Annotated in this window: 128 protein-coding genes and 1 riboswitch (1 of these 129 only partly in view); of the genes, 106 read left to right on the top strand and 22 right to left on the bottom strand. The window is 41.1% G+C overall.

Annotation, left to right across the window (positions count from 1 at the left end; translation table 11 throughout):
* The 4 genes from NML69_RS03555 to NML69_RS03570 all read left to right on the top strand — a co-directional run.
* Nucleotides 1–582: CPBP family intramembrane glutamic endopeptidase (locus NML69_RS03555; protein WP_254725326.1), on the top strand; the 582-nt coding region annotated here is incomplete at its 5' end.
* Between the two features lie 68 nt (nt 583–650).
* Nucleotides 651–947 (top strand): bacteriocin immunity protein, encoded by a 297-nt coding sequence (locus NML69_RS03560; protein WP_254725327.1) that lies wholly within the window; start codon nt 651–653, stop codon nt 945–947.
* Nucleotides 948–1078: 131 nt separating this feature from the next.
* The gene (locus NML69_RS03565; protein WP_254725328.1) at nt 1079–2065 is read left to right on the top strand and encodes a rhodanese-related sulfurtransferase; all 987 of its coding nucleotides are present in this window, start codon (nt 1079–1081) and stop codon (nt 2063–2065) included.
* 122 nt (nt 2066–2187) lie between these two features.
* The gene (locus NML69_RS03570) at nt 2188–3048 is read left to right on the top strand and encodes a DUF4299 family protein (protein ID WP_254725329.1); all 861 of its coding nucleotides are present in this window, start codon (nt 2188–2190) and stop codon (nt 3046–3048) included.
* 62 nt (nt 3049–3110) lie between these two features.
* Here the strand turns inward: NML69_RS03570 and NML69_RS03575 are convergent, their stop codons facing one another.
* The 5 genes from NML69_RS03575 to NML69_RS03595 form a co-directional block, all read right to left on the bottom strand.
* On the bottom strand, nt 3111–4073 hold the full coding sequence (locus tag NML69_RS03575) for a DUF6574 domain-containing protein (protein WP_254725330.1): 963 nt from the start codon (nt 4071–4073) through the stop codon (nt 3111–3113).
* Nucleotides 4074–4135: 62 nt separating this feature from the next.
* Nucleotides 4136–5065 (bottom strand): DUF4097 family beta strand repeat-containing protein, encoded by a 930-nt coding sequence (locus NML69_RS03580; protein ID WP_254725331.1) that lies wholly within the window; start codon nt 5063–5065, stop codon nt 4136–4138.
* Nucleotides 5058–5651, bottom strand: coding sequence for a DUF1700 domain-containing protein (locus NML69_RS03585; RefSeq protein ID WP_254725332.1), 594 nt, complete (start codon nt 5649–5651; stop codon nt 5058–5060). Before NML69_RS03585 ends, NML69_RS03580 begins: the two co-directional genes overlap by 8 nt.
* Nucleotides 5638–5964 (bottom strand): PadR family transcriptional regulator, encoded by a 327-nt coding sequence (locus NML69_RS03590; RefSeq protein ID WP_000273860.1) that lies wholly within the window; start codon nt 5962–5964, stop codon nt 5638–5640. The genes NML69_RS03585 and NML69_RS03590 overlap by 14 nt, the downstream gene beginning before the upstream one ends.
* A gap of 135 nt (nt 5965–6099) precedes the next feature.
* Complete coding sequence (locus NML69_RS03595) at nt 6100–7266, bottom strand: MFS transporter (protein ID WP_254725333.1); 1167 nt, start codon at nt 7264–7266, stop codon at nt 6100–6102.
* Nucleotides 7267–7487: 221 nt separating this feature from the next.
* Between NML69_RS03595 and NML69_RS03600 the strand changes: the two genes are divergently transcribed.
* The 4 genes from NML69_RS03600 to NML69_RS03615 all read left to right on the top strand — a co-directional run bounded on the left by NML69_RS03600 (nt 7488) and on the right by NML69_RS03615 (nt 11111).
* Entirely contained in the window at nt 7488–8318 is an 831-nt protein-coding gene (locus tag NML69_RS03600; protein ID WP_254725334.1) for a glycosyltransferase, read from the top strand.
* Between the two features lie 75 nt (nt 8319–8393).
* Nucleotides 8394–10244 (top strand): nucleoside-diphosphate sugar epimerase/dehydratase, encoded by a 1851-nt coding sequence (locus NML69_RS03605; RefSeq protein ID WP_254725335.1) that lies wholly within the window; start codon nt 8394–8396, stop codon nt 10242–10244.
* A 248-nt stretch (nt 10245–10492) separates the two neighbouring features.
* Nucleotides 10493–10921 (top strand): DUF805 domain-containing protein, encoded by a 429-nt coding sequence (locus NML69_RS03610; protein ID WP_254725336.1) that lies wholly within the window; start codon nt 10493–10495, stop codon nt 10919–10921.
* Nucleotides 10896–11111: a DUF805 domain-containing protein gene (locus NML69_RS03615; RefSeq protein ID WP_215804251.1), complete on the top strand. Its 216-nt coding sequence runs from the start codon at nt 10896–10898 to the stop codon at nt 11109–11111. Before NML69_RS03610 ends, NML69_RS03615 begins: the two co-directional genes overlap by 26 nt.
* A gap of 87 nt (nt 11112–11198) precedes the next feature.
* On the opposite strand, the gene NML69_RS03620 is transcribed toward NML69_RS03615, so the two are convergent.
* From NML69_RS03620 to sdaAB, 3 genes are read right to left on the bottom strand one after another with little or no spacing between them, the layout of a single operon-like run.
* Nucleotides 11199–11828, bottom strand: a complete 630-nt coding sequence (locus NML69_RS03620) for an HAD hydrolase-like protein (protein ID WP_254725337.1) — start codon at nt 11826–11828, stop codon at nt 11199–11201.
* A gap of 21 nt (nt 11829–11849) precedes the next feature.
* Nucleotides 11850–12722, bottom strand: a complete 873-nt coding sequence (gene sdaAA / locus NML69_RS03625; RefSeq protein ID WP_000500031.1) for an L-serine ammonia-lyase, iron-sulfur-dependent, subunit alpha — start codon at nt 12720–12722, stop codon at nt 11850–11852.
* A gap of 8 nt (nt 12723–12730) precedes the next feature.
* Nucleotides 12731–13402: an L-serine ammonia-lyase, iron-sulfur-dependent subunit beta gene (sdaAB, locus tag NML69_RS03630; protein WP_000555868.1), complete on the bottom strand. Its 672-nt coding sequence runs from the start codon at nt 13400–13402 to the stop codon at nt 12731–12733.
* Between the two features lie 241 nt (nt 13403–13643).
* Between sdaAB and NML69_RS03635 the strand changes: the two genes are divergently transcribed.
* The 8 genes from NML69_RS03635 to mnmG all read left to right on the top strand — a co-directional run bounded on the left by NML69_RS03635 (nt 13644) and on the right by mnmG (nt 22204).
* Nucleotides 13644–14267: a LysM domain-containing protein gene (locus tag NML69_RS03635; RefSeq protein ID WP_254725338.1), complete on the top strand. Its 624-nt coding sequence runs from the start codon at nt 13644–13646 to the stop codon at nt 14265–14267.
* A 278-nt stretch (nt 14268–14545) separates the two neighbouring features.
* Nucleotides 14546–15352: an ABC transporter substrate-binding protein gene (locus NML69_RS03640; RefSeq protein WP_061588571.1), complete on the top strand. Its 807-nt coding sequence runs from the start codon at nt 14546–14548 to the stop codon at nt 15350–15352.
* Between the two features lie 15 nt (nt 15353–15367).
* Entirely contained in the window at nt 15368–16564 is a 1197-nt protein-coding gene (locus NML69_RS03645; RefSeq protein WP_045592735.1) for an argininosuccinate synthase, read from the top strand.
* A gap of 27 nt (nt 16565–16591) precedes the next feature.
* On the top strand, nt 16592–17983 hold the full coding sequence (gene argH / locus NML69_RS03650) for an argininosuccinate lyase (protein WP_254725339.1): 1392 nt from the start codon (nt 16592–16594) through the stop codon (nt 17981–17983).
* Nucleotides 17984–18143: 160 nt separating this feature from the next.
* Nucleotides 18144–19265, top strand: coding sequence for a tRNA 2-thiouridine(34) synthase MnmA (mnmA, locus tag NML69_RS03655; RefSeq protein ID WP_254725340.1), 1122 nt, complete (start codon nt 18144–18146; stop codon nt 19263–19265).
* A 140-nt stretch (nt 19266–19405) separates the two neighbouring features.
* Complete coding sequence (locus NML69_RS03660; protein WP_254725341.1) at nt 19406–19861, top strand: NUDIX hydrolase; 456 nt, start codon at nt 19406–19408, stop codon at nt 19859–19861.
* 8 nt (nt 19862–19869) lie between these two features.
* Nucleotides 19870–20301, top strand: a complete 432-nt coding sequence (locus tag NML69_RS03665) for an NUDIX hydrolase (RefSeq protein ID WP_254725342.1) — start codon at nt 19870–19872, stop codon at nt 20299–20301.
* The gene (mnmG, locus tag NML69_RS03670) at nt 20291–22204 is read left to right on the top strand and encodes a tRNA uridine-5-carboxymethylaminomethyl(34) synthesis enzyme MnmG (protein WP_254725343.1); all 1914 of its coding nucleotides are present in this window, start codon (nt 20291–20293) and stop codon (nt 22202–22204) included. Before NML69_RS03665 ends, mnmG begins: the two co-directional genes overlap by 11 nt.
* Before the next feature lie 40 nt (nt 22205–22244).
* On the opposite strand, the gene NML69_RS03675 is transcribed toward mnmG, so the two are convergent.
* The gene (locus NML69_RS03675; protein ID WP_000331970.1) at nt 22245–23924 is read right to left on the bottom strand and encodes a ribonuclease J; all 1680 of its coding nucleotides are present in this window, start codon (nt 23922–23924) and stop codon (nt 22245–22247) included.
* Between the two features lies 1 nt (nt 23925).
* On the bottom strand, nt 23926–24159 hold the full coding sequence (locus NML69_RS03680; RefSeq protein WP_000639581.1) for a DNA-dependent RNA polymerase subunit epsilon: 234 nt from the start codon (nt 24157–24159) through the stop codon (nt 23926–23928).
* Nucleotides 24160–24563: 404 nt separating this feature from the next.
* Here NML69_RS03680 and NML69_RS03685 point away from each other — a divergent pair, with 404 nt between their 5' ends.
* From NML69_RS03685 to NML69_RS03825, 29 genes are all read left to right on the top strand, one after another.
* Nucleotides 24564–24734: a hypothetical protein gene (locus NML69_RS03685; RefSeq protein WP_000729971.1), complete on the top strand. Its 171-nt coding sequence runs from the start codon at nt 24564–24566 to the stop codon at nt 24732–24734.
* A gap of 230 nt (nt 24735–24964) precedes the next feature.
* Nucleotides 24965–25162 carry a hypothetical protein gene (locus NML69_RS03690; protein WP_232619928.1) on the top strand — a complete coding sequence of 66 codons (198 nt, stop codon included), beginning with the start codon at nt 24965–24967 and terminating at the stop codon, nt 25160–25162.
* 23 nt (nt 25163–25185) lie between these two features.
* Nucleotides 25186–25596 carry a hypothetical protein gene (locus tag NML69_RS03695; protein ID WP_198459098.1) on the top strand — a complete coding sequence of 137 codons (411 nt, stop codon included), beginning with the start codon at nt 25186–25188 and terminating at the stop codon, nt 25594–25596.
* A gap of 70 nt (nt 25597–25666) precedes the next feature.
* A complete protein-coding gene (locus NML69_RS03700; protein WP_254725344.1) occupies nt 25667–26023 on the top strand; it encodes a PrgI family protein in 357 nt (118 codons plus the stop codon).
* Complete coding sequence (locus NML69_RS03705) at nt 25977–28343, top strand: VirB4-like conjugal transfer ATPase, CD1110 family (RefSeq protein WP_254725345.1); 2367 nt, start codon at nt 25977–25979, stop codon at nt 28341–28343. Before NML69_RS03700 ends, NML69_RS03705 begins: the two co-directional genes overlap by 47 nt.
* An 11-nt stretch (nt 28344–28354) precedes the next feature.
* A complete protein-coding gene (locus tag NML69_RS03710; RefSeq protein WP_254725346.1) occupies nt 28355–30766 on the top strand; it encodes a phage tail tip lysozyme in 2412 nt (803 codons plus the stop codon).
* A 16-nt stretch (nt 30767–30782) separates the two neighbouring features.
* Nucleotides 30783–31409: a hypothetical protein gene (locus NML69_RS03715; RefSeq protein ID WP_254725347.1), complete on the top strand. Its 627-nt coding sequence runs from the start codon at nt 30783–30785 to the stop codon at nt 31407–31409.
* Between the two features lie 22 nt (nt 31410–31431).
* Complete coding sequence (locus NML69_RS03720) at nt 31432–31695, top strand: hypothetical protein (RefSeq protein ID WP_254725348.1); 264 nt, start codon at nt 31432–31434, stop codon at nt 31693–31695.
* Nucleotides 31679–32635, top strand: coding sequence for a hypothetical protein (locus tag NML69_RS03725; protein ID WP_254725349.1), 957 nt, complete (start codon nt 31679–31681; stop codon nt 32633–32635). The genes NML69_RS03720 and NML69_RS03725 overlap by 17 nt, the downstream gene beginning before the upstream one ends.
* Before the next feature lie 63 nt (nt 32636–32698).
* Nucleotides 32699–33484, top strand: a complete 786-nt coding sequence (locus tag NML69_RS03730; RefSeq protein ID WP_254725350.1) for an LPXTG cell wall anchor domain-containing protein — start codon at nt 32699–32701, stop codon at nt 33482–33484.
* A 62-nt stretch (nt 33485–33546) separates the two neighbouring features.
* Complete coding sequence (locus NML69_RS03735) at nt 33547–34080, top strand: hypothetical protein (protein ID WP_254725351.1); 534 nt, start codon at nt 33547–33549, stop codon at nt 34078–34080.
* Nucleotides 34081–35916 carry a VirD4-like conjugal transfer protein, CD1115 family gene (locus NML69_RS03740; RefSeq protein WP_254725352.1) on the top strand — a complete coding sequence of 612 codons (1836 nt, stop codon included), beginning with the start codon at nt 34081–34083 and terminating at the stop codon, nt 35914–35916.
* A 14-nt stretch (nt 35917–35930) separates the two neighbouring features.
* Entirely contained in the window at nt 35931–40472 is a 4542-nt protein-coding gene (locus tag NML69_RS03745) for a PBECR4 domain-containing protein (protein ID WP_254725353.1), read from the top strand.
* A gap of 66 nt (nt 40473–40538) precedes the next feature.
* On the top strand, nt 40539–40805 hold the full coding sequence (locus tag NML69_RS03750; protein WP_198459100.1) for a transcriptional regulator: 267 nt from the start codon (nt 40539–40541) through the stop codon (nt 40803–40805).
* Between the two features lie 1070 nt (nt 40806–41875).
* Nucleotides 41876–42091, top strand: coding sequence for a hypothetical protein (locus NML69_RS03755; RefSeq protein ID WP_254725354.1), 216 nt, complete (start codon nt 41876–41878; stop codon nt 42089–42091).
* A 254-nt stretch (nt 42092–42345) separates the two neighbouring features.
* Nucleotides 42346–43029 carry a tRNA (adenosine(37)-N6)-threonylcarbamoyltransferase complex dimerization subunit type 1 TsaB gene (tsaB, locus tag NML69_RS03760; RefSeq protein ID WP_254725355.1) on the top strand — a complete coding sequence of 228 codons (684 nt, stop codon included), beginning with the start codon at nt 42346–42348 and terminating at the stop codon, nt 43027–43029.
* Complete coding sequence (gene rimI, locus NML69_RS03765; protein WP_254725356.1) at nt 43026–43463, top strand: ribosomal protein S18-alanine N-acetyltransferase; 438 nt, start codon at nt 43026–43028, stop codon at nt 43461–43463. The genes tsaB and rimI overlap by 4 nt, the downstream gene beginning before the upstream one ends.
* Nucleotides 43453–44463 (top strand): tRNA (adenosine(37)-N6)-threonylcarbamoyltransferase complex transferase subunit TsaD, encoded by a 1011-nt coding sequence (gene tsaD / locus NML69_RS03770; RefSeq protein WP_254725357.1) that lies wholly within the window; start codon nt 43453–43455, stop codon nt 44461–44463. The genes rimI and tsaD overlap by 11 nt, the downstream gene beginning before the upstream one ends.
* Before the next feature lie 114 nt (nt 44464–44577).
* On the top strand, nt 44578–45441 hold the full coding sequence (locus NML69_RS03775; protein WP_198459104.1) for an XRE/MutR family transcriptional regulator: 864 nt from the start codon (nt 44578–44580) through the stop codon (nt 45439–45441).
* A 283-nt stretch (nt 45442–45724) separates the two neighbouring features.
* Nucleotides 45725–45937: a peptide pheromone VP1 gene (locus NML69_RS03780; protein ID WP_198460232.1), complete on the top strand. Its 213-nt coding sequence runs from the start codon at nt 45725–45727 to the stop codon at nt 45935–45937.
* 66 nt (nt 45938–46003) lie between these two features.
* Nucleotides 46004–46672 carry a CPBP family intramembrane glutamic endopeptidase gene (locus tag NML69_RS03785; RefSeq protein WP_198459105.1) on the top strand — a complete coding sequence of 223 codons (669 nt, stop codon included), beginning with the start codon at nt 46004–46006 and terminating at the stop codon, nt 46670–46672.
* A gap of 202 nt (nt 46673–46874) precedes the next feature.
* Nucleotides 46875–47483 (top strand): hypothetical protein, encoded by a 609-nt coding sequence (locus tag NML69_RS03790; protein WP_198459106.1) that lies wholly within the window; start codon nt 46875–46877, stop codon nt 47481–47483.
* A gap of 137 nt (nt 47484–47620) precedes the next feature.
* The gene (locus tag NML69_RS03795) at nt 47621–48316 is read left to right on the top strand and encodes an AzlC family ABC transporter permease (protein WP_198459107.1); all 696 of its coding nucleotides are present in this window, start codon (nt 47621–47623) and stop codon (nt 48314–48316) included.
* Nucleotides 48306–48629 (top strand): AzlD domain-containing protein, encoded by a 324-nt coding sequence (locus tag NML69_RS03800; protein ID WP_198459108.1) that lies wholly within the window; start codon nt 48306–48308, stop codon nt 48627–48629. The genes NML69_RS03795 and NML69_RS03800 overlap by 11 nt, the downstream gene beginning before the upstream one ends.
* A 102-nt stretch (nt 48630–48731) precedes the next feature.
* Nucleotides 48732–49574, top strand: coding sequence for an amino acid ABC transporter substrate-binding protein (locus tag NML69_RS03805; RefSeq protein WP_254725358.1), 843 nt, complete (start codon nt 48732–48734; stop codon nt 49572–49574).
* Between the two features lie 154 nt (nt 49575–49728).
* The gene (locus NML69_RS03810; protein WP_254725359.1) at nt 49729–50583 is read left to right on the top strand and encodes a MetQ/NlpA family ABC transporter substrate-binding protein; all 855 of its coding nucleotides are present in this window, start codon (nt 49729–49731) and stop codon (nt 50581–50583) included.
* 118 nt (nt 50584–50701) lie between these two features.
* Entirely contained in the window at nt 50702–52075 is a 1374-nt protein-coding gene (locus tag NML69_RS03815) for a M20/M25/M40 family metallo-hydrolase (protein ID WP_254725360.1), read from the top strand.
* On the top strand, nt 52068–53129 hold the full coding sequence (locus NML69_RS03820; RefSeq protein ID WP_254725361.1) for a methionine ABC transporter ATP-binding protein: 1062 nt from the start codon (nt 52068–52070) through the stop codon (nt 53127–53129). The genes NML69_RS03815 and NML69_RS03820 overlap by 8 nt, the downstream gene beginning before the upstream one ends.
* A 1-nt stretch (nt 53130) precedes the next feature.
* Complete coding sequence (locus NML69_RS03825) at nt 53131–53823, top strand: methionine ABC transporter permease (protein WP_000137507.1); 693 nt, start codon at nt 53131–53133, stop codon at nt 53821–53823.
* Between the two features lie 28 nt (nt 53824–53851).
* Here the strand turns inward: NML69_RS03825 and NML69_RS03830 are convergent, their stop codons facing one another.
* Complete coding sequence (locus tag NML69_RS03830; RefSeq protein ID WP_254725362.1) at nt 53852–54421, bottom strand: MptD family putative ECF transporter S component; 570 nt, start codon at nt 54419–54421, stop codon at nt 53852–53854.
* A 133-nt stretch (nt 54422–54554) separates the two neighbouring features.
* Here NML69_RS03830 and NML69_RS03835 point away from each other — a divergent pair, with 133 nt between their 5' ends.
* From NML69_RS03835 to nrdI, 5 genes are all read left to right on the top strand, one after another.
* Complete coding sequence (locus tag NML69_RS03835) at nt 54555–55169, top strand: YesL family protein (protein ID WP_254725363.1); 615 nt, start codon at nt 54555–54557, stop codon at nt 55167–55169.
* Nucleotides 55147–56817 (top strand): sensor histidine kinase, encoded by a 1671-nt coding sequence (locus NML69_RS03840; RefSeq protein ID WP_254725521.1) that lies wholly within the window; start codon nt 55147–55149, stop codon nt 56815–56817. Before NML69_RS03835 ends, NML69_RS03840 begins: the two co-directional genes overlap by 23 nt.
* Before the next feature lie 11 nt (nt 56818–56828).
* Complete coding sequence (locus tag NML69_RS03845; protein WP_254725364.1) at nt 56829–58115, top strand: response regulator transcription factor; 1287 nt, start codon at nt 56829–56831, stop codon at nt 58113–58115.
* A gap of 58 nt (nt 58116–58173) precedes the next feature.
* The gene (locus NML69_RS03850; RefSeq protein WP_254725365.1) at nt 58174–58707 is read left to right on the top strand and encodes an ABC transporter permease; all 534 of its coding nucleotides are present in this window, start codon (nt 58174–58176) and stop codon (nt 58705–58707) included.
* 76 nt (nt 58708–58783) lie between these two features.
* Nucleotides 58784–59254: a class Ib ribonucleoside-diphosphate reductase assembly flavoprotein NrdI gene (nrdI, locus tag NML69_RS03855; protein ID WP_042903018.1), complete on the top strand. Its 471-nt coding sequence runs from the start codon at nt 58784–58786 to the stop codon at nt 59252–59254.
* 81 nt (nt 59255–59335) lie between these two features.
* Here nrdI and NML69_RS03860 read toward each other — a convergent pair whose 3' ends face one another.
* The 3 genes from NML69_RS03860 to argS all read right to left on the bottom strand — a co-directional run bounded on the left by NML69_RS03860 (nt 59336) and on the right by argS (nt 63112).
* Nucleotides 59336–60598 carry an NRAMP family divalent metal transporter gene (locus NML69_RS03860; RefSeq protein WP_042903017.1) on the bottom strand — a complete coding sequence of 421 codons (1263 nt, stop codon included), beginning with the start codon at nt 60596–60598 and terminating at the stop codon, nt 59336–59338.
* A 197-nt stretch (nt 60599–60795) separates the two neighbouring features.
* Entirely contained in the window at nt 60796–61041 is a 246-nt protein-coding gene (locus tag NML69_RS03865; protein ID WP_000084865.1) for a hypothetical protein, read from the bottom strand.
* A 379-nt stretch (nt 61042–61420) separates the two neighbouring features.
* Complete coding sequence (gene argS / locus NML69_RS03870) at nt 61421–63112, bottom strand: arginine--tRNA ligase (protein ID WP_254725366.1); 1692 nt, start codon at nt 63110–63112, stop codon at nt 61421–61423.
* A 154-nt stretch (nt 63113–63266) separates the two neighbouring features.
* Here argS and argR point away from each other — a divergent pair, with 154 nt between their 5' ends.
* Nucleotides 63267–63713 carry an arginine repressor gene (gene argR / locus NML69_RS03875; RefSeq protein WP_001231483.1) on the top strand — a complete coding sequence of 149 codons (447 nt, stop codon included), beginning with the start codon at nt 63267–63269 and terminating at the stop codon, nt 63711–63713.
* Nucleotides 63714–63763: 50 nt separating this feature from the next.
* Nucleotides 63764–66298, top strand: a complete 2535-nt coding sequence (gene mutS / locus NML69_RS03880) for a DNA mismatch repair protein MutS (RefSeq protein WP_254725367.1) — start codon at nt 63764–63766, stop codon at nt 66296–66298.
* A 40-nt stretch (nt 66299–66338) separates the two neighbouring features.
* Here the strand turns inward: mutS and NML69_RS03885 are convergent, their stop codons facing one another.
* Nucleotides 66339–66797 (bottom strand): DUF3021 domain-containing protein, encoded by a 459-nt coding sequence (locus NML69_RS03885; protein ID WP_254725368.1) that lies wholly within the window; start codon nt 66795–66797, stop codon nt 66339–66341.
* On the bottom strand, nt 66794–67234 hold the full coding sequence (locus NML69_RS03890; protein ID WP_254725369.1) for a LytTR family DNA-binding domain-containing protein: 441 nt from the start codon (nt 67232–67234) through the stop codon (nt 66794–66796). Before NML69_RS03890 ends, NML69_RS03885 begins: the two co-directional genes overlap by 4 nt.
* Before the next feature lie 313 nt (nt 67235–67547).
* On the opposite strand from NML69_RS03890, the gene mutL reads away from it, so the two are divergent.
* Nucleotides 67548–69497: a DNA mismatch repair endonuclease MutL gene (mutL, locus tag NML69_RS03895; RefSeq protein WP_254725370.1), complete on the top strand. Its 1950-nt coding sequence runs from the start codon at nt 67548–67550 to the stop codon at nt 69495–69497.
* Nucleotides 69498–69649: 152 nt separating this feature from the next.
* Here the strand turns inward: mutL and NML69_RS03900 are convergent, their stop codons facing one another.
* Nucleotides 69650–70147 (bottom strand): helix-turn-helix domain-containing protein, encoded by a 498-nt coding sequence (locus NML69_RS03900; RefSeq protein WP_254725371.1) that lies wholly within the window; start codon nt 70145–70147, stop codon nt 69650–69652.
* A 158-nt stretch (nt 70148–70305) separates the two neighbouring features.
* Here NML69_RS03900 and ruvA point away from each other — a divergent pair, with 158 nt between their 5' ends.
* Together ruvA and NML69_RS03910 are read left to right on the top strand one after the other, a co-directional pair.
* The gene (ruvA, locus tag NML69_RS03905; protein ID WP_000273410.1) at nt 70306–70899 is read left to right on the top strand and encodes a Holliday junction branch migration protein RuvA; all 594 of its coding nucleotides are present in this window, start codon (nt 70306–70308) and stop codon (nt 70897–70899) included.
* A gap of 9 nt (nt 70900–70908) precedes the next feature.
* Nucleotides 70909–71475, top strand: coding sequence for a DNA-3-methyladenine glycosylase I (locus NML69_RS03910; RefSeq protein WP_254725372.1), 567 nt, complete (start codon nt 70909–70911; stop codon nt 71473–71475).
* Between the two features lie 79 nt (nt 71476–71554).
* Here NML69_RS03910 and NML69_RS03915 read toward each other — a convergent pair whose 3' ends face one another.
* The 5 genes from NML69_RS03915 to NML69_RS03935 all read right to left on the bottom strand — a co-directional run bounded on the left by NML69_RS03915 (nt 71555) and on the right by NML69_RS03935 (nt 75229).
* Entirely contained in the window at nt 71555–71818 is a 264-nt protein-coding gene (locus NML69_RS03915; RefSeq protein WP_000166112.1) for a SemiSWEET family transporter, read from the bottom strand.
* A gap of 105 nt (nt 71819–71923) precedes the next feature.
* Nucleotides 71924–72958 carry a S66 peptidase family protein gene (locus NML69_RS03920; protein WP_254725522.1) on the bottom strand — a complete coding sequence of 345 codons (1035 nt, stop codon included), beginning with the start codon at nt 72956–72958 and terminating at the stop codon, nt 71924–71926.
* 274 nt (nt 72959–73232) lie between these two features.
* On the bottom strand, nt 73233–73580 hold the full coding sequence (locus NML69_RS03925) for a TfoX/Sxy family protein (RefSeq protein WP_254725373.1): 348 nt from the start codon (nt 73578–73580) through the stop codon (nt 73233–73235).
* Nucleotides 73581–73595: 15 nt separating this feature from the next.
* Nucleotides 73596–74273: a DUF1129 domain-containing protein gene (locus NML69_RS03930; protein ID WP_185755856.1), complete on the bottom strand. Its 678-nt coding sequence runs from the start codon at nt 74271–74273 to the stop codon at nt 73596–73598.
* 11 nt (nt 74274–74284) lie between these two features.
* The gene (locus NML69_RS03935; RefSeq protein ID WP_000815620.1) at nt 74285–75229 is read right to left on the bottom strand and encodes a magnesium transporter CorA family protein; all 945 of its coding nucleotides are present in this window, start codon (nt 75227–75229) and stop codon (nt 74285–74287) included.
* A 144-nt stretch (nt 75230–75373) separates the two neighbouring features.
* Here NML69_RS03935 and uvrA point away from each other — a divergent pair, with 144 nt between their 5' ends.
* From uvrA to NML69_RS04190, 51 genes are all read left to right on the top strand, one after another.
* Nucleotides 75374–78205: an excinuclease ABC subunit UvrA gene (gene uvrA, locus NML69_RS03940; protein WP_254725374.1), complete on the top strand. Its 2832-nt coding sequence runs from the start codon at nt 75374–75376 to the stop codon at nt 78203–78205.
* Entirely contained in the window at nt 78198–79259 is a 1062-nt protein-coding gene (locus tag NML69_RS03945; protein WP_254725375.1) for a Xaa-Pro peptidase family protein, read from the top strand. The genes uvrA and NML69_RS03945 overlap by 8 nt, the downstream gene beginning before the upstream one ends.
* A gap of 55 nt (nt 79260–79314) precedes the next feature.
* Nucleotides 79315–79466, top strand: a riboswitch (M-box (ykoK) riboswitch).
* Between the two features lie 195 nt (nt 79467–79661).
* Complete coding sequence (gene mgtA, locus NML69_RS03950; protein WP_254725376.1) at nt 79662–82322, top strand: magnesium-translocating P-type ATPase; 2661 nt, start codon at nt 79662–79664, stop codon at nt 82320–82322.
* 134 nt (nt 82323–82456) lie between these two features.
* The gene (spx, locus tag NML69_RS03955; RefSeq protein ID WP_000591165.1) at nt 82457–82855 is read left to right on the top strand and encodes a transcriptional regulator Spx; all 399 of its coding nucleotides are present in this window, start codon (nt 82457–82459) and stop codon (nt 82853–82855) included.
* Nucleotides 82856–82921: 66 nt separating this feature from the next.
* Nucleotides 82922–83491 (top strand): SP0191 family lipoprotein, encoded by a 570-nt coding sequence (locus tag NML69_RS03960; protein WP_254725377.1) that lies wholly within the window; start codon nt 82922–82924, stop codon nt 83489–83491.
* Nucleotides 83492–83578: 87 nt separating this feature from the next.
* Nucleotides 83579–83845: an IreB family regulatory phosphoprotein gene (locus NML69_RS03965; protein WP_000507059.1), complete on the top strand. Its 267-nt coding sequence runs from the start codon at nt 83579–83581 to the stop codon at nt 83843–83845.
* Nucleotides 83846–83848: 3 nt separating this feature from the next.
* Complete coding sequence (gene ruvX / locus NML69_RS03970) at nt 83849–84268, top strand: Holliday junction resolvase RuvX (RefSeq protein ID WP_002876031.1); 420 nt, start codon at nt 83849–83851, stop codon at nt 84266–84268.
* Nucleotides 84269–84283: 15 nt separating this feature from the next.
* Nucleotides 84284–84589, top strand: a complete 306-nt coding sequence (locus tag NML69_RS03975; RefSeq protein ID WP_007520816.1) for a DUF1292 domain-containing protein — start codon at nt 84284–84286, stop codon at nt 84587–84589.
* A gap of 206 nt (nt 84590–84795) precedes the next feature.
* Nucleotides 84796–86046 (top strand): folylpolyglutamate synthase/dihydrofolate synthase family protein, encoded by a 1251-nt coding sequence (locus tag NML69_RS03980; protein WP_254725378.1) that lies wholly within the window; start codon nt 84796–84798, stop codon nt 86044–86046.
* A 90-nt stretch (nt 86047–86136) separates the two neighbouring features.
* On the top strand, nt 86137–86580 hold the full coding sequence (locus NML69_RS03985; protein ID WP_254725379.1) for an SP_0198 family lipoprotein: 444 nt from the start codon (nt 86137–86139) through the stop codon (nt 86578–86580).
* Nucleotides 86581–86764: 184 nt separating this feature from the next.
* Nucleotides 86765–87916 (top strand): iron-containing alcohol dehydrogenase, encoded by a 1152-nt coding sequence (locus NML69_RS03990; protein ID WP_254725380.1) that lies wholly within the window; start codon nt 86765–86767, stop codon nt 87914–87916.
* Between the two features lie 281 nt (nt 87917–88197).
* Nucleotides 88198–89730 (top strand): cardiolipin synthase, encoded by a 1533-nt coding sequence (cls, locus tag NML69_RS03995; RefSeq protein WP_254725381.1) that lies wholly within the window; start codon nt 88198–88200, stop codon nt 89728–89730.
* A gap of 73 nt (nt 89731–89803) precedes the next feature.
* The gene (locus tag NML69_RS04000; protein ID WP_000933182.1) at nt 89804–89947 is read left to right on the top strand and encodes a hypothetical protein; all 144 of its coding nucleotides are present in this window, start codon (nt 89804–89806) and stop codon (nt 89945–89947) included.
* Nucleotides 89948–89982: 35 nt separating this feature from the next.
* Nucleotides 89983–91500: a damage-inducible protein CinA gene (locus NML69_RS04005; protein ID WP_254725382.1), complete on the top strand. Its 1518-nt coding sequence runs from the start codon at nt 89983–89985 to the stop codon at nt 91498–91500.
* A gap of 120 nt (nt 91501–91620) precedes the next feature.
* Nucleotides 91621–93828 (top strand): anaerobic ribonucleoside-triphosphate reductase, encoded by a 2208-nt coding sequence (gene nrdD / locus NML69_RS04010; RefSeq protein WP_254725383.1) that lies wholly within the window; start codon nt 91621–91623, stop codon nt 93826–93828.
* Between the two features lie 11 nt (nt 93829–93839).
* Entirely contained in the window at nt 93840–93980 is a 141-nt protein-coding gene (locus NML69_RS04015) for a hypothetical protein (RefSeq protein ID WP_000521618.1), read from the top strand.
* 43 nt (nt 93981–94023) lie between these two features.
* Complete coding sequence (locus tag NML69_RS04020; protein ID WP_254725384.1) at nt 94024–94524, top strand: GNAT family N-acetyltransferase; 501 nt, start codon at nt 94024–94026, stop codon at nt 94522–94524.
* 4 nt (nt 94525–94528) lie between these two features.
* On the top strand, nt 94529–95125 hold the full coding sequence (gene nrdG, locus NML69_RS04025; RefSeq protein WP_254725385.1) for an anaerobic ribonucleoside-triphosphate reductase activating protein: 597 nt from the start codon (nt 94529–94531) through the stop codon (nt 95123–95125).
* Nucleotides 95122–95748 (top strand): uridine kinase, encoded by a 627-nt coding sequence (locus tag NML69_RS04030; RefSeq protein WP_254725386.1) that lies wholly within the window; start codon nt 95122–95124, stop codon nt 95746–95748. The genes nrdG and NML69_RS04030 overlap by 4 nt, the downstream gene beginning before the upstream one ends.
* A gap of 566 nt (nt 95749–96314) precedes the next feature.
* Nucleotides 96315–96728 carry an effector binding domain-containing protein gene (locus NML69_RS04035; RefSeq protein WP_000478847.1) on the top strand — a complete coding sequence of 138 codons (414 nt, stop codon included), beginning with the start codon at nt 96315–96317 and terminating at the stop codon, nt 96726–96728.
* 255 nt (nt 96729–96983) lie between these two features.
* Nucleotides 96984–97292: a 30S ribosomal protein S10 gene (rpsJ, locus tag NML69_RS04040; RefSeq protein WP_001284513.1), complete on the top strand. Its 309-nt coding sequence runs from the start codon at nt 96984–96986 to the stop codon at nt 97290–97292.
* Between the two features lie 82 nt (nt 97293–97374).
* Nucleotides 97375–98001: a 50S ribosomal protein L3 gene (rplC, locus tag NML69_RS04045; RefSeq protein WP_254725387.1), complete on the top strand. Its 627-nt coding sequence runs from the start codon at nt 97375–97377 to the stop codon at nt 97999–98001.
* 24 nt (nt 98002–98025) lie between these two features.
* The gene (rplD, locus tag NML69_RS04050; RefSeq protein ID WP_000024539.1) at nt 98026–98649 is read left to right on the top strand and encodes a 50S ribosomal protein L4; all 624 of its coding nucleotides are present in this window, start codon (nt 98026–98028) and stop codon (nt 98647–98649) included.
* Nucleotides 98649–98945, top strand: a complete 297-nt coding sequence (locus NML69_RS04055) for a 50S ribosomal protein L23 (protein ID WP_254725388.1) — start codon at nt 98649–98651, stop codon at nt 98943–98945. The genes rplD and NML69_RS04055 overlap by 1 nt, the downstream gene beginning before the upstream one ends.
* 17 nt (nt 98946–98962) lie before the next feature.
* Nucleotides 98963–99796: a 50S ribosomal protein L2 gene (gene rplB, locus NML69_RS04060; RefSeq protein WP_000512910.1), complete on the top strand. Its 834-nt coding sequence runs from the start codon at nt 98963–98965 to the stop codon at nt 99794–99796.
* 103 nt (nt 99797–99899) lie between these two features.
* Nucleotides 99900–100181, top strand: coding sequence for a 30S ribosomal protein S19 (gene rpsS / locus NML69_RS04065; RefSeq protein WP_000533766.1), 282 nt, complete (start codon nt 99900–99902; stop codon nt 100179–100181).
* Nucleotides 100182–100192: 11 nt separating this feature from the next.
* The gene (gene rplV, locus NML69_RS04070) at nt 100193–100537 is read left to right on the top strand and encodes a 50S ribosomal protein L22 (protein ID WP_000818137.1); all 345 of its coding nucleotides are present in this window, start codon (nt 100193–100195) and stop codon (nt 100535–100537) included.
* Between the two features lie 12 nt (nt 100538–100549).
* On the top strand, nt 100550–101203 hold the full coding sequence (gene rpsC / locus NML69_RS04075) for a 30S ribosomal protein S3 (RefSeq protein WP_000529936.1): 654 nt from the start codon (nt 100550–100552) through the stop codon (nt 101201–101203).
* Nucleotides 101204–101206: 3 nt separating this feature from the next.
* Nucleotides 101207–101620, top strand: coding sequence for a 50S ribosomal protein L16 (rplP, locus tag NML69_RS04080; RefSeq protein WP_000960946.1), 414 nt, complete (start codon nt 101207–101209; stop codon nt 101618–101620).
* A gap of 9 nt (nt 101621–101629) precedes the next feature.
* Nucleotides 101630–101836: a 50S ribosomal protein L29 gene (gene rpmC / locus NML69_RS04085; protein ID WP_000772918.1), complete on the top strand. Its 207-nt coding sequence runs from the start codon at nt 101630–101632 to the stop codon at nt 101834–101836.
* A 24-nt stretch (nt 101837–101860) separates the two neighbouring features.
* A complete protein-coding gene (gene rpsQ / locus NML69_RS04090; protein WP_000440801.1) occupies nt 101861–102121 on the top strand; it encodes a 30S ribosomal protein S17 in 261 nt (86 codons plus the stop codon).
* Between the two features lie 25 nt (nt 102122–102146).
* Nucleotides 102147–102515: a 50S ribosomal protein L14 gene (gene rplN, locus NML69_RS04095; RefSeq protein WP_000616545.1), complete on the top strand. Its 369-nt coding sequence runs from the start codon at nt 102147–102149 to the stop codon at nt 102513–102515.
* A gap of 183 nt (nt 102516–102698) precedes the next feature.
* A complete protein-coding gene (gene rplX, locus NML69_RS04100; protein ID WP_000497691.1) occupies nt 102699–103004 on the top strand; it encodes a 50S ribosomal protein L24 in 306 nt (101 codons plus the stop codon).
* 23 nt (nt 103005–103027) lie between these two features.
* Nucleotides 103028–103570 (top strand): 50S ribosomal protein L5, encoded by a 543-nt coding sequence (gene rplE / locus NML69_RS04105; protein ID WP_000013542.1) that lies wholly within the window; start codon nt 103028–103030, stop codon nt 103568–103570.
* Between the two features lie 17 nt (nt 103571–103587).
* Entirely contained in the window at nt 103588–103773 is a 186-nt protein-coding gene (locus NML69_RS04110; RefSeq protein WP_001085697.1) for a type Z 30S ribosomal protein S14, read from the top strand.
* Between the two features lie 213 nt (nt 103774–103986).
* Nucleotides 103987–104385 (top strand): 30S ribosomal protein S8, encoded by a 399-nt coding sequence (gene rpsH / locus NML69_RS04115; protein ID WP_000245504.1) that lies wholly within the window; start codon nt 103987–103989, stop codon nt 104383–104385.
* A gap of 193 nt (nt 104386–104578) precedes the next feature.
* Nucleotides 104579–105115 (top strand): 50S ribosomal protein L6, encoded by a 537-nt coding sequence (rplF, locus tag NML69_RS04120; RefSeq protein WP_000086624.1) that lies wholly within the window; start codon nt 104579–104581, stop codon nt 105113–105115.
* Between the two features lie 83 nt (nt 105116–105198).
* Nucleotides 105199–105555: a 50S ribosomal protein L18 gene (rplR, locus tag NML69_RS04125; RefSeq protein WP_004244055.1), complete on the top strand. Its 357-nt coding sequence runs from the start codon at nt 105199–105201 to the stop codon at nt 105553–105555.
* A gap of 17 nt (nt 105556–105572) precedes the next feature.
* A complete protein-coding gene (gene rpsE / locus NML69_RS04130) occupies nt 105573–106067 on the top strand; it encodes a 30S ribosomal protein S5 (protein ID WP_000874204.1) in 495 nt (164 codons plus the stop codon).
* Nucleotides 106068–106080: 13 nt separating this feature from the next.
* Nucleotides 106081–106263 (top strand): 50S ribosomal protein L30, encoded by a 183-nt coding sequence (gene rpmD, locus NML69_RS04135; RefSeq protein WP_219337995.1) that lies wholly within the window; start codon nt 106081–106083, stop codon nt 106261–106263.
* Nucleotides 106264–106407: 144 nt separating this feature from the next.
* The gene (gene rplO, locus NML69_RS04140) at nt 106408–106848 is read left to right on the top strand and encodes a 50S ribosomal protein L15 (RefSeq protein ID WP_000766089.1); all 441 of its coding nucleotides are present in this window, start codon (nt 106408–106410) and stop codon (nt 106846–106848) included.
* Between the two features lie 12 nt (nt 106849–106860).
* Nucleotides 106861–108171: a preprotein translocase subunit SecY gene (gene secY, locus NML69_RS04145; protein WP_254725389.1), complete on the top strand. Its 1311-nt coding sequence runs from the start codon at nt 106861–106863 to the stop codon at nt 108169–108171.
* 145 nt (nt 108172–108316) lie between these two features.
* Nucleotides 108317–108955 carry an adenylate kinase gene (locus NML69_RS04150; RefSeq protein ID WP_001050433.1) on the top strand — a complete coding sequence of 213 codons (639 nt, stop codon included), beginning with the start codon at nt 108317–108319 and terminating at the stop codon, nt 108953–108955.
* A 116-nt stretch (nt 108956–109071) separates the two neighbouring features.
* On the top strand, nt 109072–109290 hold the full coding sequence (infA, locus tag NML69_RS04155) for a translation initiation factor IF-1 (protein ID WP_001029883.1): 219 nt from the start codon (nt 109072–109074) through the stop codon (nt 109288–109290).
* 24 nt (nt 109291–109314) lie between these two features.
* Nucleotides 109315–109431, top strand: a complete 117-nt coding sequence (rpmJ, locus tag NML69_RS04160) for a 50S ribosomal protein L36 (RefSeq protein WP_001808836.1) — start codon at nt 109315–109317, stop codon at nt 109429–109431.
* Between the two features lie 17 nt (nt 109432–109448).
* Nucleotides 109449–109814: a 30S ribosomal protein S13 gene (gene rpsM / locus NML69_RS04165; RefSeq protein ID WP_000090781.1), complete on the top strand. Its 366-nt coding sequence runs from the start codon at nt 109449–109451 to the stop codon at nt 109812–109814.
* 17 nt (nt 109815–109831) lie between these two features.
* Nucleotides 109832–110215, top strand: a complete 384-nt coding sequence (rpsK, locus tag NML69_RS04170) for a 30S ribosomal protein S11 (RefSeq protein WP_001118385.1) — start codon at nt 109832–109834, stop codon at nt 110213–110215.
* A 42-nt stretch (nt 110216–110257) separates the two neighbouring features.
* Nucleotides 110258–111193: a DNA-directed RNA polymerase subunit alpha gene (locus NML69_RS04175; RefSeq protein WP_000568993.1), complete on the top strand. Its 936-nt coding sequence runs from the start codon at nt 110258–110260 to the stop codon at nt 111191–111193.
* 11 nt (nt 111194–111204) lie between these two features.
* Complete coding sequence (rplQ, locus tag NML69_RS04180) at nt 111205–111591, top strand: 50S ribosomal protein L17 (RefSeq protein ID WP_000331493.1); 387 nt, start codon at nt 111205–111207, stop codon at nt 111589–111591.
* Nucleotides 111592–111855: 264 nt separating this feature from the next.
* On the top strand, nt 111856–112122 hold the full coding sequence (locus NML69_RS04185; protein ID WP_000644111.1) for an ACT domain-containing protein: 267 nt from the start codon (nt 111856–111858) through the stop codon (nt 112120–112122).
* Between the two features lie 9 nt (nt 112123–112131).
* Nucleotides 112132–113070, top strand: partial view of a PFL family protein gene (locus NML69_RS04190; protein ID WP_254725390.1) — the 5' portion only. Its footprint extends 399 nt past the window's final position; only the first 939 of its 1338 coding nucleotides appear in the window; it begins with the start codon at nt 112132–112134; its stop codon lies off the right edge, out of view.

Raw genomic sequence — 113070 nt, forward strand, 5'->3', positions numbered from 1 at the left:
TCTTCCCAGATTGGCAATTTCTTCTGGATTCAAAATATCCTGAGTTTGCTATTTATCGGAGTCATGATTGTGATTCTTGTTAAGACAGGCCATGGTTATCTCTTTCGCATTCCAAGAGAAAAATGGCTTTGGTATTCGATTTTGACAGTATTAGTGGTAGTGCTCCAGATCTCTTTTAACGTTCAGACAGCTAAACATGTTCAGTCAACTGCTGAAGGTTGGGCTGTATTGATTGGTTATAGTGGGACTAACTTTGCAGAGCTAGGTATCTATATAGCCCTGTTCTTTCTGATTCCACTGATGGAAGAGTTAATCTATAGAGGATTACTGCAACATGCTTTCTTTAAAGATTCGCGATTTGGCCTTGATTTGCTTCTTCCTTCCATTTTGTTTGCTCTTCCTCATTTTTCAAGTCTGCCTAGTCTGTTAGATATTTTCGTTTTTACAACATCTGGAATCATCTTTGCTGGTTTGACCCGCTATACCAAGAGCATTTATCCATCCTATGCGGTGCATGTGATCAATAATATTGTAGCGACCTTGCCATTTCTGCTGACTTTTTTACATAGGGTGTTTGGGTAAAATACTGGCTGGAGAGTTAGGAATTATAGTTTTTCAATTTATAAGCGAATTTCAGGAGAAAAATGAGAATGACACCATTAAAATGGTTTGCTGGAGGAAGTGAAAGACGTTGTGAAGCGATGACCATCATTGATCATCTATTGGAAGATATAAAGGCTGCGCCTCAACTTACTCCCTTGAAAAATCAGTTAGTGATTTATAAAAAACGATTAAAGGACGATGGGACTTCTACTCCGTTTATATTGAATCAAATGAACGTTGACATCTCACGTGTGTTGATTGATAACAAGCTAAGTTTGTCAGAAAGTCAAGCGAAGCAAATAAAAAAATTGAGAGAATTATCTGCGATTCGCTATGGTTACTGATGAAGTGCAGGGGTAGGACTCTTTCTACAATTTCCGGTCAAATAAATTGCATTCGTTTTCCCAAGTGGGTATACTAGTATAGTTGAATGAAAAATTCTGAAAATTTAAGAATAGAAAAGAGAACAAATCTTATGGCAAAAGATATTCGTGTCTTACTTTACTACCTTTATATTCCAATTGAAAACGCAGAGCAATTTGCTGCAGACCACTTGGCTTTCTGTAAATCAATCGGTCTCAAAGGCCGTATCCTAGTCGCTGACGAGGGAATTAACGGGACTGTTTCAGGTGACTACGAAACAACTCAAAAATACATGGACTACGTTCACAGCCTCCCAGGCATGGAAGACCTCTGGTTCAAGATTGACGAAGAAAGTGAACAAGCCTTCAAGAAGATGTTTGTTCGCTACAAGAAAGAAATTGTTCACCTTGGTTTGGAAGATAACGATTTTGACAACGACATCAACCCACTTGAAACGACGGGTGCTTACTTGTCTCCAAAAGAGTTCAAAGAAGCCCTTCTTGACGAAGATACCGTTGTCCTTGACACACGTAACGATTATGAGTACGACCTAGGACACTTCCGTGGGGCTATCCGCCCAGACATCCGCAACTTCCGTGAGTTGCCACAATGGGTCCGTGACAACAAGGAAAAATTCATGGACAAACGTGTCGTGGTTTACTGTACAGGTGGCGTTCGCTGTGAGAAATTCTCAGGCTGGATGGTGCGTGAAGGCTACAAAGATGTCGGCCAATTGCACGGAGGAATCGCAACTTACGGTAAAGATCCAGAAGTTCAAGGTGAGCTTTGGGATGGGAAAATGTACGTCTTTGACGAGCGTATCGCCGTCGATGTCAACCATGTCAACCCAACCATCGTAGGGAAAGACTGGTTTGATGGAACACCATGTGAACGCTATGTCAACTGTGGAAATCCCTTCTGTAACCGCCGTATTCTAACATCAGAAGAAAATGAAGACAAGTACCTCCGTGGATGCTCACACGAGTGTCGTGTTCACCCTCGCAACCGCTATGTTTCAGAAAATGAATTGACACAAGCAGAAGTGATCGAGCGTCTAGCAGCTATCGGTGAAAGCTTGGATCAAGTCGCTACTGTATAACATCAAACAGCTCCTCAGGGGCTGTTTTTCTATGCTTTTTATCTAAAAATCTAAAATTTGTTTCTGTATCTTTCAGGAAAATAGGTTATACTATATGTAAACGATTTCAAAGGAGACCAGTTATGGCGAAAACATTTTTTATCCCAAATAAAGAAAGCATTCTAGGACAACAGGAGGTCTTGACTGCCAAGTCCATCTTGGCTTTGGTGGAGGGCTTGGAGTCACACAGTTATGATGCGGTCTATCTCCGTCAGCCCCTCAATCGTCTCGAGTACGTGGAGTGTGGGATTGTAGGTCAGTCGCAATTTCTCTTCAAGGTGAACTATGCGGATAGTCGAAAAGGCTATCAAGTGGTGATTCCAGACTTCCTTACTAGAGCGGACTGGGAGATTGTAGAAGCTCTCCTCCAAGCCCTATCGAGCAAGTTGGGGCAAGTGGTAGAAGGGCTAGAAGGGTTTGAATTTGAAGCTTATTTCCGACAAATAGTTCAGAATTATCTAGCTGACAAAGCGGCTCGTCTAGTATACTGCCAAGGGCTCTTGTCCTCTATCTATCTCAACAAGGAATACCTCGAGAGCTTTTTGGCTGAGGATGGATTGGCACGTTTTGAAGAGCTAGTCAAGAAGGTTCAAGGCTCTGATGCCTACCTTGCCAGTGTGAAATTTTACCCAGACGCCCAAGGCAAGGTACACGGTATCTACCACCTAGCCCAAGGAGTCAAGACGATTTTACCTAAGGAACCCTTTGTACCAGCATCCTATACTGAGCAGCTGGCAGGAAAGGAACTTGTTTGGGAGATTGACCTAGTGACGATTTCTGGTGATGGCTCAAAAGCAGAAGACTATGAAGCCATCGCCCGCTTGGACTATGCAAGATTCCTAGAGTCACTACCAGAAGCATTTTACCACCAACTAGATGCCAATCAATTAGAAGTACAAGCCATCCTAGGACAAGATTTTGAAGAATTGGCAAGCATCGAGTAGGCCTTGTTTAAAAAAGAGTAGGCATAAAAATCCCTGTCATTAATAAATGGCAGGGATTTTGGTTAAAAGAAAGTCAGGATGCGAAGGTAGTCTACTGTCAGCGAGAGCTCTGCAATGAAGAAGGGTAAGAGAATAGCACCATCAAGTAAGACAGCTAGCAAGAAACGATAAAATGGGTCAAGGCTACTGGTCTTACTTGGCTTGCTAATCATAAAGAGATTTCCAAGGGCAAAGATGGCCATGCTTAGAAGAGTGAGGATACCAGCAAATCGTAAGCCACCAAAGAGTGCAAAGAAACTCGCTAGAGCCGTTAAGACAAGCGGAATAGCAAAGAGTCGGCTGTAACGATCGCAAGCTTCTTGGAATGTGAAGTCGCTCTCCTGATCCAGCACACGTCGGACAGTAAAGCCTCCCAAAATGATAGAAAAGTAAAATAGAGCGCTAGCGACTAAGATAGAAAGTCCAGCAAAGAGATTTAAAGGAGGGAGCTGGTTAGGTAAACTATTGGCAATAGATGCCATATAGCCATAGTAGAGGTGCTTGATATGATAGATACTAAAGAAAAGATTAATAGAAGACAGCAAAGTGAGCAGGCCAAAGACACTGTAACGATGCTTTTGGTCCGTAGTCTTGCTGGCAGTTGGTTCTTGGATAGCATCCAGCAGCCAAGTCCAAAATAGTGCGATTTCTTCTTTGAACCGGGCTGTTTTACGAGGGTCAATATCTGGGATATAGGGGCTTTCTAAAGCCTTGCTGAGGATGCTTTTCTCTTTTGCAGGGTTTTCTTGCTTGTGCTCCTCTTCAGCTTTCCCTTGTCCCTCTTCCTTGGTTTGGGCTTCTTCAATCATTTCGGGAGCTTCCTCCTCATGGGTTTCCAACTCTTTAGGTGAGACAGAAGTTTCTTCGCTTACTTGTGGTTCAGTTTCCACAGTTTCTGAAGTCTCAGGCTCGCTGGGCTGGTTTTCCGATTTCGTCTGAGGTGATTTCTTCTCAAGATCGGCACTTTCAAACCATTCTTGTGTCATGGTGGAACCTCCTTTTTTTATGGTCGTTTCTATCTTTAGCCTAGCAGATGAAAGCGTTTTTGTCAATGGTTTCTAGACGGAGCAGAGTGCTCTTCTTTAGGTAGGTAGATATCTTGGTTGGCTTTTGCAATGAGTAGATCTTTGATATCTGCTTTGTCTGTCTTGTATGGGTTGGCAAGTTCATTCTCTTTTTGTCCACGATGTTCTTCTTTGGGTTTATGATAGATACCACCATGTTGAGAAGAAAGATCTAGATTGATACGGTCAGTCTCTTTCTGGGAGAGAATGAGGTTTAGAGTGGAATGGGCCTCTAGCTCAACCTTGCCGTGGACCTTGATATTCTCAGCATAGATGTGTTCCCTTTCCGTCTTGACCTGGCTATCTGTAAATTCGGTATCAAAGATATTGATGATATGAGGTGTCGTTAGTGTACTATTCTTGATAGAGCTTTCTGTTATTCTTAAGAGATAGCCTTTTGTTTTGATTGTCGCATTTTCAAGATTGGCTTGACGAATATTGGTTTGTCCACGATTGGCTGAGACGGTGATAGCTTGCAATCTTCTTCCTTTAGGGAGGGAGAGAATGACTTCGTCAAAACGGTGAGAATAATTGCTGGCAATACGAAGTAGGCCTTCGATTCCTGAACCGAGAAAGCGATGTTGGGAGGCTTGTTTGTCAGTGACGCTTAGTGTTTTGTCACTCATGCCAGTAGTCAGATCGTGACGACCAGACACGGACGGATGATAGGTGATGTGGATCTTGTCATCTACAGACTCGGTGATGGTTAGGCTATGTTCCTCAAGGGTCAAATCAATTTTTTCCACCTCACTTCCGAAGGTCACTTCTTCGATACGATTGTCATAGACGGGGTCTTTTGACATGGCAAGCAAACTTTGAATACCATTGGACTGGGCGCCTACAATAATCATGATAAAACCAAGGATTGTAGAAACCACACCAAAAATGAGAAATCCTTTTGTCAATTTACGCATGTCTGTCACCTCTCTTTCCTTTTTTAAGAATCCATTGCACCAAGCGGACGATCAGGAGCCCAAAGAAACGAGCTACATAGGAGATGCCTAATAGAACAAGAGAAGAAGCACCGATAGCAAGCAAACCAGCCCCGAAAATCAAGATAAAGGCAGATTTGGCTTCGACTAGGACACTAAAGCTCTCTACGATAAAGACTCCGCCCAGCAGGATACCCGTCACAGAGACGGTAAAGAAGGCTAGAATGACGGAGGCGGCTGCGATAAAAAGCCCGATAATGGTTAATATAATTGCAATTCCAACAGGAATTCCGATAGGGGCTGCTAGTAAGGCAAGTAGGGCAATGTGTAGCAGTTGGCGGTCATTCTTTTGAGCAGGGGCTTCATTGACTTTTTTATCGAGAAGATCAGATAGGATATCATGGGCAGCTTCTTTTGGAGTTCCCAGACTGGCAATGAGTTCCTCTTCGCCCTCTGAACCCGCATCGTCAAATAGTTCCTTAAAGTAGTCCATAGCTTCGATGCGGTCAGCTTCAGGCAGTTTATTGAGATAAGTTTCTAACTGAGTCAGATAGTCAGTTCTTGTCATGGCGGATACTCCCTTCTATGATGCCGTTGACGGTGTCGGTATAGAGCGTCCACTCTTCCTTTAGAGTAACGAGCTGCTCTACGCCCCGATTGGTCAAGGAGTAGTATTTGCGCATACGCCCCTGAAACTCTCTAGAGTAGGTGGTCAGAAAGCCACTGGCTTCCAATTTTTTGAGAATGGGATAGAGCGTAGATTCTTTTATATTGGCGATGAGCTTAATGGTTTGACTAATCTCATAACCATAAGAATCCCCCTGCTCCAGTACAGCCAAGATGAGAAATTCGATCAAGGCAGAGGATGTTGGGAAGTACATGGGAAACCTCCTTTATATTATATAAAAATTTTATATATACTCTTTTCAAATATATTGTATCTCAAGTTGAAAGCCCTGTCAAGAAATATGTATAAAAATTTTACATATAAAAAACTCCTAGTATAAACTAGAAGTTTAGAGGATTTTTTCAGCCCGATCCACCATAAAGAGTGAGATAGTCATGATGATATCGATGACTAGAAGGGCAAGGACAGCTGGGATCCAAGATTGGAAAAGTTCAAAACTATAACCAAACAAGGCAGGTCCAAAAGCAGCTAAGATGTAGCCCCCTGTTTGCGCTAGTCCTGATAGCTGAGCTGTCTTTTCAGGAGAACTGGTTTTAAGAGAAAAGCAAACCATGAGGTAGGGGAAGAGGGCACTGCAGGCCGTTCCAATCAAGAGATGGACGACTAACCAGTAGAGGAAATTATTGGCTGGATACAAGAGCATGGCAATTCCCATCATACCAGCGATAGAGATAGTTGCCAGCATGATTCGACGATGACCATCTGACAGACGAGTGGTCAGACTTGGAACAGTCATTGAAAAAGGAATACTGATCAGTGAGAAGATAGAAGCCAGAAGAGCCGCATCACTATTAGAAAGACCAGCACTAACAGCCATAGTTGGCAACCAGGTCATACTTGTATAAAAGAGCAAGGACTGAAGCCCGCCAAAGATAATGATAGCCCAGACATCTTTACTTTTTAGAATATTCTCTTTGACTTGCTTTTCTTTTTGGCTTTCTAGGTGGTGGTTGTGGCGATGATTTGGCAACCAGACTAGCAGAGTGACCAGACAGAGAAAGCTGAGAACGAGGATGAGTCCCTTCCAAGAACTAGCTTGGGTGATAGGGACCGAAAGATAAGAAGCGATGGCTGTCGAAATTCCCATGGCAGTGACATAGAGAGTTGTTAGGAAACTAATCTTTTGAGGCTGATTTGCTTGGATCATACTTGGGAGGAGTACATTGAAGATCGCAATGCTTGCTCCCACAATTAAGGTCCCTAGATAGAGAAGGGGAAGATTGAAAATCCGAATGACAGAGCCAACAGTTAAGAGGAGGAGACAGTAAGTAAAGAGGTGTTCCAACCCGATTTTTTGTGCCAAGCGGCTTGCAAAAGCAGAGAAAAGAGCAAACATCAAGAGAGGGAGACTGGTTAAAATCCCAAGAGTGCTAACCTCCACTCCTAGTCCCTGAGCGATATCTCCTAAAATAGTTGGAAGAGCAGTAAAGGGAGATCGTAAAACGGTCCCGATTAAGACGATTCCTAGAACAAAAAAGAGTGATTGTTTTTTCATAAAAACCTCGATAGGATGATTTTAATAACAGCTTATTTTAAGGTTTTTTCCTTATAATGTCAAGTAATGACAGCCAAGACAGTTCAATCAATGGAAGTGAAAATAAAGTGAAAAGAGACAGATTTCTTTACTAGAATTTTCCTTGATTTGATATAAAAATAGGAAACTAGGAAATTTTGTGATAAAATAGTGGAAGGAAATCTATACATTGGAGAAAAACTGTGCCTGAAAAGCAAAAAATCAGCGTCTTGATGTCGGTCTATGTAAAGGAAAATCCGACGTTTTTAAGAGATGCTATCAAAAGTGTTCAAAACCAGACCTTGAAACCGAGCGAACTTGTTCTTGTTGAGGACGGCCCGCTCACACCCGAACTCTATCAGGTGCTAGATGAAGTGGAAGCTCAGTCAGACATTCCAGTTAAACGGTGCCCCTTAGAAGAAAATCAAGGTTTAGGCTTGGCTCTTCGATACGGCGTTTTACAGTGCCAGTATGATATTATTGCTCGCATGGATACGGATGATTTAGCCGTTCCGGATCGTTTTGAGAAACAGCTTCAGCTAATGGAGAAAGAAGATCTCGATCTCTTAGGTGGGCATATCGCAGAGTTCATTGACAATCCAGATGAGATTGTGTCTTATCGTCGTGTTCCAACTCAGCACGCAGACATTGTGGCTTATCAGAGAATGAGAAGCGCCTTTAACCATATGACAGTCATGTTCAAAAAGGACAGGGTCCTCAAGGCGGGCAACTATGAAGATGGCCTTTACATGGAGGATGACCTCCTTTGGCTCAATATGATTGCTGCAGGTGCCAAGACTGGGAACCTAGATCAAATCTTGTGTAAGGTTCGTGTCGGTGCAGGGATGTTTGAGCGTCGAGGTGGCTTGCGTTACCTTAGACTCTATCGTCAAGCTCGCCAGCGCATGCTTGAGCGAGGGCAAATTTCTTACATGGAATATGCTAAAAGTGTAGCCATTCAGGCAATTGTTGCACTTTGTCCAGGCTTTGTACGTCAGTTTATCTTCGTCAAACTTTTAAGAAAGAGAAAGTAAGCCCCGATAGACTGAATGATTTAGGCTATCATAACAACAGTATCATCTGACTCTTTTAAGGGGGAGTAAATTCCTATGAATAAAAAACTAACAGATTATGTGATTGATCTGGTTGAAATTTTAAATAAACAGCAAAAACAAGTGTTTTGGGGGATATTCGATATTTTGAGTATGGTGGTTTCCATCATCGTATCTTATATCTTGTTTTATGGCCTTATAAATCCTGCGCCTGTGGATTACGTGATCTACACTCTTTTAGCCTTCCTCCTCTATCAAATCATGATTGCGTTTTGGGGGCTAAATGCTAGTATCAGTCGTTATAGCAAGATTACGGATTTCATGAAAATCTTTTTCGGAGTGATGCTCAGCAGTGTTCTTTCTTATGGAATCTGCTATGCCTTTCTTCCATTGTTTTCTATCCGTTTCATCGTACTCTTCATTTTGTTGAGTACCTTCCTCATCTTGCTTCCTCGTATCACTTGGCAGCTGATTTATTCTAAGCGCAAGCAAGGTAGTGGAGATGGAGAGCATCGCCGTACCTTCTTGATCGGTGCTGGTGATGGTGGCGCCCTCTTTATGAACAGCTACCAACATCCAACTAGCGACCTTGAGCTAGTGGGGATTTTGGATAACGATGAAAAGAAAAAGGGACAAAAACTAGGTGGGATCCCAGTTCTGGGCTCTTATGATAATCTACCTGAATTAGCTAAACGTCACCAAATCGAGCGTGTCATCGTAGCGATCCCTTCGCTTGACCCATCAGAGTACGAACGCATCTTGCAGATGTGTAATAAGCTAGGCGTCAAATGTTACAAGATGCCTAAGGTTGAGACAGTCGTTCAAGGACTCCATCAACCAGGTAGTGGTTTCCAAAAAATTGATATCACAGACCTTTTGGGCCGTCAGGAAATTCGTCTCGACGAATCGCGTCTGGGTACTGAGATTACAGGCAAGACCATCCTGGTGACAGGGGCAGGTGGTTCGATTGGTTCAGAGATTTGTCGTCAGGTTAGTCGCTTTAATCCCGAGCGTATTGTCTTGCTTGGACATGGTGAAAACTCAATCTATCTCGTTTATCATGAATTGATCCGTACATTCCAAGGGATTGATTATGTTCCTGTTATTGCAGATATTCAAGACTATGATCGCCTCTTGCAGGTGTTTGAACAGTATAAACCAGCCATTGTCTACCATGCCGCTGCTCACAAGCACGTTCCGATGATGGAGCGCAATCCAAAAGAAGCCTTCAAAAACAATATCCTCGGAACCTACAATGTTGCCAAGGCTGTGGATGAGGCCAAAGTGCCTAAGATGGTCATGATTTCGACTGACAAAGCGGTCAATCCACCCAATGTTATGGGGGCAACCAAGCGCGTGGCAGAGTTGATTGTCACTGGCTTTAACCAACGCAGCAAATCAACCTACTGTGCAGTTCGTTTTGGGAATGTTCTGGGTAGCCGTGGTAGCGTGATTCCTGTCTTTGAACGCCAGATTGCTGAAGGTGGTCCTGTAACGGTGACAGACTTCCGTATGACGCGTTACTTCATGACCATTCCAGAGGCCAGTCGTCTGGTAATCCATGCTGGCGCTTATGCCAAGGACGGAGAAGTCTTTATCCTTGACATGGGCAAACCAGTCAAGATCTATGACTTGGCTAAGAAAATGGTCCTTCTAAGTGGGCACACGGAAAGTGAAATTCCAATCGTTGAGGTCGGTATCCGCCCAGGTGAAAAACTCTATGAAGAACTCTTGGTTTCGACCGAATTGGTTGATAACCAAGTCATGGACAAGATTTTCGTTGGTAAGGTAAATGTCATGCCTCTAGAAGCCATCAATCAAAAAATAGAGGAGTTCCGTTCACTCAGTGGAGATGAGCTCAAAGAAGCGATCATTTCTTTTGCAAATGAAACAACTCATGCTGAGTAAGAGTGTCCATCTACCTTCATAATGAAACAACTATCGCCAGTTTTCTGAGAGAATCAGAAAGCTGGTTTTTATAAATAGAGAGTAGAGAACATCGGATCTTTCAAAGGTTTAATAAGCGCAACTATTCAAGGGACGATGTTATGTGATCTATTAGGAGAGTGATTTCAGACAATCTAAAAACTACCTCTTTTTTAAGCTGGTAACATAACTTTGCGAAATAAGTATTAAAATCAAAAGGAGATTTTTGTATGCTGAGTGCTATTAGGAGTTTTTTCAAAGGCTATGCAAATTTTTCTGGTCGTTCCACACGTCCAGAATTTTGGTGGGTTTGGCTGCTAAATATGATAATTTTCTTGCCCGCCTACTACTCACTTTTTACTGGAGTAGAATCTGATAAAGCCATCAGGAATATTGCGGTCTTCAGTATGTGTATTATTTTGTTTATAGTAGAGTTTGTTCCTCTACTAGCACTGATAGTACGTCGCTTACGAGATGTGGGTATCCATTGGGCCTATATTTTTATTGTATTTGTTCCTTTGGGTGCAATAACACTGCTCGTTATGCTCGCTATGCCAAGTCAACGATTTGGAGAAAAAGTGATAGAGAATAGTGAAAAAGATAAAGATAAAGAGAATACGGAAGACTCTCGGTTTGAAGAAATGGTACGAAAATATTAAGATATTTCTACTTCATTTAAAAACGGCTGAGTCGCTTCGCCGCTTACGAGACGCTGGTTTCCACTGGGCCTTTATTTTCATAGCTTTGGTTCCTATCGTTGGACCGATTGCTCTTATTGTGATGCTTGCTTGGCCAAGTAAGAAGGATGAAGATGCAGATACTGAAGAACAGGATCAAATTACTGCTTAAGCATGGAGTTGATTCCTTCTGATAGTAACAACATATAAAAAATACTCCTCAACCTAGTTCACTAGTGTTAGGAGTATTTTTGTATGGTTAGAGCTGGCTAATGATATCGTCAATGGTACGGGCAATCCAGTCAGGCTGATAGCTGAGTAAATCAGCCTCTTCTCCAAATCCCCAAGTAACAGCAAACTTTTTAATGCCAGTTTCTTGAGCTCCGATCATATCAAACTTGGTGTCCCCAATGATGAGGACTTGGTCTGCAAGGAGTTGATGCGTTTGCAAAGCATGACGGATAACATCCGCCTTATGAGGTGTTTCAGGACTGGAACCGTAAATGCTGTCAAAGAAATGATGGATTCCCAGATTTTTAGTCATATCATGAGCAGTAGGAGTATTCTTTGTTGTAGTGATGTAGAGAGGGTAGTTTTGTGAAAGTTCTTGGAGTAATTCCGTTATTCGGGGGAAGAGTTGGGCTTCGTGAATGCCTTTTCTCTTGTAGTAAGAGCGGTATATCTGCACAGCTTCTGAGATTTGTTCCTTGGGAAGACATGTTGCAAAACTACTTTCAAGTGGTGGTCCCATAAAACCACGAATGGTTTTGGCATCAGGGCTTGGAACTCCTAGCTCTTTAAAGGTATGGGTAAAGGCATTATGGATCCCGATGGAACTGTCAACCAGGGTTCCGTCCAGATCAAAAAAGATAGCTGAGATAGAGGGCATGATTTCTCCTAACAGATAAACTTATTCTCCGAAGATTTCTTTTTGTAGGCGACGACCAGTAGGTGTGGCGGCGAGTCCACCCTCGGCCGTTTCACGAAAGGCAGTTGGAAGACTAGATCCGACTTGGTACATGGCATCGATGACTTCGTCAACAGGGATCTTAGACTCGATACCTGCCAAGGCCATGTCTGCTGCGATAAAGGCAAAGCTGGCTCCCATGGCATTGCGTTTGACACAGGGAACTTCGACCAAACCAGCGACGGGATCACAGATGAGGCCCAGCATATTTTTAATGACAAAGGCGATGGCTTGGCTAGCCTGATAGGGGGTCCCACCTGCAGCCAAGGTCAAGGCTGCGGCACTCATGGCAGAGGCAGAGCCAACTTCGGCCTGACAGCCACCTTCAGCACCTGAGATAGAGGCATTGTTTGCGATAACCAATCCAAAGGCACCAGCAGCAAAGAGGAAATCCAGCTGTTCTTCGTGGCTAAGGTCTAATTTTTGGATAGCAGCGGTGAGAACGGCTGGCAGACAGCCAGCACTTCCTGCGGTTGGAGTGGCACAGACCAAGCCCATCTTCGCATTGTGTTCATTGACCGCGATGGCATTACGGGCTGCTGATAGGATGGTAAAGTCCGACAAGGCCTTGCCACTTTTGAGATGGCGGTCTAGTTTGGCCGCGTCTCCACCCGTTAGGCCACTACGGGATTTGTTTTCACTGAGACCGAGCTCGACAGAGGCTTTCATGACTTCTAGATTGCGTTCCATGAGGAGGAGAACTTCTGGGCGTTCCCGACCTGTTAATTGATATTCTGTCGCAATCATGAGCTCTGCGACATTTCCTTGGAAGTCTAGATCCGCCTGCTCGACCAATTCTTTGATAGAATAAAACATGTTTCCTCCTACTTAAAGAAATTGACATTATGGAGATGAGGGATTTTTCGGATTTCTTCAATCGCCTCTTCGCAACTTCGGCTATCGACTTCGATAATCATAATGGCTTTTTCTCCAGCTTTTTCTCGAGTTACATTCATCTGCGCGATGTTGATATCGAAACGAGAGAGGGCTTCAGTAACATGGGCAATCATACCTGGAACGTCCTGATGCACGATGATAATGGTCGGTGTGTTCATGTTGAGAGAGACAGCAAAGCCGTTAAGTTCCGTAACTTGGATATTTCCTCCACCGATGGAAATTCCTGTCACACTGATGGATTTGTGTTCATTCTTCACAGTAATTTTAGTGGTATTAGGATGAGGAGCGTTGCTGTCTTTCTGAATGGTCCAGACAATCTTGATACCACGTTTATGGGCAATCTCTAGGCTATTTGGAATGTCGGGATCGTCCGTATCCATACCTAATATACCAGCGACGAGAGCAAGGTCGGTTCCATGACCACGGTAGGTTTTGGCAAATGAATTAAATAATTGGAATTCGACTTCTGTCGGCGTATCATCAAAGATGGAAGAGACGATTTTCCCGATGCGAACAGCTCCAGCAGTATGGCTACTTGATGGGCCAATCATAACTGGTCCGATAATGTCAAAGACAGATTGAAAACGAAGTGAGTGCATCTGTTTCCCCTTACAAAGATTCTTATATCTATTATATCAAAGAATGGACCTCTGCGCTTATTTCCCTTATCAAAAGCTTAAAATGATTAAAGTTAGTATAAAATAAGGTCTTTTGTGACAAAAACATCCTTAAAACGGTAAATATAAAACATTTTTGTAATATTTCTACATAAAACCGTTAAACAACGGTAACATTTAAAAGGTATCATAGATATATCCAATGGAAGGAGAATTTTTAGATATGTCATTAACAACTAAAAAAATTAAAACAACTATCGCAGGAGTAGCAACTTTGCTTGCTTTCTTTGCTCCATCACTTGCATCTGCCCAAGAAACTGTAACTTACACAGTTAAATCAGGTGATACTCTTTCAGAAATCGCTGAGAAGTACAACACAACTGTTGAAAAATTGGCAGCAAAAAATAACATCAAAGATATTCACCTTATCTTTGTTGACCAAGTTTTGGTTATCGAAGGAACAGCTCCATCGACAGCAACTGCAACCGCTGCAGCTTCAACAACAACTTATGAAGCACCAGCAGCTGCAGAAGAAGTAACTGAAACAACAACCTATGAAGCCCCAGCTGCACCAGCAGCTCCAGCAGCAGAAAGCAACACTGCAGCAGCTTCTACTGTAAGTGGTTCTGAAGCAGAAGCTAAAGAATGGATCGCTCAAAAAGAATCAGGTGGTAGCTACACAGCTACAAACGGACGTTACATCGGACGTTACCAATTGACAGATTCATACTTGAACGGTGACTACTCAGCTGAAAACCAAGAACGTGTAGCAGATGCCTACGTTACAGGACGTTACGGTTCATGGACAGCTGCCAAGAACTTCTGGCTTAACAACGGTTGGTACTAAGAATACAAGAGTCCTTTAGGGCTCTTTTTTGTTTCTCTATAACAAAAAGCGTAAGAATCTTCTCAGCAATGCTCAATTTGTATAATTCCAACAAAATCCTTCAAATTGTTTTAAAACTCAAATAGTATAAATAAGCTTGTTATGTGTAAAAATATATCATATAATAAGCTTTTTGTTGATTTGAATGAAATAAAATACAGTTTTTTTCTTGACAAACGAAAACGAGAGGAGTATTATTTATACAACAATAAAGTATAAAAATAAAAGGAGGCTCTTCTATGAATAAAGTGAAGAAGGTGTTGATGACGATGTTTGGTTTGCTTATGTTTCCCTTATTATTTGCTTGTAGTAACACTCAATCCCAAGGTGTTGAAGGCATTAAGGCTAAAGGAAAATTGGTGGTGGCCCTAAATCCAGAGTTTGCTCCATTCGAATACCAGAAATTGGTCGATGGGAAAAATCAGATTGTAGGTTCAGATGTTGAGCTAGCCAAAGCCATCGCAAAGGAACTAGGTGTAGAAGTGGAGCTCTCTCCAATGAGTTTTGACAATGTACTAGCTAGTCTTGATTCAGGTAAGGCCGATCTTGCCATATCAGGTGTTTCTAAAACGGAAGAGAGAAGTCAAGTTTACGATTTTTCAATTCCCTACTACACTTCGAAAAATAAGGTTATCGTAAGAAAATCTGAATTAACGAATTACCAATCAGTCAAGGATTTGGCCCAGAAAAAGGTTGGAGCGCAGAAAGGTTCTATCCAGGAAACTCTGGCTAAAGAAACCTTGCAGGATTCTTCTCTCGTTTCACTTCCTAAAAATGGAAATTTGATAACAGATTTGAAATCAGGGCAACTAGATGCGGTTATCTTTGAAGAACCAGTGGCGAAAGGATTTGTAGAGAATAATCCAGACCTAGCCATCGCTGAGTTTGATTTTGACAATGACAAAGAAGATTCCTACGCTGTGGCGATGAAAAAAGACAGTAAAGAATTAAAAGAGGCGGTTGACAAAACCATCCAGAAGTTGAAGGATTCTGGGGAGTTGGACAAATTGATTGACGATGCTTTTAAAGCCTCTATCGAAAAATAGAAAGAAGGAAGAGAAATGAGTAAGGAAAAAGTTATTTTAGCCTATTCAGGTGGATTGGATACATCGGTTGCTATTACATGGTTAAAAAAAGACTATGATGTAATCGCTGTTTGTATGGATGTGGGTGAAGGAAAAGATTTGGAGTTCATCCACGATAAAGCTCTCAAGGTTGGGGCTGTTGAGTCTTATGTCATTGATGTTAAGGAAGAATTTGCTAATGACTATGTTTTAGTGGCTCTTCAGGCACATGCTTACTACGAACAGAAGTATCCCTTGGTATCTGCTCTGAGTCGCCCTCTTATTTCAAAAAAACTCGTTGAAATAGCTCATCAGACGGGGGCAACCACAATTGCCCATGGTTGTACAGGCAAGGGAAACGACCAAGTTCGGTTTGAAGTCTCTATTGCAGCTTTGAATCCCAATTTAAAAGTAGTTGCGCCTGTTCGTGAGTGGAAATGGTCTCGTGAAGAAGAAATCCAATATGCCAAAGAAAACGGTGTCCCAGTTCCTGCTGACCTTGACAATCCTTACTCTGTCGATCAAAATCTTTGGGGACGTGCAAATGAATGTGGTGTCTTGGAAAACCCTTGGAACCAAGCGCCAGAAGAAGCATTTGGAATCACATCTTCGCCAGAAGAGGCGCCAGACAGTCCAGAATTTATTGACATTGAGTTTAGCTGTGGGGTACCCATCTCCCTCAATGGTGAGAAGATGAAAGTGGCGGATTTGATTCAAAAGCTCAATGAAATTGCGGGTAAACACGGTGTTGGTCGTATTGACCATGTGGAAAATCGCCTAGTTGGTATTAAGTCAAGAGAGATTTATGAGTGCCCAGGTGCTGTGACTTTATTGGCAGCTCATAAGGAGATTGAAGACTTGACTCTTGTGAGAGAAGTGGCTCATTTCAAACCTATTATCGAAAATGAGTTGTCCAATCTCATCTATAATGCCTTGTGGTTTAGCCCAGCAACTCAGGCTTTGATTGCCTATATCAAGGAGACACAGAAAGTTGTCAATGGAACTGCAAAAGTTAAACTTTATAAGGGGAACGCCCAGGTAGTGGCTCGGAAATCACCAAATTCTCTTTACGATGAAAATTTGGCGACTTATACCAGTGCGGATACCTTTGACCAAGATGCGGCTGTTGGATTTATCAAGCTTTGGGGGCTTCCGACTAAGGTTTATTCAGAAGTTCAGAAAAATGTTGAGTAGTGACGCGATAGAAAGGGACGACAGGATATGTCGAAAAATACAAAATTATGGGGTGGTCGATTTGAAGGCACTGTGGAAGATTGGGTAGAGCAGTTCGGTGCGAGTATTTCCTTTGATCATCAGCTGGCAAAATTTGATTTGATGGGTTCCCTAGCTCATGTTCAAATGCTAGGACAGACTGGCATTTTGAGCTTGGAAGAGGCAGAGCAGATCCAAGATGGTCTGAAAGCTTTGTTGCGAGATTTAGAGGCAGGGGAGCTTCATTTTGATATTGCAAATGAAGATATTCATATGAATATGGAAGTGTTGCTGACAGAGGAAATCGGTCCTCTGGCTGGGAAACTACATACGGCTCGTTCTCGGAATGACCAAGTCGCAACGGATATGCACTTATATCTAAAGGAGCAGCTTGGGCATGTTTTGGATAAGTTGGCGAATCTGAACAGTGTTTTGCTGGATTTGGCTGAAAAACATGTGGAAACCATCATGCCAGGCTATACCCATTTGCAGCACGCCCAACCGATTAGTTTTGCCCACCATCTCATGGCTTATTACAATATGTTCCAAAGGGATAGCGAACGCTTTGCATTTAACCTAAAACATACGGACCTATCTCCCCTGGGTGCGGCTGCATTAGCGGGGACAACTTTTCCAATCGATCGTCAATTATCGAGTGATTTATTGGGCTTCCAACAACCCTATACCAATTCCTTGGACGCAGTGAGTGACCGTGATTTTATCTTGGAATTTCTGTCAAATGCCAGCATGTTGATGATGCATATGAGTCGTTTTTGTGAGGAAATCATCAATTGGTGCAGTTTTGAGTATCAGTACATTAGCTTGTCTGATAGCTTTTCAACGGGTTCGTCTATCATGCCCCAGAAGAAAAATCCTGATATGGCCGAATTGATTCGAGGGAAGACAGGACGGGTTTACGGGCACTTGCTTGGACTATTGACCGTCATGAAGTCTTTGCCTCTGGCCTACAATAAGGATTTGCAAGAGGACAAGGAAGGCCTGTTTGATACAGTAGAAACGATTTTGAATTCTCTGGATGTGTTGGCAGGTATGCTATCGAGCATGCAGGTTAATAAGGCCAAAATGCAGCAATCTACAGAGAATGATTTTTCGAATGCGACCGAACTGGCAGATTATTTGGCTGAAAAAGGCCTCCCCTTTAGAGAAGCGCATGAAATAGTAGGGAAATTGGTTCTAGACTCTATCAAGCATAGTAAAAATATCCAAGATTGGGATTTGGAGGAGTTGCAAGCCTACCATCCCTTGATTGAAGAGGATATTTATATCTACTTGCGTCCAGAAACCGCTGTTCAGAGACGGAATTCCTTAGGAGGAACCGGCTTTGAGCAAGTGAAATACCAGATAGAACAAGCGAAGAAAGAACTTAAAGGGGAAAATTGATTCGTTTGCAAAGTAAGGAAGAGAGGTTGAGATGATTTATCAGCCTCTTTCTTGTCTTCTCCAATCAAGCGTGTTATAATGAATACTGCTCAAGCGACCTTCAATCGTGAAGCACACACGACCTTCAATCGTGAATAAACGAATAGATGGGAGACTTACCATGAGTGATAACTCTAAAACACGTGTTGTTGTGGGGATGAGTGGTGGTGTTGATTCGTCGGTGACGGCTCTCTTGCTCAAGGAGCAGGGCTACGATGTGATCGGTATCTTCATGAAGAACTGGGATGACACAGACGAAAACGGCGTCTGTACGGCGACCGAGGATTACAAGGATGTGGCTGCGGTGGCAGACCAGATCGGCATTCCCTACTACTCTGTTAATTTTGAAAAAGAGTACTGGGACCGCGTCTTTGAGTATTTCCTAGCGGAATACCGTGCGGGGCGCACGCCAAATCCAGATGTTATGTGCAACAAGGAAATCAAGTTCAAGGCCTTTTTGGACTATGCCATGACCTTGGGTGCAGATTATGTAGCGACTGGGCATTATGCTCGAGTGGCGCGTGATGAGGACGGGACAGTTCACATGCTTCGTGGCGTGGACAATGGCAAGGATCAGACCTATTTCCTCAGCCAACTTTCTCAAGAACAACTCCAAAAAACCATGTTCCCACTGGGGCATTTGGAAAAGCCTGAAGTTCGCAGACTAGCAGAAGAAGCTGGACTTGCGACCGCTAAGAAGAAAGACTCGACAGGGATTTGCTTTATCGGAGAAAAGAACTTTAAAAACTTTCTCAGCAACTACCTGCCAGCTCAGCCTGGTCGCATGATGACTGTGGATGGTCGCGATATGGGGGAGCATGCAGGTCTGATGTATTATACGATTGGTCAGCGTGGTGGACTCGGTATCGGTGGGCAACACGGCGGTGACAATGCACCGTGGTTCGTTGTCGGAAAAGACCTAAGCAAGAATATCCTCTATGTCGGCCAAGGATTCTACCATGATTCGCTCATGTCAACTAGCCTAGAGGCTAGTCAAGTTAACTTTACTCGTGACATGCCAGAGGAATTTACGCTAGAATGCACAGCTAAATTCCGCTACCGTCAGCCTGATTCTAAGGTGACTGTACATGTCAAAGGAGACAAGGCAGAGGTCATCTTTGCAGAGCCACAACGCGCGATTACACCAGGACAGGCAGTTGTCTTTTACGATGGCGAAGAGTGTCTAGGTGGCGGTTTGATTGACAATGCCTACCGCGATGGACAAGTTTGTCAGTACATTTAGATTGACAAATTTTCTCAATTTGCTACAATAATAAAAGCAATAGAAATGATGGTCAAAGCTCATGGATGTTGCAGGCTTTTTTGTCCTGCACTTCTTTGGAGTTTTGACTGTTTTTGTGTCGTTTAGAGGAAAGGACAAGAATGACTCAACAAGACTTTCGGACAAAAGTGGGAAATACGGTTTTTGGCGTTCGTGCGACAGCCTTGATTATCCAAAATGGCAAGCTCCTAGTTACCAAAGACAAGGGCAAGTATTACACAATTGGCGGTGCGATTCAAGTCAATGAAAGCACGGAAGAAGCGGTAATCCGTGAAGTGAGGGAAGAACTAGGTGTCAAAGCTCAAGCTGGGCAGCTAGCTTTCGTGGTTGAAAATCGTTTTGAACAAGACGGTGTTTCCTATCACAACATCGAGTTTCATTATCTGGTGGACTTGCTTGAGGATGCTCCGTTGACCATGCAGGAGGATGAGAAAAGGCAGCCCTGTGAGTGGATCAACTTGGATCAGCTCCAGAATATCCAGTTAGTTCCAGCCTTTTTAAAAACAGCTCTGCCAACTTGGGATGGCCAACTAAGACACATTCATCTTGAGGAATAGGAGAGAAAATGATGGTTAAGCTTATTGCCCATGTACTTATTCATAGTGGTGGTGATTATTTGCTCATTCAGCGTTCGGAAATTAAAAGAGGAGAACCCAACGTTTATCCAACTTACTGGGATATTCCTGGTGGCGGGGTTGAAAAGGGTGAACTTCCGCGAGATGGTGCTCTTAGAGAATGCATTGAAGAAGTGGGAGTTAGGCTAGATAGCAGTTCGTTCAAACTTCTTCACGAAGATAGTCAACTGGATACCTCTAAGGATACTGTCTTTACTCGCTTAGTTTATAAAGCAGAGTGGGTTGGGGAGAAGCCAATTATCAGATTAGATCCTGAAGAGCATACACATTTTAAATGGGTTACTATGGATCAAGCTCTAGAGGAGGAGAAGTTAGTTCCTTATTTGCGAGAAATTTTTGAAAGGTTAAGAAATGACTTATAATTTTACGGAAGAATACGATATTATTGTAATTGGTGCGGGGCACGCGGGGGTGGAAGCATCTCTAGCAGCCAGCCGTATGGGCTGTAAGGTTTTGCTTGCGACCATCAACATTGAAATGCTGGCTTTCATGCCTTGTAATCCTTCTATCGGCGGTTCTGCTAAGGGAATTGTCGTGCGTGAAGTCGATGCCCTCGGTGGCGAAATGGCCAAGACCATTGACAAGACTTACATCCAGATGAAGATGCTCAACACTGGGAAAGGTCCAGCTGTCCGTGCCCTTCGTGCGCAGGCTGACAAGGAACTTTACTCTAAGGAGATGCGCAAGACAGTTGAAAATCAAGAGAACCTGACCCTTCGTCAAACCATGATTGATGAGATTTTGGTGGAAGATGGCAAGGTAGTTGGTGTGAGAACAGCGACTCACCAAGAGTATGGAGCAAAAGCCGTTATTGTGACCACAGGAACAGCCCTCCGTGGGGAAATCATCATCGGCGACCTCAAGTACTCGTCAGGTCCTAACCACAGCCTAGCTTCGATTAACCTTGCTGATAACCTTAAGGAATTAGGCCTCGAAATTGGTCGTTTCAAGACAGGAACACCTCCACGTGTCAAGGCTTCTTCTATCAATTACGACGTGACAGAGATTCAGCCAGGGGACGAAGCGCCAAATCACTTCTCTTATACTTCGCGTGATAAAGACTATGTCAAAGATCAGGTGCCATGCTGGTTGACCTACACCAACGGTATCAGTCATGAGATTATCCAAAACAACCTCCACCGTGCGCCTATGTTCACAGGTGTGGTTAAGGGGGTGGGACCTCGTTACTGTCCATCAATTGAGGACAAGATTGTGCGCTTTGCGGACAAGGAACGTCACCAACTCTTCCTTGAGCCAGAAGGACGCAATACAGAGGAAGTCTATGTCCAAGGTCTTTCAACCAGTCTGCCTGAGGATGTCCAACGTGAGCTGGTTCATTCCATTAAAGGTCTGGAAAATGCAGAGATGATGCGAACAGGTTATGCCATTGAGTACGATATGGTCTTGCCACACCAGTTACGTGCGACTTTGGAAACCAAGAAAATCTCAGGACTCTTTACTGCTGGTCAGACAAATGGAACGTCAGGTTACGAAGAAGCTGCTGGTCAAGGGATTATCGCAGGTATCAATGCGGCTCTGAAAATCCAAGGCAAGCCTGAATTGATTTTGAAGCGCAGTGACGGTTATATTGGGGTCATGATTGACGATTTGGTGACAAAGGGAACTATTGAACCCTACCGTCTCTTGACCAGTCGTGCTGAATACCGTCTCATCCTCCGTCATGACAATGCTGATATGCGTTTGACCGAGATGGGTCGAGAGATTGGCCTTGTGGATGATGAACGCTGGGCTCGTTTTGAAATCAAGAAAAATCAATTTGACAATGAGATGAAGCGTCTTGACAGCATCAAACTTAAGCCAGTTAAGGAAACCAATGCTAAGGTTGAGGAGCTGGGCTTCAAGCCGTTGACAGATGCAGTGACAGCCAAAGAATTCCTTCGCCGTCCAGAAGTGTCTTATCAAGATGTGGTGGCCTTCATCGGACCAGCTGCAGAGGACTTGGATGACAAGATTATCGAATTGATTGAAACAGAAATCAAGTATGAAGGCTATATTTCCAAAGCTATGGATCAGGTTGCCAAGATGAAGCGCATGGAAGAAAAACGCATTCCAGCCAATATTGATTGGGATGATATTGATTCTATCGCGACAGAAGCTCGTCAGAAGTTCAAACTCATCAATCCAGAAACCATCGGCCAAGCTAGCCGCATTTCGGGAGTAAATCCAGCAGATATTTCTATTTTGATGGTCTATCTGGAAGGTAAAAATCGTAGTATTTCTAAAACCCAAGAAAAGAAAGTATAGAGAAAAACAGCTCCGAAGACGGGGCTGTTTTGTTGATTTATTATTCTTCATCTGGTGTGAGGATCATCGGGATGATAATCGGTTCACGTTCTGTGTTTTCATAGAGGAAAGGACGAATAGCGTTGACAATGGCGCCATTGACAGATTGCACGCTAGCATCTTTGTTCTTCAGCGCGATACGAATTGCATTGAAGAGGATGCGCTGGCTTTGGCGAATCAAGTCACCAGATTCTCTCATGTAGACAAAGCCTCGGCTGAGGATGTCAGGACCAGACAAGATCATTTTAGACTTGAAGTCAACAGTTGCGACTGCTAGAACGACACCATCTTCAGATAGATCACGACGGTCTTTGAGGACAGCAGCGCCGATTTCACCGATACGATTTCCATCGACATAGATGTCTTGGGCATTGAAGTGCCCTGCGATACGGGCTGAGTTAGCAGTAAGAGCAAGCACATCACCATTGCTCATGATAAAGATATTGTCCTTCTCGACACCCGTATCCACCGCTAGTCCAGCGTGGACTTTTTGCATGCGGTATTCACCATGGACAGGCATGAAGTATTTTGGCTTAATCAAGCGGAGCATGAGTTTTTGCTCTTGCTGACCACCGTGTCCAGAGGTGTGGATATTGTTAATCTTTCCGTGAATGACTTCGACACCAGCTTCTGAGATAATGTTAATCAGCTTGTTGACGCTAGTGGTATTTCCAGGGATAGGACTTGAAGAGAAGATAACGGTATCGCCGGGTTGGAGTTGCACCTGACGGTGGGTTCCGTTAGCGATACGAGAGAGGGCAGCCATCGGCTCGCCTTGACTACCTGTACAGAGGATCAGAACCTCGCCTGCAGGGTAGTCTTTGATTTCATTTGGCTCGATAAAGGTTCCCTTAGGAGCTTTGATGTAGCCAAGCTCGATCCCATTGACAATGGCCTTTTCCATCGAACGTCCAAAGACCGCAATCTTGCGTCCAGTCTTAACAGCGGCATCCGTTGCTTGCTGGAGACGGAAGATATTTGAGGCAAAGGATGCAAAGATGATACGTCCTTCGATGCCTTGGATGATCTTCATGATGGACTGACCAACGACTTTTTCAGAGTTGGTAAAGGTTGGCACTTCTGCATTTGTCGAGTCAGAGAGGAGGCAGAGTACGCCTTCTTCACCAAGGGCTGCCATCCGGTGCAAGTCCGCAGGTTCCCCAACGGGAGTAAAGTCAAACTTAAAGTCACCCGTACAGACGATTTTCCCTTGAGGAGTATGAATGACAATCCCCAAAGGTTCTGGAATAGAGTGAGTGGTTCTAAAGAAAGTTGCCTTAAGATTTTTAAAGGTCAACTCAGTGTTGTGGTTGATTTCGTAAAGTTTGGCGTTGCGCAAGAGACCGTGTTCTTCGAGTTTTCCACGGATCAAAGCCAAGGCGAGTGGTCCAGCGTAGATAGGGACATTTGCTTGCTTGAGCAGGAAAGGAATCCCACCGATGTGGTCCTCGTGTCCGTGTGTAATCAAAACAGCCTTGACGCGGTCGATATTGTCCACGATGTAAGAGTAATCAGGAATGACATAGTCGATACCCAGCAAGTCATCTTCTGGGAATTTAATCCCAGCATCGACGATGATAATCTCGTCTTGGTATTCAATTCCGTATGTGTTTTTCCCGATTTCTCCCAGACCACCGATGGCAAAAACGCCAACTTCTTCAGGTTTAAGAGTGTAGGCCATATTAGAACTCCGTAATCTCGAAAGCGCCAGTTTCTTTTTCGTAATCTAGCAATTTGTCAGACAAGAGTTCGATGAATTCGATGTTGTACTCTGGGCGGTTTTCTTCGACAAGTTGGCGAGCAGCGATACGGCCCTCAAGTTCTGAGTTGGCATCGATGTCTAGGTAAAGTGAGCGTGTTGTTTCACGACGTGGGCTACGTTCTTTTGTTTCTTGATAAAAAACTTTGTAAATCATATAGTTCCTTTCTATTTACAGGTCAGCTTATTCCAAACTTTTAGCAGAGATTTGCTTGATTTCATTCCATTTTGTGTCTAGATTGACCTTGATTCGTTACAATTATTTCAATTATACCACAAAATGAAAAATTAGTAAAAGACGGAAATGGAGAAAGTCGGGAGGGGAAGGAGGAGCAAAAAGACAGGTAGGATTTGGTCGGAGAGCGCTTAGGTGTTATAATTAAAGGGGGAATCTAAAGAGATAGTAGGTTTGAGGAAGAATACAGTTCTAGTTTCATTAATCGTTGGAGTGGATGGTTGGGACAGAATGATATCTTTGAAAAAAGAAAAAGCTCTTGAGAAATCTCAAGAGCAAATAAAAAGGCTGAGACAAAACTCGGGGATTTTCCTGGAGCAGTCCAGATGGCAGCACCTCTACCTGAAGCGAATGCATCGCAACCTTTGAATGACTTGTCACCAAATCAAACTCGATCTCAGCCTTTACTTAATTCTATCATCTATGAGGCTAAGAAGTCAATCTATAAGTATAACGATGTAGAAATAGCATGGAGTGGAGCGCTTACTAAAAGGTAAAGACAAGCACTTAATTTAAGAGTAAGCAAAAAGAGAGGACCAATGGTAGTCAGGGGTCTTTACAGCTCAAAGCTGAGGGCAGTCCCACACCCGTACCAGAAGTTGGTACCTTTGAACGCTCTGTTACCAGTCGCCCTACGTTATCCTCTCAATATTTATATTTTACTATAGCTTACTGAGGGAATCAACTTTAAAAGCATCAAAAAGCCCTTGACCGAAGTCAAGAGCCAATGTTAAAATGGAGAACAAAGTTTCGTAAATATCCGAGTTTCCAACTCAAATTATGGATGGCTGAAGTTGTAGGGCTAGACGTGCAAGAAATTGGTGATGCCATTAAGAATAATGCAGGTAAGAGCAAAGTAAACAACTTGATTAGAGAACTATCCTGGGACGCTATTTTTGATAAAGTATATAAAGAATCAACTTAAAAAATTTTGTAGGAGAGTGTAAAATGTCAGAAAAAAAATATTCGTTTAGAAGAGAAGGAAATCATTTTAAGTTATCAATTCCAATCAATGAAAAATGCAACGATATAGAAGAAATGACTCCTAAAAAACAGAGATTTACTTTTAAGTTATCAAGTTTAAAAACAATATTTGATTTTCTAGGTTCAATAGTCGTATTAATAGTGGGATTTTTAATTGCAACACCGTTATTTTTAATGTCCATATTACTTAATTGGTTTAAATTGACAATTTTATTTGCAATTTTTTGGTTTATTGTATATGTTGTATATGATACAGTTATTTTAAATCATACAGCACTTGGTATCAGGCCATTTAATGGTACTATTGTTTTAATTATTATGGGGCTAGGTTTAATAGCTTCGATTTTTGTTACAATTTCAGAAATTAAAAATTAGATTGAATTTTTATATGTTGAACAAACACTTTGTTATCAAAGTGTTTTTATTATAGCTAGGAAGAAAAAATATGAATAAATTAGGAAGTGAATTTTTGAAAGAATTCGATAATTACGAAAGACCGATTGCATTTGGTTTGACAAAACGGTTATTGGTAATGATGATAGGGATAAGTGTTGTCGTATCGCTAACAATCTCAATTTCTCTAATGGAACTTTCAGATATTTTTATGTATCTTGTTGCTTTATTAATTGCTCCCCCGTTTATTATATACGGTTTGGGGTTTGATGAGGCTGTGAAGGAAAAGATACTGTTTAATTTAAAAGTGCAGAAAAGAGCATATATGACAGAATTTAGGGAAGGAGAGGAGTTCACAAAAGATGATTTTAAATCTTGGAAGAAAGTCAAAGAATTTGACGAAAGCTGAAAAAGAGCGAAAAGCACGTTTAAAACGTTCAATGAAAGCATCAACACAAAATACGATTAGGTATAATAGTTTGTTTGAAAATGGATTAATGCATATTGCTAAAAATGAATGGTCAAGAACTTACAGACTAGGTGATGTGGCTTATATTTCTGCAAATCAGGAAGAAAAAATTGATGTGATTGATACGCATGCTGAAGCATTGAATTCACTTGATGCTGGATCTACCTATCAGCTTTTAGTTATTAACAGAAGAATTGAAGAAAATGTTGTTGAACAGATCAAATATGATGAAGTTGGAGATGGCTTTGATGATTTCCGTAGGGAATACAATGACATTATTGAGAGCCGATTCTCAAGTGATTCAAAGAATTTTCAGGTAGAGAAATATGTTACTCTTAGGACTGAAGCATATAACAAGAATCAAGCAGATTCTAATTTGAATGAACTTGGGAATTCACTTGAAAATCAATATGCTCAAATGGATATTTCATTTGAGGAACTGGATGGAAAAGAAAGGCTTGATATTTTTTCAGAACTACTACTTGGCAAGCGGAAAATGCCTTATACTTTTAAGGATATAGCCCTTTCAGAATTACATACAAAAGATTTTATTGCACCGAATAGACTTCAATTTCTTGAGAATCGGTTTCGAATTAATGAAGAAGTAGCAAGAGTTATGTATGCTAGAAACTTTCCTACTTTTTTAACTGATAAGATGATCAAAAATTTGACTGACATTGGTGTTGAGTTGGCAATTACAATACATGCAGAACCTTATGAGCCATCTAATTTTATGAAGAAAATCAATAATATTGATACAACAATTAAAGCTGAAATGGTTAAAGCTCAGCGCTCAGGTGCTCAAGAAGGGATTGATCAAGAGTTGGCTGTAAGTGGTCGTTCTCGTGAAATTTCGGAATCTACAAGGCGTTGGAAAGAAGAAATTGATGATAATGACCAAAAAGCATTCTCAGGACTCATTGCTATCTATTTTAAAGCAAATGATGAAGAGGAACTTGCTAGTATAACTGATAAAATTCAAACAGCATCACGTAAAGTTGGAGTTGACTTCCAGGAATGCTACTATTACCAGGAAGAAGGACTGAATACTATTCTACCTATAGGACATACTTTTTTAAATGTAAAACGTCGCTTTGTTCGTGACATGACAACTGCTAATATCGCTACTCAAGTTCCGTTTACTAACGTTGATTTAAAATCTAATAGTCCACGTGCATTGTATTATGGTCAAAATCAATTATCTAATAATGTAATCACTGTCGACCGTAAGGCTGACCTTAATACAGGTTCAGGAGTTGTGCTTGGTTCATCAGGTTCAGGTAAATCTGTTACCGTTAAAACTATGGAAATTATACCAACATATCTAAAAAATCCTGAAGATAGGATTATCATTGTGGATCCCGAAGATGAATATTCCGACATTGGACGAGAATTCAATGCTCAACAAGTCGATATTTTTATTGGTTCGAAATCTCATTTGAACTTATTGGATTTGCCTGATATGAGTCAATTGAAGGATGAAGATAATGATCCAATAGGTGATAAATCTAATCTATTGATGGGGTTGTTTGAATCAATTCTAGATGAAGTAGGAGATGTTCAATATGCTATTATTGACCGTGTCACTCGTGAAACATACTCTAGATTTGCAAATATGGATAGAAAGCCAACATTAAAAGATTGGCATGATATTTTACAAGAACAAGAAGAACCTGAAGCAAAAGAGCTAGCTCTCAAATCAGAAATCTATGCGAAGGGTTCTCAGAATATCTTTGCTCATGAGACAAATGTAGATATAACTGATAGATTTGTTGTATTTAATTTGAAGCGTTTAACAGGGAAACTAAAGCCGTTTGCAATGATGGTTATTCAGGACTATATTTGGAATCAAGTCGTATCCTCTCAAGGTAAATTAACTACGCGTATTTATTTTGACGAGGTGCAACTTTTCTTTAAAGAAGTTGCTCAAGCTGTTTTCTTTACAGAACTTTACTCACGTGTTCGTAAGTATGGAGCAATAGCAACAGCTATTACTCAAAATATCGAAACACTCATGAATAAAGAAGAAGGCCGGAAGTTAGTCTCAAATAGTGAGTTTATGATTCTTCTGAAGCATAAAAAATCAGATTTAACGGCTTTGTCCAAAGCAATTAGCCTAACTCCAACTCTAACAAGGTATATTGAAAAACCAAAGGCAAAAGGAACAGGTTTAATTGTTGCTGGTCAGGTTGTTGTGCCTTTTGAAAATCCAATCCCTAAAGATACAAAATTATTTGAATTAGTTGCGACTGATGCATAGGAGGTGTTGGGTTGTCGAAAAAAACAAGGAAGACCGCGTACACAAGGAAGAGTTCTCCGAGCTCATATAAAAGAAAACATAAAGCAATTGAACGTCAGGGAGAGACTAAATTTCAAAAAGTTGGAAGAGTTGTACATAGTCAAGCCAGTCAATTTGTAGATACAAGTTTACAAGGTGATGATACTTTAGAGGATCTTGCTTCTGCTCGCCAAAAAATCAGGCAGACACACGCTCGAGTTGAGCAAGTTAAAAAGCTTGGGAAGTACTCTGTTAAAATTTCTTCAGGAGCAACAAAAGGTATCTATTCAGGAGGAAACAGAACCTACAATCTTGTTCGTGGTAGAGGTTTTACTAGGACGCCGATATCTGCTCGTTGGGAAACAAAAGCTAAAAACAAATATCAACGTTTGCGAGCTAGAATAAACGCTTCTAAAACTGCTAAATTTGGAAGGAAAACTAAAAAAATAGCTTCAAAAGTTAGCAAACCCCTATTCAGCATAATTAAGAATCCGTTATCAGTAAAAACTTACCTTATTCTATTCTTTACTTTCCTATTAGTTGCTATTATTGGTGCAATAGCAGGGGGAGGAAGTACAACAGTATCTCAAAACGAATTTGATCTTACAGATACATGGGTATATATTTCGAAGATTGACAGAGAAAAATCCACAGATAAAGTTGATTATTGGACTAATATTGATGAAATCATGATGTTTATGGGCTATAAACACAAGGATTATAAATTAGATTCTCCATATAATAAAGATAAAAAGTGGTGGGAATTCAACAAACCTTATAAAGATCTTTTGTCGACTATTTGGGACGATTTAAATAAGGATAAAGATAATCTTAAAACAATGGCTGATATTTACACTTCTTCAGAAAATAAGTATCTTAAGTTGAGTGAATCTGAGTTAAAAGAGTATAACGAAGTTTTAGAGCAAGCTAAACAAGTTGGTTACTATGTGACCTATAATGATTTAGCAAACCCTTTTAGTTCTGAGATTAATGATGAAAAATTAGATCCGATACGAATCGATAAACGGTTTGGTTATGTTTCTAAAACGGAAATATATAATGGTTCAGTTTTACAAGCTAATCAAGGATCAAAACTCTATGCTGTAATGGAAGGTAAGATTTCTATAAAAGAAAAAGATGTTCTTATTACAACAGGAACAGCAGAGTTTACCTATAAAAATGTTTCCAACATACGTGTAAATGATGGCGACCGGATTAAGGTTGGTTCTGAGATTGGAGAAGTTAGTGATACTTCAGGACAAGAAGTTTACTATCAAAAACTCAAGAAAAATAAGAAAAAGAAAGAGTGGGTTTGGGTCAATGTTGGTTTCTATTTTCCAAAAGTTGAGTACAATCAAACCACTTCTGTAATTTCAGATATGAATCTTGATGGAGATATTGGTAAAAAAATTAGTAATATATATAACTATTTAAAAAAACAAGATAGTGATGTAACTTTAAATGGCACTTCCGCGATGCTAGGGAACTTTTGGACTGAATCATCAATCACAGCAAAAAGGGCTGAAGGAGACTATCTGAATCCCCCTGTTGGAGCATCAGCTAGCTCCTGGGATGATCCTAATTGGTTGAATATGGGAAATGCTGAAATTTATGGAGGCAAATATCCAAATATCGTCCATAGAGGAATTGGACTAGGACAGTGGACAGATACTGCAGATGGTTCTGTTCGGCATACAGCATTATTAAACTATGCAAAAGATAAAGGCAAAAAATGGTATGATCTTGAACTTCAACTTGATTTTATGTTAAACGGAGATAGTCCTTATTATATTCAAATTCTAAAAGATGTTCTTCATTCCAATGACGATGTTAATTCACTAACTAATCACTTCTTAGTGTATTGGGAAGGAAATTCAGGAGATAAGTTAAAAGAGCGACAAAATAATGCTCAGCAGGTTTTATCTTATCTAAAAAAACCTAGAGGAAGTAGCAGAGGAGGAAGTTCAGTTCTCGAAAGTTCTTGGGGTTTTCCTCCAGAATATTCGTCTAAAATTAAAAGCTATCCATCAGGAGCAACAGTTTCTTCTAGTTTAAATGGTAATACATATCCAGCAGGACAATGTACTTGGTATGTATATAATCGATTAGTGGAGGCAAATGCACCACATTATAATTGGTTAGGAAACGGTCAAGATTGGGTTAGAAATTTAGTTGGTCTAGGATGGACGTATAGTGATAAACCAGTAGCAGGAGCAGTTATGTCTATACAAGGTGGATTCTGGGGAACACCAACTGAATATGGTCATGTAGCCTATGTTGAACATGTCAATGAGGATGGAACTTTTTTAGTATCAGAATGTAACATCTTAGGTGTTCAAAATCAAATTCACTGGACTGTTTGGACTAATCAAAGTTATTTATCCTTTGCAATCCCGCCAAAATAAAAAAGATTGGAGAATTATGTTAGACTTAGCAAAAATTAAAGCAATAAAATTTATTGGTTATATTCTACTTCTGGTTCTCGCAGTAGTGATTGGAGTAGGAGTTGGGCAATCAATAACAGCGACTAATACAAAAAAAGAAGATACAGAACAAAAGGAAGCACAATCTGCACAAGTCCTTACTCAGGATCAGGTTAAGGAGTTTCTATTAAACTACTACACTAAAAAAGATCTGGGTGAAAATAGAAATCGTTATAAAGATTATATGACAGATGGGCTTTATAAACAACAAGTCGCAAAAGAAGAAGAAGCTGTAAACCAAACTTACAAAGGCTTTGTAATAGATTATAAATTTCAAAGCGCTGAAATTTATATCAATCAAGAAAAATTACAAGTTATCACTCAAGTTAATTATGTAAATACTTTACTTGATGATAAGAAGAATTTGGATACCGCACAAAAAGATGTTTTGAACAAAAAGACATTACGCTTGAGTTATATTAATGATAATGGTACATTAAAGGTTAATAAGATCGAGTCAATTATTTTAACTGACCAGACTGGTGACTATGGAATTTTAGATAGTTCTAAACCGTCTGAGGAACAATCTAAGGGAACAGGCGAACAAAAAAAAGAAACTAACTAGATACCGAGAAGGAGAAAAAAGAATGGTTACTAGAAAATCTCAGAGTGAAACGTTGAAGGGTAAAATAGAAAAGTATCAGAAGGAACTTAAAAAAATTCAGGATCAGAAATCTATTCTTTTGAAAAAAGAAAAAGATATTAGTAAAAATTTAAATACTGTTCAAGCTGATTATATTGTTGCTCTAATGACTGAATCAGGTAAATCAATAGAAGAATTAGAAAGATTTGCAAAAGAAACAAATATAGCTTCTAAGACTGGTGGTGATAGTAATGTTCAGGATTACTAATACACAAACTCGGCAACAAGAAATATGTCAAAATAGGGATGAACTTCTCTCTTTAATTAATGAAAAATCAGTCTGGGCTGAAGATAGAGGGGAGACTCTGAAACTACAAGTTGAACACTTAGGAGAAGAATCTAAAATTTTAGATAGTCTAAATTTGACATTACCTCTTGAATCGATTGTTGAGGAAGTTTTTTCAGGATTTGGTTTTAAAAAAGAGAAAAAGTCTTTTGGTTTTCTAAATCGTGGTAAAGGGGAAAAATCAAAACCGAAGGAGAAAAAATCAAAAGAGAAAGTCGTAACAGATCGGAAAACGGTAGAAGTTAGTGAAGACCTTTCATCTAAAAATATACCATCTACAATACGTGTAGAAAAAGAAGAATCCATTTCATCTAAAGAACACCAGGTTATTCAAAAAACAAGCAAGATGCAAAAAACTAAAGAAGTGTCTCAAAAAAAAGTAGAGAAACAAGCTAGAAATAAAAAACTATCTCTAGTTTCACTTATTTCCCTGTTCTTAGTTATTTGTACAATAGGATTTTCTATAACAACATTTATGTTGTTACAAAAACAGAATGGAAAAATTACAGAGCTTGAAAATAGAATAAGTCTTGAAGAGAAACAAGGAAAAATTGAAGTAGTTGGAAGATTTTTCATTGCAAACTATTATTCAGGAAAATCAGATAACTTAATTAAATTTTTTACTAAAGATTCAAAATTAAAAGGAGTAGAGGCTAAAAAAGGTTCCCAAGTTCAATCAACAATTTACGAGTCTTTATCTGAAGTTGATAACATAATTTATGTTACATTTGTAGTGACAACATTAGAAGAGAATTCAAATATCAAAACAGTTCGGCTAACTCTTCCTTTTCAAGCTGAAGAAGGATCCACCTATGGATATGTTCTAGTGGATCAACCACAAATTTCTAACTTCACCGAATAACCGTATTCATTAAAATAAATATAAAAATAAACATTAAAGCAAACATTAAAAAGGAGAAATAAAATGACTAAATTTAATAAACTAATCACTCTTTCATCAGTAGCACTACTTGCATCAGTAAGTCCTCAATTAACATTTGCAGATACTACAGTTCCTGCCTCAACAGATGTACCTGCTGTAGTAGCTCCAAGTTCCGAACCTTCAACAGTTCCATCAAGCGACACTGATGTACCTGCTGTATCAACTGCACCATCAGAAACTACTTCTGAGCAAGAAACACCATCTTCAGTTGCACCATCAGATCCTAGTTCAAATGTTCCAACAACTTCATCAGATCCTAGTTCAAATGTTCCAACAAGTTCATCAGATTCAAATGAAGTTAAACCATCTTTAGCGAATGGCGCAACAACAAATCCATTAACTGATGCAACAACAAATTCATCAAACAATCAAGATAAGGACAAAAATGTAGACGCTCCAACAAATAACCCGAATGTATCCGCTCAAACAGCAGCTGATACAGGAGCTTCTCAAGTTGGGACAACTTCACAAGTCACAGGTCAAGTCGTTGAAGAAGTAACGCCTCAAGCACCGGTTCAGACAAATACAGGGGATTCAATTGTTGGCACAAGAAATGGTAACGTAGTTCTTTCTGATGGATCTGTTGTAGCTCCTGAAGAAGTTGGAGGAACACTAAACGAAGATAAAACTATTTCAGTAACTAGTCATGATGGAAAACTAAAAACACTACCAAATACAGGAGAAAAAGAGAGTCTAATGATGACTTTTGCAGGAATTGGTTTGTTAGCAACTCTCCTAGGTTATTTCTTTAAAAAGCGTTCAATTTAAAAATATAATAATGGGCACTCAATAAATATTGAGTGCTTTTCTTCTTAGAAAGGAGGATACAAATGGATCAAGAACAAATCGCTATGAAAGTAATAGACATTTATAAACTAAGTGGAGAACTTTTGATAAAATCACTTTATTACAGTCTTGAACAAGACTATAATAATGTTAAAAATTATGTTAATAATAAGGACTTTCATAAACAAACAAATTGGAATAAATTCTTGGCTACAAAAGAAACGAAGCATTTTGAAACATTTATGAACTCTGAACTCAATTCTGAACGACTTAAAAAGTATTTGAAAGAATATGGCATTGGATTTTCTATAAAGGATAATAAGAATGGCACCAGTACAATTGCTATTGATGCTAAGAATATTAAGGCCCTTGAAAATAGTTTTAAAGGGGTTATTAATGACTTAACAGATCCAACAAAATCAGAAAAAATGATTCAAAAACTCACTAACTCACCTAAAAATATGAACTTGAAAGACAAAATAACTTACTACAAAAAACAAGTTAAACGTGATATTCAATCAAAAGTAAAAGCTAAAACAGCTCAGAAAACAATTTCAAAAGATGGAAGAGGATTATAAATGGTTAGTGAACAGAAACGACGAAAATTCATTCCTTATCTAGTTGTAGGATCACTTCTTTTTTATGTAGTTCATTGGTTAGTTAAACTGTATGATATTGCTCCAAGTACACCAGGGGTTATTTTATTTGATAATGATCGAATCAATTGGATGCTTGCTAATTGGTCTAGTAAATCGCTGATTGATTTTAAATTTACAACAATAAGCTTATTTAGTGGCGGTATCGCTTCATTCATTGTTTTAATTTTTTATTTTCGTATAGGTGACAAGGGGCATTATCGATATGGTGAAGAATATGGTTCAGCTCGCTATGCAACTCTAAAAGAACTAGAGGGTTTTAGAGATAAAAATCCTGAAAATGATATGATTTTCAGTCAAAATGCACGAATGGGACTCTACAATAAACGATTACCTTTTGAACGCCAACTTAACAAAAATACTCTTACAGTGGGATTGCCGGGTGATGGTAAAACATTTACTTTTGTGAAACCTAACATTATGCAAATGAATAGTTCATTTGTCATCACTGATCCTAAAGGACTTCTAGTACGTGAAACCGGTAAAATGCTTGAAAACAATGGGTATAAAATCAAGGTATTTGATTTGGTAACTTTAACAAATTCAAATCAATTCAATGTTTTTCACTATATGCATGATGAATTGGATATTGATAGGGTTGCTGAAGCAATTATAGCAGGTACAAAACGATCAGATAATATCGGTGAAGATTTTTGGAATCAGGCAGAAATGCTCCTGATAAGAGCATTAATTGGGTATCTTTATTTTGATGGTAAAGTATTGAATAAATACGAACCCAATATCGCTCAGGTAGCAGATCTTTTAAGAAATATCAAAAAAGATAATGATGAAATTCCTAGTGTTGTAGAAAGAATGTTTGAAGAACTTGAAGAAGAATTGCCAGGAAACTATGCTAACAGACAGTGGGATTTGTTTAATAGCAATTTTGAAGGTAAAACAATGACTTCTGTATTATCTATTGCATCTTCACGTTTTGCTGTATTTGACCACGAATCCATAAGAAATCTAACCTCACGTGATTCAATGGAAATGGAGAAATGGCAGACAGAAAAAACCGCAGTCTTTATTGCTATACCTGAAACAGATAAATCATTTAACTTCATTGCTACAACAATGTTTACAATGATGTTTAGACAGTTACCAAAAACAGCAGATGAAATTATCCAAGGGCTACACCCTACTTGTAAGCCTGAAGACTTACTCCATATACGTTTAATTCTAGATGAATTTGCTAACTTTGGACGTTTTCCAAACTTTACTGAAACGTTATCTTCAGTACGTTCACGTGAAATTTCTATTGATATTATAATTCAAGCCATCAGCCAACTTAAGGCACTTTATAAGGAACAATGGGAGACTATCTTTAATAACTGTGCTACCTTGATTTATTTGGGTACAAATGATAAAGAAACAATGACCTATTTTTCTATGCGTAGTGGGAAACAGACAATTAATGTTAAAAATCAATCTCAAACAAGAGGGACACAAGGATCTAGTAGTCAATCGATTCAGACCATTCAACGTGATCTACTTACTCCTGATGAAGTTGCACGTATAGGTACAGATGAAGCTCTCATTTTCATCTCTAAACAAAATGTATTTAGAGATAAGAAAACTAATGTTTTCCAGCATCCACGTGCCAAAGAGCTTGCTAGTGCACCAAATGATTCTAATTGGTATCAATATATACGTTCCATGTCTGATGTTGATGATTGGGATATAAATGTGAAGCATGATATACAGGTAGAAGTTAGCGCTTCTGATGTAATTGATATGGACCTACCTTTTGAAATATAATAGTGGGAGTAGAAATGAAACAAGAAATAAAAATTAACGGGGTAGGTTATTTTGATTCGTTCTTTTCAGCAGTAGATATTTCAACTATGGCCAACTCTCTGAAAAAATTCGTGTTAGAAGAACACATAACAGAAGATAGTAAACCAGGGGAAATTCTAAATCAATTTATTGGCACTATCATAAGACAAATAGATTTAGATGAATTTAAAAAATTATCTCCTCATCTCTTTACATACCCTGTTCACTATGAGGATATTTTAGAAGTTGAACAAATTCCTGCATCATATAACCAACTACACTATCTACAAGAAAACATAGATTCTCTACTTCAAATTAAAACCATGACTACTCAACGAAGAGAGGAGAAATCAATGACTAGTATTGAAAATCTTAAGAATCTTTCAATCTTAGAGGTAGCTGATAAGTTGGGTATGGAAGTTAAACGAACAGGAACTCATACCTTCTCTTGGAAAGAACATGATTCCTTCACACTAAACACTAGAGACAATTATTTCAATTGGTTTGCTCGTTCAATTGGAGGGGATGTTATCAAGATGGTTCAAGTGGTACAGGAAGAACTTACAGGCGAAAAATACACTTTTAAACAAGCTAAACATTTCTTAGAGAATCAAGAAATTTCAGTTGCTAGTGCCACTATTGTTTCTGAAAAAGAACATTTCAAATACTACTTAGAACCTTTTGAAACAGATTTGAGAGAAGCAAGAGAATATTTACATAATATAAGAGGGCTATCTAATGAAACAATAGACTTTTTTATAGGAAAAGAGGTACTTGCGCAGGCTACTAAAAAAAGTGAAGATTATTTTGAACCTGTAATAGTGTTTAAGAGTCTAGACAAACATAATGAGGTCATAGGAGCATCCCTTCAAGGGATAGTAGAAAACCATTCACGATATGATAAAGGGCGCTTAAAACAAATTATGAGATCTTCTGATGGCACTACAGGAATGAATGTTGATATTGGAGAACCAAAACGTTTGATTTTTGCAGAATCTCCTATTGATTTAATGAGTTATTATGAACTTCATAAGGATAACCTTCAAGATGTCCGTCTAGTTGCTATGGATGGCTTAAAAGAATCAACTGTGAGTCGTCACGTAGCAGAACTCTTGTCTGAAGTTGGTGAACTGAATGACGAGGTTGACCAGGAGAAAAAATCTTCCTTCCTTGCTGAAACAGCTAAATTAAGCACTTTTTTTAAGGATGGTAATCATCAGGACTTAATTACACTTGCTATTGATAATGATGACGCAGGACATGCTTTCATTGAAAAATTGACAGCAAAAAAAATCGGCTTAACTGCAGATCTACCCTCAAAGATGGAAGGAATAGAAAAAATGGCTTGGAATGATTACTTAAAAATGAGCGAAGAAAAGGCCCTCGATAACTCTCAAGGGCAAATAAAAAAGATTGAGAACGTAGTCGGGGATTTTTCTGAGAATTCTCAGAAGGCAGCACCTCTACCTGAAGCGAATAAATCGCAACCTTTGAATGGCTCGTCACCGAACCAAACTCAGTCTCAATCTTCGCTCCATTTTACCATATTAGACGAAGAAAAGTCAATTTATAAACCTAATTATCACCCAATTAATGCAAATGAATTACGTAAGTTAAATAGATATGCACCACAGTTACAACAAACTGCTATCTGGTATTTAAATACAGTGGCAGATAGCAAGGTATCATATTTTTTCAAAGAAGAAGATGAAATTAAAATGGTTTCTGTCTTTTTTAAGAAAGAAAATTTTATGCATCTTACCGGAATAGCACCAGTAAAAGAAAATCAATCCTCGGAGAAATCATTACTTGACTTTGTCGAAGGTAAAGGAGAGTTTGATCATATTATGATTGCTAATCGGGGAGCAGCATTTAAGAAATTGCAAGTGTTATCTGACTTTGAAGCGGTTATTGATGCAAGTTCTTTCTATTTTGATAATTTATATCAAATTGAAAAATTTAACAGAATTAATTTATCTCAAGCAATCATAGCTAAAGATAAAAGCTTATTACTTGCATTGAGAGACATTGATGGTGTTGGAGTTCCTACTTCAGTTATGAAAGTTAGCAAAAATATGTCCTATGAACTAGAGGGAAATGAGAAAATTATCCTTGGTGTTTTTCGTGAACGAAAAGGACACATTGATAAACTCTCTATTAATGAAGAATATGTCAAAGATGGGGGTGAGGAACTGTTATCCATCTTAAAAAATGAAGAAGCTAAAAAAATAGCTGAAGCAACTAAAGAAGAAGCTACTCGTGATACTGATGGTGATAGGAAATCAAATCATGAAGAGCATAGTTTTGGTTCCCGTCCTATAGATAATAATCATCTAAAAGAAAAACCTCTTAATCGAAGTCAAGAGATTGTTTCAGATTCAGAGCAACAAAAAATTGAGAGGACTTATCAGTACAAGGGTTATTTACAGTCCGAAGCTGAAGGTAGCACCTCACCCGTACTTGAAACAAGTACCTTTGAACGCTCTGTTACCAGTCGCCCTACATTATCCTCTCAACATTTAAATTTTACCATAAAAGGAGGATTTAAGTCAACTAAGACAAGCATAGACCATTCTATCGATGAATACGATTTGAATAAATTAAATAGGAGGGGGCATGATATTCAGAAAGCGGCTCAATTTTATAGAGATAATTTAGCGAATAGTAAAATAAACTATTTTACTTCTGATGGAAATATTGTGACAGTCAACTTCTTAGAAAAGAACTTTATGCACTTGACAGGCTTAAAAATTGTAAATAAAAGAACACCTCCTGAACAAATTCTTTACGATTTTGCTAAAGGCGGAGAACTTAGCTACGAAGATATTCGTTTAAGTAACAATGATTTTTTCTTAGATAAAATAAAAATTTTAACCGATTTAGAAGTTGTTACCAAAGCAAGTTCCTTTTACTTTAGCCAACTACAAGATATACCTAGATATCAAGGACGCTTTGATGGTCTGATAAAAGCTGATGATAAAGATATTATGATTCTTTTTAGAGCTACTGAAGAAAATGGACTTCTTCCGGTTTCTGTGTTTAAAACAAGAAGAATACTAACTAAAGAATTAGAACAAGCTAATAAGAAGATTATTCTTGGAGTCTTCCGTGAACGTGATGGGCACTTTGATAAACTATCTATCAATGAAGAATATGTTAAAGATGGTGGTGAGGAGATGTTATCTATCTTAAAAGAAAAGAAGCAGAAGGAAGCTTCTCAAGACATTATTCAAAGTATAAATACTTTTGAGAACAATACTGTTAAATATGAAGGGATAGGAATGGAAAAAGAAGCAATATTTTTAGAAAAAATAGAACGAATCCGTAAAGAAAATGAAGATAAAAAAATAGCTGAAGCAAAGAAAGAAGAACTTTCTATTGATACTGATGGTGATGGAATTCCTGATGCGGTTGAGAGAAATCAGGGAACAAATCCTTACAGTCCTGATACTGATGGTGATGGGAAATCGGATCATGAAGAAATTAGTTTTGGTTCCAATCCTATAGATAGTAATCATCCCCAAAAAGAACAAGTAAAAAGTCTTTCAGAAATAATTGATATGAAAAATCCAAAAGAATTATACAATGTTTTAAAAGATGGAATAAAAGATTATTTCGAATCTGATACTTATAAAGAATATCTAACAGCAATGAGCAAATTCCATGAATATTCTCCTAGAAATGTGCAATTGATTTTAAAACAAAATCCACAAGCAACTTTAGTTACTTCATATTCAAAATGGAAAAACGAATTTGAACGACATGTAAATAAAGGAGAAAAACCTCTACGAATTATGGCACCTGTTTCTCTGAAAAAAAGAGATCCTATCACAAAGGAACCTATACTTGATAAAGATGGAAATGAACAGATATTTACTTCATTTAGACTTGTGTCAGTTTTTGATATTTCACAAACAAGTGGAAAAGAGCTTCCTAAGCCTGTTTACGAATTAAAAGGTACTTTTAAAGATTATGCTGTGTTATACAAATCTATGAAAGAAGTCTCAGAAAAAAATGGAGTTCCAATTAGATTTGAAGACATTGGAACAGGATCAGGAGGATATTACAGTAGACAAAACAATGAAATTGTTATTCAAACAGGTATGTCTGAAAAACAAACATTAAAAACTATTATTCATGAAATGGCACATTCAGAATTACATTCTATCGAAAAAATTCTTGACAATCCTCTATCACGAAGTGAGAGAGAACTTCAAGCAGAATCTGTTGCATTTGTAGTTTCAAACCACTATGGAATCGATACAAGTGAATATACTTTTGGTTATCTTGCTTCCTGGACAGAAGATAAAGAAGGATTGAAAGATCTTGAAGAACAAATTAATATCGTCCAAAAAGAAGCGAATATTCTTATTACAAAAATTGATACTGTACTTGAAAAATACAAATCAAAAGAAATTACAAAAAATGCTTTTGAAGAAAAAATTGATAGATTAAAATCTGAAAAAGTGATACAATCAGAAGAGAGAAGTCAATCTCCAAAAAAAGAACTATCAAGCGACAAAGAAGCGAATCTATAAATGATATTGTCGCTCAATTATCTGATGGATTTATATCAAGAAAAAAAACAAACGGAGGAATAAAAAATGAATGAAACAGTTGAAACAACATTGTTATTAAATCTATTCTATTATCAGAATGAAACATATTCAAGAAACGAAGTTTTCATTGAATCCAAAAAGAGAAAAGCTATTTCAATTTTAGATGAATATGCTGATGAACTAAAAGAAATTGATGAAGGTTTATATAATGAATATAAAGAAACAATTACTTTTCTTGAAGGTATTTCAGAAGAAGAATATCAAAATATTAAAAATGAAATTATTGAAAGTGTAAAGAAGTTTACTAAGTAGTTTAGTTAGGGGTTTGGGGATACCCAAAAATAAATTTAAAAGATTTACCTGCTCCCAAATATCAAATTATAAATATTGGGGGGCAGGATAAATCTTTTAAAAACAGCAAGGTGGTACCATCTTGCTATGCTTGCCAGTAAAAAGAATCGGAGTGTCTAAAAGAAGGAATTGTTCCTTTCATTATAGATGTTTTGAATAAGAAATGTTATTACTCTGCCTTGGAAACACTTCAACTTAGGGACAATAAAGAACCTCTATTGACTTATTTTCAGGGTGAACAAAAGAATTACATCAACGATTTAAAAAATAAAAATTTTGACGGAAAGATTAATCATGCCAAAGAGTATTCTCAAAAAGTCTAAGAGTAATATGTGAGAATTCAAGGATAATATTGAAAAGTCTCTGTTTTAGGTCGAAAAAGAAAAAGCTCTTGACAAAAGTCAAGAGCCATCTAACACTGGGGGCGAACTATTTAATCGCAATTCCGGTTATTTAGAAGGCGAACCCTCAAGGACAGCACCACAGCCTGAAGAGCCAAAGGCTCAACCTGATTTTCCTACCAATGTTCAGTTATATTTTAACATTGACAAGTCAGTAAAGTCAAGTTATCGGTTGCGTGGTGGCTACAAATACCCTGAAGATGCGGACATAAGGACTTTAAATAAGTATGCGGATGCTTTGCAACGGTCAGCACAACAATATTTAGATAGATTTGCCAATCAAAAAATCATCTACGCTTTTAACGAAGATAACCAACTGAACGCTCTGTTACCAGTCACCCTACGTTATCCTCTCGATATTTATACTTTACTATAACTTACTGAGGGAATCAACTTTAAAAGCATCAAAAAGCTCCTGACCAAAGTCAAGAGCAGTCAAACACTGGGGGCGAATTGTTCAATCGCAATTTCAGTTCTTTAGAAATCAAAGTTTCAGGGATAGCACTGCAACCCGAAGAGTCAACGACTCAATCTGATTTTCCTACCAGTGTTGAATTACATTTTAACATTGATAGACCAACATTGTCAACAGTTTATATAAAAATAGGAATACCAAAAGGAGGATTAAGAATGTTTAGTTTGTTTGAATTTGCAGTAGGGGTTCGCCTCTTGATGTTTGTAGTCTTTGTAGCCTGTGTCTATGGGGGAAATGCTCTGTTTGTGCATCTGGAACACCACAAAACAAAGTTCCTTTGGAAGCTTGCTTTTGTGACGCTCTATTCAATTTTTCTTCTCCTTATCACCTATGTTGTCTGGTTCGTTTTCTATTTTGGTTTAAATGCCTAAAGTCAATTATTCATCTAGATATACAGAAAATCCACCTCGCCTTGATAGATGGGATGGATTTTTCTATTTTTAGGTGCTATTTTTATTTTTACGATGATGATTTCTCACATCGAAAATCGAGTTAAGGCATATATGACTTATTTACACTTCTTTTTGTCTAAGTGGTAGGGCTTTTTTGTTTGGAAAGAAAGAAAATTCCCATGCGTCAGCTTTTGTAGTATAATAGTAAACAGACAAAAAGATAGGAATGTGTTATGAAAGTATTAGCTTTTGATACGTCCAGCAAGGCTCTTTCTCTAGCCATTTTAGAGGACAAGCAGGTTCTTGCTGAGACGACGATTAATATCAAGAAGAATCACAGTATTACCCTCATGCCTGCCATTGATTTTTTGATGGCAAGTTTGGATTGGACGCCCAAGGATTTGGATCGAATCGTGGTGGCGGAAGGGCCAGGTAGTTATACTGGCTTACGAATTGCGGTAGCAACTGCCAAGACCTTGGCTCATACCCTGAACATTGAGTTGGTTGGTATGTCAAGTCTATTGGCTCTGGTACCACGTCAACAAGAAGGCTTACTTGTTCCCCTGATGGATGCTCGTCGCAACAATGTTTATGCAGGATTTTATGAAAATGCCAAGCCTGTCATGTCAGAAGCACACCTGTCCTTTGCGGAAGTGCTAGAGCAGGTCAAGGATGCTGAACAGGTAACCTTTGTCGGAGAAGTTGGAGCCTTTGTGGAACAAATCCAAGAACAACTACCACAAGCCAGCTACCAAGAAAGCTTGCCAAATGCAGCTAATCTCGCTCTTTGGGCCTGGGATAAGGAAGCAGACTCCTTGCACGACTTTGTGCCAAATTACCTCAAACGAGTTGAGGCTGAGGAAAACTGGCTCAAGAACCACACCGAGTCTGGAGAGTCTTACATTAAACGCCTATGATAGAAATCAAACGAATTCAAGGACAGCCTGAACTAGCTAAAACCATCTACGCTGTTATGGTAGCTGTTTACCCAGTCAGTCCTTGGGCGCTGGAACAAATCCAAGCAGACCTGTCCCAAGATCAGACTTGGTATGCTCTGGCTTATGATGGGGTAGAAGTGATTGGATTTCTAGCCGTGCAGGAGAATCTCTTTGAGGCAGAAGTCCTGCAAATCGCTGTCAAAGGAGCCTATCAGGGTCAGGGAATTGCGTCAGCCTTGTTTGCAACATTGCCGACAGATAAGGAAATTTTCCTCGAAGTTAGAAAGTCAAACCAACGAGCGCAAGCATTTTACAAGAAAGAAAAGATGGCGGTCATCGCTGAGCGAAAGGCTTATTACCATAATCCAGTTGAGGACGCCATTATCATGAAGAGAGAAGTAAATGAAGGATAGATATATTTTAGCATTTGAAACATCCTGTGATGAGACCAGTGTCGCTGTCCTAAAAAACGACGACGAGCTCTTGTCCAATGTCATTGCTAGTCAAATCGAGAGCCACAAACGTTTTGGGGGCGTAGTGCCAGAAGTAGCCAGTCGTCACCATGTCGAGGTTATTACAGCCTGTATCGAGGAGGCTCTAGCAGAAGCAGGAATTACAGAAGAAGATGTGACAGCTGTTGCCGTTACCTACGGACCTGGATTGGTTGGAGCTCTACTAGTTGGCTTGGCAGCTGCCAAGGCCTTTGCTTGGGCGCATGGTCTGCCACTTATCCCCGTCAACCACATGGCTGGGCATCTCATGGCAGCTCAGAGTGTGGAGCCTTTGGAGTTTCCTTTGTTGGCACTCTTGGTCAGCGGAGGACACACCGAGTTGGTCTATGTGTCAGAGGCTGGCGATTACAAGATTGTTGGGGAGACACGAGACGATGCAGTTGGGGAGGCTTATGACAAGGTCGGTCGTGTCATGGGCTTGACTTATCCAGCCGGTCGTGAGATTGACGAGTTGGCCCATCAAGGTCAGGATGTTTATGACTTCCCTCGTGCCATGATCAAGGAAGACAATCTGGAATTTTCATTTTCAGGTTTGAAATCTGCCTTTATCAATCTTCACCACAATGCCGAGCAAAAGGGAGAAAGCTTGTCTACAGAGGATTTGTGTGCTTCCTTCCAAGCAGCTGTCATGGATATTCTCATGGTAAAAACCAAGAAAGCTTTAGATAAATACCCTGTTAAAACCCTAGTCGTAGCAGGCGGTGTAGCCGCTAATAAAGGTCTTAGAGAACGCTTGGCAGTCGAAATCACTGATGTCAAGGTCATCATTCCTCCTCTTCGACTTTGCGGAGACAATGCAGGAATGATTGCTTATGCCAGCGTCAGCGAGTGGAACAAAGAAAACTTTGCAGGCTTGGATCTCAATGCCAAACCAAGTCTCGCCTTTGATACTATAGAATAAAGAGTCAGCTTGAGGCTGGCTTTTTTTGCGCTCTTAAATGTCAGAATATTTTGACAAAACTATAAAAATGATGATATAATATGATATAATATGTAAAAATTAGGAGGTGGTCAGATGATTGAGAGAATGGAATTGGGAGAATTTTACAAGGAATTGCGCTTGGCGAGAAAACTCAAGCAGTCAGATGTGGCTTGTGCTGGACTGACAGCATCCCAGCTATCCAAGTTTGAACTAGGGCAGTCCATGCTGTCTGCGGATAAGTTGATCCTAGCTATCCAAGGGATAAATATGACCTTCGATGAGTTTGGGCACAAGCTCAACAACTATCAAGAATCCCCACACATGCGAATCGGTCGAAAAGTTGTGGATCGCTTTGCTCATCAAGATATAGCAGGTTTAGAGCAACTATTAGAGACGGTCGAGCAGGAACAGGTGGCACAGACTTATCGTCGTTTGAATGCTATTGTGATTAAAAACGCTATCCATTCTCTGGATAAAAGCTATCTACTTGAAGAGGAGGATCGTGAGTTTTTGACCACCTACCTCTATGCTATCGAGTCTTGGACCTGGTTTGAACTCTATCTTTTTTGCAATACCATGCCCTTCTTGAGCAACCAAGACCTGATTTTTTTATCAACCTCTTTACTTGAAAAATCCAAGGAATTTAAAGAATTGGCACACAATAGGCTGTATATGAAAAGTGGCTTTCTGAATATCATATCAGAGCTCATGGAGCGCAAACTTTTTTCTTATATCCCAATCTTTGAAGCCGAGTTGGAGAGTATGCTCCGTCCATACGATGTTTTTGAGAAACTATTGTGGCAGTTTTTAAAGAAGATGAGCATTTTCCTTCAAACTAAGGGAAGCAATCAAAAAGAGATTGAAAACTTTATCCAATCTCTGAAAGTATTAGAAAATCCACAATTAACAGCCCTTTTTGAATTGCGTTTTCGGCAATATAAAGCACTTATCGATTAGTTAAAGATGGGAAATGATAATAATATCAGCAACGATTGTCAATAATGTTATGATTTGTTTCTTCATTTCATGTCCTCCTACATAATGGTAACTATATTATATCAGTGAAATAATCAAATCAATCAAAATCGCAAATGTGAAATTTCCATAAGAAAAAATATCAAATATGCGATTTTTTAAAATAAGCCAATTTTCGTGTTATACTGTCCTTGTAAGACATTTGAAGCAAATCCTAGGTCGCAGAAGTGGTTTACAAATAGAAATAATTGAAGGAGTGTAAATGATGTTGAATTTACAATTTGCAGAAACAATGGAACTAACAGAAGTGGAGCTAGAGGCAGTTTACGGAGGAGATCTTGTGAATGTTGCGAATATCCCAGGTGGTGGAAATTGGGGAGGCTGGGGAGGCCTAGGGACACCTTGGTCAATCACTAATTTCTGGCAGAAATATTTTAACGATAAACCTGACTCTGATTATGACCGCCGACGTTATTAATATCCAAAGTCCTTGCCTTTTCTTGGGTAGGGGCTGTCTTTATTTCATAGTATAGGAGAAAATAGAATGAAAAAGATAATCTCACGTCACTACTTTATTATGGCTTTTCTACTAGTTATTGCTGACCAGAAGTTCAGTGGTCTAGTTTTACGCAGCAACCTTGTTACTGGTCTATCTGACTTTACCTATTATCTGTCGGATATGATGTTGAATTTTCTTGTGGTTTTATTTGCTCTTATTGCCATGATTTGGTCGGGAAAATGGCAACAAATCAACAGTAGAAAGTTTAAAGGATCCTATCTTGTCTATTCATTTTTAGCTCTGCTTGCTTTTGTTATTTGGAATTTCGTTACCTTTTTTCTTTTCCCACCTACTCGAAATGAAATTTCTTATCAACATGCTGCTCCTACTTTTACAGGAGCTACGGCATTTTTAATGTATTTTTTCTATCCTGTAATTGCAGGTCCCATTTTTGAAGAGATGATTTATCGTGGGTTGGTGATGACCGCTCTGGAAAAAGGAAAGAAATGGGGACTGGATGTGCTCGGTTCGGCTGCTTTGTTTGGAATCTTGCACATTAGTAACCACGGTTGGGTTTTGACAGACTTTTTCTCATATATGGGTGGCGGTCTCATATTTGCAGTCTTATTTAGAGTGACAAAGTCCATTTATTGGCCTATTGGGCTGCACATAGTCTACAATGGCATTGGTCAGATTTTGCCGTTGTTGTTTTAGAGTTTCTGCCAATCATAAAAACAAAGGAACTGACTAGCTAAGTATTATAAATAAGACTGTTTTTTCAGTCTTTTTTATTTTGACTGTCTGTTACTAGTTTTTGATCAATTCTTTGTTTCCTCATAATTCAGAGAACAAATCTCAAAATGTAATCAGAAAATTCAAAGTTTGTCAATCCTAACCTTTTTTGTATAGTAGAAATATGAAATTTACAAAAATAATCAGTAGTCTGCTTGCTCTTGGAGCTTTACTCATGCTTTTGTCAGCTTGCCAGAATATCAAAAAGACGCAACTAGTCTTGTTTGAATCCCTTTCTTTCGGTATGCCTGTTAAATCTTTTGAAGAAGTATTGGGAGAGGCTAGCGAGGTGGAGGAAGAAGAGGAAATGGCCTATCGCGATACTTGGCGTGCAGAAGACCCTTATTTCTATAAAACAGGCCGCCTTTTCTATGATTACGAAAATATTTCTTTGAAGGGCCATACAGGTCGAGTAAGATTCACATTTTCAAAGTCGCATCACTTGGAAACAGTAGCGGCTTATTTTCCCGTTACCTCAAAAGCTGAGCAGCAAGCATTGCTCAATAACTTATCCCAGACTGTAAAAAAAGAACTGGAGGCACTCCCAGATTACCAGTCCTTGACAACTGAGACAGTAGGCCTCTATGATGACGGTTATCGCTATAAGGTCAAGTTGAAGGGACAACAGTGGGAACTCTGGGTCGATGTCTATCCGACAGAAAATAAATATGCTACAGACACAGAAACCGATAAGTATACTATCCGAGTGGATCAATTTCTTATGTATCCATGATACTCCCTCTTCAGCACTTTTTGCTGGCAATAGGTTTCGAATCCGAAACTTTTTTCTCTTCTTTGAATATGTTATAATAGTCCGTGCTGTGGCTGTGATGATGAACAGCCTCAATTGGAGAAAATATGAGGAGAAGGATGAAAGAAAAAGGATTTTGGGAAGGTGTACAGGCAGCCATGCCGACTGCCCTTGGCTATGTCAGCATTGGCCTGGCTTGTGGGATTATTGGCGCGCCCTATGTGACACCTGTTGAGATGGGCTTGATGAGCCTCTTTGTTTATGCTGGGAGCGCCCAGTTTGCCATGTTGGCACTGATTGCGGTACAAGCGCCTGTGGCAGCTATTGCTATGACGGTCTTTTTGATCAACTTGCGACTCTTTTTGCTGAGCTTGCATGCATCAACTTATTTCCGTCATACTAGTCTCTGGCAAAATATCGGCATGTCTAGTCTCCTGACAGATGAGACCTACGGGGTTTTGATGGGCGAATTAGCCCATACAGACAAGGTCCATCCTATGTGGATGCATGGGAACAATCTCAATAGTTATATGGCCTGGTTTATTGGGACAGTTGCGGGGACAGCTTTAGGAGGGCTTCTTCCAAATCCTGAGGTCTTTGGACTAGACTTTGCCCTTGTTGGGATGTTTATCGGGATTTTTACCTCGCAATTTCAGATTATGCAAAGACGGGTTCCTGTACGGAATCTACTGCGGATCCTAGCCGTGGTTGCGGTGTCCTTCTTTTTGCTCTTGACAGTGGTGCCTCAGTCGCTAGCTGTTTTGTTTGCGACCTTGCTAGGTTGTACCATGGGGGTGGTCTTAGATGGTCAGTAAATATCTTTTGTTAGCCGTTATCTTTTCAGGCCTAGTGACTTGGATTCCCCGTATGATTCCTTTCATCTTGGTCAAGTACAAGGGGTTGCCAGCTATCGTTGAGCGTTTTTTGAAGTTCTTGCCTGTTTCCATTATCTTTGCCTTGATCCTCTCAAGCGTAGTGACCGGAAAGGTTGGGAGCCTTCCTCAGATCAAATGGCTGGACTTTTCAGCAGTCTTTCCAACGGCTTGGGTAGCCTTTCGCTACCGCAATCTAGTGGGTACGGTTCTTTTTGGAGTAGTCTTGATTGCAGTCTTGCGTCTGGTCTTTTAGTCAGCCATAAAAAAAACCTATCACCGAGATAGATATCATATAATGGCGAAAAAAAATATTTTCTGTTAAGATAGTACAGTATTCTATTTTGGAGGAAATGACATGAAAAAAATCGTCAAATATTCATCTCTTGCTGCTCTAGGACTTGTTGCCGCAGGTGTACTAGCAGCTTGCTCAGGCGGAGATAAGAAAGATACTGCAACTAGCGAAGCAACATCTGGTAAGAAAGAAATTATCGTAGCAACCAATGCTTCACCAAAACCATTCAACTACGAAGAAAATGGCGAGTTGACTGGTTATGAGATTGAAGTAGTTCGTGCTATCTTTAAAGACTCTGACAAATACGATGTCAAGTTTGAAAAGACAGAGTGGTCAGGAGTCTTTGCAGGGCTTGACGCTGACCGTTACCAAATGGCTGTGAACAATATCAGCTATACTAAAGAACGTGCTGAAAAGTACCTTTATGCAGCACCAACTGCTAAAAACCCTAACGTTCTCGTTGTGAAGAAAGATGACGACAGCATCAAGTCACTTGATGATATCGGAGGCAAGTCTACTGAGGTTGTTCAAGGGACAACATCAGCTAAACAGCTAGAAGATTATAACAAACAACACGCAGACAATCCAACGGTTCTTAACTACACCAAGGCTGATTTCCAACAAATCATGTCACGTTTGAGCGATGGTCAGTTTGACTACAAGATCTTTGATAAAATCGGTGTTGAAACAGTTATCAAGAACCAAGGTTTGGACAACTTGAAAGTCATTGAACTTCCAAGCGACCAACAACCTTACGTTTACCCCCTTCTTGCTAAAGGTCAAGATGAGTTGAAATCATTTGTAGACAAACGCATCCAAGAACTCTACAAAGACGGAACTCTTGAAAAATTGTCTAAACAGTTCTTCGGAGACACTTATCTCCCAGCAGAAGCTGATATTAAATAGTCGTATGAAATCATCCAGTCTGAGAAAGGCGGATGATTTCTCAATTTTTAGGTATATAGTTTCAAACTATATGTCTGCCTATCTAATAACAATTTGCTAAATCAAATAAAGTATGAGATACTATTACGGTATTATTTTTAAAGGAGAAAGAATCATGAAAATTAAAAAATGGCTCGGTGTAGCAGCTCTTGCTACAGTCGCAGGTTTGGCTCTTGCAGCTTGCGGAAATGCAGAAAAGAAAGCAGACAATGAAACAGTTGTTAAAATTGCAACAGTTAACCGTAGCGGTTCTGAAGAAGCGCGTTGGGATAAAATCCAAGAATTGGTTGAAAAAGATGGCATTAAATTGGAATTCACAGAGTTCACAGACTACTCTCAACCAAACAAGGCAACTGCTGATGGTGAAGTAGACTTGAATGCTTTCCAACACTACAACTTCTTGAACAACTGGAACAAAGAAAACGGGAAAGACCTTGTAGCGATTGCAGATACCTACATCTCACCAATCCGCCTTTACTCAGGTAAAAATGGAGAGGAAAACAAATACACCAAAGTGGAAGAAATCCCAGATAACGGTGAAATTGCCGTACCAAACGATGCAACAAACGAAAGCCGTGCGCTTTACTTGCTTCAATCAGCTGGTTTGATCAAATTGGATGTTTCTGGAACTGCCCTTGCAACAGTTGCGAACATCACAGAAAATCCAAAGAACTTGAAGATTACTGAATTGGACGCTAGCCAAACAGCTCGTTCATTGTCATCAGTTGATGCTGCCGTTGTAAACAATACCTTTGTTACAGAAGCAAAATTGGACTACAAGAAAGCACTTTTCAAAGAACAAGCTGATGAAAACTCAAAACAATGGTACAACATCATCGTTGCGAAAAAAGATTGGGAATCATCACCTAAGGCTGATGCCATCAAGAAAATTATCGCGGCTTACCACACTGATGAAGTGAAAAAAGTTATCGAAGAAACATCAGACGGTTTGGACCAACCAGTTTGGTAATAAGACACAGGGAGGTGGGAGAGAGTTTCCACCTCTTGCTTTTGTATAGAGAGTTGATTTTAAAGAGGCACTTGTGGTCGTTCTGAAGACACAAGTACGTAGTAGAAAGAGAGAGAAAATGGTTTTTCCTAGCGAACAAGAGCAGATTGAAAAATTTGAGAAGGATCATGTGGCCCAACATTATTTTGAAGTCTTGCGCACCTTGATTTCTAAGAAATCAGTCTTTGCCCAACAGGTTGGACTCAAGGAGGTCGCAAACTATCTGGGTGAGATTTTCAAGCGTGTAGGGGCTGAAGTGGAGATTGATGAGAGCTATACGGCTCCCTTTGTCATGGCGCATTTCAAGAGTTCGCGTCCGAATGCCAAGACCTTGATCTTCTATAATCACTATGACACCGTGCCAGCGGATGGCGACCAGGTGTGGACAGAGAATCCTTTTACCCTTTCTGTGCGAAATGGCTTTATGTATGGGCGTGGGGTTGACGACGACAAAGGCCACATCACAGCTCGTTTGAGTGCTCTGAGAAAGTATATGCAGCACCATGATGACCTGCCTGTCAATATCAGTTTTATCATGGAAGGGGCAGAGGAGTCTGCTTCCATGGATCTAGATAAGTATTTAGAGAAACACGCAGACAAACTTCGTGGAGCGGACTTGCTAGTCTGGGAACAAGGGACCAAGAACGCCTTAGAACAGCTGGAAATCTCTGGCGGAAACAAGGGGATTGTGACCTTTGATGCTAAGGTGAAAAGTGCGGATGTGGATATCCACTCAAGTTATGGTGGTGTCGTGGAGTCAGCACCGTGGTATCTTATCCAGGCCTTAAGTAGCCTACGTGCCGCTGATGGACGTATCTTGGTAGAAGGCTTGTATGAGAATGTTCAAGAGCCAAATGAACGAGAACTAGCCTTGATAGATACCTACGCCCAACGCAATCCAGAGGAAATCAGTCGCATTTATGGCTTGGAATTGCCTCTCTTACAAGAGGATCGTGTAGCCTTCCTAAAACGTTTCTTTTTCGAGCCAGCCCTTAATATCGAAGGGATTCAGTCAGGTTATCAAGGGCAAGGGGTTAAAACGATTTTGCCAGCAGAAGCCAGTGCTAAGCTAGAGGTTCGTTTGGTTCCTGGCCTAGAACCGCATGATGTTCTGGAAAAAATTCGGAAACAGCTAGACAAAAATGGCTTTGATAAGGTAGAATTATACTATACCTTGGGAGAGATGAGCTATCGAAGCGATATGAGCGCACCAGCCATTCTCAATGTGATCGAGTTGGCCAAGAAATTCTATCCACAGGGCGTATCAGTCTTGCCGACTACAGCTGGGACAGGGCCCATGCATACGGTTTTTGATGCCTTAGAGGTACCCATGGTGGCCTTCGGTCTAGGAAATGCCAATAGCCGAGACCACGGTGGAGATGAAAATGTGCGAATCGCCGATTACTACACCCATATTGAATTAGTAGAGGAGCTGATTAGAAGCTATGAGTAGAGATATTATCAAGTTAGATCAGATCGATGTGACTTTTCACCAGAAGAAGAGAACCATCACAGCAGTCAAGGATGTGACCATTCACATCCAAGAAGGGGATATCTACGGAATCGTTGGATATTCTGGAGCAGGGAAATCCACTCTTGTACGGGTGATTAACCTCTTGCAAAAGCCATCTGCTGGGAAAATTACCATTGATAACGACGTCATTTTTGATGGTAAGGTGATCTTGACAACAGAGCAGTTGCGTCGTAAGCGTCAAGACATTGGGATGATTTTCCAGCATTTCAACCTGATGAGTCAAAAGACAGCAGAGGAAAATGTAGCCTTTGCCCTCAAACACTCTGGACTCAGCAAGGAAGAAAAGAAAGCTAAAGTAGCCAAGTTGTTAGACTTGGTTGGCTTGGCGGATCGTGCTGAAAACTACCCTTCACAACTATCAGGAGGGCAAAAACAGCGTGTGGCCATTGCGCGTGCCTTGGCAAATGATCCAAAAATTTTGATTTCAGACGAGTCAACGTCTGCCCTCGACCCTAAGACAACTAAGCAGATTTTGGCCTTGTTGCAAGATTTGAACCAAAAATTAGGATTGACCGTTGTCTTGATTACGCATGAAATGCAGATTGTCAAAGACATTGCCAACCGTGTGGCGGTCATGCAGGATGGCTGTTTGATTGAAGAAGGAAGTGTTCTTGAAATCTTCTCAGACCCTAAACAACCTTTGACACAGGACTTTATCTCAACAGCTACAGGTATTGATGAAGCCATGGTCAAGATTGAGAAGCAAGAAATCGTAGAGCACTTGTCTGAGAACAGTATCTTAGTGCAACTCAAGTATGCAGGGGCTTCGACAGACGAACCACTTTTGAATGAATTGTACAAACATTACCAAGTAACGGCCAATATCCTCTATGGAAATATCGAAATTCTTGATGGCACTCCTGTTGGAGAATTGGTTGTGGTCTTGTCAGGTGAAAAAGCAGCACTAGCAGGTGCTCAAGAAGCCATCCGTCAGGCTGGTGTGCAGTTAAAAGTATTGAAGGGAGGACAGTAAAATGACAGAGTTGATTCAAACTTACTTACCAAATGTCTACAAGATGGGCTGGGCTGGTCAGGCAGGCTGGGGAACGGCTATCTACCTAACTCTTTATATGACAGTTCTTTCCTTCATCATCGGAGGATTCTTGGGGCTCGTTGCAGGTCTGTTCCTCGTCTTGACAGCGCCAGGTGGTGTCTTGGAAAATAAGGTTATCTTTTGGATTTTAGACAAGATTACCTCTATTTTCCGTGCGGTTCCTTTCATCATCCTCTTGGCAATCATGTCGCCACTTTCTCACTTGATCGTCAAGACTAGTATCGGTCCAAATGCAGCCCTTGTGCCACTTTCATTTGCAGTCTTTGCCTTCTTTGCCCGTCAGGTGCAGGTTGTCTTGGCTGAGCTGGATGGCGGTGTCATTGAGGCGGCTCAAGCGAGCGGAGCGACCTTCTGGGATATCGTGGGTGTTTACCTATCAGAAGGTCTTCCAGATTTGATTCGTGTGACGACTGTGACCTTGATTTCCCTTGTTGGAGAAACAGCTATGGCCGGGGCAGTTGGAGCTGGTGGTATCGGTAATGTGGCCATTGCCTATGGATTTAACCGTTACAATCACGATGTGACCATCTTGGCAACCATCATTATCATCTTGATTATCTTTACAATCCAGTTCTTGGGAGATTTCTTGACCAAGAAATTAAGTCATAAATAAAAAGAGCCGAAGGGCTCTTTTTTAGTGATTAGATCTTGTGTGTAAGCTTTTTACTAATGGTTTGCCCAACCACAGCCCCAATCAAGGCACAAAGGAGAATGCTCGAAACAAAGAGAAGGATTTTGTCCAACTCTGGAGCGACCATGATACGGTCAATGTATTCTTGGGATTTCCCACGCGCAAGTAAGGTAGCCACGTAAGCTTTGGGACGGATCCACATGAGGAAGATAGGCCCACTTGTGCTAAAAGCAAAGACGAGGAAGGAGAGGGTATTTTTGATTCGGTCTTTGTAGTTTCCGAGACGAGCGATGGCATCTGCTGCAAGACCACAGGCGAGTCCTGGGAGAAAGGCACCAGCGCCATGCTTGCTAGCTAGGAAAAAAAGTGCCATAAAAAGTCCTAGAGTGGTGATAGCGCCAAAACGAGGGACCTTCGTCAAAAGAAGCATGTAGACACTGCCACCGACAAGGGCAGAAAAGGCCGGCGCGTAGAACATATTGCCTGTTTGATCGACCAGGTGTCCTAGGAAGACTCCAATCCCTACACAGAGAAAGTAGAGGACGGCAGCCAAGAGGGTGGTTAAGATATTTTTCTTCATGAGAATCTCCTTGATGCGAATTAACAAAACCAATTGTATCACGCTTTTTGAGGATTGTAAATGGGAGTTCTATATTTTTGAAAACGCTTGAAATATGATATAATAGTTACATCGTTAGTTTAAGGAGAGTAGTATGGGAAAATTTCTAGAATTCGTCTTTAATCGTATCTTTTTGGGAATGATGGCGACGGCTTATTTCTGGCTATTAACACTAGCAGGAGGAGTGGTCTTTGGTTTGGCACCAGCTAGTGCAACTCTTATGAGTTTGTATGCGGAACATGGTTATACCTATCGAGCCTACCATTTGAAGGAAGCTTGGGAATTGTATAAGAGCAATTTTGTCAAGAGTAATCTGGCTTTCTATAGTTTTGTATTTGTGGATCTTGTCCTAGTTTATGGTTTGTATCTTCTAGTTCAATTGCCCCACCAGACGATTTTCCACCTCTTAGCGACCTTTCTTAACATCCTTGTAGTTGCTCTTGTCTTTCTAGCCTATACTGTTTCCTTGAAACTTCAGGTCTACTTTGATTTATCCTACCAAAATACCTTGAAACTGTCCCTTATCGGGATTTTTATGAGCTTACCTGCGATTGCCAAGGTTTTACTCGGGTCCGCTCTCCTTGTAGGAGTTGGTTATTATATGCCTGCCTTGCTCTTTTTCGTAGGAATTGGAATGTGGCATTTCTTTATCAGTGATATGTTGGAACCTATTTATGAAAGTATCCATGAAAAATTGGCGACAAAATAGAATGAAGCAATTTTGGCTTCACTCTCTTTTACGGATTTATAGTTTGGTTATGATCGTGGTCATTGCCAGTTTTGCGATTATGCTATCGTATGCTGACTGGGATTCACGTGAGAAAGAGGCCCAACGGGTTGCAGAACGTGTGACCACTCGGACAGTGAGTGAAGTGGAATATTATCACAGAGAGTCAACCCAACTTGCCCAGTCTTTGGTTGAAAATCAGGCCCGTATTGAAGGGATTTACAAGTATTTCAGTCTTAGCACCCCAGACTATTTCTATTGGCAATTAGAGCGTAAAACTTCACCTTATATCTCGGTTTCCCTGTATGAAAATATTGATGACCTCTATGTTCGGAATGATTTTGTGACTGGAGTGGCTATTGTTCTTCAGGACTACAAGGAAGTCTATGTTTCGACTAGAGAGAAACGCAGTGGAGAGAAAATTCCTGCGGAGGGTTTTAAGCCGACAGCCAATAGTTTTGCTATTCCCGTTTCCGATCCTGTGTCTGACAAGGATTTAGGAGTGATCTATATCTCCCTATCCCCAGATGTTTTACATGGCGCTATTGACAATACAAGGGGTCATATCCCGATGGCTGTAACAGTAACTTCGCCTTTTGAGACCGAGATGTTCCATATTGGGGAGAAGGTCTCAGCCGAGCGAGAAAACTGGTTTGTAGGTGTCACCTCTCATGGTTATCAGGTTCGAGTTGCTGTTCCTAAAAATTTTGTTCTTACTGGAACTTTGACGAGTTCAGCTGTCATTATTGGGCTAAGTATTCTCTTTATCATCATTTTGTACGTGACCCTTAGACAGACTTTTTCAAATTACCAAAAGCAGGTCGTAGACCTAGTAGATTCGATCGAGGTGATTGCTCAAGGAGAAGAAGGCCTTCGAATCGATACCTCTGAAAAAGACCAAGAATTGCTTCTCATTGCAGAAACAACCAATGATATGTTGGATCGCCTGGAAAAAAATATCCATGATATCTATCAGCTAGAGCTCAGCCAAAAAGATGCCAATATGCGAGCCCTGCAGGCTCAAATCAATCCTCACTTTATGTACAATACTCTGGAGTTTTTACGGATGTATGCCGTCATGCAAAGTCAGGATGAACTGGCAGATATTATCTATGAATTTAGTAGCTTGTTACGAAATAATATCTCCGACGAGCGGGAAACGACCTTGAAGCAGGAGTTGGAATTTTGCCGAAAATATAGCTATCTCTGTATGGTGCGTTATCCTAAATCCATTGCTTATGGTTTCAAGATTGCACCAGAATTGGAAGAAATGAGGATTCCAAAATTTACACTCCAACCATTAGTAGAAAACTACTTTGCCCATGGTGTTGACCATCGCAGAACGGATAATGTCATCAGTATCAAAGCCTTGAAGGGTCAAGGATTCGTTGAAATCCTGGTGGAAGACAATGGTCGGGGAATGCCCGCTGAGAAACTAGCTAGCTTGCAGGAAAAATTAGCTCAACGAAGTTTTGAACACGAGGCAAGCTATAGTGGAGGGCGGCAGTCAATTGGAATAGTAAATGTACACGAACGCTTTGTTCTCTACTTTGGGGATCGCTACCAAATCAGTGTAGAGTCAGCTGAGCAAGAAGGTGTTCGTTACCATATCACTATCCAGGATGAATAGAAAGGGTAGAAATGTATAAAGTTTTATTAGTAGACGATGAGTACATGGTGACAGAGGGGCTCAAGCGATTAATCCCCTTTGAAAAATGGGATATGCAAGTCGTCGCGACAGCTAATCACGCAGATGATGCTTTGGACTATGTTAAGAAAAATCCAGTAGATGTGGTCATTTCCGATGTCAACATGCCAGATAAGACCGGGCTTGAGATGATTAGGGAAATGAAAGAGTTACTTCCAGATACCTATTATATCTTGCTGTCTGGTTATCAGGAGTTTGACTACGTCAAAAAAGCCATGAACCTTAGTGTCGTGGATTATCTGGTCAAGCCAGTAGACAAGGTGGAGTTGGGCAATTTATTAGAAAAAATTGCGCAACAGCTTCAGAAAAAGGTGGAGCAAAGTCAGACCCTCAGTCAAGAATTGGATGAGATAGGATTTACAAACTACCTGTCAGGTAAAGACAGTTGGTGGATTGGTCTTTCCAAGGAAAAGCAGGGCTCTTTTACCATTCCTTACTATGTTTTGGGACAAGACTGGCAGATTTTCATATCTGATCAACCACTAGATGGCATCGTTGTGACACCATTTGAAGCACCTTACCAGCAGTCCTTTGAGAATTGGAAGATCAACGCTGAAAAAGCCCTCTTCTACGGTTCAGTTAATCTAGAAAAATCCGAGAGTTTGTTTTCTTATTATGAGCCGATTTATCGGGTGATTATCCAAGGGAATATCAATCAAATCATCGAAGAATTAACCCTGCTAGAGAAGGTTGTTTTGAAGAATACCCCGCGCGTGGCCATCACAAAGCAGCTCTTCACTCAGTTTGTCATGGATGTCTTTCATTTATTTGAACACCTAAAAGCAGATGATATGACCGAGATTGTCAAAGCTATCCATGCCATTAACACCTTTGAAGAATTGGTTTCCTATATCAAAGAAACCTTGACCAAGTTTTTTGGCCAGTACCGCATGAATGAAAATGTGGTGAGTGTTCTGGAAGTGATTGGGCGTGATTATCAGAAAGAGCTCTCACTTAAGGATATTAGCAAGGATCTCTTTATCAATCCTGTCTATCTCGGTCAGCTGATCAAGAGGGAAACCAACTCAACCTTTGCGGAATTGCTCAATAAACAGCGAATAAAAGCAGCGCAGCAACTCCTACTTTCGACCAGTGATAGCATTGAAGATATTTGCTATGCAGTTGGCTACAGTAATGTTGGATATTTCTACAAGGTTTTCCGTAAATTGTGCGGAAAATCACCGAAAGCTTATCGGAAACAAGTTGAAACCAGCTTGTAAAAGTTGTATTCCTGTACAAAAAATGCTATAATGTTCAAAATATCTTATGGAGGAAAACATGAAAAAGAATCCTATTTATCTTTGGGTCTTGTTAGTCCTATCAGCCCTCATTTCATCTATGTCATTATTTGGAATCTTGAGTCCATTGCCAAGTAAAGATGTGCTTCGTACAAGCCTATCTAATAGTGGGTCCCTTACTGCTCAGCAAATAGAAGACACGGTTAACTATACTTACCAAGTAACAGCGTCATCGCACTCTATTTTTAATACGTTGTTGATTGTCTTATCTGCAATTTTAGTTGTAGTAGCCTTTGTATTTCTAGTACGTAAAAATGTGCAATTCGCAAACTATGCTTATATTGGCTATGTTCTACTAGCGATTGTTGGTTTGGTTTATAGCTATATAAACGTTCAAGATGCGGTTCAATTAATCAAAGATACTACTCTCGGCTTAGGAATGGGAGCATTGGCACAAGGAACGAATATTTTGTTCATCATTATCAATGTTCTCTTTTTAGCCTTAGTCTTTTACAAGATGTGGCGCCAACAAAAAGATTTGGCCGAAGAAGTCGAAGCAGAAGAAGTTGCCTAAGTATTGACAAAAAAGAACTATCAAGTTACAATCTTGGTAGTTCTTTTTTAATCGTAAACAAAAAATCGAGGTCAACATGAAAAAAATATCCTTAGTGTATATCAGTCTGAGTGGGAATACAGAGAGTTTTGTAACCCGACTCAAGGACTATCTCTTGTCTCAGTACGAAGAAATTGAGGTCCAAAAAATCCATATCAAGGATTTGGTCAAGGAAGGCCAAGAATTCTTTGAAATGGAGCATCCCTATGTCGCTTTCTTGCCGACCTATCTGGAAGGTGGAAATGGTGTCGATAACGGCGATGTTGAGATTCTTACGACTCCAGTGGGCGACTTTATCGCTTATGGAGACAATGCTAGTAAGTGTTTTGGGGTAGTGGGATCTGGTAATCGCAATTTTAACAATCAATACTGCCTGACAGCCAAGCAGTATAGCCAGCGCTTTGGCTTCCCGGTCCTAGCAGACTTTGAAATGCGTGGTATGTTGGGAGATATTAAAAAAGTCGCAGCGATTATCGCGGACTTGTATGAGTTAGAAACAGAAAAATAAAGTAGTACTGAGGGGCAGTTGAGATTTTCAACTGCTTTTTGTGTATGCAAAAAGCACCCTGTCAGGGTGCCATTTTATAAACTATCCTGCTTTTCCGATGGCAAGTGCATAGATAAAGAAAATAGCAAAGCCAAAGAGGAAAATCAATCCTGCGATAGCGAGGAGTTTTAGCCAAGAAGGAAGATTTTTATTTTCACGTGTCACCAAAACATAGTTCAAAAGAGCGAAGAATGGTGTTGTTAGGAAAGAACCGATCATGGCAAAGCGAAGCATGGTGGAAACTTGACCAGCAAAGAATTTGATGATGACGATACCAATGATAGCGGTAATGGTCATCCAGATGTTCAAAGATTTACGAGTATCCTCTTTTTGAAGAATCAAGAATCGTAGCGATTCCTGATTGACACGAGAGTAGCCATCGATAACGGTGATGACCGTTCCAAAGATACAAAGAAAGGCGATAAAGGTAATCAAATAACGGGACCATTCTCCAAGAACAGAGGCATACATACCCACAAACTGAGAAATGTACTTAGCTGAAGCGGCTTCAACTGCCTGTCCTGTAGGATACTGAATCAGTGCTCCTAGTGCCACGAAGAATACAGCTAGGATAGCAGTTCCAATGTAACCAACGTTAAAGTCGAAAAGGGCGTCCTCTGTATTAAAGTTGACAGTCTTTTTCTTTTCAGCAGACCAGAGTGAATTGATGGCAGAAATCTCAATAGGAGCAGGCATCCATCCTAAGAGGGAAACGATGAAAGGGAGGGCCGCCATTTGCCAAGGTGTCTTTTCGACAAAATCAGAGCTGTATTCTGGATGTTTAATTGCTGCAATAATAACTGCAAGAACTGTTGCAATGGTCAAAGCAGACATGATCCATTTTGCCATACCATCCAATAGTTTGTAGCCACCAAAGAGTAGCATGGCCCAAATGACTGCAACAAGGATAAGGGACCATTGAGTGATGCTAAGACCAATCATTGGGAAAGCGCTAGCGATGATAGCTGAGCAAAGGATAGCGACTCCAGCTGTATTAACCATGGCAGAGAAGACGTTGAGGACAAAGAAAATCCAGAGATAGAGTTTTCCTTTTTCGGCATAACCTTCCACCAAGGTTTTACCAGTGTCGGCAGTATATTCGGCTCCAAAACGGAAAAATGGATATTTAAAAACATTGGCCAAGATAACCAAGAGGAGTAGTGACCACCCATAAGAACCACCAGCTTGAGTAGAGGATACGATATGAGAACCTCCAACGGCTGCAGAAGCCATTAGAATTCCTGGCCCCATTGCCTTTAGTTTGCTTGCCCAGGTTGACTGGTTTGATAACGTAACTTGTGACATAATAAACGCTCCTATTTTTGAATTTTCAGAATAATCTGAATAGATAGCTACTATTCTACAAAAATCTTAAAAGAAATGCAAGGCCATTTTGAAAAAATATAGAAAATTACAGAAAACTTTACATGTATTAATGAAATTTCTCCAAGGAGAATATGGTAAGCCTAAAAAATCCGAGAAGAAAGCTTCTCGGATTTTAATTATTTCAATTGATCTGTGACGTCTTTTGAGAGCAACATTCCCAGATGGTAAGTTTTATTGATATGTGCAATGACATCATTGATATTTTCAGTCGTGTGAATTTTCTCTTTGATGTCAGACCTAAATGTCTCATCCTTCAAGAGTTGCTCTTGGTAGAGTCTTTGAAGTCTTTCCTTCTCGTACTTATTGAGCAGAAAAAGGAAAACCAAGCTAAGTACAACGAGGATATAAGCATATTGGCTCATAGGAAATCTCCCAGTGTGATAAATAGTAAAAGTGAATAAATTATTTCATTGAACAGCTGCAAGGCCGAACAAAATATAAATGTTATTTTGCCTCAATCTTTCAGATTGCTTTCAAGTAATTTAAAAGATTACGACATGAGCCTAACCAAATCGATATTATTTGGTTAGGTGAATTAGTGAAGCAGTTAGCTAGTCCGCATATAAGCGGCTAGCGTCTAGCAATTAGGAGCTTTAGTTCCAATAACTTTAAGATTACGACGTTTTAGGACATAAATCGATCATATTTATGTCCTAAAACTAGTGAAGCGCCTAGCCAAAGTCCGAATAGGATTTGGCGTTAGTTACTTAGATTGCTCCGCAATCAAGTAACTTTGGCGATTTACATCTTCTCCGGCGCTTCTACTCCGAGCAAACGAAGAGCTTCTTTGAGGACGACTGCGGTTGCATAGCTGAGGGCCAGACGGCTGTCGCGCTCAGGACTTTCATCTAGGATACGTGTATGTGCATAGTACTTGTTGAAAGCTTGAGCCAAACTAATCGCAAATTTCGCAATGATAGAAGGTTCAAAATTATCTGCCGCACGATTGATAATACGTGGGAAGTCTTGGAGTAGTTTAATGATTTCCCAGCTTTCAGCATCATTCAGGCTGTAGTTGCCTGCTGTATCTGGTTTGAAATCGGCTTTGCGCAAGATAGATTGGATACGAGCGTAGGCGTATTGAACGTAAGGTCCAGTTTCTCCTTCAAAGGATACCATAGCTTCAAGGTCGAAGTCATATCCATTTGTACGGTCGGTCTTAAGATCATAGAACTTGATAGCCCCAACTCCAACAGCGTTGGCAACCTGGTCTTTATTTTCTAACTCAGGATTTTTCGCTTCGATTTGGGCCTTGGCACGACTAACAGCCTCAGCGATAGTCGGTTCTAGCAAGATGACATTTCCTTTACGGGTAGAGAGTTTTTTCCCTTCTTTTGTTACTAAACCAAACGGAACATGGACAATGTCTTGGCTCCAATCGTAGCCCATCTCTTGTAGCACTGCCTTGAGTTGTTTGAAGTGGGCAGATTGCTCTTGACCAACAACATAGATGGATTTGGCAAATTGGTATTCGTTTTTACGGTAAAGGGCTGCAGCCAAGTCACGTGTGATATAGAGAGTTGCACCATCAGATTTTTTGATAAGGGCTGGATGTTCAATTCCATATTTCTCAAGATTGACAACTTGGGCTCCCTCTGACTCAACAAGAAGTCCTTTTTCAGCGAGAATGTCTACAACAGCTTCCATCTTATCGTTGTAAAAGGCTTCCCCGTTGTAGCTGTCAAATTCGACTTGCAATTCATTGTAAAGGCGGTTGAATTCCACTAAACTTTCATCACGGAACCATTGCCAGAGAGCGAGGGCTTCCTCGTCTCCATTTTCCAGTTTGCGGAACCATTCGCGTGCTTCTTCATCCAAGCTAGGGTCTTTTTCAGCTTCAGCATTGATGCGAACGTAGAGTTTAAGAAGTTCATCGATTGGATGCGCTTTAACGGCTTCCTCATTTCCCCATTTCTTGTAGGCAACGATCAGCATTCCAAACTGTTTGCCCCAGTCTCCCAAATGGTTGACCTTGACCGTTTGATAGCCGATTTTTTGGAAAATATGTGACAAGCTATCCCCGATAACAGTTGAGCGCAGGTGACCAATAGAGAATGGTTTTGCGATATTGGGACTAGACATATCGATAACGACATTTTCTTGCTTGCCAATGGTTTGGTCGGCATAGTGCTCTTTTTCAGTGATGACATCCTGTAATACTTGAGCCGAAATAGCACTTTTATCAAGGAAAAAGTTGATGTAAGGTCCAGTGGCAACAACCTTTTCAAAGGCTTGACTGTTGATTTTTTCAGCAATATCTGTTGCAATCATTTGCGGAGCTTTACGCTCGACCTTTGCTAGAGAAAAGGCAGGGAAGGCGATGTCTCCCATTTCTGAGTTTTTAGGTGTTTCCAGTAAATTTAAAATAGCCTCTTGATCCAGGCTATCAATGACGCTAGCCAACTCGCTAGCAATCAATTCTTTTGTATTCATAAGGGCTCCTTTTGGGCTTTTTTACTATTTTAACACAATTTACTACATTTTTTGAGAAAGAAAAGAATTTTTTTGAATTATCTATTTTTTTTGGTATAATATAGTTATAAAATAAATGTAAAACTTGTTATAAATATTCACTTAAGAGGATAATATGAGAAAAAGAGAACGGCATCAATTGATTAAAAAGATGATCACCGAAGAAAAACTTGGGACACAAAAAGAGATTCAAGATCGTTTAGAAGCTCGTAATGTTTATGTGACACAAACGACTTTGTCACGTGATTTGCGTGAAATCGGCTTGACCAAGGTTAAGAAAAATGATATGGTGTATTATGTACTAGCAAATGAGACAGATAAGATTGATTTAGTTGAGTTTTTGTCTCATCATTTAGAAGGAGTTGCAAGAGCAGAGTTTACCTTGGTACTGCATACCAAACTTGGGGAAGCTGCAGTCTTAGCAAACATTGTAGATGCAAACAAGGATGAATGGATTTTAGGAACGGTTGCTGGTGCTAATACCTTATTGGTTATTTGTCGAGACCAGCACGTTGCCAAGCTGATGGAAGATCGTTTGCTAGATTTGATGAAAGATAAATAAGGTCTTGGGAGTTGCTCTCAAGACTTATTTTTAGCAAGGAGAGACGGAAAATGGCAACAGAAAAGCTATCACCCGGCATGCAACAGTATGTGGATATTAAGACACAATACCCAGATGCTTTTTTGCTTTTTCGAATGGGTGATTTTTACGAGTTGTTCTATGAAGATGCAATTAATGCAGCACAGATTTTAGAAATTTCCTTAACGAGTCGGAATAAAAATGCAGAAAATCCGATACCCATGGCGGGTGTCCCCTATCATTCTGCCCAGCAGTATATCGATGTTCTGATTGAGCAGGGCTATAAAGTTGCCATTGCAGAACAGATGGAAGATCCCAAACAAGCGGTTGGGGTTGTTAAGCGAGAGGTGGTCCAGGTCATCACACCTGGAACGGTCGTTGATAGCAGTAAGCCGGATAGTCAGAATAATTTCTTGGTTGCCTTAGATCGTGATGGCAATCAATTCGGCCTGGCTTATATGGATCTGGTGACGGGTGATTTTTATGTGACGGGGCTATTGGATTTCACGTTGGTTTGTGGGGAAATCCGTAACCTCAAGGCTCGAGAAGTGGTGCTGGGTTATGACTTGTCTGAGGAAGAAGAACAAATCCTCAGCCGTCAGATGAATCTGGTGCTTTCTTATGAGAAGGAAGGCTTTGAGGATATTCATTTACTGGATCCACGACTTGTAGCTGTGGAGCAAGCGGCAGCTAGTAAGCTACTCCAGTATGTTCATCGGACCCAGATGCGGGAATTGAACCATCTTAAACCAGTTATCCGCTATGAAATCAAAGATTTCTTGCAGATGGATTATGCGACCAAGGCCAGTCTGGATTTGGTAGAGAATGCCCGTTCAGGCAAGAAGCAAGGCAGTCTTTTCTGGCTTCTGGATGAAACCAAAACGGCTATGGGTATGCGGCTCTTGCGTTCTTGGATTCATCGTCCCTTGATTGATAAGGAACGAATCGTTCAACGTCAAGAGGTGGTGCAGGTCTTTCTTGATCACTTCTTTGAGCGTAGTGATTTAACGGACAGTCTCAAGGGTGTTTATGATATCGAACGCTTGGCTAGTCGGGTTTCTTTTGGAAAGACCAATCCTAAGGATCTCTTGCAGTTGGCGACTACCTTATCTAGTGTACCACGGATTCGAGCGATTTTAGAGGGAATGGAGCAGCCTGCTCTCTCCTGTCTCATCGCACAGCTGGATGCCATTCCAGAGTTGGAGAGCTTGATTAGCGCAGCCATTGCTCCAGAGGCCTCTCACGTGATTACGGAAGGTGGCATTATTCGGACTGGATTTGATGAGACCTTAGACAAGTACCGCCGAGTGCTCCGAGAAGGGACGAGCTGGATTGCTGAGATTGAGGCTAAGGAGCGAGAAAACTCTGGCATCAGCACGCTTAAGATTGACTACAATAAAAAGGATGGCTACTATTTCCATGTGACCAATTCGCAACTGGGAAATGTGCCCGCCCACTTTTTCCGCAAGGCAACGCTGAAAAATTCAGAACGCTTCGGTACCGAGGAATTAGCTCGGATAGAGGGAGATATGTTGGAGGCGCGTGAGAAGTCAGCCAACCTAGAGTACGAAATCTTTATGCGCATCCGTGAAGAAGTCGGCAAGTACATCCAGCGTTTGCAGGCTTTAGCCCAAGGAATTGCGACAGTTGATGTCTTGCAAAGTCTGGCGGTTGTGGCTGAAACTCAGCATTTGATTCGACCTGAGTTTGGAGACGATTCACAAATCGATATCCAGAAAGGGCGCCATGCTGTCGTTGAAAAGGTTATGGGAGCGCAGACCTACATTCCAAACAGCATCCAGATGTCAGAAGATACCAGTATTCAACTGATTACGGGGCCCAACATGAGTGGGAAGTCTACCTACATGCGCCAGCTAGCCATGACTGCGGTTATGGCTCAGCTAGGCTCGTATGTGCCGGCAGAAAGCGCCCATTTGCCTATCTTCGATGCCATCTTTACCCGTATCGGAGCGGCAGATGATTTGGTTTCAGGTCAATCAACCTTCATGGTGGAGATGATGGAGGCCAACAATGCCATTTCTCATGCGACCAAGGATTCCTTGATTCTCTTTGATGAATTGGGACGTGGGACTGCAACTTATGACGGGATGGCTCTTGCTCAGTCCATCATCGAATACATCCATGAACATATCGGAGCCAAAACCCTCTTTGCGACCCACTACCATGAGTTGACCAGTCTGGAGTCCAGCTTGAAAAACTTGGTCAATGTCCATGTGGCGACCTTGGAGCAGGATGGGCAGGTGACCTTCCTTCATAAGATCGAACCAGGACCAGCTGACAAATCCTACGGTATCCATGTTGCTAAGATTGCTGGCTTACCAGCAGAACTTTTAGCAAGGGCGGATAAGATATTGACTCAACTGGAGAATCAAGGGACGGAAAGTCCTGCGCCGATGAGAGAAACAAGTGCTGTCACAGAGCAGATGTCACTCTTTGATGCGCCTGCAGAACATCCTATCCTAGCAGAATTAGCTAAACTGGATGTATACAATATGACACCGATGCAGGCTATGAATGTCTTGGTCGAGCTCAAACAAAAGTTATAAAAAGAGCCCACTCACATTTTTGTGAGTGGGTTTTTCTCTATTACTTTTTATGGGCCAAAAGTTGATTGATGTGGTCTACTTTTTTAGCTTCTCTTTTATAGAGAATAGTCCAAATGATGAGGTAGACAATTGCAAACTCGATAATGAGTTGGAGATAGAAAATCCAGTGGAAGGGGAACCAACCTGCTAGGGTTGCTAATGGGATAAAGCCTACTAGCATAAGGAAGAAATGGGTCAGAGTTGCACGGAGCAAGCTCCAGTCACGGCTGAATAATCGCTTTCCAAAGTTGAAGAGAATACCGATAGCTGCCCAAATAAGTGTGCAGTAGAGCAAGACCAAGGCACCGTGAATCTGATGTTGGGTCATCACTTGGCCGATGAGAGAGTCGGAACTTAGTGGTGCGTAGGTATTTGGGGCATAAATGAGTGAAAAAAGGATAGAGAGGATGAAGCCGATAAGTACACCAGCAGCTGCATCGTGAAAGATTTGTTTTTTCATAGTTCTAATTTCTCCTTGATGGTTTTTAGGTAACGGCGTGAAGAGTAGGTGAAGCTTTCGTTTTTGAGAAAGATTTCGACCAGGCCGTTGGGAGTGAGTTTGAGATGAGAGATGGAGTCGACATTGACGATTTCAGATTGGGAAATTTGGATAAAAGTTGTCGGCAGAATTTCAAGAACCTGATAGAGCCGCAAATCAATGCTGTATGTCTGAGATGCAGTTTCTGCTAGAACCTTTCGATTCTCGATATAGAAGCGCTGAATCTTGCCAATTTCAACTAGATAGACCTGATCTTCAATCTTACCTTTGATTGTTTCTTTTTGGTCAAGATTTTCTGCGAACTCGATGACTTTCTGGACTTTTTCGGTCGGCTGAGGAGTTTGGACAATCAGTTTTTCCTCCTCATAAGTCTCCTTAATCTGTAATTCTACTTTCATAAATTTCCCTCCTTTTCAGTTATACAAGGTTAATCTCACTTCTTGTACACCTTTATTAATACTCTTCAAAAATCAAATTCAAACCACGTCAGCGTCGTCTTCCCGTACTAAAGTACTGTCTGCGCCTAGCTTTCTAGTTTGCTCTTTGATTTTTATTGAGTATACCACTATTTTACGACCCATGGCAAGAGCTTTTGTCTATGTGGAGAGATTTGGAGTCTATGTGGTATTTGCTTTTTCTGGTAACATCTGAAATATGGTATAATAGCACTAATCAATTTCTAGGAAAATAGATACAGAAAGGGGCTGAAAGATGTCTCATATTATTGAATTGCCAGAGGTGCTGGCAAACCAGATTGCGGCAGGAGAAGTGATTGAACGTCCTGCCAGTGTGGTCAAAGAGTTGGTAGAAAATGCCATTGACGCGGGTTCTAGCCAGATTATCATTGAGATTGAGGAAGCTGGTCTCAAGAAAATTCAAATCACTGATAATGGTCATGGAATTGCCCACGATGAGGTGGAATTGGCCTTGCGTCGCCATGCGACCAGTAAGATAAAAAATCAGGCAGACCTCTTTCGGATTCGGACGCTCGGCTTTCGAGGTGAAGCCCTGCCCTCTATCGCTTCTGTTAGTGTCTTGACTTTGTTGACGGCGGTGGATGGTGCGAGTCATGGGACCAAGCTCGTTGCGCGTGGGGGAGAAGTTGAGGAAGTCATCCCAGCGACTAGTCCTGTGGGGACCAAAGTTTGTGTGGAGGACCTCTTTTTCAACACACCTGCCCGCCTCAAGTATATGAAGAGCCAGCAAGCGGAGTTGTCTCATATCATTGATATTGTCAACCGTCTAGGATTAGCTCATCCTGAGATTTCTTTTAGTTTAATCAGTGATGGCAAGGAAATGACGCGGACAGCAGGGACTGGTCAACTGCGTCAAGCCATCGCAGGAATTTATGGTTTGGCGAGTGCTAAGAAGATGATTGAAATTGAGAACTCTGACTTAGATTTCGAAATTACAGGTTTTGTGTCTCTGCCTGAGTTAACTCGAGCTAATCGCAACTATATCAGCCTCTTCATCAATGGCCGTTATATCAAGAACTTCCTGCTCAATCGTGCCATTTTGGATGGTTATGGCAGCAAACTCATGGTAGGGCGCTTTCCGCTGGCTGTCATTCACATCCATATTGACCCCTATCTAGCCGATGTCAATGTCCATCCAACCAAACAAGAAGTGCGGATTTCTAAGGAAAGAGAACTGATGGCGCTGCTTTCAGAAGCTATTTCAAATAGTCTCAAGGAACAAGTCTTGATTCCTGATGCTTTAGAAAATCTTGCCAAGTCGACCGTGCGTAATCGTCAAAAGGTGGAGCAGACCATTCTCCCACTCAAAGAAAATACGCTTTACTATGAAAAAACAGAACTCTCAAAACCTAGTCAAGCTGAGGTGGCTGATCACCAGGTTGAATTAACTGAGGAGGGTAGGGACCTAACCCTGTTTGCCAAGGAAACCTTGGATCAGTTGACCAAGCCAGCAAAACTGCATTTTGCAGAGAGAAAGCCTGCTAACTACGACCAACTAGACCACCCAGAGTTAGATCTAGCTAGTCTCGATAAGGCTTATGACAAGCTGGAGAGAGAGGAAGCATCCAGCTTCCCAGAGTTGGAGTTTTTCGGGCAGATGCACGGGACTTATCTCTTTGCTCAAGGGCGAGATGGACTCTATATTATTGACCAACACGCGGCTCAGGAACGGGTCAAGTACGAGGAATACCGTGAAAGCATTGGCAATGTTGACCAGAGCCAGCAACAACTCCTAGTACCCTATATTTTTGAATTTCCTGCGGATGATGTCCTTCGTCTCAGGGAAAGAATGCCTCTCTTAGAGGAAGTGGGTGTCTTTTTAGCAGAGTACGGAGAAAATCAATTTATCCTACGTGAACATCCTATTTGGATGGCAGAAGAAGAGATTGAGTCAGGTATCTATGAAATGTGCGACATGCTGCTCTTGACTAAGGAAGTTTCTATCAAAAAATACCGAGCAGAGCTAGCCATCATGATGTCCTGCAAGCGGTCTATCAAGGCCAACCATCGTATCGATGACCATTCAGCTCGACAGCTCCTTTATCAGCTTTCTCAATGTGACAATCCATATAACTGTCCCCATGGACGTCCTGTTTTGGTGCATTTTACCAAGTCAGACATGGAAAAGATGTTCCGACGCATTCAGGAAAATCACACCAGTCTCCGTGAGTTGGGGAAATATTAAGAACACAAAAAGTCTTTGTTTTTTCCAAACAAGGCTTTTTAGCTTTTCTAAGGTGGGCATTTTGAATGGACATGGGCAACTTGACACGAGGTTTACACTTGCTTGACAAGACCAGTCCTATAAAAAGTGTTGTGAAAACTGAACTAGGTGACTCAAGATTTCGCAGAATCGTCTTGGTTTGAAGGATTCTCAAGACCAATCACTTTATCAAGATAACGTTGTTTGGTTTTGAGAGCCTTGTTGATAGCAACTGCAGAAGCAATCAAGAGAACGAAGGTCAGCCAAATCCAGGCGGTGAATTCGGCTGGGAAACTAGAACCGGATAAAAAGAGATAGATAGCTAGAGCCAATACGAAAATATAAATCACCTGCCAGAGACCAAAGGATTTAACTTCTTTATAGTATTTGTCCTTATCTTCCTCCAAAATCACTGCCGTGGAACCTTTTTCAAAGTTTTCATCCAGTAAGAGATAGTCAGTTGTCACTTGAAAAATCTTGCTTAATTCAATGATTTTTTCGATTTCAGGAAGTACTTGTCCAGACTCCCATTTGGAGATGCTTTGCCGAGAAACATTGATTTGTTCTGCTAGCTTTTCCTGGGACCAACCTTTTTCCTTTCTGAGCTCAAATAGTTTTTCTGCGAGTTTCATGATTCTATCCTCCTTTTTCTACCTCTATCCTAACAATTTTTACTTATAATGAGAATACAATCTCCTGTACTATTTGTCAACCAGAGGTTGCACCTTTTGTTGCAGTTTGTCTTAAGGAAATATGGTATACTAGATAGGCAAAATAATGGAGAAAAATTATGTACGAATATCTAAAAGGAATCATTACCAAAATCACTGCTAAATACATTGTCCTAGAAGCGAATGGTATTGGTTATATCTTGCATGTAGCCAATCCCTATGCTTACTCAGGTCAGGTTAATCAAGAGACCCAGATTTATGTGCACCAAGTTGTCCGTGAGGACGCGCATCTGCTCTATGGCTTTCGCTCAGAAGATGAGAAAAAACTCTTCCTCAGTCTGATTTCGGTCTCAGGTATTGGACCTGTATCAGCTCTTGCTATTATCGCAGCCGATGACAATGCTGGCTTGGTTCAAGCAATCGAGACTAAGAACATTACCTACTTGACTAAGTTCCCTAAAATTGGCAAGAAAACAGCCCAACAGATGGTGCTAGACTTGGAAGGTAAGGTAGTTGTGGCTAGCGATGACCTTCCTGCCAAGGTGGCAGTGCAAACCAGCGCTGAAAACCAAGAACTGGAAGAAGCTATGGAAGCCATGTTGGCACTGGGCTACAAGGCAACCGAGCTTAAGAAAATCAAGAAATTCTTTGAAGGAACGACAGATACAGCTGAGAACTATATCAAGTCGGCCCTTAAGATGTTGGTAAAATAGGAGAAGAGTATGCCAAAACGCTGTGGTTGGGTTAAAATGAACAACCCTTTATATGTAGCCTATCATGATGAGGAGTGGGGCTACCCCCTCCATGATGACCAAGCATTGTTTGAGTTATTGTGCATGGAAACCTATCAGGCTGCTCTATCTTGGGAAACGGTACTAAACAAACGCCAAGCTTTCCGAGAAGCATTTCATGGATATCAAATTCAGGCGGTCGCGGAGATGGCAGATGGGGAGTTGGAAGCCTTGTTAGAGAATCCAGCCATCATCCGAAATCGTGCCAAGCTCTTTGCGACGCGTGCCAACGCCCAAGCATTTTTACAAGTCCAGAAAACCTTTGGCTCTTTTGACGCTTATCTCTGGTCCTTTGTTGAGGGAAAAACGATCGTGAATGATGTTCCTGACTATCACCTAGCACCTGCTAAAACAGCCTTGTCTGAAAAGTTATCTCAAGATCTCAAAAAACGAGGCTTCAAGTTCACAGGTCCAGTCGCAGTTTTAGCTTTTCTACAAGCGGCAGGTCTGATTGACGACCACGAGAATGATTGTGAGTGGAAAAGCGGAAATAAGTGAGTGCAGGCGTCTAATTATCTGAGAATATAGAAAAAGCTGAGAAGAGTTTCTCAGCTTTTTGATTATATGCTAGTAACTTTTATAGTGCAGTAAGAAATGTCAGTCCACCTAAGACAACGCCAGCTGAGTTTGGAATAATTAGTATCCAATCCTTCTTAGGTTCTTTTGTCCATCCGTAAATAACCCAAATTAAACAAGATACTGCTGCGGATAAAGGCTGGAATGGTTGAGCTTTGTTGCCTTGTAAATTGGCAAAAATTTGTGGGATGTAGGCGATAAATACAATAATCCCGATAAAGGCCCCGATTGAACCGACAATTTGATTTATTTTTTGTTTAGTCATATATACCTCCTTCAAAAAGATATCATAAAAATAAGCAAAATGCAATAAATTCAGACACAAATTGTAACGAAAATCAATACCAAAGCACAAAAATGGAGAAATTGTTTATTTTTTGTTATAGTCAAAGCGAATGACTTGCTCCTGTGCATCTACATAGGCATGGACGCCAAAGGGAACAATGGCTCTTGGCGTTGCGTGGCCGACATTTAGATTATAGACAATCGGGATATTGTTATCAATGATATCCAATAGTGCTTCCTTATAGTCGTCATAGAAGGTTTCATCCATTGGCTTTCCGACCAAGAGTCCGCTGATGACCTCAAATACCCCAGTTTCTTTCAAAGCCAGCAACATCTTTTTGAAATCCTCAGGCTCAGGCTTTTCTTCGCTTGTTTCTAACAAGAGAATCTTTCCTTCCCAGTCGGATAAGTCAGGGAAGAGTTTGTACTTTTGGCAGAGGTCCGTGCTGTCTGCGTATCGAGAATTGTCAAAGATATCGTAGAGTGATTCAAGGCAACCACCGAGAATTTCTCCCTCAAACTGGGCATTTCCTTGTAACAAGTCAAAACCGGTATTTACATGACTGACACGAGCTGTTCCCAGAGCCTTGGGACTAAAATCAGTCCGCTCCTCATACCAAACGTTGCTAGGGCGGATTTCTGAGATTTTTCCTGTCTTGATCAGTTCTTTAAAGCAGTGAAGGCTATAGGGCAGCATCTCCTTGTCCAATTCACAAATGTCTGCTAGAAAGGATTGGCCATAAAAAGTCTTGATCCCTAGTTTATGCAACATAAGGTGGTTCATGGTTGTATCTGAGAAGCCAAGAAAAATCTTTTGTTTGATAACCTTCTGTAGTTGGTTATTTTCAAAAAAGTAGGGCAATAAACGATAGGTATCGTCCCCACCGATGGCGCATAGGATCATGTCGATGCTATCGTCTGAAAAGGTCTGCATCAAATCCTCTGCACGTGCCTCAGGATGATCCTTGATAAAGTCCAAGCCCTTTAGCGAATGGGGCAAAAAGACAGGATTGAGTCCCAAATCCTTGAGACGTTGGAGACCCAAATCGACTTCGTGTTTGACAAAATCCTCTCCGATAACACCGCTAGACAAACTAACGATACCAATAGTAGAAACTATATCTCATCCTCCTAGAAATAGATTGATACTCTTCGAAAATCAAATTCAAACCACATCAGCTTTGCCTTGCCGTACTTAAGTACAGCCTGCGGCTAGCTTCCTAGTTTGCTCTTTGATTTTCATTGAGTATGAGCCTATTTTATCACAAAAGATGAGAGAAAACTATAAGAATCAGACTCAGAAGTTCTATTGAATTTCAAGAAAGCAAGTGAAAAAGCAACCGCTTGTGCAGTTGCTTTTCGTTTTTCTAATCTCTAATCTCACTAGATATGAGTTACTTGGTCAACTCTTGATTATAGGAGAGAGCTAAATCAATCCAGTAAGGCAGTTCTTTTTGACCTTCTATATCTAGGTCTATATAGCCATGATAAGGTCGCCCTCTCATCAATGTAGTATAGGCTCCTGTTCGGGGTAGAACCTGCTTTTCCATTTCTTTGCCTATTCTCACCATAACCAGCTCGTTCTTTCTGGAACTGACTGTAAGAACCATTTTCCCACGAATCATAAAGGCCAGGCCACCAAACAGTTTCTTTTCTTCTAGCTCTTCTTCAAAAATTTGGGGAGGAAGTTTGAGTGCTAGGATTTTTCGAATCTGCTGAGCTAAAGATTGACTATATGCCATAGCTTTTCACTTTTCTTAATAACGTGATGGGCCCGCGCTTGCGCTTCGGATATTGAAGCGTTTCTTGAGATAGAAGCGAAGAGCGAGAAGGGCTGCTCCTAGGACAGCCAAAGGCAGTGGAGCAAGGATTGGATTGAGAGCTGCTGGAAGGAAGCTTGTTGCGAAGAAGACAGCCAACCAGAGAAGCATAGCAGCGAGGATGACGAGGATTGATTTCCAGAAAGGAGGGCGCTGGCTACGATCTGTGTCTGGTCCATAATACTGGTAGACAAAGTAGTACATCAAGTAGAAGGCCACCCCTCCAACAAGCCCAACCAACAAGAGGGTAATCAACCCATAACCAATAGCTTGATCTGTAGAGAAGAAGGTAGTCAGAGCGCTAACCAATGCAAAGAGACTGGTGATAAAAAGGGCTGAGTCCATAATCATGAGTTTTGGATCGTCATTTTCTTTTGGATGCTCTTTTTCGTATTGCTCTTTGACAGTGAAGCTATGGGCCCAGTGAGTTGGAGCGCCGTAGAGGGAACGAGCTGTCGTTCCTTTGGCTTGCTCTTCAAGGATTTTAGGAATGACTTCTTCAAAAACAGCCTTGATTTCAGCGTCTGTTTTACCATCTTTGATAAATTGTTGGGTAGCGATATGGATAAACTCTTGGTTTTTCTTAGTTAATTTTTGTAAATCAATCTGAGACATAGGGATTCCTCTTAGAACCATTTTTTATGGATGAGATAGAGAGTGAGCGAGACACTCATAGCAAAGGCGATAAAGACGATTAACCAGAAGGCGTGTGGCTCACCGTTCAGAGGGATTTCATTATCCTTGAAGTTCATCCCGTAGGCTGAGAAGATCATGGTTGGGACAGACATGACAATGGTCACGAGAGCCAGAGTTTTCATGATGTTGTTCTGGTTGTTGGAAATGATAGAGGCAAAGGTCTCTGTCATAGAGTGAAGGACATTTCCATAGATATCTGCCATCTCGATGGCCTGTTGAGTTTCAATCAGGGTGTCTTCGAGTAGGTCTTCGTCTTCTAGGTATTTCTTGATATTGCTAGTTGCGCTGGTCAATTTCTTAATCACGCGCTCGTTCGTCTTAAGTGAGGCCTTGAAATAGACGATGGTCTTTTCCAATTCCATGAGCTCGATCAGCTCTTCGTTTCGAGTGGACTTGTGAAGTTGACTTTCGATCTGTTCACTCTTACGGTCGATCGAACGAAGGGCCGTAAGGTAAAGTTCAGCGTTGCGGTAGAGAATCTGGAAGATAAAACGTGAACGCATGAAGGTGTAGAAGTTGCGCAGTCTACGGTTGATAAAGACATCGAGAACTGGGAGGGATTCCAAGCAGGTAGTGATAATGGTTTCCTCGGTGATAATAATCCCCAGCGGAATCGTAACGTAGTAGGTGCGATTGTTTCTTTCCTCTGTGATGGGAACGTCCACGATGATCAAAGTGTACTCATCTTCGATGGTAATACGGGACATTTCCTCCGCATCGAGTGGTGCTCGGAGGTCGGCAATGTCGATATCGAAGGCGTTAGCGATTTCCAGTGATTCATTTTGTGTAGGATTGACGAGATTGATCCAAGTACCCGGTTCAAGCGTGTCGATCTCTTTAAATTCAGTTGTTGTTGAGAGAAAAACTTGTTTCATATCCCCTATCCTTTCCTACTATTCAGTGATTCATTTTTTGCACCGTACTATTATACTATTATACTATAAAAACAGCTTTTTGGGTAATAGAATTTCACATTTTTTGGTATAATGGAAAGCAATAATGGACTAGAAAGATCAAAGATGCAAGATAAAATTGTCATTCATGGGGCTCGTGCCCATAACTTAAAAAATATCGATGTGGAGATTCCTAGAGACAAGCTGGTTGTCGTAACGGGCTTGTCAGGTTCTGGGAAATCCAGTCTAGCTTTTGATACCCTCTATGCTGAGGGGCAACGCCGCTATGTAGAGAGCTTGTCAGCCTACGCTCGTCAGTTCTTGGGCAACATGGAAAAACCAGATGTAGATGCCATTGATGGCCTCAGCCCAGCTATTTCCATCGACCAAAAAACAACCAGTAAAAATCCTCGTTCGACCGTGGGAACGACGACTGAAATCAATGATTATCTGCGTCTCCTCTACGCACGTGTGGGGACGCCTTACTGTATCAACGGGCACGGGGCTATCAAGGCTTCTTCTGTAGAACAAATCGTGGATAAGGTTTTGGAGTTACCGGAACGGCAACGTCTGCAAATTTTAGCTCCGGTCATTCGTAAGAAAAAAGGGCAACACAAGAGTGTCATTGAAAAGGTTCAGAAAGACGGTTATGTCCGTGTCCGAGTGGATGGGGAAGTCTATGATGTTACCGAAGTTCCAGAGTTGTCCAAGAGCAAGCAACACAATATCGATGTTGTGGTCGACCGTATTGTCATCAAGGAGGGCATTCGTAGCCGTCTCTTTGACTCAATCGAGGCTGCCCTTCGTATCGCAGAAGGCTATGTGATTATCGATACTATGGACGATTCTGAGTTGCTCTTTTCTGAGCACTATGCCTGCCCGGTTTGTGGTTTTACCGTACCAGAGTTAGAGCCTCGTCTCTTCTCCTTCAATGCTCCTTTTGGCTCTTGTAGTGAGTGTGACGGTTTGGGCATCAAGCTGGAGGTGGATGTTGACTTGGTGGTTCCTGATACCAGCAAAACTTTGCGTGAGGGAGCATTAGCACCTTGGAATCCTATCTCATCCAACTACTATCCAAACATGCTAGAGCAGGCCATGACAGCCTTTGGAGTGGATATGGATAAGCCTTTTGAGGACTTGTCAGAAGAAGATAAAAACTTGATTCTCTACGGGTCTGATGGCAAGGAATTCCATTTCCACTATGAAAATGAATTTGGCGGTGTGCGCGATATTGACATTCCCTTTGAGGGAGTTGTCAATAATATCAAGCGTCGTTACCATGAGACTAACAGTGACTACACCCGTACCCAGATGCGACTCTACATGAATGAGCTGACTTGTGGAACCTGCCACGGCTACCGTCTCAACGATCAGGCCTTATCTGTCCGTGTGGGTGGTGAGCAAGGGCCACATATCGGTGAAATTTCGGACCTGTCTATCGCAGACCATTTGGAATTAGTGAGCCAGCTGACCCTGTCTGAAAATGAAGCCATCATTGCTCGTCCCATTCTCAAGGAAATCAAGGATCGTTTGACCTTCCTCAATAACGTGGGACTCAACTATTTGACTCTGTCACGTTCGGCAGGAACCCTATCAGGTGGGGAGAGTCAGCGTATTCGCTTGGCAACCCAGATTGGGTCCAACCTATCAGGTGTCCTTTATATCCTGGATGAGCCGTCGATTGGTCTTCACCAGAGGGATAATGACCGCCTGATTGCTAGTCTGAAAAAGATGCGTGACTTGGGCAATACTCTCATCGTGGTGGAACATGACGAAGATACTATGCGAGAGGCGGATTATCTGATTGACGTTGGTCCGGGTGCCGGTGTTTTTGGTGGGGAGATTGTCGCCGCAGGAACACCCAAGCAGGTGGCCCGTAACAGTAAGTCTATTACAGGCCAGTACTTGTCAGGAAAACGTGCCATTCCAGTTCCAGAAGAGCGCCGTACCGGAAATGGTCGTTTTATCGAAGTGACGGGTGCGCGTGAGAACAACTTGCAAAATATTACCGCTCGCTTCCCGCTAGGAAAATTCATCGCAGTGACAGGGGTATCAGGTTCAGGGAAATCGACCTTAATCAACAGCATCCTCAAAAAAGCCATTGCCCAGAAGCTTAACCGCAATTCAGACAAGCCTGGTAAATTCAAAACCATCACAGGGATTGAGCATGTAGACCGCTTGATTGACATTGACCAGAGCCCGATCGGACGGACGCCAAGGTCTAACCCTGCCACCTATACGGGAGTTTTTGACGATATACGTGACCTTTTTGCCCAGACAAACGAAGCTAAGATTCGAGGCTACAAGAAGGGCCGTTTCAGTTTCAACGTCAAGGGTGGTCGCTGTGAAGCCTGCTCAGGTGACGGGATTATCAAGATTGAGATGCACTTCTTGCCAGATGTTTATGTGGCTTGTGAAGTCTGCCACGGAACCCGCTACAACAGTGAGACCCTAGAAGTTCATTACAAGGAAAAAAATATCTCGCAAGTCTTGGATATGACGGTCAACGATGCGGTGGAATTTTTCCAACACATTCCGAAAATTCAACGCAAACTCCAGACCATCAAGGATGTGGGGTTGGGCTATGTGACGCTAGGCCAACCAGCTACCACCCTTTCTGGGGGAGAAGCCCAGCGTATGAAGCTGGCTAGCGAACTCCACAAACGCTCGACAGGAAAATCCTTCTACATTCTGGATGAGCCGACGACAGGGCTTCATACCGAGGATATCGCTCGCTTGCTCAAGGTTTTAGCTCGCTTTGTCGACGATGGCAATACTGTCCTCGTCATTGAGCACAATCTGGATGTCATCAAGACGGCAGACCATATCATCGATTTGGGACCTGAGGGCGGTGTCGGTGGCGGAACCATCATCGCAACAGGAACCCCAGAAGAAGTAGCGGCCAACGAAGCCAGCTACACAGGACACTATTTGAAAGGAAAGTTACATCATGAATAAACGTGTGCAAGCATTTCTAGCTAAAATGCAAGAAAAAGAACTAGATGGTATTATCATCAACAACCTTAAAAACGTCTATTATTTGACTGGTTTTTGGGGTTCAAATGGAACAGTCTTTATCAGCCGTGACCGTCAGGTTTTGGTGACAGACTCTCGCTATATCATTGCAGCTAAGCAAGAAGTGACAGGTTTTGAGATTGTGGCTGACCGCGATGAATTGGCTGTTATTGCAGGCATTGTTAAGGATATGGGCTTGTCTCGCGTCGGTTTTGAAGACGAGATTTCGGTCTCTTATTACCACCGTATGCAGGCAGCTTTTGCAGGAATCGACTTGCTTCCGCAGACTCAGTTTGTTGAAGCACTTCGTATGATTAAAGATGAGAAAGAGATTGCGACTATTCGTAAGGCATGTTCTATCTCAGACCAAGCTTTCCGTGATGCGCTTGACTTTATCAAACCAGGAAAAACTGAGATCGAAATTGCCAACTTCCTTGATTTCCGCATGCGTGAGTTGGGAGCAGCAGGCTTGTCTTTTGATACCATTTTAGCAAGTGGCATCAACTCTTCTAAGCCCCATGCTCATCCAATGCACAAACCGGTTGAAGCAGGAGAAGCCATCACCATGGACTTCGGCTGTCTCTACGACCACTATGTCAGTGATATGACACGGACCATCTACCTCGGTCATGTCAGTGACGAGCAGGCAGAAATTTACAATACTGTTCTGAAAGCCAACCAAGCCTTGATTGACCAGACTAAGGCTGGCTTAGGTTTCCGCGACTTTGACAAAATCCCTCGTGATATTATCATCGAGGCAGGCTATGGCGACTACTTTACCCACGGTATTGGACACGGTATCGGACTGGATATTCACGAAGAACCTTACTTTAGCCAAACTTCCAAAGAAGTCATTAAATCTGGTATGGTCTTGACTGATGAACCAGGTATTTATATTGAAGGTAAATACGGCGTTCGTATTGAAGATGATATCCTGATTACAGATAACGGTTGCGAATTGTTGACTCTAGCGCCGAAGGAATTAATTGTTATTTAAGAAAATTAAGATAAATCATTGACTTTTATATTTTAAAGGTTTATACTGATAGACGAAAACGGTAGGTGAGGCTACCATAGGGATACGGATGACTACCGCAAAGCAGTGGAGACACTACTCGTTGGTCAACAGTCCTGGTCGCGAAGGCCAAGACTAAGCTCATTACATCGCCCTATGGAGTTAAAGCTTGAACGAAAAAACAGATAATTAGTTTTTTAATCCTGCCATTTTATGGTGGGATTTTCTACTGTTTTAGAACAAGGAAAGGAGACAGACGATGCAAATTGACGATCATCCAGAACCGCACATACACAGCCAATCGCTGATTTGTGTCGTTCTGCCCTTATAAAGTGATTGGTCTCTGTGTATGAAACACATCATTCATACAGATAGGAGAAACCAATGAAAACTACAAAAGAAAGATTAGCAACAGCTATTCACACACCCTTAAACGAAACTCTATCTTTTTATAAGACAAGTCTAACAGGCTTGACTGAGGAGCAGGTGGAGAAAAATCGTGATCTATATGGCGAAAACACCATCACCAAGGGTCAAGAAGACAGTATCCTCAAAAAGATTTACGAATCTATTATCAATCCATTTACAATCATCCTACTGGTCATCGCTATGATCTCCATGGTGACCAATGTCTGGCTGGCGAAGCCTGGACAAGAAGATCCGACGACCTCTATCATCATCGTCGTTCTCGTTCTAATCTCTGGTGGCATACGCTTTGTCCAAGAACTGCGGAGTGACAAGGCTGCGACCAATCTATCAAAAATGATTGTGAATACAGCCACAGTTATTCGCGAAGGCCAGAGTTTAGAGGTCGCAATTGAAGATTTGGTCGTTGGAGATATAGTCAAGTTAAGTGCTGGGGACATGATTCCGGCAGACCTCATTTTAATTGAATCACGTGATTTCTTTGTCCAACAGTCTGGTTTGACAGGTGAGAGTGACTCGGTTGAAAAACTAGCCTTGTCAAAAATGAGTCAGTCAAACTTCGATAGTCTGCTAGAAGCAGAAGCGCTCGCCTTTATGGGAACCAACGTGATATCAGGAAGTGCCAAGGCTTTGATTCTAGCGGTCGGTGATGATACCATGATGGGAGAAATCGAGCAGACTCTCAATACCTATGACGAACCAACCTCTTTTGAGCGGGAGATGAACAGCATCTCTTGGCTCTTGATCCGTTTGATGTTAGTCATGGTTCCCATCGTCTTTCTCTCCAATGGCTTGACAGACGGCGACTGGCTGGAAGCTGGCGTATTTGCTTTGAGTGTTGGTGTTGGATTGACACCTGAGATGCTTCCTATGATCATCACGGCCAGTTTAGCAAAAGGCTCCATTATCATGGCCAAGGAAAAAGTCGTCATCAAAAAACTCAATGCCATACAGGACCTAGGTGCTATTGATATCCTATGCACGGATAAAACCGGAACCCTTACCCAAGACGAAATTGTCCTGGAATATCCTTTGGATATACATGGAGATTTGGATTTGTCTGTGTTGAGACGGGCCTACCTTAATTCCTATTTTCAAACGGGATTGAAAAACTTGATGGACCGTGCCATTATCAGTAGAACTGAAAAAGAAGCTAAAGAACACGCTATTCTACAAAATTTGGATACTAGCTTCCAAAAAATAGATGAATTACCCTTTGATTTTGAACGCAGACGGATGAGTGTCATCGTCAAAGATGAGAACGAAGTTGTTAGTTTGGTAACCAAGGGTGCCCTAGAGGAAATGCTTGCGATTTCAACCCATGTGGAATATCAAGGTCAGATTAGCCCTCTGACGGATGATATCCGATTGGAAATCTTAAAAGAAGTGGACCAACTCAATCAACAGGGATTGCGAGTCTTGGGAGTCGCCTATAAAACAGGCCTAAAAGAAGGTTTTGCTTACTCCGTTGAAGATGAAAAAGAGATGATTCTAACAGGATATCTTGCCTTTCTAGATCCACCAAAACCATCAGCAGCACCTGCTATCCAAGCTTTGTTAGAACACGGTGTTCAAACGAAAATCTTGACGGGGGACAATGAGAAGGTAACCCAAGCAGTTTGCGAAAAAGTTGGTCTAGACGTTGATCAAATCTTGTTGGGTTCGGATATTGATGCCATGACGGACGAAGAGTTGGCCCAAGCAGTTGAGAAAGTGACTGTCTTTGCCAAACTCTCTCCGGATCAAAAAGCACGAATCATTTTACAAATCAAATCTAATGGACATTGTGTCGGCTATATGGGAGATGGAATCAACGATGCCCCTTCTATGAAAGTGGCCGATGTGGGGATTTCTGTTGATACAGCAGTAGATATTGCCAAAGAAACGGCTGATGTCATTTTGTTAGATAAGGATTTGATGGTGCTTGAAAAAGGGCTGGTTGAAGGGCGTAAGGTCTATGCTAATATGACCAAATATATCAAGATGACGGTCAGCTCTAATTTCGGGAACATTTTCTCTCTTTTAGTGTCTGGTATCTTTTTACCTTTCCTGCCTATGGCTCCGATTCACTTGATTGTGTTGAACCTCGTCTACGACCTTTCTTGCATTGCCTTGCCATTTGATAATGTGGATGAAGACTTTTTGAAGCATCCTCATAAGTGGGAAGCCAAGTCTATTACTCGTTTTATGATTTGGATGGGTCCGATTTCTTCTGCCTTTGATATTTTGACCTTTATCTTACTCTATTTTGTTATTGTCCCAATGGCGACAGGTCAAGCTTATGCTCACGGAGCAGAGTCGGCAACGGGCTTTATCATTTTGTTCCAGACAGGTTGGTTCATTGAATCCATGTGGTCCCAAACCATGGTTATCCATATGCTCCGTTCAGCAAAACTTCCTTTCTTACAAAGTCGTCCATCATGGTTTGTTCTTGGAACAACCTTGCTAGCAGCTAGTTTTGTGACCTTCCTTCCCTACTCTTCAATTGCTAGCCTGCTTCATTTAACCCCTTTGGAACCAATTTATTTCCTCTTTTTGCTTTTGATTATCGTTCTCTATATGATAAGTGTTACAGTTGTAAAACGATTGTATATCAAAAAATTTAAAAGTTGGTTATAAATTGATTTTGTCAAGAAAAAAGTACGAAAATCGCGAAAAAAGTTAATTTTTTTTAAAAATAGGTCGCAAGTCGGATGTTTTTTATGGTATAATAGACTAAACTGATAGTAACATGTAGCGAAAGGGGTAGGTACATGATCAAAATTTATACAGTCTCAAGTTGTACTAGCTGTAAAAAAGCGAAAACCTGGCTCAATGCCCACCAGTTAAGTTATAAAGAACAAAATCTCGGTAAAGAAGGAATTACAAGAGAAGAGTTATTAGATATTCTCACGAAAACAGATAATGGAATTGCCAGTATCGTTTCGTCAAAAAACCGCTACGCTAAGGCACTTGGAGTTGACATCGAGGATTTGAGTGTCAATGAAGTGCTCAACTTAATCATGGAAACACCACGGATCTTAAAGAGTCCGATTCTCGTTGACGAGAAGCGCCTACAAGTCGGCTATAAAGAAGATGATATCCGTGCCTTCTTGCCACGCTCTGTCCGTAATGTAGAAAATGCAGAAGCACGTCTACGTGCAGCTCTATAAAACATCAAGGCTGGGAGTGACTCCTGGCCTTGTTTGCTCTTTTGTTTTAAAATCAAGTGAGGAATTATGAAAAAGTTACTAATTGCTAGTTTTGCTCTCCTCTTTTTGCTTGCGGGATGTGGGCAAAAAAAGGAAACTCCTGCTGCTTCCACAACAGCATCTGAACCTCTCCAATCCAACCTTCCCGTTTTGGACAATGCCGAAAAGAATACGGTTGTCACCAAGACCTTGCTGATGCCGAAGTCAGAAAATGGGACGCAGCAGATTCAGACCATTACCTATAAAGGCAGTCAGTTTTTGACCTTGACCATCCAGCAAAAACGACCTGTCGGGGATGAACTCAAGAACTTTATCTCTGAAAATGGCCTAGAGGAGACGCAAAAAGCGCTTCAAGAAGCAGAAGAAAAGGATGAGACTATCCAAGAGGCGCGCAAACTGGCAGGATTTACACTGGAAACCAAGCTACTCAGCGAGACAGAAATCCAGACCACAACGACTTATGATTTTCAAGTTTTGGATGTCAAAAAGGCATCTCAACTAGAATATTTAAAAAATATTGGTCTTGAAAATCTCTTAAAAAACGAACCTAGCCAGTATATTGCTGACAGAGTGGCAAATGGGGCGACAGAACAGTAAGAAAATCCAAATAAACAAACTGACTTATTTGTAGAACGTCAGGGAATGTGCTATAATAGTACTATTCTAAGGAAAGAGGGTGTTAGAATGGGATTTACTGAAGAAACTGTACGGTTTAAATTGGATGATTCCAATAAGAAAGAAATTAGCGAAACATTGACAGATGTTTATGCTTCTTTGAATGACAAGGGCTACAATCCGATTAACCAGATCGTCGGTTATGTATTGAGTGGAGACCCTGCCTACGTTCCTCGTTACAACAATGCACGAAATCAAATCCGTAAGTATGAGCGTGATGAAATTGTTGAAGAATTGGTACGCTACTACCTTAAAGGACAAGGAGTCGATCTATAATCTATGAGAATTATGGGATTGGACGTCGGTTCAAAAACAGTAGGGGTAGCGATTAGCGATCCCCTAGGCTTCACCGCTCAGGGACTTGAAATCATCCAGATTAATGAGGATCAGGGCCAGTTCGGTTTTGACCGTATCAAGGAATTGGTTGACAGCTATAAGGTGGAACGCTTTGTAGTAGGTCTGCCTAAAAACATGAACAATACCAGCGGCCCGCGAGTAGAAGCCAGTCAAGCCTATGGTGCCAAGCTAGAGGAGCTCTTTGGTTTGCCGGTAGACTATCAGGATGAGCGTTTGACGACCGTTGCTGCGGAACGTATGTTGATTGAACAAGCAGATATCAGCCGTAACAAACGCAAGAAAGTTATTGATAAGTTGGCTGCTCAGCTGATTTTGCAAAATTATTTAGATAGAAAATTTTAAGACAGAGGAGAAACTATGTCACACGATCACAACCATGACCACGAAGAACGTGAATTGATTACACTAGTAGATGAGCAAGGAAATGAAACCTTGTTTGAAATTCTTTTGACTATCGATGGGAAAGAAGAATTTGGTAAAAACTATGTTCTGCTAGTGCCAGTTAATGCAGAAGAAGATGAAAATGGTGAAGTTGAAATCCAAGCCTACTCATTCACTGAAAATGAAGATGGAACAGAAGGCGAATTGCAACCAATTCCAGAAGACTCAGAAGACGAATGGAACATGATTGAAGAAGTCTTCAACAGCTTTATGGAGGAGTAAAAATGTCCGGGGGACATTTTTAGCCCTGCTTCTAGAAATAAGAAAAAGTAGGAACGTTCGGGGAACGTTTTTAGCCTACGTTGAAATTTATAGTAGCTAGTGATTAGCTAACCAGGTAAGAGGTTGGGATTGTTGTCCCGGCCTCGCTTTTTATTTACAGTAAAACTTTAGTGCGCTAGTTGATTGGATTGTTGTTAAGGAGATGTATGTTTGAAGTAGAAGAATGGCTCCATAGTCGGATTGGTTTAAACTTTAGATCTGGACTTGGAAGAATGCAGCGAGCAGTGGATTTGCTAGGGAATCCTGAGAAGGCTTATCCCATTATCCATGTAACAGGAACGAACGGCAAGGGATCAACTATTGCCTTTATGAGGGAGTTGTTTGCAGTTCATGGAAAAAACGTTGGGACCTTTACCTCTCCCCATATCATCAGCATCCATGATCGAATCTGTATCAATGGACAACCGATCGCCGATGAAGACTTTATCCGTATAGCTAACCAAGTCAAGGAGATGGAAAAGACGCTTTTGCAAACCCATGACCAGTTGTCCTTTTTTGAATTACTGACTCTGATTGCCTTGCTTTACTTTAAAGAGCAGGGAATGGATCTAGTTCTGCTAGAAGTGGGGATTGGTGGTTTGCTTGACACAACGAATGTCGTAACAGGAGAGATTGCAGTTATTACTTCTATTGGGTTAGACCATCAGGAGACCTTGGGCGATAGTCTGGAGAAAATAGCAGAGCAGAAAGCTGGCATTTTCAAGGCTGGAAAGAAGGCGGTCATTGCTAAGCTCGCTCCAGAAGCAGAGCTTGTCTGTCAAAATACAGCGAGGGAGTTAGACGTAGACCTTTATCAAGCTGGGCGAGGCTTCACATTGAATGCGGGGGATTTTTCAAGTAGCCTAGCAAGCTTTTCCCAGCTTGAAATCGGTTTGGAAGGTGCTTATCAGCAAGAAAATGCCGCCTTGGCTTTACAAACTTTTCTTCTGTTTATGACGTCAAGAGAGGAAGATGTCGAAGCAGAGCTTATCAGACAGGCTTTGAAAGAAACTCACTGGGCAGGTCGCTTGGAACGGATTCATCCGAGAATCTACCTAGATGGGGCTCATAATCTTCCTGCCTTAAGTCGTCTGGTAGAGTTTATCCAAGGGAAAATCCAGCAAGGTTACCAGGTTCGCATCCTTTTTGGAGCACTTAAACGCAAGGATTATCAGGGGATGCTAGGTTATCTATCTAAGCAGTTACCTGAGGTGGAACTTAAGGTAACAGGCTTTGACTACCAAGGCTCTCTGGATGAAAAGGATGTGGCGGGTTACGATTTGATTCTTTCATATGGGGACTTTATCAGAGAATTTGAAGAAAAGGCCAATGACCAGGACTTGCTTTTTGTGACGGGCTCCCTCTACTTTATCTCGGAAGTGCGAGCGAGTTTGCTAGGAATCGACGAGATTAGTTGATCTTCTAGGTTTATGTTGCTATACTGTAGGTAGGAGGTATATCTGGAAACGATTCCAGCAAAACATTGGCACAAAAGAAAGGAAATTGCTATGAAAACGAAAACATTCACACTTTCTATTGCTTCCCTAGCAATTCTTAGTCTTTTAGCAGCTTGTGGACCTAAGGCACAAGCCCCTGCTCAGCAATCATCTACTCAACAAGAATCATCTTCTAGCGCTACGACAAGTGCTAGTCAACCACAGGCATCCTCAAGTCAGGACACTACTGTAGCTCAACCTACGAATATCGATGGTACCTATACTGGAAAAGATGAGAATGACCAAATCACTCTTGTTGTAACAGGTAAAACTGGTGCATGGACTGAGGTCGAGCCAGATGGAGATAAGGAAATCAAGCAAGTCAGCTTTGAACCAGAGAATCAACGTGTCATTATCGGTGATGATGTCAAAATATATACGGTTAATGGTAATCAATTGATTATCGACGATATGGACCGAGAGGCATCTGACCGAGTGGTATTAACTAAGCAATAATGATTAAGTAAAAGTTCCAATGAGATGAAATTCATCTTTTTGGAGCTTTTTTCTTGAAAAAGTGGCTAGCTGTTCTTTACTAACTTTTTACTTAAAACGCTTACAAATATTTGTAAAACTTCTTATAAGGTCGTATACTTATAGTAAATAATCAAATAGCGCAGATGCGCAGGAGGAAAAGCATATGGCTACATTTTACGTTCCATCAGTTAACCTTATTGGTAAAGGTGTTGTAAATGAAGTAGGTCCGTATATCAAGGAACTAGGGTATAAGAAGGCTCTTTTGGTGACAGACAAGTTCATCGAAGGAAGTGATATTTTACCTAAGGTCCTAAAACCATTAGATACTGAAGGGATCGAATATGTGATCTTTAGCGATGTGGAGCCAAATCCGACTTGCAAGAACGTCACAGACGGAGTGGCTGCTTTGAAAGAGCATGGTTGTGACTTCATCATCAGTCTTGGAGGAGGATCTCCTCAGGATGCGGCTAGTTGTATCTCTATCATCGCTACAAATGGTGGAAAGCCACAAGACTATGAGGGGCTTCATAAGTCTGCTAAAAAAGGCTTGCCAGTGGTTGCAATCAATACAACAGCTGGAACTTCTGCAGAAATTACCATTAACTATGTTATTACTGACGAAGAACGCAAGGTCAAGATGGTAATGGTTGATAAGAACAGTCTCGCCCTTATCTCTGTAAATGATCCAGAACTCATGCTTTCAAAACCGAAAGGATTGACAGCAGCGACAGGTATGGACGCTCTTACTCACGCTGTCGAAGCCTTGGTAACACCAGGTGCTTATAATGTGACCAAGAAACTCTCTATCGGAGCTATTGAACTCATCAAAGAGTACCTTCCTCGTGCTGTGGCAAATGGACAAGATATCGAAGCGCGTGAGGCGATGGTCAATGCCATTTTCCTCGGTGGTATGAGCTTTAACAATGCTGGTTTGGGCTATGTTCATTCTATGGCTCACCAACTCGGTGCGGTATATAACTTGCCACATGGTGTCTGCTGTGCCATGCTCCTCCCAGTTGTAGAACGTGAAAATGCCAAGCGTGTACCAGAAGCTTTTCGCAATGTAGCCAAGGCCTTGGGACTTCATGTTGAAGGGAAAACAGACCAAGAATGTGCTGACTATGCTATTGCTGAAATTGAGAAACTGTCTGAAACAGTAGGTATTCCGAAGAAACTCACTGAACTCGGTATCCAAGAAAAAGACTTTGACTTTGACTACCTTTCTAAGAATGCCTTGATCGATGCCTGTGCGCCAGGCAATCCATTTATGCCAACTTTAGAAGAAACTATTGCACTCTACAAAGAACTCTTCTAAAGATTAAGTAGAGTGGAAGGGACTTATTCCTCAAAATATAAATAATTATAGAAGAACTACCATTTTGGTAGTTCTTTTTAAGCCTCTTAATCCCCTAGTTAAAAATATAAAAAGGGCAGCGCTTCGTATAGTGAGGGTGTAGTTTAAGAATCTTGCAGTTCTTGGAATAGTTTGAATAGAAAAAGGTAAAAGGTTGCCATCTACCCCTGAACTGAGGTATACTAGTAGAAACATTAGTTTATCTATCGGTGAGGGAGAATGTTAGAAAAGGAAGGGAATGTATGACAGCTAGAAAAATGCAGCTACTCATGTCCAAATATGGTTTTAGTATTACCATCATGTTGGCAGAGTTGTTTATCGTCTTTGGTTTATTTCTCTATCTAGGGCAGATGGCTCCGATTCTCTGGATTATCCTAGTCATTTTAGTGAGCTTAGCGACTATTGTATCGATTGTCAATCGGTCCATGAATCCTGAGAGTAAGGTAACATGGTTGTTAGTAGCCTTTGTGCCAGTTTTTGGCCCCTTGCTCTATATCATGTTTGGAGAACGTCGTTTATCTAAAAAAGAATTGAAGCAGCTAAAGCAGCTCCAATCAATGGTTGACCGAGAGGACAATAGCAGAGCTCTCCGTTTGGAGTTAAAAGAGCAGGACAAATCGGCTTACGGGGTTATCAAATCTCTCCTCAGCATGGACACGAATGCCGATGTCTATGATCGAACGGATACACAATTTTTTGCATCTGGTGAAAGCATGTGGCGCCAGATGCTAGAGGATCTCAAGAAAGCAGAGAAGTTTATCTTTCTCGAATACTATATCATCGAAGAAGGTTTGATGTGGAACAGCATCTTAGAAATTTTGGAAGAAAAGGCTGCTCAAGGAGTGGAGGTGAAGCTTCTCTATGATGATATTGGATGTATGGCAACCTTACCTGGGGATTATACTATTCAGCTTCGTAGTCGAGGGATTGAAGCCCATAAATTTAACAAGGTGATTCCGCGCTTAACTGTTGCTTATAACAACCGTGATCACCGTAAAATCATGGTTATCGATGGTCAAATTGCCTATACAGGTGGTGTCAATCTGGCCGATGAGTATATCAACCATATCGAACGCTTTGGTTATTGGAAGGATAGCGGTATTCGGTTGGATGGACCAGCAGTTAAGGCTTTTACCAGACTCTTTTTATCTGCCTGGTACATCAACCGTGGAGAGATTAGTGACTTTGACCAATACCATCTCGAAAATCAGCCCAAAGATGGGATGGGGCTCTGTATTCCCTATAGTAGTGGGCCAAAACCCATCTACCGAGCCCAAGTTGGAAAAACGGTCTACCAAAATCTTATCAATCAAGCTACAGATTACGTCTACATCACGACTCCCTATCTGATTGCGGACTACGATCTAACTGAAAGTATCAAAAATGCAGCTCTGAGAGGGGTAGATGTGCGAATTGTGACGCCGTGTATCCCAGATAAGAAGGTTATTCAGTTAGTTACTCGAGGAGCCTATCCAGACTTGCTATCTGCGGGGGTTCGTATTTATGAGTACAGTCCGGGATTCCTTCATAGCAAGCAAATGCTTGTCGATGGAGAGGCAGCTACTGTGGGGACCATCAATTTTGACTATCGTAGCTTGCTCCACCACTATGAAAATGCCGTCTTACTTTATAGAACGCAGTCCATCATCGATATTGAAAGGGACTTCGAAGAGATTTTTAAAGTTTCTCAAGAAATTTATCCTCACACTATCAAAACCAGTTGGTATCAAAGCCTAATCAAGGAAATTGTCCAGTTGTTTGCGCCTATGCTCTAACTATCCACTAAGATCTAGCCCAAAGCTGGATCTTTTTTGTCTTCTTACGAATAGATAAGTAAAGGAGAAAACCATGCTTAATCTAGAAGATGATGATTTTATCAGAGAGTATAGAAACAGCCGATTTCACCGTTTTCGTGAAATCGAACGCTTTGCGATATTGGATAAGAAATTCAGCAAATATCAATCCCAAGCTGACATTCCTGTAAGATTTTGATATACTAAAACAGATAAACTTAGAGGAGAAATTGAATGAACGTATACGGGAAAATAGATGAAAAACAAGAAGAATCTCATTACCAAGACTGGTCAGTGCCAGAGAAACGAGAAGGAGCTCCCATTCCCTTTTTTAGTATTTTGCTTTGGAGTTTAGTGGCCACAGCCATTTCGGTTGCCCTGCCTTTTATTTTTGGTTTAGTCAGTCCGCAACAAACTCAGGATCTTTATACAGGTTGGGCCTTGCATCAAAATGGTCAAATGTATACAGATTACTTTGGGACGGAGGGATTGCTCTATTATGTGCTAAACTATCTTTTTCAAGGCAGTATTTTGCTTGCTTTGGCTGAGTGGTTGGCCTTGTTTGGAGCAGGTGTTTTTCTTTTTAAGGCCGCGGATACTCTTGCCGGCCAAGAAAAGGAAGCGGAGCGAGTTGTCTTTATTTTATACTTGCTTGTAGCGGGCCTCGCTTTTGGTGGTGGCTATGCTCTCTTGCTAGCCCTGCCTTTCCTATTTTATTCATTGAGTATCGTTACAAATTATCTCGCTTTTCCAAAGGACGACAAAGGATTTGTACGAGTGGGGATGAGCCTTGCACTTGCTTTCTTCCTTGCGCCAATCCAAACCGCCTTGTTTGCGGCTGTACTGGCCTTGGGAATTATCGGCTTTAATCTAGGCAAAGGTCACTTTGTTCATGGTCTATATCAGTTTTTTGCGTCAGCCCTAGGATTTTCACTCTTATTCTATCCTTTAGGCTACTATACAGTGTGGACAGGTAGTTTTGGGGATGCCATTAGCCAAACCTTATATCCGGTAAATACTCTTAGCCTCTTTTCGAACTCGCATTTGCTTGAAAATGCAGCCTTCTATGGCTTGCTTGCTATTGGATTAGGTTCCCTTGGTTTGCTCTTTGCAGGCTTGTTCCAGTCAAAACCAGCCAAGCAATATGCCCTCTCAATTGCTGCTAGCTTGGGATTGATGGTTTCTTTGGGAATCTTGATTCTCTCCAAAGAAACCATCAATGGTACTCGTCTTGTGGTGCTAATTCCTTTCTTGGTCCTGCTCCTTCTGACAGGAATCAAGGAAGATGTTTCGGATGGAGGGAGTCGTCGTAGAAGAAGACGTGAGAAACAAACTTCTTTCTTTAAAGGAAATTTCTATCTACCACTGATTGCCCTTGCCTACCTTATTGTTCTTCCTATTGTGAGTCGCTACCTTTCTCACCCAGCGACTTATCAGGAGAGAGAACGTCTTGCTAGCATGGTCAAACAACAAACGAGTTCTGAGGATCGTGTCTATGCATGGGATGATCGTCCTGATTTCTACCGTGCAAGTGAACGCTTGGCGCCGACTTCTCTATCAACTCCAACACTCTATACTGCAAGCGATGAAAATAAAACCAAACTGATGAATGACCTGAAAGAGAATCAGCCGAAGATGATTGTGGTCAATCAAAAAGTTGCCTTGTGGTCAGATGTAGAGAGCTGGCTCAGTGAAAACTATGAGCTTGTTCAGACAGATACTAGCGAGTTCAAACTTTATAAATCAAAATAACAAAAAATCAATATCTTGTGGAATTTTAAAAATTTTAGGATTTTTGACACAAGATATTGATTTTTATTTTTAGAGTGGTATAATACTTCATAGAACAACATTTTAGAAAAGAGCATGGATATGATTGTATTAGAAGAAAAGCTTGTAACCGTTCCCACCTTGTTCGTTGAAAAACGAGATGGTAGACGTGTGGTGTTTGATGTAGACAAGATTGACAAGGCTCTCCACAAGGCGGCGGAAAAGGTTATGGACGTTACGCCTCTAGTAGAAAAACGCCTAAATGGTCTAGTTGAAAGAATCGTGACTGAAATTCACAGTCGCTTCCCTCAAGGTGTCAAGATTTACGAAATTCAAAATGTCGTAGAACATGAACTCCTTGAAGCCAAAGAATATGCCTTGGCTGAGGAGTATATCACTTATCGGACACAAAGGGATTTTGAGCGCTCAAAAGCGACAGATATCAACTTTAGTATCCATAAACTTCTCAATAAAGACCAGGCGGTTGTCAATGAAAATGCTAATAAAGACAGTGATGTTTTTAATACCCAACGTGATTTGACAGCGGGGATTGTTGGGAAATCAATCGGACTGCAAATGCTTCCTAAGCACGTAGCCAATGCTCACCAAAAAGGGGATATCCACTATCATGACTTGGACTACAGCCCCTACACTCCTATGACCAACTGCTGTTTGATTGATTTTAAAGGCATGTTGGAAAATGGTTTTAAGATTGGGAATGCAGAGGTAGAGAGTCCCAAGTCTATCCAGACTGCGACAGCTCAAATTTCTCAAATCATCGCCAACGTTGCTTCTAGCCAGTACGGGGGGTGCTCAGCTGACCGTATCGATGAAGTCTTGGCGCCTTATGCGGAGAAGAATTATCAAAAACATCTCAAGGATGCGGAAGAGTGGGTCTTGCCTGACAAACGGGAAGATTACGCTTGGAAGAAAACCCAAAAAGACATCTATGATGCTATGCAATCTCTTGAGTATGAAATCAACACCCTCTTCACTTCAAATGGACAAACACCATTTACTTCGCTCGGTTTTGGTTTAGGGACTAGTCGTTTTGAGCGAGAAATTCAAAAAGCTATCTTGAACATCCGAATCAAGGGGCTTGGTTCAGAACACCGTACAGCTATCTTCCCTAAACTCATCTTTACGCTAAAAAGAGGACTCAACTTAGAGGAAGGTTCACCTAACTACGACATCAAACAGTTGGCCCTTGAGTGTGCAACCAAGCGGATGTACCCAGATATCTTGTCCTACGATAAGATTATTGAGTTGACAGGTTCTTTCAAGGTTCCTATGGGATGCCGTTCTTTCCTTCAAGGATGGAAAGATGAAAATGGTGTTGAGGTCAATTCAGGTCGGATGAATCTAGGTGTTGTGACAGTCAATCTGCCTCGTATCGCCCTCGAGTCTGAAGGGGATCTGAATAAGTTTTGGGAAATCTTCAATGAGCGGATGAACATCGCAGAAGATGCTCTGGTTTACCGTGTTGAACGGACCAAGGAAGCAACACCAGCGAATGCCCCAATCCTCTATCAGTACGGGGCCTTCGGACGCCGTCTCGGAAAAGAAGAAAGTGTTGATCAACTCTTTAAGAATCGCCGTGCGACAGTTTCGCTGGGCTACATTGGTTTGTACGAAGTGGCTACTGTCTTCTTTGGAAATAGCTGGGAAAGCAATCCTGAAGCCAAGGAATTCACACTGGATATTATTCGTGATATGAAACGTCGAGTGGAAGAGTGGTCTGACCAATATGGTTACCATTTCTCTATCTACTCCACACCGTCTGAAAGTCTGACAGATCGCTTCTGCCGCTTGGATACAGAGAAGTTCGGCTCTATTCCTGATATTACGGATAAGGAATACTACACCAACTCTTTCCACTACGATGTCCGGAAAAATCCAACACCGTTTGAAAAATTAGACTTTGAGAAAGTTTATCCAGAAGCAGGTGCGTCAGGTGGTTTCATCCATTATTGTGAATACCCAGTCCTTCAGCAAAATCCTAAAGCCTTGGAAGCTGTCTGGGACTATGCCTATGACCGTGTCGGTTATCTAGGGACCAATACTCCGATTGATCGTTGCTACAAGTGTGACTTTGAAGGGGATTTTGAACCAACTGAGCGAGGATTTGCTTGTCCAAACTGTGGCAATAGCGACCCTAAAACAGTAGATGTGGTCAAACGTACGTGTGGTTATCTGGGAAATCCTCAAGCACGTCCGATGGTTAACGGACGCCACAAGGAAATCGCTGCGCGTGTCAAACACATGAATGGCTCTACTATCAAAACAGCTGGACATGAAGTAACAAATTAGAAGGAAACGGAATGGGGAAATACCAATTAGACGATAAGGGACGCGCACAAGTGACCCGTTATCACGAGAAACACTCTAAAGGTGGAGCGGGAAAAAAAGAACGTTTGCTCAACCTCAGAGAACAGTTTTTAAACAAAAACAAGAAAAAATAAAAGTGAGAGTTCGCTCTCGCTTTTCTCTTAGCGGGAGGTAAGGATGGAATTACGTAGACCAAGATTAGCAGATAAAGAAACAGTTTTAGAGATGATGGCAGAGTTTGAACAAGCACAGTCCCCTCATGATGGTGGGTTTTGGAACGCCAACAATTTTGTTTATGAAGAGTGGCTAGAAGAAAATCTTCAAGCGGAAGCGGGACTCAATATTCCTGAAAACTGGGTTCCTGCTATCCAGCTGGTTAGTTTTGACGTAGCAGGCCAGGCTCTTGGCTTTCTCAACCTTCGTCTCCGATTAAATGACTACTTACTAGAAAATGGGGGTCATATTGGCTACTCCATCCGCCCCTCTGAAAGAGGCAAGGGTTATGCCAAAGAAGCCCTCAGACAAGGCCTGCAAGTTGCCAAGGAGAAGAACATCAAAAAAGCACTTGTGACCTGTAGTACGGAAAATCCTGCTAGTAGGGCGGTGATTGTGGCAAATGGTGGGGTGTTTGAGGATGTTCGCAATGGTGTAGAACGTTACTGGATAGATTTGGAGTAAAAGGATGACATGGAATACACCAAAACCAGGTGAATGGAAAAGTGAGGAACTTAGTAAAGGACGGATCATTGATTATAAGGCCTTTAACTTTGTCGATGGAGAAGGTGTACGCAACTCTCTCTATGTATCAGGTTGCATGTTTCACTGCGAGGGGTGCTATAATGTTGCGACTTGGTCTTTCAACGCAGGCATTCCCTATACGGCAGAATTAGAAGAACAAATCATGGAAGACCTTGCCCAACCCTATGTTCAAGGCTTGACCTTACTGGGAGGAGAACCTTTTCTCAATACTGGTATCCTCTTGCCCCTCGTTAAGCGCATTCGAAAGGAACTGCCAGACAAAGACATCTGGTCCTGGACGGGCTACACGTGGGAGGAAATGATGATGGAAACTCCAGATAAACTGGAACTCTTGTCGCTGATTGACATCCTTGTTGATGGACGGTATGATAAAAGCAAGCGCAATCTCATGCTCCAGTTTCGAGGGTCTTCTAATCAACGAATTATCGATGTGCAAAAATCCCTCAAAAGTGGGCAAGTGGTGATTTGGGACAAGCTTAATGACGGAAAAGAAAACTATGAACAGGTGAAGAGAGAATGAAGAAAAAAGACCTGATAGAACAACTGGTTTCAGAGATCGAAACGGGAAGAATTAGGACGCTAGGGATCTACGGTCATGGGGCTTCAGGCAAGTCAACCTTCGCTCAGGAATTATATCAAGCCCTAGATTCTACTACAGTAAATTTACTAGAAACAGATCCCTATATCACTTTAGAACGTCACCTGGTAGTACCAAAGCAAGCGCCAGATCAAAAGGTGACAGCTTGTCTGCCAGTGGCGCATGAATTGGCAAGTTTACAGAGAGATATTCTCGCCTTGCAGGCAGGTATGGATGTCTTGACAATCGATGAACCGTGGAAAGCTAGCGAGGTCTTGTCTGGAGCAAAGCCAATTCTTATTGTTGAAGGGATGTCTGTGGGTTTTCTACCCAAGGAACTCTTTGACAAAACCATCTGTTTCTACACGGATGAGGAGACCGAATTAAAGAGGCGCTTAGCTCGAGATACGACTATGAGAAATCGTGATGCATCTTTTGTATTGGCTAGCCATCAGATGAGGCGGGAGCAGTATCTGCGATACTATAGAGAAACCGAGTCTAAAGCGGACATTTTAGTAGATCAATCAGAAGATACATTCAAGGTCAAAATGACACACACTATATAGAAGAAAAGGCGGTTTTTATAGATATAAATCCGTAATCTTGGAAAGATGAAAAGAGAAAACAGTTTCATCCTAAAAAAACGAAAAAAAGCTCACAAATCCCTTGCAATCGCAGGGGCTTTGTGTTATTCTACCGTGGTGCTGTAAATCACATCTTTAGCTGTGATGCAAGAGGTTGTGACCACGATTGGATACACTGCCACACAACGCGCGTCGATTTCCTATTTTTGCTTTGAGTTGGAATCCCTTTATGTCTTAGACTTGAGCACAAAAAATGTTCGTTAAAAACTTTCCAGACTATATCAATAAGAATTGGAAGGATGGTCTTGGTTGAAGCCTGCATTGTTTTTCAGCTCTGGTTGAGACCGATAAATTGAACGTTTTGTCTGTTATAGGCATCGTTTTTTCTGGGAAAAGGGAGTTGATAGTGAATGGTGTGATATATCCTATACGCAAAGAATGCTATTTCATTTTGTTGCGTGAATTAGCCTCTTGGTAGCTAGAAAGTTTAGAGCTGAGGTTGATTGCTAGTCAGTCACCTTAGAAGTGAAAGTAAAAGGAGCGAAGGAATGTTTTTAAAAATAATCAGTAGTATCTCTACAAATAATTTCCAAGATCCAAACATGATGGAAAAAATTAGCCATCTATGGCAGGAACACCAGAAAGAAGTAGAGGAGGCATTTGCCCAAGGGCTTTCGATTTATGCAGTCTATCATGATTATGTCAGCGACTACAAGGGGGATTACAGCTTGTCGCTCTGTAGTCTATCCGATAAAGAAGACTGGGATTTTGACACTTCAGGACAAACCTACCAAGTATTTGAGGTGGATACAAGTGATTCAAAAGGTTTTCTTCATACCTGGCAACAAATTTGGCAGGCAGAAGAAGCAAGAGAACTGCGACGTCAGTATAGTATTGATTTTGAAAAATATGATCCAGATCAGACAGTATCTATCTTTATCGCCACCTCCAAAAATGGGTAAATTGTCAAACTAAGTTTTATTTACGAAAGAGGATCAGAACATACTCTAGTAACTTAGGTTAGTAAAAAAACGAAAAAAGCTCGCAAATCCCTTGCAATCGCAGGGGCTTTGTGTTATTCTATTATGGTGCTGTAAATTACAGCCTTAGCTTTGATGCAAGAGGTTGCGACACGCTCGGTTGCATTGCCACGCAACGCGCGTCGGTTTTCTTGTGGAGCTAGCCTATTATCTTAAATAGACGAAAAGGAGAAAAAGATGGCAAACAAAAAAATCCGTATCCGTTTGAAAGCATACGAACACCGTACGCTTGACACAGCGGCTGCAAAAATCGTAGAATCAGCTACTCGTACAGGTGCACAAGTTGCGGGTCCAATCCCACTTCCAACTGAACGTAGCCTCTACACAATCATTCGTGCGACTCACAAATACAAAGACTCTCGCGAACAATTTGAAATGCGTACACACAAACGTTTGATCGATATCGTTAACCCAACTCAAAAAACAGTTGATGCGTTGATGAAATTGGATCTTCCAAGTGGTGTAAACGTAGAAATCAAACTTTAATCCAAAGTTTGAAACCTTGAGCATGAAAAACGCTCGTTAAAAACTTTTTGAATAAAAAATATAGAAAAGGAACTATTTTCTCATGACAAAAGGAATCTTAGGGAAAAAAGTGGGAATGACTCAAATCTTCACTGAAGCTGGCGAATTGATCCCTGTAACAGTTATTGAAGCAACTCCAAACGTTGTTCTTCAAGTTAAAACTGTAGAAACAGACGGATATAACGCTATCCAAGTTGGTTTCGATGACAAACGCGAAGTATTGAGCAACAAACCTGCTAAAGGACATGTAGCGAAAGCTAACACGGCTCCTAAGCGCTTCATTCGTGAATTCAAAAACGTTGAAGGCTTGGAAGTTGGTGCTGAAATCACAGTTGAAACATTCGCAGCTGGAGACGTTGTTGACGTAACTGGTACTTCTAAAGGTAAAGGTTTCCAAGGTGTTATCAAACGCCACGGACAATCACGTGGACCAATGGCTCACGGTTCTCGTTACCACCGTCGTCCAGGTTCTATGGGACCTGTTGCGCCTAACCGCGTATTCAAAGGTAAAAACCTTGCAGGACGTATGGGTGGCGACCGCGTAACAATTCAAAACCTTGAAGTTGTACAAGTTGTTCCAGAAAAGAACGTTATCCTTATCAAAGGTAACGTACCAGGTGCTAAGAAATCTCTTATCACTATCAAATCAGCAGTTAAAGCTGTTAAATAATAAAGAAAGGGGAAATCAGTCACAATGGCAAACGTAACATTATTTGACCAAACTGGTAAAGAAGCTGGCCAAGTTGTTCTTAACGATGCAGTATTTGGTATCGAACCAAATGAATCAGTTGTGTTTGATGTAATCATCAGCCAACGCGCAAGCCTTCGTCAAGGAACACACGCTGTTAAAAACCGCTCTGCAGTATCAGGTGGTGGACGCAAACCATGGCGTCAAAAAGGAACTGGACGTGCTCGTCAAGGTTCTATCCGCTCACCACAATGGCGTGGTGGTGGTGTTGTCTTCGGACCAACTCCACGTTCATATGGCTACAAACTTCCACAAAAAGTTCGTCGCCTAGCTCTTAAATCAGTTTACTCTGAAAAAGTTGCTGAAAACAAATTTGTAGCCGTTGATTCTCTTGAATTTACAGCTCCAAAAACTGCTGAATTTGCAAAAGTTCTTGCAGCATTGAGCATCGATTCTAAAGTTCTTGTTATCCTTGAAGAAGGAAATGAATTCGCAGCTCTTTCAGCTCGTAACCTTCCAAATGTGAAAGTTGCAACTGCTACAACTGCAAGTGTTCTTGACATCGCAAATAGCGACAAACTTCTTGTCACACAAGCAGCTATCTCTAAAATCGAGGAGGTTCTTGCATAATGAATTTGTATGATGTTATCAAAAAACCTGTCATCACTGAAAGCTCAATGGCTCAACTTGAATCAGGAAAATATGTATTTGAAGTTGACACTCGTGCACACAAACTTTTGATCAAGCAAGCTGTTGAAGCTGCTTTCGAAGGTGTTAAAGTTGCCAATGTTAACACAATCAACGTAAAACCAAAAGCGAAACGTGTTGGACGTTACACTGGTTTTACTAACAAAACTAAAAAAGCTATCATTACACTTACAGCTGATTCAAAAGCAATCGAGTTGTTCGCTGCTGAAGCTGAATAATCTAAGGAGGAAATATCGTGGGAATTCGTGTTTATAAACCAACAACAAACGGTCGCCGTAATATGACTTCTTTGGATTTCGCTGAAATCACAACAAGCACTCCTGAAAAATCATTGCTTGTTGCTTTGAAGAGCAAGGCTGGTCGTAATAACAACGGTCGTATCACTGTTCGTCACCAAGGTGGTGGACACAAACGTTTCTACCGTTTGGTTGACTTCAAACGTAACAAAGACAACGTTGAAGCAGTTGTTAAAACTATCGAGTACGATCCAAACCGTTCTGCAAACATCGCTCTTGTACACTACACTGACGGTGTGAAAGCATACATCATCGCTCCAAAAGGTCTTGAAGTTGGTCAACGTATCGTTTCAGGTCCTGAAGCAGATATCAAAGTCGGAAACGCTCTTCCACTTGCTAACATCCCAGTTGGTACTTTGATCCACAACATCGAATTGAAACCAGGTCGTGGTGGAGAATTGGTACGTGCTGCTGGTGCTTCTGCCCAAGTATTGGGTCAAGAAGGTAAATACGTTCTTGTTCGTCTTCAATCTGGCGAAGTTCGTATGATTCTTGGAACTTGTCGTGCTACAGTTGGTGTTGTCGGAAACGAACAACATGGACTTGTAAACCTTGGTAAAGCAGGACGTAGCCGTTGGAAAGGTATCCGCCCAACAGTTCGTGGTTCTGTAATGAACCCTAACGATCACCCACACGGTGGTGGTGAAGGTAAAGCACCAGTTGGTCGTAAAGCACCATCTACTCCATGGGGCAAACCTGCTCTTGGTCTTAAAACTCGTAACAAGAAAGCGAAATCTGACAAACTTATCGTTCGTCGTCGCAACGAGAAATAATAGTAAACTAGTCGCCTAAGCAACTAGGAAATCCGCCAGCTCGGTAGCGCTCCATGTGAGCGCAAGCCGCTGTGGTACAACATTTAAAGGAGAAAATATAAAAATGGGACGCAGTCTTAAAAAAGGACCTTTCGTCGATGAGCATTTGATGAAAAAAGTTGAAGCTCAAGCTAACGACGAAAAGAAAAAAGTTATCAAAACTTGGTCACGTCGTTCAACGATCTTCCCAAGTTTCATTGGTTATACTATTGCAGTTTATGACGGACGTAAACACGTACCTGTTTACATCCAAGAGGACATGGTAGGTCACAAACTTGGTGAATTTGCACCAACTCGTACTTACAAAGGTCACGCTGCAGACGACAAGAAAACACGTAGAAAATAAGGAGAACATAAATGGCAGAAATTACTTCAGCTAAAGCAATGGCTCGTACAGTACGTGTTTCACCTCGTAAATCACGTCTTGTTCTTGACAACATCCGTGGTAAAAGCGTAGCCGATGCTATTGCAATCTTGACATTCACACCAAACAAAGCTGCTGAAATCATCTTGAAAGTTTTGAACTCAGCTGTAGCTAACGCTGAAAACAACTTTGGTTTGGACAAAGCTAACTTGGTAGTATCTGAAGCATTCGCAAACGAAGGACCAACTATGAAACGTTTCCGTCCACGTGCGAAAGGTTCAGCTTCACCAATCAACAAACGTACAGCTCACATCACTGTAGCTGTTGCAGAAAAATAAGGAGGTAAAATCGTGGGTCAAAAAGTACATCCAATTGGTATGCGTGTCGGCATCATCCGTGATTGGGATGCCAAATGGTATGCTGAAAAAGAATACGCGGATTACCTTCATGAAGATCTTGCAATCCGTAAATTCGTTCAAAAAGAACTTGCTGACGCAGCAGTTTCAACTATCGAAATCGAACGCGCAGTAAACAAAGTTAACGTTTCACTTCACACTGCTAAACCAGGTATGGTTATCGGTAAAGGTGGTGCTAACGTTGATGCACTCCGTGCAAAACTTAACAAATTGACTGGAAAACAAGTACACATCAACATCATCGAAATCAAACAACCTGATTTGGATGCTCACCTTGTAGGTGAAGGAATTGCTCGTCAATTGGAGCAACGTGTCGCTTTCCGTCGTGCACAAAAACAAGCAATCCAACGTGCAATGCGTGCTGGAGCTAAAGGAATCAAAACTCAAGTATCAGGTCGTTTGAACGGTGCAGATATCGCCCGTGCTGAAGGATACTCTGAAGGAACTGTTCCACTTCATACACTTCGTGCAGATATCGATTACGCTTGGGAAGAAGCAGATACTACATACGGTAAACTTGGTGTTAAAGTATGGATCTACCGTGGTGAAGTTCTTCCAGCTCGTAAAAACACTAAAGGAGGTAAATAACCAATGTTAGTACCTAAACGTGTTAAACACCGTCGTGAATTCCGTGGAAAAATGCGCGGTGAAGCAAAAGGTGGAAAAGAAGTAGCATTCGGTGAATACGGTCTTCAAGCTACAACTAGCCACTGGATCACTAACCGCCAAATCGAAGCTGCTCGTATCGCCATGACTCGTTACATGAAACGTGGTGGTAAAGTTTGGATTAAAATTTTCCCACACAAGTCATACACTGCTAAAGCTATCGGTGTGCGTATGGGATCTGGTAAAGGGGCGCCTGAAGGTTGGGTAGCACCAGTTAAACGTGGTAAAGTGATGTTCGAAATCGCTGGTGTATCTGAAGAAATCGCTCGCGAAGCACTTCGTCTTGCAAGCCACAAATTGCCAGTTAAATGTAAATTCGTAAAACGTGAAGCAGAATAAGGAGAAGGCATGAAACTTAATGAAGTAAAAGAATTTGTTAAAGAACTTCGTGGTCTTTCTCAAGAAGAACTCGCGAAGCGCGAAAACGAATTGAAAAAAGAATTGTTTGAACTTCGTTTCCAAGCTGCTACTGGTCAATTGGAACAAACAGCTCGCTTGAAGGAAGTTAAAAAACAAATCGCTCGTATCAAAACAGTTCAATCTGAAGCGAAATAATAGACTAGGGAAGGAGAAATTTCAATGGAACGCAATAATCGTAAAGTTCTTGTTGGACGTGTTGTATCTGACAAAATGGACAAGACAATCACAGTTGTAGTTGAAACAAAACGTAACCACCCAGTCTATGGTAAACGTATTAACTACTCTAAAAAATACAAAGCACATGATGAAAACAATGTTGCCAAAGAAGGCGATATCGTACGTATCATGGAAACTCGTCCGCTTTCAGCTACAAAACGTTTCCGTCTTGTAGAAGTTGTTGAAGAAGCGGTCATCATCTAATCAAACCTGAAAGGAGAAAACTGAAATGATTCAAACAGAAACTCGTTTGAAAGTCGCAGACAACAGCGGTGCTCGCGAAATCTTGACTATCAAAGTTCTTGGTGGTTCAGGACGTAAATTTGCAAACATCGGTGATGTTATCGTGGCATCTGTAAAACAAGCTACTCCTGGTGGTGCGGTTAAAAAAGGTGACGTTGTAAAAGCTGTTATCGTTCGTACTAAATCAGGTGCTCGTCGTGCTGATGGTTCATACATCAAATTTGACGAAAACGCAGCAGTTATCATCCGTGAAGACAAAACTCCTCGCGGAACACGTATCTTTGGCCCAGTTGCACGTGAATTGCGTGAAGGTGGCTTTATGAAGATCGTGTCACTTGCTCCAGAAGTACTTTAATTGATTGCTCAATGAAAATTAAAACAAGTCTAGGAAGTGAGACGAAAGCATAACTTAAGTTAGGTGAGTTGAAACTGATGAAGAATTGCTTTAATTTTCGCAGAGTAAAAACAAACAAACTAGTCCCCTGGATTCAACTCCAGGGTGCCCTTATGGGCGTAAGAAAAATCAAGGAGAAACCTAATGTTTGTAAAAAAAGGCGACAAAGTTCGCGTAATCGCTGGTAAAGATAAGGGAACAGAAGCTGTTGTCCTTACTGCCCTTCCAAAAGTAAACAAAGTTATCGTTGAAGGTGTTAACATCGTTAAGAAACACCAACGTCCAACTAACGAGCTTCCTCAAGGTGGTATCATCGAAAAAGAAGCAGCTATCCACGTATCAAACGTTCAAGTATTGGACAAAAATGGTGTAGCTGGTCGTGTTGGTTACAAATTTGTAGACGGTAAAAAAGTTCGCTACAACAAAAAATCAGGCGAAGTGCTTGATTAATCACGAAGGAAAGGAGAAGTATAATGGCAAATCGTTTAAAAGAAAAATATCTTAATGAAGTAGTTCCTGCTTTGACAGAACAATTCAACTACTCATCAGTGATGGCTGTGCCTAAAGTAGATAAGATCGTTTTGAACATGGGTGTTGGTGAAGCTGTATCAAACGCTAAAAGTCTTGAAAAAGCTGCTGAAGAATTGGCACTTATCTCAGGTCAAAAACCACTTATCACTAAAGCTAAAAAATCAATCGCCGGCTTCCGTCTTCGTGAAGGTGTAGCGATCGGTGCAAAAGTTACCCTTCGTGGTGAACGTATGTACGAATTCTTGGACAAATTGGTTTCGGTTTCACTTCCACGTGTGCGTGACTTCCACGGTGTTCCAACAAAATCATTTGATGGACGCGGAAACTACACTCTTGGTGTGAAAGAACAATTGATCTTCCCAGAAATCAACTTCGATGACGTTGACAAAACTCGTGGTCTTGACATCGTTATCGTAACAACTGCTAACACTGACGAAGAGTCACGTGCATTGCTTACAGGCCTTGGAATGCCTTTTGCAAAATAATATAGGAGGTAAATCTAATGGCTAAAAAATCAATGATTGCTAAGAACAAACGTCCAGCGAAGTTCTCTACTCAAGCTTATACTCGTTGTGAAAAATGTGGTCGTCCACATTCAGTTTACCGCAAATTTAAACTTTGCCGTGTTTGCTTCCGTGAATTAGCTTACAAAGGACAAATTCCTGGTGTAACAAAAGCATCTTGGTAATATCATGATACAAAGAGCGTAACAACCACAGCAAAAATAGGAAATTTGGTGAAGGAGCGATGCCCCAAAACAAATTTATCTTTTTTGCACAGGTTGTAGCTCGTGTTCAAATAAGAGTTCTCTCATTTGAATGTGTCAATACTATCTGAGCATAGCTCAATCATTAACTAGCAAGTGCAACTTGCAAACTACTAGTAAGAGGAGAAAAACAAAATGGTTATGACTGACCCAATCGCAGACTTCCTAACTCGTATTCGTAACGCTAACCAAGCGAAACACGAAGTACTTGAAGTACCTGCATCAAACATCAAAAAAGGGATTGCTGAAATCCTTAAACGCGAAGGTTTTGTTAAGAACGTAGAAATCATCGAAGATGACAAACAAGGCATCATCCGTGTATTCCTTAAATACGGACCAAACGGTGAAAAAGTTATCACTAACTTGAAACGTGTTTCTAAACCAGGACTTCGTGTCTACAAAAAACGTGAAGATCTTCCAAAAGTTCTTAACGGACTTGGAATTGCTATCCTTTCAACTTCTGAAGGTTTGCTTACTGATAAAGAAGCTCGCCAAAAGAACGTTGGTGGGGAAGTTATCGCTTACGTTTGGTAAAATCAAGATACAAAGCTCGTGAAGAACAAAGCAAAATTAGGAAGTTGGAGAAGTTTGTTTACAAACAAGACAACTTATCTATTTTGCACAGTTCTTAGAGCGTGTTCAATTTAGCTATTGAACTCAATAAGTATCTTTAACCCCCGTGAAAACTGGCCGTTCTGGCCTGACAATTTAACAGGAGAATAAAAACATGTCACGTATTGGTAATAAAGTTATCGTGTTGCCTGCTGGTGTTGAAATCACTAACAATGACAACGTTGTAACTGTAAAAGGACCTAAAGGAGAACTTACTCGTGAGTTCTCAAAAGATATTGAAATTCGTGTGGAAGGTACTGAAGTAACTCTTCACCGTCCAAACGATTCAAAAGAAATGAAAACAATCCACGGAACTACTCGTGCCCTTTTGAACAACATGGTAATTGGTGTATCAGAAGGATTCAAGAAAGAACTTGAAATGCGCGGGGTTGGTTACCGTGCACAACTTCAAGGATCTAAACTTGTTTTGGCTGTTGGTAAATCACATCCAGACGAAGTTGAAGCTCCAGAAGGAATTACTTTTGAACTTCCAAACCCAACAACAATCGTTGTTAGCGGAATTTCAAAAGAAGTAGTTGGTCAAACAGCTGCTTACGTACGTAGCCTTCGTTCACCAGAACCATATAAAGGTAAAGGTATCCGTTACGTTGGTGAATTCGTTCGCCGTAAAGAAGGTAAAACAGGTAAATAATGTTGAGTGGTTGATTTTCAACCACCAACCTATTTTCCAACTTAGTGCATAGCACACGATTTAAAACTAAAGAGGTGAAAACTGTGATTTCTAAACCAGATAAAAACAAACTCCGCCAAAAACGCCACCGTCGCGTTCGCGGAAAACTCTCTGGAACTGCTGATCGCCCACGTTTGAACGTATTCCGTTCTAATACAGGCATCTACGCTCAAGTGATTGATGACGTAGCGGGTGTAACGCTCGCAAGTGCTTCAACTCTTGACAAAGAAGTTTCAAAAGGAACTAAAACTGAACAAGCCGTTACTGTCGGTAAACTCGTTGCAGAACGTGCAAACGCTAAAGGTATTTCAGAAGTGGTGTTCGACCGCGGTGGATATCTATATCACGGACGTGTGAAAGCTTTGGCTGATGCAGCTCGTGAAAACGGATTGAAATTCTAATAGGAGGACACTAGAAAATGGCATTTAAAGACAATGCAGTTGAATTAGAAGAACGCGTAGTTGCTGTCAACCGTGTTACAAAAGTTGTTAAAGGTGGACGTCGTCTTCGTTTCGCAGCTCTTGTTGTTGTTGGTGACCACAACGGTCGCGTAGGATTTGGTACTGGTAAAGCTCAAGAAGTTCCAGAAGCAATCCGCAAAGCAGTAGAAGATGCTAAGAAAAACTTGATTGAAGTTCCTATGGTTGGAACAACAATCCCACACGAAGTTCTTTCAGAATTCGGTGGAGCTAAAGTATTGTTGAAACCTGCTGTAGAAGGTTCTGGAGTTGCCGCTGGTGGTGCAGTTCGTGCCGTTGTGGAATTGGCAGGTGTGGCAGATATTACATCTAAATCACTTGGCTCTAACACTCCAATCAACATTGTTCGCGCAACTGTTGAAGGTTTGAAACAATTGAAACGCGCTGAAGAAGTTGCTGCCCTTCGTGGTATCTCAGTTTCTGATTTGGCATAAGAAAGGGGATAAAATGGCTCAAATTAAAATTACTTTGACTAAGTCTCCAATCGGACGCATTCCATCACAACGTAAAACTGTTGTAGCACTTGGACTTGGCAAATTGAACAGCTCTGTTATCAAAAAAGACAACGCTGCTATCCGTGGTATGATCACTGCAGTATCTCACTTGGTAACAGTTGAAGAAGTAAACTAATGAATTTTTAGGGGATGTGGCAATACTCATCCCCTAAAACTAGGTATAGTCATCTAAGATGACGATGTATAGGCGAGTTGATAAGGGAGACAACCTTTTCTCTCTTATCGGCGCTAGCATTTTACAAAAGAGGAGAAAATAATAATGAAACTTCATGAATTGAAACCTGCAGAAGGTTCTCGTAAAGTACGTAACCGTGTTGGTCGTGGTACTTCATCAGGTAACGGTAAAACATCTGGTCGCGGTCAAAAAGGTCAAAAAGCTCGTAGCGGTGGCGGAGTTCGCCTCGGTTTTGAAGGTGGACAAACTCCATTGTTCCGTCGTCTTCCAAAACGCGGATTCACTAACATTAACGCTAAAGAATACGCAATTGTAAACCTTGACCAATTGAACGTCTTTGAAGACGGTGCAGAAGTAACTCCAGTTGTGCTTATCGAAGCAGGAATTGTGAAAGCTGAAAAATCAGGAGTTAAAATTCTTGGTAACGGTGAGTTGACTAAGAAATTGACTGTGAAAGCAGCTAAATTCTCTAAATCAGCTGAGGAAGCTATCACTGCTAAAGGTGGTTCTGTAGAAGTCATCTAAGAGAGGTGACCCATGTTTTTTAAATTACTAAAAGAAGCGCTCAAGGTTAAACAAGTTCGATCAAAAATTCTCTTTACGATTTTTATCATTCTTGTTTTCCGTATTGGGACAAGTATCACTGTTCCAGGTGTGAATGCAAAAAGTTTAGAAGCTCTCAGTGGTTTATCTTTCTTGAACATGCTTAGTCTTGTTTCAGGGAATGCCATGAAGAACTTCTCCGTTTTTGCACTCGGAGTCAGTCCGTATATCACTGCTTCAATCGTTGTTCAATTGCTACAAATGGATCTTTTACCGAAGTTTGTAGAATGGGGCAAACAAGGGGAAGTGGGACGGAGAAAACTAAACCAGGCTACTCGTTATATTGCACTTGTACTTGCATTTGTTCAATCTATCGGGATTACAGCAGGATTTAATACTCTATCTGGAGCGAAATTATTAACGACAGCTTTAACTCCACAAGTCTTTGTTACTATCGGTATTATCCTCACAGCAGGTAGTATGATTGTAACTTGGCTCGGGGAACAAATTACAGATAAGGGATACGGAAACGGTGTTTCTATGATCATCTTTGCAGGTATTGTTGCTTCAATTCCTGAAATGATTAAAGGAATCTATGTTGACTACTTCGTCAATATTCCAAGTAGCCGTTTGACTTCATCTGTTATCTTTGTCGTTATTTTGATTATCGCTGTCTTGTTGATTGTTTACTTTACAACCTTTGTTCAACAGGCAGAATATAAAATTCCAATCCAATATACAAAAGTTGCTCAAGGAGCCCCATCAAGTTCATACCTTCCATTGAAGGTGAACCCGGCGGGGGTTATCCCAGTTATCTTTGCAAGTTCCATTACAGCAGCACCTGCAGCCATTCTTCAATTTTTGAGTGCTACAGGTCATGATTGGGCTTGGGTACGTACAGCACAGGAAATGTTATCTACAACATCTCCGACAGGTGTTGCTATGTATGCCTTGTTGATCATTCTCTTTACATTCTTCTATACATTTGTACAGATCAATCCAGAGAAAGCAGCAGAAAACTTGCAAAAGAGTGGAGCCTACATTCATGGTGTCCGTCCTGGTAAGGGAACTGAAGAGTTCATGTCGAAACTTCTTCGTCGCCTTGCGACTGTCGGATCAATCTTCCTTGGTGTGATTTCAATCTTGCCGATTGTGGCAAAAGATGTCTTTGGTCTTTCAGAAGCTGTTGCTTTTGGGGGAACTAGTCTTTTGATCATTATCTCAACTGGTATCGAAGGAATCAAACAGCTAGAAGGTTACCTATTGAAACGTAAGTATGTTGGTTTCATGGATAAAACAGAATAAAAGCAAAATTACTTTTGCTTAGAGAGTGGAGTATGAAGATCTATCTATCAGAGAGATTTTCGTCTCCCCTCTTCTATTTTGTTTTTAAATAGGAGTTGAAAGAGATTTCTGCTTCTATTTAAATACAAAATAAGGAGATCCTATCATGAATCTTTTGATTATGGGCTTACCCGGAGCAGGTAAGGGAACGCAAGCAGCTAAAATTGTGGAGCAATTCCACGTGGCACACATTTCAACTGGAGATATGTTCCGTGCTGCTATGGCAAATCAAACTGAAATGGGTGTACTTGCAAAGTCATACATCGACAAAGGTGAGTTGGTTCCAGATGAAGTTACAAATGGAATTGTTAAAGAACGCCTTTCACAGGACGACATCAAGGAAACAGGTTTCTTGTTGGATGGTTACCCACGTACGATTGAACAAGCCCATGCCTTGGATAAAACATTGGCGGAACTCGGTATCGAACTAGAAGGTGTGATCAATATCGAAGTGAACCCAGATTGTCTCTTGGAACGTTTGAGTGGTCGTATCATCCATCGCGAAACAGGTGAAACCTTCCACAAAGTTTTCAACCCACCAGTTGACTATAAGGAAGAAGATTATTACCAACGTGAAGATGACAAACCGGAGACAGTGAAGCGTCGTTTGGACGTGAATATTGCACAAGGTGAACCAATCATTGCTCACTACCGTGCCAAAGGTTTGGTCCACGATATCGAAGGAAATCAAGATATCAATGATGTGTTCAAAGACATCGAAAAAGTATTGACAAATTTGAAATAAAGCGTTTTTCACACTTGCAAAAAATCGCTACAAATGTTATACTGAGATAGTCTGACTTATAATTGTTGTCTCTGTTTTCAGAGGCATCGAATCGAAATTTATGGAGGTGCTTTTGCGTGGCAAAAGACGATGTGATTGAAGTTGAAGGCAAAGTAGTCGATACAATGCCTAACGCAATGTTTACGGTTGAACTTGAAAATGGACATCAGATTTTAGCAACAGTTTCTGGTAAAATTCGTAAAAACTATATTCGTATTTTAGCGGGAGATCGTGTTACTGTCGAGATGAGTCCATATGACTTGACACGTGGACGTATCACTTACCGCTTTAAATAATCGAAAAACTTGGAGGGATAAGAAATGAAAGTAAGACCATCGGTCAAACCAATTTGCGAATACTGTAAAGTAATTCGTCGTAATGGTCGTGTTATGGTAATTTGCCCAGCAAATCCAAAACACAAACAACGTCAAGGATAAGATAGAAAGGAGAAAACATGGCTCGTATTGCTGGAGTTGACATTCCAAATGACAAACGCGTAGTAATCTCATTGACTTACGTTTATGGTATCGGACTTGCAACATCTAAGAAAATTTTGGCTGCTGCTGGAATCTCAGAAGATGTTCGTGTACGTGACCTTACATCAGATCAAGAAGATGCTATCCGTCGTGAAGTGGATGCAATCAAAGTTGAAGGTGACCTTCGTCGTGAAGTAAACTTGAACATCAAACGTTTGATGGAAATCGGTTCTTACCGTGGTATTCGTCACCGTCGTGGACTTCCTGTCCGTGGACAAAACACTAAAAACAACGCTCGCACTCGTAAAGGTAAAGCTGTTGCGATTGCTGGTAAGAAAAAATAATATAGGAGGTAAAAGTCTTGGCTAAACCAACACGTAAACGTCGTGTGAAAAAGAATATCGAATCTGGTATTGCTCATATTCACGCTACATTTAATAACACTATTGTTATGATTACTGATGTGCATGGTAATGCAATTGCTTGGTCATCAGCTGGTGCTCTTGGTTTCAAAGGTTCTCGTAAATCTACACCATTCGCTGCTCAAATGGCTTCTGAAGCTGCTGCTAAATCTGCACAAGAACACGGTCTTAAATCAGTTGAAGTTACTGTAAAAGGTCCAGGTTCTGGTCGTGAGTCAGCTATTCGTGCGCTTGCTGCCGCTGGTCTTGAAGTAACAGCAATTCGTGATGTGACTCCAGTGCCACACAATGGTGCTCGTCCTCCAAAACGTCGCCGTGTATAATCATCGCATTACACTGCTTTTCGTTTAAGAGGGAGTAACTAAATGATTGAGTTTGAAAAACCAAATATAACAAAAATTGATGAAAATAAAGATTATGGCAAGTTTGTAATCGAACCACTTGAACGTGGCTACGGTACAACTCTTGGTAACTCTCTTCGTCGTGTACTACTAGCTTCTCTACCAGGAGCAGCAGTGACATCTATCAACATTGAAGGTGTCTTGCATGAGTTTGACACAGTTCCAGGTGTTCGTGAAGACGTGATGCAAATCATTCTGAACATTAAAGGGATTGCAGTGAAATCATACGTTGAAGACGAAAAAATCATTGAACTTGACGTTGAAGGTCCTGCTGAAATTACAGCTGGAGACATTTTGACTGATAGTGATATTGAGATTGTAAATCCAGATCATTATCTCTTTACAATCGGTGAAGGTTCTTCTCTAAAAGCGACAATGACTGTTAACAGTGGTCGTGGATATGTACCTGCTGATGAAAACAAAAAAGATAATGCACCAGTTGGAACACTTGCTGTAGATTCTATTTATACACCAGTTACAAAAGTCAACTATCAAGTAGAGCCTGCTCGTGTAGGTAGCAATGATGGATTTGATAAATTAACCCTTGAAATCTTGACTAATGGAACAATTATTCCAGAAGATGCTTTGGGGCTTTCAGCGCGTATCTTGACAGAACATCTTGATTTGTTTACAAATCTTACTGAGATTGCTAAGTCAACTGAAGTGATGAAAGAAGCTGATACTGAATCTGACGATCGTATTTTGGATCGTACGATTGAGGAACTGGACTTGTCTGTGCGTTCATACAACTGTTTGAAACGTGCCGGTATCAATACTGTGCATGATTTGACAGAAAAATCTGAAGCAGAGATGATGAAAGTACGAAATCTTGGACGCAAGAGTTTGGAAGAAGTGAAACTCAAACTCATTGACTTGGGTCTTGGATTAAAAGATAAATAAAGGAGGAATACATGGCTTACCGTAAACTAGGACGCACTAGCTCACAACGTAAAGCAATGCTTCGCGATTTGACAACTGACCTTTTGATCAACGAATCAATCGTGACAACTGAAGCTCGTGCTAAAGAAATCCGTAAAACTGTTGAAAAAATGATTACTCTAGGTAAACGTGGTGATTTGCATGCACGTCGTCAAGCAGCTGCTTTCGTACGTAATGAAATCGCATCTGAAAACTATGATGAAGCAACTGATAAGTACACTTCTACTACAGCACTTCAAAAATTGTTCTCAGAAATCGCACCTCGTTATGCTGAACGTAACGGTGGATACACTCGTATCCTTAAAACTGAACCACGTCGTGGTGATGCTGCGCCAATGGCAATCATCGAATTAGTATAAAATCATCAATTTTGTTGAGTGTTATGATGATGGAGTCTTGTGCTCTTAGTCTAGCTCTGGTCTACCGCTGGGACTTCGGTCCTAGCGGGAACACTCATCATCATTTGATAGGGTAGACGCTTGTTTACGAAATTGTTTTTTTGTTTAAGAACAACTTCGTAAGCAGGCGTTTTTTAGTATTTTTTTCGGAAATATGCTATACTAGGAAAAAAGAAAATCAAAAACGTTCAGGTTTTCTAATAATCGTAGAAATGGGGTATAAGAATGAAGGCTATTATTACAGTGGTTGGTAAGGACAAGGCTGGGATTGTTGCAGGCGTGTCTACTAAGATTGCAGAGTTGGGTTTGAATATTGACGATATTTCTCAGACGGTGTTGGATGAATACTTTACTATGATGGCGGTCGTTTCTAGTGACGAAAAACAGGATTTCACTTATCTTCGAAATGAGTTTGAAACTTTCGGTCAGACCTTGAATGTCAAAATAAATATTCAAAGTGCGGCGATTTTTGACGCTATGTATAATATCTAGGAGGTGGCTATGGATATTAGACAAGTTACAGAAACCATTGCCATGATCGAGGAGCAGAACTTCGATATCAGAACCATCACCATGGGGATTTCCCTTTTGGATTGTATTGATCCAGATATTGAACGTGCTGCTGAAAAGATTTACCAAAAAATCACCACTAAAGCTGCAAATTTAGTGGCTGTAGGAGACGAAATTGCTGCAGAACTTGGGATTCCTATTGTTAATAAACGGGTATCGGTGACTCCGATTTCTTTAATTGGTGCAGCGACTGATGCGACGGACTATGTTGTTTTGGCAAAGGCTCTTGACAAGGCTGCCAAGGAGATCGGTGTTGATTTTATTGGTGGATTCTCTGCCTTGGTACAAAAGGGTTATCAAAAAGGTGATGAGATACTCATCAATTCTATCCCCCGTGCTCTAGCTGAGACAGATAAGGTCTGCTCGTCCGTCAATATTGGCTCAACCAAGTCAGGTATCAACATGACTGCGGTCGCTGATATGGGGCGTATCATCAAGGGAACAGCGAACTTATCAGATATGGGTGCGGCCAAGTTGGTCGTATTTGCTAATGCTGTTGAGGACAATCCTTTTATGGCAGGGGCTTTCCATGGTGTTGGGGAAGCAGATGTTATCATCAATGTTGGTGTTTCAGGTCCTGGTGTTGTCAAACGCGCCTTGGAGAAAGTTCGTGGACAGAGCTTTGATGTAGTAGCGGAAACAGTCAAGAAAACGGCCTTTAAGATTACTCGTATCGGTCAGCTAGTCGGTCAAATGGCCAGCGAGAGACTGGGTGTTGACTTTGGGATTGTAGACCTAAGCTTGGCACCAACTCCTGCAGTTGGTGATTCTGTGGCTCGTGTCCTTGAGGAAATGGGCCTAGAAACAGTTGGTACGCATGGGACGACGGCTGCCCTCGCTCTTTTGAATGACCAAGTTAAGAAGGGCGGA

The sequence above is a fragment of the Streptococcus sp. CF8-6 genome, assembly GCF_024295845.1.
Classification (GTDB): domain Bacteria; phylum Bacillota; class Bacilli; order Lactobacillales; family Streptococcaceae; genus Streptococcus; species Streptococcus oralis_BO.

What these genes read in the sequence shown, in the direction of transcription:
- NML69_RS03560 (WP_254725327.1), top strand. Translation starts at nt 651, where the DNA reads ATGACACCATTAAAATGGTTTGCTGGAGGAAGTGAAAGACGTTGTGAA.
- NML69_RS03565 (WP_254725328.1), top strand. Translation starts at nt 1,079, where the DNA reads ATGGCAAAAGATATTCGTGTCTTACTTTACTACCTTTATATTCCAATT.
- NML69_RS03570 (WP_254725329.1), top strand. Translation starts at nt 2,188, where the DNA reads ATGGCGAAAACATTTTTTATCCCAAATAAAGAAAGCATTCTAGGACAA.
- NML69_RS03575 (WP_254725330.1), bottom strand. Translation starts at nt 4,073, where the DNA reads ATGACACAAGAATGGTTTGAAAGTGCCGATCTTGAGAAGAAATCACCT.
- NML69_RS03580 (WP_254725331.1), bottom strand. Translation starts at nt 5,065, where the DNA reads ATGCGTAAATTGACAAAAGGATTTCTCATTTTTGGTGTGGTTTCTACA.
- NML69_RS03585 (WP_254725332.1), bottom strand. Translation starts at nt 5,651, where the DNA reads ATGACAAGAACTGACTATCTGACTCAGTTAGAAACTTATCTCAATAAA.
- NML69_RS03590 (WP_000273860.1), bottom strand. Translation starts at nt 5,964, where the DNA reads ATGTACTTCCCAACATCCTCTGCCTTGATCGAATTTCTCATCTTGGCT.
- NML69_RS03595 (WP_254725333.1), bottom strand. Translation starts at nt 7,266, where the DNA reads ATGAAAAAACAATCACTCTTTTTTGTTCTAGGAATCGTCTTAATCGGG.
- NML69_RS03605 (WP_254725335.1), top strand. Translation starts at nt 8,394, where the DNA reads ATGAATAAAAAACTAACAGATTATGTGATTGATCTGGTTGAAATTTTA.
- NML69_RS03610 (WP_254725336.1), top strand. Translation starts at nt 10,493, where the DNA reads ATGCTGAGTGCTATTAGGAGTTTTTTCAAAGGCTATGCAAATTTTTCT.
- NML69_RS03620 (WP_254725337.1), bottom strand. Translation starts at nt 11,828, where the DNA reads ATGCCCTCTATCTCAGCTATCTTTTTTGATCTGGACGGAACCCTGGTT.
- sdaAA (WP_000500031.1), bottom strand. Translation starts at nt 12,722, where the DNA reads ATGTTTTATTCTATCAAAGAATTGGTCGAGCAGGCGGATCTAGACTTC.
- sdaAB (WP_000555868.1), bottom strand. Translation starts at nt 13,402, where the DNA reads ATGCACTCACTTCGTTTTCAATCTGTCTTTGACATTATCGGACCAGTT.
- NML69_RS03635 (WP_254725338.1), top strand. Translation starts at nt 13,644, where the DNA reads ATGTCATTAACAACTAAAAAAATTAAAACAACTATCGCAGGAGTAGCA.
- NML69_RS03640 (WP_061588571.1), top strand. Translation starts at nt 14,546, where the DNA reads ATGAATAAAGTGAAGAAGGTGTTGATGACGATGTTTGGTTTGCTTATG.
- NML69_RS03645 (WP_045592735.1), top strand. Translation starts at nt 15,368, where the DNA reads ATGAGTAAGGAAAAAGTTATTTTAGCCTATTCAGGTGGATTGGATACA.
- argH (WP_254725339.1), top strand. Translation starts at nt 16,592, where the DNA reads ATGTCGAAAAATACAAAATTATGGGGTGGTCGATTTGAAGGCACTGTG.
- mnmA (WP_254725340.1), top strand. Translation starts at nt 18,144, where the DNA reads ATGAGTGATAACTCTAAAACACGTGTTGTTGTGGGGATGAGTGGTGGT.
- NML69_RS03660 (WP_254725341.1), top strand. Translation starts at nt 19,406, where the DNA reads ATGACTCAACAAGACTTTCGGACAAAAGTGGGAAATACGGTTTTTGGC.
- NML69_RS03665 (WP_254725342.1), top strand. Translation starts at nt 19,870, where the DNA reads ATGATGGTTAAGCTTATTGCCCATGTACTTATTCATAGTGGTGGTGAT.
- mnmG (WP_254725343.1), top strand. Translation starts at nt 20,291, where the DNA reads ATGACTTATAATTTTACGGAAGAATACGATATTATTGTAATTGGTGCG.
- NML69_RS03675 (WP_000331970.1), bottom strand. Translation starts at nt 23,924, where the DNA reads ATGGCCTACACTCTTAAACCTGAAGAAGTTGGCGTTTTTGCCATCGGT.
- NML69_RS03680 (WP_000639581.1), bottom strand. Translation starts at nt 24,159, where the DNA reads ATGATTTACAAAGTTTTTTATCAAGAAACAAAAGAACGTAGCCCACGT.
- NML69_RS03685 (WP_000729971.1), top strand. Translation starts at nt 24,564, where the DNA reads ATGGCAGCACCTCTACCTGAAGCGAATGCATCGCAACCTTTGAATGAC.
- NML69_RS03690 (WP_232619928.1), top strand. Translation starts at nt 24,965, where the DNA reads ATGTTAAAATGGAGAACAAAGTTTCGTAAATATCCGAGTTTCCAACTC.
- NML69_RS03695 (WP_198459098.1), top strand. Translation starts at nt 25,186, where the DNA reads ATGTCAGAAAAAAAATATTCGTTTAGAAGAGAAGGAAATCATTTTAAG.
- NML69_RS03700 (WP_254725344.1), top strand. Translation starts at nt 25,667, where the DNA reads ATGAATAAATTAGGAAGTGAATTTTTGAAAGAATTCGATAATTACGAA.
- NML69_RS03705 (WP_254725345.1), top strand. Translation starts at nt 25,977, where the DNA reads ATGATTTTAAATCTTGGAAGAAAGTCAAAGAATTTGACGAAAGCTGAA.
- NML69_RS03715 (WP_254725347.1), top strand. Translation starts at nt 30,783, where the DNA reads ATGTTAGACTTAGCAAAAATTAAAGCAATAAAATTTATTGGTTATATT.
- NML69_RS03720 (WP_254725348.1), top strand. Translation starts at nt 31,432, where the DNA reads ATGGTTACTAGAAAATCTCAGAGTGAAACGTTGAAGGGTAAAATAGAA.
- NML69_RS03725 (WP_254725349.1), top strand. Translation starts at nt 31,679, where the DNA reads ATGTTCAGGATTACTAATACACAAACTCGGCAACAAGAAATATGTCAA.
- NML69_RS03730 (WP_254725350.1), top strand. Translation starts at nt 32,699, where the DNA reads ATGACTAAATTTAATAAACTAATCACTCTTTCATCAGTAGCACTACTT.
- NML69_RS03735 (WP_254725351.1), top strand. Translation starts at nt 33,547, where the DNA reads ATGGATCAAGAACAAATCGCTATGAAAGTAATAGACATTTATAAACTA.
- NML69_RS03740 (WP_254725352.1), top strand. Translation starts at nt 34,081, where the DNA reads ATGGTTAGTGAACAGAAACGACGAAAATTCATTCCTTATCTAGTTGTA.
- NML69_RS03745 (WP_254725353.1), top strand. Translation starts at nt 35,931, where the DNA reads ATGAAACAAGAAATAAAAATTAACGGGGTAGGTTATTTTGATTCGTTC.
- NML69_RS03750 (WP_198459100.1), top strand. Translation starts at nt 40,539, where the DNA reads ATGAATGAAACAGTTGAAACAACATTGTTATTAAATCTATTCTATTAT.
- NML69_RS03755 (WP_254725354.1), top strand. Translation starts at nt 41,876, where the DNA reads ATGTTTAGTTTGTTTGAATTTGCAGTAGGGGTTCGCCTCTTGATGTTT.
- tsaB (WP_254725355.1), top strand. Translation starts at nt 42,346, where the DNA reads ATGAAAGTATTAGCTTTTGATACGTCCAGCAAGGCTCTTTCTCTAGCC.
- rimI (WP_254725356.1), top strand. Translation starts at nt 43,026, where the DNA reads ATGATAGAAATCAAACGAATTCAAGGACAGCCTGAACTAGCTAAAACC.
- tsaD (WP_254725357.1), top strand. Translation starts at nt 43,453, where the DNA reads ATGAAGGATAGATATATTTTAGCATTTGAAACATCCTGTGATGAGACC.
- NML69_RS03775 (WP_198459104.1), top strand. Translation starts at nt 44,578, where the DNA reads ATGATTGAGAGAATGGAATTGGGAGAATTTTACAAGGAATTGCGCTTG.
- NML69_RS03780 (WP_198460232.1), top strand. Translation starts at nt 45,725, where the DNA reads ATGTTGAATTTACAATTTGCAGAAACAATGGAACTAACAGAAGTGGAG.
- NML69_RS03785 (WP_198459105.1), top strand. Translation starts at nt 46,004, where the DNA reads ATGAAAAAGATAATCTCACGTCACTACTTTATTATGGCTTTTCTACTA.
- NML69_RS03790 (WP_198459106.1), top strand. Translation starts at nt 46,875, where the DNA reads ATGAAATTTACAAAAATAATCAGTAGTCTGCTTGCTCTTGGAGCTTTA.
- NML69_RS03795 (WP_198459107.1), top strand. Translation starts at nt 47,621, where the DNA reads ATGAAAGAAAAAGGATTTTGGGAAGGTGTACAGGCAGCCATGCCGACT.
- NML69_RS03800 (WP_198459108.1), top strand. Translation starts at nt 48,306, where the DNA reads ATGGTCAGTAAATATCTTTTGTTAGCCGTTATCTTTTCAGGCCTAGTG.
- NML69_RS03805 (WP_254725358.1), top strand. Translation starts at nt 48,732, where the DNA reads ATGAAAAAAATCGTCAAATATTCATCTCTTGCTGCTCTAGGACTTGTT.
- NML69_RS03810 (WP_254725359.1), top strand. Translation starts at nt 49,729, where the DNA reads ATGAAAATTAAAAAATGGCTCGGTGTAGCAGCTCTTGCTACAGTCGCA.
- NML69_RS03815 (WP_254725360.1), top strand. Translation starts at nt 50,702, where the DNA reads ATGGTTTTTCCTAGCGAACAAGAGCAGATTGAAAAATTTGAGAAGGAT.
- NML69_RS03820 (WP_254725361.1), top strand. Translation starts at nt 52,068, where the DNA reads ATGAGTAGAGATATTATCAAGTTAGATCAGATCGATGTGACTTTTCAC.
- NML69_RS03825 (WP_000137507.1), top strand. Translation starts at nt 53,131, where the DNA reads ATGACAGAGTTGATTCAAACTTACTTACCAAATGTCTACAAGATGGGC.
- NML69_RS03830 (WP_254725362.1), bottom strand. Translation starts at nt 54,421, where the DNA reads ATGAAGAAAAATATCTTAACCACCCTCTTGGCTGCCGTCCTCTACTTT.
- NML69_RS03835 (WP_254725363.1), top strand. Translation starts at nt 54,555, where the DNA reads ATGGGAAAATTTCTAGAATTCGTCTTTAATCGTATCTTTTTGGGAATG.
- NML69_RS03840 (WP_254725521.1), top strand. Translation starts at nt 55,147, where the DNA reads ATGAAAAATTGGCGACAAAATAGAATGAAGCAATTTTGGCTTCACTCT.
- NML69_RS03845 (WP_254725364.1), top strand. Translation starts at nt 56,829, where the DNA reads ATGTATAAAGTTTTATTAGTAGACGATGAGTACATGGTGACAGAGGGG.
- NML69_RS03850 (WP_254725365.1), top strand. Translation starts at nt 58,174, where the DNA reads ATGAAAAAGAATCCTATTTATCTTTGGGTCTTGTTAGTCCTATCAGCC.
- nrdI (WP_042903018.1), top strand. Translation starts at nt 58,784, where the DNA reads ATGAAAAAAATATCCTTAGTGTATATCAGTCTGAGTGGGAATACAGAG.
- NML69_RS03860 (WP_042903017.1), bottom strand. Translation starts at nt 60,598, where the DNA reads ATGTCACAAGTTACGTTATCAAACCAGTCAACCTGGGCAAGCAAACTA.
- NML69_RS03865 (WP_000084865.1), bottom strand. Translation starts at nt 61,041, where the DNA reads ATGAGCCAATATGCTTATATCCTCGTTGTACTTAGCTTGGTTTTCCTT.
- argS (WP_254725366.1), bottom strand. Translation starts at nt 63,112, where the DNA reads ATGAATACAAAAGAATTGATTGCTAGCGAGTTGGCTAGCGTCATTGAT.
- argR (WP_001231483.1), top strand. Translation starts at nt 63,267, where the DNA reads ATGAGAAAAAGAGAACGGCATCAATTGATTAAAAAGATGATCACCGAA.
- mutS (WP_254725367.1), top strand. Translation starts at nt 63,764, where the DNA reads ATGGCAACAGAAAAGCTATCACCCGGCATGCAACAGTATGTGGATATT.
- NML69_RS03885 (WP_254725368.1), bottom strand. Translation starts at nt 66,797, where the DNA reads ATGAAAAAACAAATCTTTCACGATGCAGCTGCTGGTGTACTTATCGGC.
- NML69_RS03890 (WP_254725369.1), bottom strand. Translation starts at nt 67,234, where the DNA reads ATGAAAGTAGAATTACAGATTAAGGAGACTTATGAGGAGGAAAAACTG.
- mutL (WP_254725370.1), top strand. Translation starts at nt 67,548, where the DNA reads ATGTCTCATATTATTGAATTGCCAGAGGTGCTGGCAAACCAGATTGCG.
- NML69_RS03900 (WP_254725371.1), bottom strand. Translation starts at nt 70,147, where the DNA reads ATGAAACTCGCAGAAAAACTATTTGAGCTCAGAAAGGAAAAAGGTTGG.
- ruvA (WP_000273410.1), top strand. Translation starts at nt 70,306, where the DNA reads ATGTACGAATATCTAAAAGGAATCATTACCAAAATCACTGCTAAATAC.
- NML69_RS03910 (WP_254725372.1), top strand. Translation starts at nt 70,909, where the DNA reads ATGCCAAAACGCTGTGGTTGGGTTAAAATGAACAACCCTTTATATGTA.
- NML69_RS03915 (WP_000166112.1), bottom strand. Translation starts at nt 71,818, where the DNA reads ATGACTAAACAAAAAATAAATCAAATTGTCGGTTCAATCGGGGCCTTT.
- NML69_RS03925 (WP_254725373.1), bottom strand. Translation starts at nt 73,580, where the DNA reads ATGGCATATAGTCAATCTTTAGCTCAGCAGATTCGAAAAATCCTAGCA.
- NML69_RS03930 (WP_185755856.1), bottom strand. Translation starts at nt 74,273, where the DNA reads ATGTCTCAGATTGATTTACAAAAATTAACTAAGAAAAACCAAGAGTTT.
- NML69_RS03935 (WP_000815620.1), bottom strand. Translation starts at nt 75,229, where the DNA reads ATGAAACAAGTTTTTCTCTCAACAACAACTGAATTTAAAGAGATCGAC.
- uvrA (WP_254725374.1), top strand. Translation starts at nt 75,374, where the DNA reads ATGCAAGATAAAATTGTCATTCATGGGGCTCGTGCCCATAACTTAAAA.
- NML69_RS03945 (WP_254725375.1), top strand. Translation starts at nt 78,198, where the DNA reads ATGAATAAACGTGTGCAAGCATTTCTAGCTAAAATGCAAGAAAAAGAA.
- mgtA (WP_254725376.1), top strand. Translation starts at nt 79,662, where the DNA reads ATGAAAACTACAAAAGAAAGATTAGCAACAGCTATTCACACACCCTTA.
- spx (WP_000591165.1), top strand. Translation starts at nt 82,457, where the DNA reads ATGATCAAAATTTATACAGTCTCAAGTTGTACTAGCTGTAAAAAAGCG.
- NML69_RS03960 (WP_254725377.1), top strand. Translation starts at nt 82,922, where the DNA reads ATGAAAAAGTTACTAATTGCTAGTTTTGCTCTCCTCTTTTTGCTTGCG.
- NML69_RS03965 (WP_000507059.1), top strand. Translation starts at nt 83,579, where the DNA reads ATGGGATTTACTGAAGAAACTGTACGGTTTAAATTGGATGATTCCAAT.
- ruvX (WP_002876031.1), top strand. Translation starts at nt 83,849, where the DNA reads ATGAGAATTATGGGATTGGACGTCGGTTCAAAAACAGTAGGGGTAGCG.
- NML69_RS03975 (WP_007520816.1), top strand. Translation starts at nt 84,284, where the DNA reads ATGTCACACGATCACAACCATGACCACGAAGAACGTGAATTGATTACA.
- NML69_RS03980 (WP_254725378.1), top strand. Translation starts at nt 84,796, where the DNA reads ATGTTTGAAGTAGAAGAATGGCTCCATAGTCGGATTGGTTTAAACTTT.
- NML69_RS03985 (WP_254725379.1), top strand. Translation starts at nt 86,137, where the DNA reads ATGAAAACGAAAACATTCACACTTTCTATTGCTTCCCTAGCAATTCTT.
- NML69_RS03990 (WP_254725380.1), top strand. Translation starts at nt 86,765, where the DNA reads ATGGCTACATTTTACGTTCCATCAGTTAACCTTATTGGTAAAGGTGTT.
- cls (WP_254725381.1), top strand. Translation starts at nt 88,198, where the DNA reads ATGACAGCTAGAAAAATGCAGCTACTCATGTCCAAATATGGTTTTAGT.
- NML69_RS04000 (WP_000933182.1), top strand. Translation starts at nt 89,804, where the DNA reads ATGCTTAATCTAGAAGATGATGATTTTATCAGAGAGTATAGAAACAGC.
- NML69_RS04005 (WP_254725382.1), top strand. Translation starts at nt 89,983, where the DNA reads ATGAACGTATACGGGAAAATAGATGAAAAACAAGAAGAATCTCATTAC.
- nrdD (WP_254725383.1), top strand. Translation starts at nt 91,621, where the DNA reads ATGATTGTATTAGAAGAAAAGCTTGTAACCGTTCCCACCTTGTTCGTT.
- NML69_RS04015 (WP_000521618.1), top strand. Translation starts at nt 93,840, where the DNA reads ATGGGGAAATACCAATTAGACGATAAGGGACGCGCACAAGTGACCCGT.
- NML69_RS04020 (WP_254725384.1), top strand. Translation starts at nt 94,024, where the DNA reads ATGGAATTACGTAGACCAAGATTAGCAGATAAAGAAACAGTTTTAGAG.
- nrdG (WP_254725385.1), top strand. Translation starts at nt 94,529, where the DNA reads ATGACATGGAATACACCAAAACCAGGTGAATGGAAAAGTGAGGAACTT.
- NML69_RS04030 (WP_254725386.1), top strand. Translation starts at nt 95,122, where the DNA reads ATGAAGAAAAAAGACCTGATAGAACAACTGGTTTCAGAGATCGAAACG.
- NML69_RS04035 (WP_000478847.1), top strand. Translation starts at nt 96,315, where the DNA reads ATGTTTTTAAAAATAATCAGTAGTATCTCTACAAATAATTTCCAAGAT.
- rpsJ (WP_001284513.1), top strand. Translation starts at nt 96,984, where the DNA reads ATGGCAAACAAAAAAATCCGTATCCGTTTGAAAGCATACGAACACCGT.
- rplC (WP_254725387.1), top strand. Translation starts at nt 97,375, where the DNA reads ATGACAAAAGGAATCTTAGGGAAAAAAGTGGGAATGACTCAAATCTTC.
- rplD (WP_000024539.1), top strand. Translation starts at nt 98,026, where the DNA reads ATGGCAAACGTAACATTATTTGACCAAACTGGTAAAGAAGCTGGCCAA.
- NML69_RS04055 (WP_254725388.1), top strand. Translation starts at nt 98,649, where the DNA reads ATGAATTTGTATGATGTTATCAAAAAACCTGTCATCACTGAAAGCTCA.
- rpsS (WP_000533766.1), top strand. Translation starts at nt 99,900, where the DNA reads ATGGGACGCAGTCTTAAAAAAGGACCTTTCGTCGATGAGCATTTGATG.
- rplV (WP_000818137.1), top strand. Translation starts at nt 100,193, where the DNA reads ATGGCAGAAATTACTTCAGCTAAAGCAATGGCTCGTACAGTACGTGTT.
- rplP (WP_000960946.1), top strand. Translation starts at nt 101,207, where the DNA reads ATGTTAGTACCTAAACGTGTTAAACACCGTCGTGAATTCCGTGGAAAA.
- rpmC (WP_000772918.1), top strand. Translation starts at nt 101,630, where the DNA reads ATGAAACTTAATGAAGTAAAAGAATTTGTTAAAGAACTTCGTGGTCTT.
- rpsQ (WP_000440801.1), top strand. Translation starts at nt 101,861, where the DNA reads ATGGAACGCAATAATCGTAAAGTTCTTGTTGGACGTGTTGTATCTGAC.
- rplN (WP_000616545.1), top strand. Translation starts at nt 102,147, where the DNA reads ATGATTCAAACAGAAACTCGTTTGAAAGTCGCAGACAACAGCGGTGCT.
- rplX (WP_000497691.1), top strand. Translation starts at nt 102,699, where the DNA reads ATGTTTGTAAAAAAAGGCGACAAAGTTCGCGTAATCGCTGGTAAAGAT.
- rplE (WP_000013542.1), top strand. Translation starts at nt 103,028, where the DNA reads ATGGCAAATCGTTTAAAAGAAAAATATCTTAATGAAGTAGTTCCTGCT.
- NML69_RS04110 (WP_001085697.1), top strand. Translation starts at nt 103,588, where the DNA reads ATGGCTAAAAAATCAATGATTGCTAAGAACAAACGTCCAGCGAAGTTC.
- rpsH (WP_000245504.1), top strand. Translation starts at nt 103,987, where the DNA reads ATGGTTATGACTGACCCAATCGCAGACTTCCTAACTCGTATTCGTAAC.
- rplF (WP_000086624.1), top strand. Translation starts at nt 104,579, where the DNA reads ATGTCACGTATTGGTAATAAAGTTATCGTGTTGCCTGCTGGTGTTGAA.
- rpsE (WP_000874204.1), top strand. Translation starts at nt 105,573, where the DNA reads ATGGCATTTAAAGACAATGCAGTTGAATTAGAAGAACGCGTAGTTGCT.
- rpmD (WP_219337995.1), top strand. Translation starts at nt 106,081, where the DNA reads ATGGCTCAAATTAAAATTACTTTGACTAAGTCTCCAATCGGACGCATT.
- rplO (WP_000766089.1), top strand. Translation starts at nt 106,408, where the DNA reads ATGAAACTTCATGAATTGAAACCTGCAGAAGGTTCTCGTAAAGTACGT.
- secY (WP_254725389.1), top strand. Translation starts at nt 106,861, where the DNA reads ATGTTTTTTAAATTACTAAAAGAAGCGCTCAAGGTTAAACAAGTTCGA.
- NML69_RS04150 (WP_001050433.1), top strand. Translation starts at nt 108,317, where the DNA reads ATGAATCTTTTGATTATGGGCTTACCCGGAGCAGGTAAGGGAACGCAA.
- rpmJ (WP_001808836.1), top strand. Translation starts at nt 109,315, where the DNA reads ATGAAAGTAAGACCATCGGTCAAACCAATTTGCGAATACTGTAAAGTA.
- rpsM (WP_000090781.1), top strand. Translation starts at nt 109,449, where the DNA reads ATGGCTCGTATTGCTGGAGTTGACATTCCAAATGACAAACGCGTAGTA.
- NML69_RS04175 (WP_000568993.1), top strand. Translation starts at nt 110,258, where the DNA reads ATGATTGAGTTTGAAAAACCAAATATAACAAAAATTGATGAAAATAAA.
- rplQ (WP_000331493.1), top strand. Translation starts at nt 111,205, where the DNA reads ATGGCTTACCGTAAACTAGGACGCACTAGCTCACAACGTAAAGCAATG.
- NML69_RS04185 (WP_000644111.1), top strand. Translation starts at nt 111,856, where the DNA reads ATGAAGGCTATTATTACAGTGGTTGGTAAGGACAAGGCTGGGATTGTT.